103 protein-coding genes, 7 tRNA genes and 2 pseudogenes (2 of these 112 running past the window's edge) are annotated in these 112,605 nt (G+C 72.9%); 80 read left to right on the top strand and 32 right to left on the bottom strand.

Going from position 1 to position 112,605, the window contains the following annotated elements; all coding sequences use genetic code 11:
- Together ACIG3E_RS30630 and ACIG3E_RS30625 are read left to right on the top strand one after the other, a co-directional pair.
- A protein-coding gene (locus ACIG3E_RS30630; RefSeq protein ID WP_399622809.1) for a GTP-binding protein crosses the window boundary here: on the top strand, positions 1-437 show its 3' portion. 193 nt of this gene lie to the left of the window's left edge; 437 of the gene's 630 nt are visible here — the last part of the coding sequence; its start codon lies off the left edge, out of view; the stop codon is at positions 435-437.
- A gap of 40 nt (positions 438-477) precedes the next feature.
- Entirely contained in the window at positions 478-1,947 is a 1,470-nt protein-coding gene (locus tag ACIG3E_RS30625) for a cytochrome P450 (protein ID WP_399622808.1), read from the top strand.
- 16 nt (positions 1,948-1,963) lie between these two features.
- On the opposite strand, the gene ACIG3E_RS30620 is transcribed toward ACIG3E_RS30625, so the two are convergent.
- Complete coding sequence (locus ACIG3E_RS30620) at positions 1,964-2,911, bottom strand: pseudouridine synthase (protein WP_399622807.1); 948 nt, start codon at positions 2,909-2,911, stop codon at positions 1,964-1,966.
- Between the two features lie 107 nt (positions 2,912-3,018).
- On the opposite strand from ACIG3E_RS30620, the gene ACIG3E_RS30615 reads away from it, so the two are divergent.
- Positions 3,019-3,597: a GNAT family N-acetyltransferase gene (locus tag ACIG3E_RS30615; protein ID WP_399622806.1), complete on the top strand. Its 579-nt coding sequence runs from the start codon at positions 3,019-3,021 to the stop codon at positions 3,595-3,597.
- A gap of 67 nt (positions 3,598-3,664) precedes the next feature.
- Here the strand turns inward: ACIG3E_RS30615 and ACIG3E_RS30610 are convergent, their stop codons facing one another.
- On the bottom strand, positions 3,665-4,498 hold the full coding sequence (locus ACIG3E_RS30610; protein WP_399622805.1) for a siderophore-interacting protein: 834 nt from the start codon (positions 4,496-4,498) through the stop codon (positions 3,665-3,667).
- Positions 4,499-4,558: 60 nt separating this feature from the next.
- Complete coding sequence (locus tag ACIG3E_RS30605; RefSeq protein WP_399622866.1) at positions 4,559-5,473, bottom strand: 5'-3' exonuclease H3TH domain-containing protein; 915 nt, start codon at positions 5,471-5,473, stop codon at positions 4,559-4,561.
- Between the two features lie 284 nt (positions 5,474-5,757).
- Between ACIG3E_RS30605 and ACIG3E_RS30600 the strand changes: the two genes are divergently transcribed.
- The 4 genes from ACIG3E_RS30600 (at position 5,758) to ACIG3E_RS30585 (ending at position 11,328) form a co-directional block, all read left to right on the top strand.
- Positions 5,758-6,966, top strand: coding sequence for a glycine betaine/L-proline ABC transporter ATP-binding protein (locus ACIG3E_RS30600; protein ID WP_399622804.1), 1,209 nt, complete (start codon positions 5,758-5,760; stop codon positions 6,964-6,966).
- Positions 6,959-9,571 carry an ABC transporter permease/substrate binding protein gene (locus ACIG3E_RS30595; protein ID WP_399622803.1) on the top strand — a complete coding sequence of 871 codons (2,613 nt, stop codon included), beginning with the start codon at positions 6,959-6,961 and terminating at the stop codon, positions 9,569-9,571. Before ACIG3E_RS30600 ends, ACIG3E_RS30595 begins: the two co-directional genes overlap by 8 nt.
- Positions 9,572-10,011: 440 nt before the next feature.
- Positions 10,012-10,587, top strand: coding sequence for a helix-turn-helix domain-containing protein (locus tag ACIG3E_RS30590; RefSeq protein WP_399622802.1), 576 nt, complete (start codon positions 10,012-10,014; stop codon positions 10,585-10,587).
- 3 nt (positions 10,588-10,590) lie between these two features.
- On the top strand, positions 10,591-11,328 hold the full coding sequence (locus tag ACIG3E_RS30585) for a helical backbone metal receptor (protein ID WP_399622801.1): 738 nt from the start codon (positions 10,591-10,593) through the stop codon (positions 11,326-11,328).
- On the opposite strand, the gene ACIG3E_RS30580 is transcribed toward ACIG3E_RS30585, so the two are convergent.
- Positions 11,297-12,409, bottom strand: a complete 1,113-nt coding sequence (locus ACIG3E_RS30580; protein WP_399622800.1) for a TDT family transporter — start codon at positions 12,407-12,409, stop codon at positions 11,297-11,299. The two genes, ACIG3E_RS30585 and ACIG3E_RS30580, sit on opposite strands and share 32 nt — an antisense overlap.
- Positions 12,410-12,479: 70 nt before the next feature.
- Between ACIG3E_RS30580 and ACIG3E_RS30575 the strand changes: the two genes are divergently transcribed.
- Positions 12,480-13,421: a LysR family transcriptional regulator gene (locus ACIG3E_RS30575; protein ID WP_399622799.1), complete on the top strand. Its 942-nt coding sequence runs from the start codon at positions 12,480-12,482 to the stop codon at positions 13,419-13,421.
- A 67-nt stretch (positions 13,422-13,488) separates the two neighbouring features.
- Here the strand turns inward: ACIG3E_RS30575 and ACIG3E_RS30570 are convergent, their stop codons facing one another.
- The 3 genes from ACIG3E_RS30570 to ACIG3E_RS30560 form a co-directional block, all read right to left on the bottom strand.
- Positions 13,489-14,187 (bottom strand): gamma-glutamyl-gamma-aminobutyrate hydrolase family protein, encoded by a 699-nt coding sequence (locus tag ACIG3E_RS30570; protein ID WP_399622798.1) that lies wholly within the window; start codon positions 14,185-14,187, stop codon positions 13,489-13,491.
- 23 nt (positions 14,188-14,210) lie between these two features.
- Entirely contained in the window at positions 14,211-15,662 is a 1,452-nt protein-coding gene (gene eat, locus ACIG3E_RS30565) for an ethanolamine permease (protein WP_399622797.1), read from the bottom strand.
- A gap of 199 nt (positions 15,663-15,861) precedes the next feature.
- A complete protein-coding gene (locus tag ACIG3E_RS30560; RefSeq protein WP_399622796.1) occupies positions 15,862-16,587 on the bottom strand; it encodes a FadR/GntR family transcriptional regulator in 726 nt (241 codons plus the stop codon).
- 78 nt (positions 16,588-16,665) lie between these two features.
- On the opposite strand from ACIG3E_RS30560, the gene ACIG3E_RS30555 reads away from it, so the two are divergent.
- The 6 genes from ACIG3E_RS30555 (at position 16,666) to ACIG3E_RS30530 (ending at position 23,886) form a co-directional block, all read left to right on the top strand.
- Positions 16,666-18,030 (top strand): glutamine synthetase family protein, encoded by a 1,365-nt coding sequence (locus ACIG3E_RS30555; protein WP_399622795.1) that lies wholly within the window; start codon positions 16,666-16,668, stop codon positions 18,028-18,030.
- Positions 18,031-18,038: 8 nt separating this feature from the next.
- On the top strand, positions 18,039-19,409 hold the full coding sequence (locus tag ACIG3E_RS30550; protein ID WP_399622794.1) for an aldehyde dehydrogenase family protein: 1,371 nt from the start codon (positions 18,039-18,041) through the stop codon (positions 19,407-19,409).
- Complete coding sequence (locus ACIG3E_RS30545) at positions 19,406-20,188, top strand: 3-oxoacyl-ACP reductase (RefSeq protein ID WP_399622793.1); 783 nt, start codon at positions 19,406-19,408, stop codon at positions 20,186-20,188. Before ACIG3E_RS30550 ends, ACIG3E_RS30545 begins: the two co-directional genes overlap by 4 nt.
- Before the next feature lie 77 nt (positions 20,189-20,265).
- Positions 20,266-21,570: an HAD family hydrolase gene (locus ACIG3E_RS30540; RefSeq protein WP_399622792.1), complete on the top strand. Its 1,305-nt coding sequence runs from the start codon at positions 20,266-20,268 to the stop codon at positions 21,568-21,570.
- Positions 21,571-21,592: 22 nt separating this feature from the next.
- Complete coding sequence (locus ACIG3E_RS30535) at positions 21,593-22,891, top strand: haloacid dehalogenase-like hydrolase (protein ID WP_399622791.1); 1,299 nt, start codon at positions 21,593-21,595, stop codon at positions 22,889-22,891.
- A 53-nt stretch (positions 22,892-22,944) separates the two neighbouring features.
- Complete coding sequence (locus ACIG3E_RS30530) at positions 22,945-23,886, top strand: DUF2510 domain-containing protein (protein ID WP_399622790.1); 942 nt, start codon at positions 22,945-22,947, stop codon at positions 23,884-23,886.
- Between the two features lie 40 nt (positions 23,887-23,926).
- On the opposite strand, the gene ACIG3E_RS30525 is transcribed toward ACIG3E_RS30530, so the two are convergent.
- Positions 23,927-25,153: an amino acid deaminase/aldolase gene (locus tag ACIG3E_RS30525; protein WP_399622789.1), complete on the bottom strand. Its 1,227-nt coding sequence runs from the start codon at positions 25,151-25,153 to the stop codon at positions 23,927-23,929.
- A 579-nt stretch (positions 25,154-25,732) separates the two neighbouring features.
- Between ACIG3E_RS30525 and ACIG3E_RS30520 the strand changes: the two genes are divergently transcribed.
- From ACIG3E_RS30520 to ACIG3E_RS30510, 3 genes are all read left to right on the top strand, one after another.
- Complete coding sequence (locus tag ACIG3E_RS30520) at positions 25,733-26,914, top strand: hypothetical protein (RefSeq protein ID WP_399622788.1); 1,182 nt, start codon at positions 25,733-25,735, stop codon at positions 26,912-26,914.
- Positions 26,914-28,137: a type VII secretion-associated serine protease mycosin gene (gene mycP, locus ACIG3E_RS30515; RefSeq protein ID WP_399622787.1), complete on the top strand. Its 1,224-nt coding sequence runs from the start codon at positions 26,914-26,916 to the stop codon at positions 28,135-28,137. Before ACIG3E_RS30520 ends, mycP begins: the two co-directional genes overlap by 1 nt.
- A gap of 78 nt (positions 28,138-28,215) precedes the next feature.
- Entirely contained in the window at positions 28,216-28,944 is a 729-nt protein-coding gene (locus ACIG3E_RS30510; RefSeq protein ID WP_399622786.1) for an SseB family protein, read from the top strand.
- Between the two features lie 3 nt (positions 28,945-28,947).
- On the opposite strand, the gene ACIG3E_RS30505 is transcribed toward ACIG3E_RS30510, so the two are convergent.
- On the bottom strand, positions 28,948-29,337 hold the full coding sequence (locus ACIG3E_RS30505; RefSeq protein WP_138958661.1) for a DUF1844 domain-containing protein: 390 nt from the start codon (positions 29,335-29,337) through the stop codon (positions 28,948-28,950).
- 355 nt (positions 29,338-29,692) lie between these two features.
- Here ACIG3E_RS30505 and infC point away from each other — a divergent pair, with 355 nt between their 5' ends.
- The 10 genes from infC to ACIG3E_RS30455 all read left to right on the top strand — a co-directional run bounded on the left by infC (position 29,693) and on the right by ACIG3E_RS30455 (position 40,856).
- Entirely contained in the window at positions 29,693-30,352 is a 660-nt protein-coding gene (gene infC, locus ACIG3E_RS30500; RefSeq protein WP_078868995.1) for a translation initiation factor IF-3, read from the top strand.
- Positions 30,353-30,457: 105 nt separating this feature from the next.
- Positions 30,458-30,652 (top strand): 50S ribosomal protein L35, encoded by a 195-nt coding sequence (gene rpmI / locus ACIG3E_RS30495; protein WP_030560333.1) that lies wholly within the window; start codon positions 30,458-30,460, stop codon positions 30,650-30,652.
- Positions 30,653-30,756: 104 nt separating this feature from the next.
- Positions 30,757-31,140 (top strand): 50S ribosomal protein L20, encoded by a 384-nt coding sequence (rplT, locus tag ACIG3E_RS30490; protein ID WP_016642495.1) that lies wholly within the window; start codon positions 30,757-30,759, stop codon positions 31,138-31,140.
- A gap of 123 nt (positions 31,141-31,263) precedes the next feature.
- Complete coding sequence (locus ACIG3E_RS30485) at positions 31,264-32,121, top strand: RNA methyltransferase (protein WP_242715700.1); 858 nt, start codon at positions 31,264-31,266, stop codon at positions 32,119-32,121.
- Positions 32,122-32,178: 57 nt separating this feature from the next.
- Positions 32,179-33,327: an ATP-binding protein gene (locus tag ACIG3E_RS30480; RefSeq protein ID WP_138958659.1), complete on the top strand. Its 1,149-nt coding sequence runs from the start codon at positions 32,179-32,181 to the stop codon at positions 33,325-33,327.
- Positions 33,328-33,476: 149 nt separating this feature from the next.
- On the top strand, positions 33,477-34,601 hold the full coding sequence (pheS, locus tag ACIG3E_RS30475) for a phenylalanine--tRNA ligase subunit alpha (RefSeq protein WP_399622785.1): 1,125 nt from the start codon (positions 33,477-33,479) through the stop codon (positions 34,599-34,601).
- Entirely contained in the window at positions 34,601-37,138 is a 2,538-nt protein-coding gene (gene pheT / locus ACIG3E_RS30470; RefSeq protein WP_399622784.1) for a phenylalanine--tRNA ligase subunit beta, read from the top strand. Before pheS ends, pheT begins: the two co-directional genes overlap by 1 nt.
- A 225-nt stretch (positions 37,139-37,363) precedes the next feature.
- Positions 37,364-38,521 carry a PP2C family protein-serine/threonine phosphatase gene (locus ACIG3E_RS30465; protein ID WP_399622783.1) on the top strand — a complete coding sequence of 386 codons (1,158 nt, stop codon included), beginning with the start codon at positions 37,364-37,366 and terminating at the stop codon, positions 38,519-38,521.
- A 270-nt stretch (positions 38,522-38,791) separates the two neighbouring features.
- On the top strand, positions 38,792-40,141 hold the full coding sequence (locus ACIG3E_RS30460; protein WP_399622782.1) for a transcriptional regulator: 1,350 nt from the start codon (positions 38,792-38,794) through the stop codon (positions 40,139-40,141).
- 172 nt (positions 40,142-40,313) lie between these two features.
- A complete protein-coding gene (locus ACIG3E_RS30455; protein ID WP_242715688.1) occupies positions 40,314-40,856 on the top strand; it encodes an NUDIX hydrolase in 543 nt (180 codons plus the stop codon).
- Positions 40,857-40,877: 21 nt separating this feature from the next.
- On the opposite strand, the gene ACIG3E_RS30450 is transcribed toward ACIG3E_RS30455, so the two are convergent.
- Complete coding sequence (locus ACIG3E_RS30450; RefSeq protein ID WP_242715686.1) at positions 40,878-41,135, bottom strand: hypothetical protein; 258 nt, start codon at positions 41,133-41,135, stop codon at positions 40,878-40,880.
- 277 nt (positions 41,136-41,412) lie between these two features.
- Positions 41,413-42,273, bottom strand: coding sequence for a 3-hydroxybutyryl-CoA dehydrogenase (locus ACIG3E_RS30445; protein ID WP_399622781.1), 861 nt, complete (start codon positions 42,271-42,273; stop codon positions 41,413-41,415).
- A gap of 184 nt (positions 42,274-42,457) precedes the next feature.
- Here ACIG3E_RS30445 and ACIG3E_RS30440 point away from each other — a divergent pair, with 184 nt between their 5' ends.
- Positions 42,458-43,678, top strand: a complete 1,221-nt coding sequence (locus tag ACIG3E_RS30440; protein WP_399622780.1) for a glycoside hydrolase family 10 protein — start codon at positions 42,458-42,460, stop codon at positions 43,676-43,678.
- A 17-nt stretch (positions 43,679-43,695) separates the two neighbouring features.
- Here ACIG3E_RS30440 and ACIG3E_RS30435 read toward each other — a convergent pair whose 3' ends face one another.
- Together ACIG3E_RS30435 and ACIG3E_RS30430 are read right to left on the bottom strand one after the other, a co-directional pair.
- Positions 43,696-43,890: a DUF1918 domain-containing protein gene (locus ACIG3E_RS30435; protein WP_138958650.1), complete on the bottom strand. Its 195-nt coding sequence runs from the start codon at positions 43,888-43,890 to the stop codon at positions 43,696-43,698.
- An 80-nt stretch (positions 43,891-43,970) separates the two neighbouring features.
- Positions 43,971-44,984: a DMT family transporter gene (locus tag ACIG3E_RS30430; RefSeq protein ID WP_399622779.1), complete on the bottom strand. Its 1,014-nt coding sequence runs from the start codon at positions 44,982-44,984 to the stop codon at positions 43,971-43,973.
- Here ACIG3E_RS30430 and ACIG3E_RS30425 point away from each other — a divergent pair.
- Positions 44,983-46,419, top strand: a complete 1,437-nt coding sequence (locus ACIG3E_RS30425; protein ID WP_399622778.1) for a PLP-dependent aminotransferase family protein — start codon at positions 44,983-44,985, stop codon at positions 46,417-46,419. The genes ACIG3E_RS30430 and ACIG3E_RS30425 overlap by 2 nt on opposite strands.
- 8 nt (positions 46,420-46,427) lie before the next feature.
- Here ACIG3E_RS30425 and ACIG3E_RS30420 read toward each other — a convergent pair whose 3' ends face one another.
- The 3 genes from ACIG3E_RS30420 to ACIG3E_RS30410 form a co-directional block, all read right to left on the bottom strand.
- Positions 46,428-46,892: a DUF6314 family protein gene (locus tag ACIG3E_RS30420; RefSeq protein WP_399622777.1), complete on the bottom strand. Its 465-nt coding sequence runs from the start codon at positions 46,890-46,892 to the stop codon at positions 46,428-46,430.
- A gap of 26 nt (positions 46,893-46,918) precedes the next feature.
- Positions 46,919-47,908, bottom strand: coding sequence for an aldo/keto reductase (locus tag ACIG3E_RS30415; RefSeq protein WP_399622776.1), 990 nt, complete (start codon positions 47,906-47,908; stop codon positions 46,919-46,921).
- 170 nt (positions 47,909-48,078) lie between these two features.
- Positions 48,079-49,044: an oxidoreductase gene (locus tag ACIG3E_RS30410; RefSeq protein WP_399622775.1), complete on the bottom strand. Its 966-nt coding sequence runs from the start codon at positions 49,042-49,044 to the stop codon at positions 48,079-48,081.
- Positions 49,045-49,126: 82 nt separating this feature from the next.
- Between ACIG3E_RS30410 and ACIG3E_RS30405 the strand changes: the two genes are divergently transcribed.
- The 7 genes from ACIG3E_RS30405 to ACIG3E_RS30375 all read left to right on the top strand — a co-directional run bounded on the left by ACIG3E_RS30405 (position 49,127) and on the right by ACIG3E_RS30375 (position 57,037).
- A complete protein-coding gene (locus tag ACIG3E_RS30405) occupies positions 49,127-49,525 on the top strand; it encodes a MerR family transcriptional regulator (RefSeq protein WP_399622865.1) in 399 nt (132 codons plus the stop codon).
- A gap of 167 nt (positions 49,526-49,692) precedes the next feature.
- Positions 49,693-51,912 (top strand): NADP-dependent isocitrate dehydrogenase, encoded by a 2,220-nt coding sequence (locus ACIG3E_RS30400; RefSeq protein WP_399622774.1) that lies wholly within the window; start codon positions 49,693-49,695, stop codon positions 51,910-51,912.
- 182 nt (positions 51,913-52,094) lie between these two features.
- Positions 52,095-53,123, top strand: a complete 1,029-nt coding sequence (gene argC / locus ACIG3E_RS30395; RefSeq protein WP_399622773.1) for an N-acetyl-gamma-glutamyl-phosphate reductase — start codon at positions 52,095-52,097, stop codon at positions 53,121-53,123.
- Positions 53,120-54,271 carry a bifunctional glutamate N-acetyltransferase/amino-acid acetyltransferase ArgJ gene (gene argJ, locus ACIG3E_RS30390; RefSeq protein ID WP_399622772.1) on the top strand — a complete coding sequence of 384 codons (1,152 nt, stop codon included), beginning with the start codon at positions 53,120-53,122 and terminating at the stop codon, positions 54,269-54,271. The genes argC and argJ overlap by 4 nt, the downstream gene beginning before the upstream one ends.
- A gap of 66 nt (positions 54,272-54,337) precedes the next feature.
- Positions 54,338-55,255: an acetylglutamate kinase gene (gene argB, locus ACIG3E_RS30385; RefSeq protein WP_399622771.1), complete on the top strand. Its 918-nt coding sequence runs from the start codon at positions 54,338-54,340 to the stop codon at positions 55,253-55,255.
- Entirely contained in the window at positions 55,252-56,484 is a 1,233-nt protein-coding gene (locus tag ACIG3E_RS30380) for an acetylornithine transaminase (RefSeq protein WP_399622770.1), read from the top strand. Before argB ends, ACIG3E_RS30380 begins: the two co-directional genes overlap by 4 nt.
- 7 nt (positions 56,485-56,491) lie before the next feature.
- Positions 56,492-57,037: an arginine repressor gene (locus ACIG3E_RS30375; protein WP_030680925.1), complete on the top strand. Its 546-nt coding sequence runs from the start codon at positions 56,492-56,494 to the stop codon at positions 57,035-57,037.
- A 26-nt stretch (positions 57,038-57,063) separates the two neighbouring features.
- On the opposite strand, the pseudogene ACIG3E_RS30370 reads toward ACIG3E_RS30375, so the two are convergent.
- Positions 57,064-58,121 (bottom strand): annotated as a pseudogene (locus ACIG3E_RS30370) (bile acid:sodium symporter family protein).
- Positions 58,122-58,348: 227 nt separating this feature from the next.
- On the opposite strand from ACIG3E_RS30370, the gene ACIG3E_RS30365 reads away from it, so the two are divergent.
- The 5 genes from ACIG3E_RS30365 to ACIG3E_RS30345 all read left to right on the top strand — a co-directional run bounded on the left by ACIG3E_RS30365 (position 58,349) and on the right by ACIG3E_RS30345 (position 64,357).
- Positions 58,349-59,542, top strand: a complete 1,194-nt coding sequence (locus ACIG3E_RS30365) for an argininosuccinate synthase (RefSeq protein ID WP_399622769.1) — start codon at positions 58,349-58,351, stop codon at positions 59,540-59,542.
- Between the two features lie 121 nt (positions 59,543-59,663).
- Complete coding sequence (gene argH, locus ACIG3E_RS30360) at positions 59,664-61,094, top strand: argininosuccinate lyase (RefSeq protein WP_399622768.1); 1,431 nt, start codon at positions 59,664-59,666, stop codon at positions 61,092-61,094.
- 120 nt (positions 61,095-61,214) lie between these two features.
- Positions 61,215-62,186, top strand: a complete 972-nt coding sequence (locus ACIG3E_RS30355; RefSeq protein ID WP_399622767.1) for an aldo/keto reductase — start codon at positions 61,215-61,217, stop codon at positions 62,184-62,186.
- Positions 62,187-62,267: 81 nt separating this feature from the next.
- Positions 62,268-62,819 (top strand): TetR/AcrR family transcriptional regulator, encoded by a 552-nt coding sequence (locus tag ACIG3E_RS30350; RefSeq protein ID WP_399622766.1) that lies wholly within the window; start codon positions 62,268-62,270, stop codon positions 62,817-62,819.
- Complete coding sequence (locus ACIG3E_RS30345; RefSeq protein ID WP_399622765.1) at positions 62,816-64,357, top strand: MFS transporter; 1,542 nt, start codon at positions 62,816-62,818, stop codon at positions 64,355-64,357. The genes ACIG3E_RS30350 and ACIG3E_RS30345 overlap by 4 nt, the downstream gene beginning before the upstream one ends.
- 149 nt (positions 64,358-64,506) lie before the next feature.
- Here ACIG3E_RS30345 and ACIG3E_RS30340 read toward each other — a convergent pair whose 3' ends face one another.
- Positions 64,507-65,196: a lysophospholipid acyltransferase family protein gene (locus ACIG3E_RS30340; RefSeq protein ID WP_399622764.1), complete on the bottom strand. Its 690-nt coding sequence runs from the start codon at positions 65,194-65,196 to the stop codon at positions 64,507-64,509.
- A gap of 417 nt (positions 65,197-65,613) precedes the next feature.
- Between ACIG3E_RS30340 and ACIG3E_RS30335 the strand changes: the two genes are divergently transcribed.
- The 3 genes from ACIG3E_RS30335 (at position 65,614) to ACIG3E_RS30325 (ending at position 67,968) form a co-directional block, all read left to right on the top strand.
- Positions 65,614-66,816, top strand: coding sequence for a glycerophosphodiester phosphodiesterase (locus ACIG3E_RS30335; RefSeq protein ID WP_399622763.1), 1,203 nt, complete (start codon positions 65,614-65,616; stop codon positions 66,814-66,816).
- Between the two features lie 74 nt (positions 66,817-66,890).
- On the top strand, positions 66,891-67,415 hold the full coding sequence (locus ACIG3E_RS30330) for an RNA polymerase sigma factor (protein WP_399622864.1): 525 nt from the start codon (positions 66,891-66,893) through the stop codon (positions 67,413-67,415).
- Between the two features lie 40 nt (positions 67,416-67,455).
- Complete coding sequence (locus ACIG3E_RS30325) at positions 67,456-67,968, top strand: GNAT family N-acetyltransferase (protein WP_399622762.1); 513 nt, start codon at positions 67,456-67,458, stop codon at positions 67,966-67,968.
- A 74-nt stretch (positions 67,969-68,042) separates the two neighbouring features.
- Here the strand turns inward: ACIG3E_RS30325 and ACIG3E_RS30320 are convergent, their stop codons facing one another.
- Both ACIG3E_RS30320 and ACIG3E_RS30315 read right to left on the bottom strand, forming a co-directional pair.
- Entirely contained in the window at positions 68,043-68,480 is a 438-nt protein-coding gene (locus ACIG3E_RS30320) for a hypothetical protein (RefSeq protein WP_399622761.1), read from the bottom strand.
- A 7-nt stretch (positions 68,481-68,487) separates the two neighbouring features.
- Positions 68,488-68,847: a hypothetical protein gene (locus ACIG3E_RS30315; protein ID WP_399622759.1), complete on the bottom strand. Its 360-nt coding sequence runs from the start codon at positions 68,845-68,847 to the stop codon at positions 68,488-68,490.
- A gap of 91 nt (positions 68,848-68,938) precedes the next feature.
- Here ACIG3E_RS30315 and ACIG3E_RS30310 point away from each other — a divergent pair, with 91 nt between their 5' ends.
- From ACIG3E_RS30310 to ACIG3E_RS30265, 10 genes are all read left to right on the top strand, one after another.
- Complete coding sequence (locus tag ACIG3E_RS30310) at positions 68,939-69,619, top strand: HAD-IA family hydrolase (protein WP_399622757.1); 681 nt, start codon at positions 68,939-68,941, stop codon at positions 69,617-69,619.
- A gap of 395 nt (positions 69,620-70,014) precedes the next feature.
- Positions 70,015-71,067, top strand: a complete 1,053-nt coding sequence (locus tag ACIG3E_RS30305) for a methionine ABC transporter ATP-binding protein (RefSeq protein WP_399622755.1) — start codon at positions 70,015-70,017, stop codon at positions 71,065-71,067.
- Positions 71,064-71,813 carry a methionine ABC transporter permease gene (locus ACIG3E_RS30300; RefSeq protein ID WP_399622753.1) on the top strand — a complete coding sequence of 250 codons (750 nt, stop codon included), beginning with the start codon at positions 71,064-71,066 and terminating at the stop codon, positions 71,811-71,813. The genes ACIG3E_RS30305 and ACIG3E_RS30300 overlap by 4 nt, the downstream gene beginning before the upstream one ends.
- Positions 71,814-71,907: 94 nt before the next feature.
- Positions 71,908-72,741 (top strand): MetQ/NlpA family ABC transporter substrate-binding protein, encoded by an 834-nt coding sequence (locus ACIG3E_RS30295; protein WP_399622751.1) that lies wholly within the window; start codon positions 71,908-71,910, stop codon positions 72,739-72,741.
- A gap of 1 nt (position 72,742) precedes the next feature.
- Positions 72,743-73,570 (top strand): MetQ/NlpA family ABC transporter substrate-binding protein, encoded by an 828-nt coding sequence (locus ACIG3E_RS30290; protein ID WP_399622749.1) that lies wholly within the window; start codon positions 72,743-72,745, stop codon positions 73,568-73,570.
- A gap of 174 nt (positions 73,571-73,744) precedes the next feature.
- Positions 73,745-74,392 (top strand): GNAT family N-acetyltransferase, encoded by a 648-nt coding sequence (locus tag ACIG3E_RS30285; protein ID WP_399622747.1) that lies wholly within the window; start codon positions 73,745-73,747, stop codon positions 74,390-74,392.
- A 239-nt stretch (positions 74,393-74,631) separates the two neighbouring features.
- Positions 74,632-75,843 carry a precorrin-6y C5,15-methyltransferase (decarboxylating) subunit CbiE gene (gene cbiE / locus ACIG3E_RS30280; RefSeq protein ID WP_399622745.1) on the top strand — a complete coding sequence of 404 codons (1,212 nt, stop codon included), beginning with the start codon at positions 74,632-74,634 and terminating at the stop codon, positions 75,841-75,843.
- A gap of 313 nt (positions 75,844-76,156) precedes the next feature.
- The gene (cobT, locus tag ACIG3E_RS30275) at positions 76,157-80,407 is read left to right on the top strand and encodes a nicotinate-nucleotide--dimethylbenzimidazole phosphoribosyltransferase (RefSeq protein ID WP_399622743.1); all 4,251 of its coding nucleotides are present in this window, start codon (positions 76,157-76,159) and stop codon (positions 80,405-80,407) included.
- 159 nt (positions 80,408-80,566) lie between these two features.
- Complete coding sequence (cobA, locus tag ACIG3E_RS30270) at positions 80,567-81,880, top strand: uroporphyrinogen-III C-methyltransferase (RefSeq protein ID WP_399622741.1); 1,314 nt, start codon at positions 80,567-80,569, stop codon at positions 81,878-81,880.
- A gap of 64 nt (positions 81,881-81,944) precedes the next feature.
- A complete protein-coding gene (locus ACIG3E_RS30265) occupies positions 81,945-82,772 on the top strand; it encodes a TrmH family RNA methyltransferase (RefSeq protein ID WP_399622739.1) in 828 nt (275 codons plus the stop codon).
- A gap of 30 nt (positions 82,773-82,802) precedes the next feature.
- Here the strand turns inward: ACIG3E_RS30265 and ACIG3E_RS30260 are convergent, their stop codons facing one another.
- On the bottom strand, positions 82,803-84,128 hold the full coding sequence (locus ACIG3E_RS30260; RefSeq protein ID WP_399622863.1) for a serine/threonine-protein kinase: 1,326 nt from the start codon (positions 84,126-84,128) through the stop codon (positions 82,803-82,805).
- 196 nt (positions 84,129-84,324) lie between these two features.
- Here ACIG3E_RS30260 and ACIG3E_RS30255 point away from each other — a divergent pair, with 196 nt between their 5' ends.
- The 4 genes from ACIG3E_RS30255 to ACIG3E_RS30240 all read left to right on the top strand — a co-directional run bounded on the left by ACIG3E_RS30255 (position 84,325) and on the right by ACIG3E_RS30240 (position 87,211).
- A complete protein-coding gene (locus ACIG3E_RS30255) occupies positions 84,325-84,591 on the top strand; it encodes a hypothetical protein (RefSeq protein ID WP_242715608.1) in 267 nt (88 codons plus the stop codon).
- Between the two features lie 236 nt (positions 84,592-84,827).
- A complete protein-coding gene (locus tag ACIG3E_RS30250; protein ID WP_366789760.1) occupies positions 84,828-85,031 on the top strand; it encodes a hypothetical protein in 204 nt (67 codons plus the stop codon).
- A gap of 848 nt (positions 85,032-85,879) precedes the next feature.
- Entirely contained in the window at positions 85,880-86,839 is a 960-nt protein-coding gene (locus ACIG3E_RS30245) for a phosphotransferase family protein (protein WP_399622737.1), read from the top strand.
- A 69-nt stretch (positions 86,840-86,908) separates the two neighbouring features.
- Positions 86,909-87,211: a zf-TFIIB domain-containing protein gene (locus ACIG3E_RS30240; protein ID WP_242715604.1), complete on the top strand. Its 303-nt coding sequence runs from the start codon at positions 86,909-86,911 to the stop codon at positions 87,209-87,211.
- 105 nt (positions 87,212-87,316) lie between these two features.
- Here the strand turns inward: ACIG3E_RS30240 and ACIG3E_RS30235 are convergent.
- The 5 genes from ACIG3E_RS30235 to ACIG3E_RS30215 all read right to left on the bottom strand — a co-directional run bounded on the left by ACIG3E_RS30235 (position 87,317) and on the right by ACIG3E_RS30215 (position 87,818).
- Positions 87,317-87,391, bottom strand: a tRNA-Val gene (locus ACIG3E_RS30235).
- A 43-nt stretch (positions 87,392-87,434) separates the two neighbouring features.
- A tRNA-Val gene (locus ACIG3E_RS30230) sits at positions 87,435-87,506 on the bottom strand.
- 52 nt (positions 87,507-87,558) lie between these two features.
- Positions 87,559-87,630: transfer RNA gene (locus tag ACIG3E_RS30225), tRNA-Val, on the bottom strand.
- A 1-nt stretch (position 87,631) separates the two neighbouring features.
- A tRNA-Cys gene (locus ACIG3E_RS30220) sits at positions 87,632-87,705 on the bottom strand.
- A gap of 40 nt (positions 87,706-87,745) precedes the next feature.
- Positions 87,746-87,818 (bottom strand) — tRNA-Gly (locus tag ACIG3E_RS30215).
- Between the two features lie 156 nt (positions 87,819-87,974).
- Between ACIG3E_RS30215 and ACIG3E_RS30210 the strand changes: the two genes are divergently transcribed.
- From ACIG3E_RS30210 to ACIG3E_RS30200, 3 genes are all read left to right on the top strand, one after another.
- Entirely contained in the window at positions 87,975-89,018 is a 1,044-nt protein-coding gene (locus tag ACIG3E_RS30210) for a chorismate-binding protein (RefSeq protein WP_399622735.1), read from the top strand.
- Complete coding sequence (locus ACIG3E_RS30205; RefSeq protein WP_399622733.1) at positions 89,015-89,836, top strand: aminotransferase class IV; 822 nt, start codon at positions 89,015-89,017, stop codon at positions 89,834-89,836. The genes ACIG3E_RS30210 and ACIG3E_RS30205 overlap by 4 nt, the downstream gene beginning before the upstream one ends.
- Before the next feature lie 66 nt (positions 89,837-89,902).
- The gene (locus ACIG3E_RS30200; RefSeq protein ID WP_399622731.1) at positions 89,903-90,727 is read left to right on the top strand and encodes a GNAT family N-acetyltransferase; all 825 of its coding nucleotides are present in this window, start codon (positions 89,903-89,905) and stop codon (positions 90,725-90,727) included.
- Positions 90,728-90,777: 50 nt separating this feature from the next.
- On the opposite strand, the gene ACIG3E_RS30195 is transcribed toward ACIG3E_RS30200, so the two are convergent.
- Positions 90,778-91,299: a DsbA family protein gene (locus ACIG3E_RS30195; RefSeq protein WP_399622729.1), complete on the bottom strand. Its 522-nt coding sequence runs from the start codon at positions 91,297-91,299 to the stop codon at positions 90,778-90,780.
- Positions 91,300-91,484: 185 nt separating this feature from the next.
- Here ACIG3E_RS30195 and ACIG3E_RS30190 point away from each other — a divergent pair, with 185 nt between their 5' ends.
- Positions 91,485-91,922, top strand: a complete 438-nt coding sequence (locus ACIG3E_RS30190) for a hypothetical protein (protein WP_242715591.1) — start codon at positions 91,485-91,487, stop codon at positions 91,920-91,922.
- Positions 91,923-92,131: 209 nt separating this feature from the next.
- The gene (locus tag ACIG3E_RS30185) at positions 92,132-92,302 is read left to right on the top strand and encodes a hypothetical protein (protein WP_170316395.1); all 171 of its coding nucleotides are present in this window, start codon (positions 92,132-92,134) and stop codon (positions 92,300-92,302) included.
- A 66-nt stretch (positions 92,303-92,368) separates the two neighbouring features.
- Here ACIG3E_RS30185 and ACIG3E_RS30180 read toward each other — a convergent pair.
- Both ACIG3E_RS30180 and ACIG3E_RS30175 read right to left on the bottom strand, forming a co-directional pair.
- Positions 92,369-92,941 (bottom strand): annotated as a pseudogene (locus tag ACIG3E_RS30180) (CGNR zinc finger domain-containing protein); the annotation flags it as partial.
- 206 nt (positions 92,942-93,147) lie between these two features.
- Positions 93,148-93,561, bottom strand: a complete 414-nt coding sequence (locus ACIG3E_RS30175) for an SsgA family sporulation/cell division regulator (RefSeq protein WP_003959770.1) — start codon at positions 93,559-93,561, stop codon at positions 93,148-93,150.
- A gap of 191 nt (positions 93,562-93,752) precedes the next feature.
- Here ACIG3E_RS30175 and ACIG3E_RS30170 point away from each other — a divergent pair, with 191 nt between their 5' ends.
- The 4 genes from ACIG3E_RS30170 to ACIG3E_RS30155 all read left to right on the top strand — a co-directional run bounded on the left by ACIG3E_RS30170 (position 93,753) and on the right by ACIG3E_RS30155 (position 95,162).
- Complete coding sequence (locus ACIG3E_RS30170) at positions 93,753-94,199, top strand: TIGR02611 family protein (RefSeq protein ID WP_399622726.1); 447 nt, start codon at positions 93,753-93,755, stop codon at positions 94,197-94,199.
- Between the two features lie 96 nt (positions 94,200-94,295).
- Positions 94,296-94,367 (top strand) — tRNA-Val (locus ACIG3E_RS30165).
- 179 nt (positions 94,368-94,546) lie between these two features.
- Entirely contained in the window at positions 94,547-95,017 is a 471-nt protein-coding gene (locus ACIG3E_RS30160; RefSeq protein ID WP_399622724.1) for an SRPBCC family protein, read from the top strand.
- Positions 95,018-95,090: 73 nt separating this feature from the next.
- Positions 95,091-95,162 (top strand) — tRNA-Val (locus ACIG3E_RS30155).
- 62 nt (positions 95,163-95,224) lie between these two features.
- Here ACIG3E_RS30155 and ACIG3E_RS30150 read toward each other — a convergent pair.
- Positions 95,225-95,950, bottom strand: a complete 726-nt coding sequence (locus tag ACIG3E_RS30150; RefSeq protein WP_399622722.1) for a 3'-5' exonuclease — start codon at positions 95,948-95,950, stop codon at positions 95,225-95,227.
- 167 nt (positions 95,951-96,117) lie between these two features.
- Between ACIG3E_RS30150 and ACIG3E_RS30145 the strand changes: the two genes are divergently transcribed.
- From ACIG3E_RS30145 to ACIG3E_RS30130, 4 genes are all read left to right on the top strand, one after another.
- Positions 96,118-96,684, top strand: a complete 567-nt coding sequence (locus ACIG3E_RS30145; RefSeq protein ID WP_399622720.1) for a DUF4365 domain-containing protein — start codon at positions 96,118-96,120, stop codon at positions 96,682-96,684.
- Positions 96,681-97,961, top strand: a complete 1,281-nt coding sequence (locus ACIG3E_RS30140) for a hypothetical protein (protein WP_399622862.1) — start codon at positions 96,681-96,683, stop codon at positions 97,959-97,961. Before ACIG3E_RS30145 ends, ACIG3E_RS30140 begins: the two co-directional genes overlap by 4 nt.
- A gap of 119 nt (positions 97,962-98,080) precedes the next feature.
- A complete protein-coding gene (gene thrS / locus ACIG3E_RS30135; RefSeq protein WP_399622718.1) occupies positions 98,081-100,060 on the top strand; it encodes a threonine--tRNA ligase in 1,980 nt (659 codons plus the stop codon).
- A gap of 78 nt (positions 100,061-100,138) precedes the next feature.
- Positions 100,139-100,699, top strand: a complete 561-nt coding sequence (locus ACIG3E_RS30130) for an HIT family protein (RefSeq protein ID WP_399622716.1) — start codon at positions 100,139-100,141, stop codon at positions 100,697-100,699.
- 119 nt (positions 100,700-100,818) lie between these two features.
- On the opposite strand, the gene ACIG3E_RS30125 is transcribed toward ACIG3E_RS30130, so the two are convergent.
- Together ACIG3E_RS30125 and ACIG3E_RS30120 are read right to left on the bottom strand one after the other, a co-directional pair.
- Positions 100,819-102,474 (bottom strand): hypothetical protein, encoded by a 1,656-nt coding sequence (locus ACIG3E_RS30125; RefSeq protein WP_399622714.1) that lies wholly within the window; start codon positions 102,472-102,474, stop codon positions 100,819-100,821.
- Between the two features lie 213 nt (positions 102,475-102,687).
- The gene (locus ACIG3E_RS30120; protein WP_399622712.1) at positions 102,688-104,895 is read right to left on the bottom strand and encodes an elongation factor G-like protein EF-G2; all 2,208 of its coding nucleotides are present in this window, start codon (positions 104,893-104,895) and stop codon (positions 102,688-102,690) included.
- A gap of 260 nt (positions 104,896-105,155) precedes the next feature.
- Between ACIG3E_RS30120 and pgsA the strand changes: the two genes are divergently transcribed.
- The 9 genes from pgsA to ruvA all read left to right on the top strand — a co-directional run.
- Positions 105,156-105,830 (top strand): phosphatidylinositol phosphate synthase, encoded by a 675-nt coding sequence (gene pgsA / locus ACIG3E_RS30115; protein ID WP_399622710.1) that lies wholly within the window; start codon positions 105,156-105,158, stop codon positions 105,828-105,830.
- Complete coding sequence (locus tag ACIG3E_RS30110) at positions 105,827-106,843, top strand: phosphatidylinositol mannoside acyltransferase (RefSeq protein ID WP_399622708.1); 1,017 nt, start codon at positions 105,827-105,829, stop codon at positions 106,841-106,843. The genes pgsA and ACIG3E_RS30110 overlap by 4 nt, the downstream gene beginning before the upstream one ends.
- Positions 106,840-108,000, top strand: coding sequence for a glycosyltransferase family 4 protein (locus tag ACIG3E_RS30105; protein WP_399622706.1), 1,161 nt, complete (start codon positions 106,840-106,842; stop codon positions 107,998-108,000). Before ACIG3E_RS30110 ends, ACIG3E_RS30105 begins: the two co-directional genes overlap by 4 nt.
- Positions 108,001-108,249: 249 nt before the next feature.
- Positions 108,250-108,795: a hypothetical protein gene (locus ACIG3E_RS30100; RefSeq protein WP_399622705.1), complete on the top strand. Its 546-nt coding sequence runs from the start codon at positions 108,250-108,252 to the stop codon at positions 108,793-108,795.
- Between the two features lie 323 nt (positions 108,796-109,118).
- Positions 109,119-110,042, top strand: a complete 924-nt coding sequence (gene pdxS / locus ACIG3E_RS30095; RefSeq protein WP_138958594.1) for a pyridoxal 5'-phosphate synthase lyase subunit PdxS — start codon at positions 109,119-109,121, stop codon at positions 110,040-110,042.
- Between the two features lie 3 nt (positions 110,043-110,045).
- Positions 110,046-110,657, top strand: coding sequence for a pyridoxal 5'-phosphate synthase glutaminase subunit PdxT (gene pdxT / locus ACIG3E_RS30090; RefSeq protein ID WP_399622703.1), 612 nt, complete (start codon positions 110,046-110,048; stop codon positions 110,655-110,657).
- 49 nt (positions 110,658-110,706) lie between these two features.
- Entirely contained in the window at positions 110,707-111,459 is a 753-nt protein-coding gene (locus tag ACIG3E_RS30085; RefSeq protein WP_030681062.1) for a YebC/PmpR family DNA-binding transcriptional regulator, read from the top strand.
- Positions 111,460-111,563: 104 nt separating this feature from the next.
- A complete protein-coding gene (gene ruvC, locus ACIG3E_RS30080; RefSeq protein WP_399622701.1) occupies positions 111,564-112,094 on the top strand; it encodes a crossover junction endodeoxyribonuclease RuvC in 531 nt (176 codons plus the stop codon).
- Positions 112,091-112,605 carry the 5' portion of a Holliday junction branch migration protein RuvA gene (gene ruvA / locus ACIG3E_RS30075; RefSeq protein ID WP_399622699.1) on the top strand. It continues 97 nt past the right edge of the window, so the window shows 515 of its 612 coding nt (coding positions 1-515); its start codon is at positions 112,091-112,093; the stop codon falls past the right edge of the window. The genes ruvC and ruvA overlap by 4 nt, the downstream gene beginning before the upstream one ends.

Here is a 112,605-nt window from a genome sequence, read left to right as displayed (position 1 = left end):
CCGGTATCGGCGTCGACGACAACTACGGCTCCGAGACCAAGACCGCCACGACCGTCGCCATGGACTTCGGGCGCATCAGCATCTCCGACGAACTGGTCCTCTATCTGTTCGGCACCCCCGGCCAGGAGCGGTTCTGGTTCCTGTGGAACGGCCTCTTCGAAGGCGCGCTCGGCGCGGTCGTGCTCATCGACACGCGCCGCCTGGAAGTGAGCTTCGACGTGATAGGCCGCCTGGAGGAGCGCGGCGTCCCGTTCATCATCGCCGTGAACGACTTCCCGGACGCGCCCCGGCACCCCGTCGAGGCCCTGCGCACGGCACTCGACCTGGAGAAGGAGGTGCCCATCGTGCACTGCGACGCGCGGCGCCGCTCCTCCAGCCGCGACGCGCTCCTCACCCTCATGCGCTATCTGCACTCCCTCGCCATGGCCCGGGCCTAGGCCCGGCCGCACGACCCTTCGCGACCCCGGAGCGACCACCGTGACGACTCCCTCCTCATCCCCTTCTCCCGCCGCGCCGCCCGGCTGCCCCGCCCATCAGGGCGCCTTCGGCGCGGGCGGACTGCGCCGCCTGTACGGACCCGAGGCCGACGAGGACCTCGCGGGCGTGTACGAGAAGCTGCGCGCCGAGCACGGCCCCGTGGCCCCCGCGCTGATCCACAACGACGTACGCGTCTGGGCGGTGCTCGGCCACAGCGAGAACCTGCACATGGTGCGCACGCCCTCCCAGTACACCCGCGACTCCCGCGTGTGGAGCGCGGTCAAGGACGGCAGCGCGGGCCCCGACCACCCGCTCGCGCCCGTGTTCACCTGGCAGCCGATGTGCAGCTTCGCCGAGGGCGCCGAGCACCAGCGGCTGCGCGGCGCGGTCACCGGCGCCATGGCGGGCCTCGACCACCGCGGCATCCGCCGCCACATCAACCGCTACAGCAACAAGCTCCTCAACGGCATCTGCGAGCAGGGCGAGGCCGATCTGGTCGGCCAGTTCGCCGAGCACCTGCCGATGATGGTGATGCTGCACGTGCTCGGCATGCCCGAGGACTACAGCGAGCGCATGGTGCAGGCCGCCCGCGACATGATCAAGGGCACCGAGACGGCCATCGCCAGCAACGCGTACGTGATGGAGGCCCTCACCCGGCACGTGGTGCGCCGCCGCACCCAGCCCGAGGAGGACTTCACCAGCGCCCTCATCGCCCAGCCGCAGCAGCTCACCGACACCGAGATGGCGGAGCACCTGCGCCTCGTGCTCATCGCCGCGTACGAGGCGACGGCGAACCTCATCGCGAACGTGCTGCGGATGGTGCTCACCGACCCGCGCTTCCGCGCCCAGCTCAGCGGCGGCCAGATGACCGTCCCCGAGGCGGTCGAGCAGTCGCTGTGGGACGAGCCGCCGTTCAGCGCGATGGTCGGCTACTTCGCCAAGCAGGACACCCAGCTCGGCGGCCAGCAGATCAAGGCGGGCGACGGCCTCCTGCTCGGCATCCAGCCCGGCAACGTCGACCCGGTCGTGCGCCCCGACCTGTCCGCCAACATGCAGGGCAACCGCTCCCACCTCGCCTTCAGCGGCGGGCCGCACGAGTGCCCGGGCCAGGACATCGGGCGCGCCATCGCCGACACCGGCGTGGACGCGCTCCTGATGCGGCTCCCGGACGTCGAACTGGCCGTGGACGAGTCCGCGCTGTCCTGGCGCTCGTCGATCCTGTCCCGGCATCTGGTGTCGCTTCCGGTGACGTTCGGCAAGCGGCCGCCGCAGGACGTCACCGCCCGGCCCATGGCGCAGGTGCCGACGCCGCGCACGAGCTGGGAGGTGTCGTCGCCGCTGCCGGAGGCGCAGGTTCCGCCCGCGGCCCCGGCGCCGCGGCCCGTGGCGAGCGCCCCCGCGGCGGCCCCGGCGCCGGTGCGCCGCAAGGGCGCGTGGCGGCGCTTCCTGGAGTGGTGGCGGGGCTACTAGAGGCCGCTCCGGCCGCTCAGCCGTCGGCCCACGTCCCGTACGACGACCAGGCGTCCAGGACCCGCTCGCTGACGAAGCGGTGCGCCGTGCCCGTGAGCGGGTCCGTGAACTCCAGGGAGCGGGCGAGGAGTTGCAGCGGGCGCCGGAAGTCGTCCGGCGCCACCGCCGGAAGGACCGCCGGGTAGAGCGGGTCGCCGAGCAGCGGGAGGCCGAGCGCGTTCATGTGGACGCGCAGCTGATGGGTGCGGCCGGTGTGCGGCAGGAGCCGGTAGCGCCCGACGCGGCCGTCGTGCGCGAGCAGCTCGACCCGGCTCTCGCTGTTCGGCTCGGCGCCGGGCACCTCGTACGCGGCGAGCACGCCGCGCTCCTTGACGATGTGGCTGCGCACGGTACGGGGCAGCGTGACAGCCGGGTCGTACGCGGCCACGGCCTCGTACTCCTTGCGCACCCGCCGGTCGGCGAAGAGCGTCTGGTACGCGCCGCGCTCCTCGGGCCGCACGGTGAGGAGCAGCAGCCCGGCGGTGAGCCGGTCCAGGCGGTGCGCGGCGCCGAGCGCGGGGATGCCGAGCTCGGCGCGCAGCCGGGCGAGCGCGGTCTGCGTCACGTGGCTGCCGCGCGGCATGGTGGCGAGGAAGTGCGGCTTGTCGGCGACGACGATGTGCTCGTCGCGGTAGACGACGGTGAGGTCGCCCGGCACCCGGGGCTCGGCGGGCAGGTCCCGGTGGAACCACACGTACAGGCCCGCCGCGTACGGCGTGTCCGGGGCGAGCGGCGTGCCGTCCGCGCCGACGATCCGGCCCTCGCGCAGCATCCGGTCGACGACGCCCGGTTCGGCCGCGAGCCGCGCCACGAGGTGGTCGCGCACGGTCGCCCAGGTGCCGTCCGCCGGGAGGCGCACCCGCACCGGGTCGACGCCGTCGCGCTGGGGGAGCGGTGCCGGGGGCACACGGGGCTTTCGTCTCACGTCGGCCCAGCGTACGGGTCGGTCGAGGGGCGCGGCCCGCGGGGCGGCCCGGGGGCGGCGGCGAAAACCGCTGTGCCGCGGCGGCCTCCGGCAGCACCATGAGGGGCATGCCCTTCATGATCTCGAACGCGGTCGAGCCCGGCGCCCTCGCGGGCCGGGCGCAGCCGACCCTGCCCGCCTCCGGCGGCCTCCTTCTGCGCCCCTGGGCCGTCACGGACGCGCCCGCCGTGTACGAGGCCTTCCAGGACCCCGTCCTCCAGCGCTGGCACGCGCGCGTGGCCGACTCCGAGGACGAGGTCCGCCAGTGGATGGAGACCTGGCGCACGGAGTACGAGGAGGAGACCAGCGCCCAGTGGGCCGCCGTCGACGCGGACACCGACGAGGTGCTCGGCCGGGTCGCCCTGCGCATGCTCAACTTCATCGACGGCCAGGCGGAGATGGCCTACTGGACCATGCCGCGCGCCCGCGGCCGGGGCGTGGCCCCGCGCGCGGTGACGGCGCTGACCACCTGGGCCTTCGACGGCCTCGGCCTGCACCGCCTCGAACTGCGCCACTCCACGCTCAACGAGGCATCGTGCCGCGTGGCCCTGAAGACGGGCTACGTCGCCGAGGGCGTCCAGCGCAGCGCGGTCCTGCACGGGGACGGCTGGCACGACATGCATCTGCACGCGCGGATCCGCGGGTAGCCGGGGCCGGGTCCCCGCGGGAGAGGGGCCCGGCCCCGGCACGGGAGCCGCGGGCGGGGCGCGGTGGTCAGGCCGCTTCCTGCTCGGCCTCCACCTGGGCGTTCCAGTCGCGCTTGGAGGCCTGCCAGCCGTCCTCGTTGTGGCCGAGGCGCCAGTAGCCGGAGATGGACAGGCGCTCGCGCGGGATCTGGTGCTCGACGCGCAGGACGCGGCGCAGCTCCTTCACGAAGCCCGCCTCGCCGTGCACGAAGGCGTGCGGGGTGCCCTCGGGGAAGTCCAGGGCGCGCACGGCCTCGACCAGGGCCTGGCCGACCGGGCGGCCCCCGCGGTGCAGCCAGACGACCTCCGCGCCGGTGGCGATCGGCTGCTCCTCCTCGGGGCCCTCGACCTCCACGAAGGCGCGTACCTCGGAGCCCTCCGGCAGGGCTTCGAGGGCGGCGGCGATCGCGGGCAGCGCGCTCTCGTCACCGGCGAGCAGGTGCCAGTCGGCGGCCGGGTCCGGGGCGTAGGCCCCGCCGGGGCCGAGCAGGCGCACCGTGTCGCCCGGCTCGGCGCGCAGCGACCAGGGCCCGGCGAGGCCCTGGTCGCCGTGGACGACGAAGTCCAGGGCCAGCTCGCGCTTCTTGGGGTCCCACCAGCGCACGGTGTACGTACGGGTGACGGGCCACTGCTCGCGCGGCAGCTCCTCGCGGACGCGCTGGAGGTCGAACGGCTCGGGGTAGGTCACACCCGCGGGGGCGAACAGGAGCTTCACGTAGTGGTCGGTGCAGTCGCCGGTCGTGAACTCCGCCAGGCCGTCGCCGCCGAGGACCACCCGCTGCATGTGAGGGGTGAGCCGTTCGGTGCGGACGACCTGCGCGACATGAGGCGTGGGACTCTTGCGCGCGGGCCGCTCTGCCATGGTGTGCCTCCCCTGATCCACAACTTGTTAGGTTCACCTAACCTAACATCCGGCCCTCGCTCACGCCTCGAGCGTGGTCAGCAGTCGGCCGAGCGAACCCCCCAGGCCCCAGCGGGCGGCGAGCGCCTCCAGGGCGGCCGGATCGCGCGGCGCGCGCGGAAGCGCGAGGTCCACATCCGGCAGCGGCACGTCGCTCGCGACCCGCACCACCGTCGGCGCGACGGCCACGTACGGACGGGCCTCGTCCAGGCGCCTGCGCTGCGACGGCGTCAGCTTGGACTTCGGGTCGTCCACCGCCGCCATGATCCCGGCCAGGTCGCCGAAGGCGTCGAGCAGCTTCGCCGCGGTCTTCTCGCCGATGCCGGGCACGCCGGGCAGGCCGTCGCTGGGGTCGCCGCGCAGCAGGGCCAGGTCCACATAGCCCGGTCCGTCAACGCCGTACTTCTCGCGCAGCAGGGCCTCGTCGGTCATCTGGAGGGTGCCGACGCCCTTGAGCGGGTACAGGACGCGGATGCCGCGCGCGTCGTCCACCAGCTGGAACAGGTCGCGGTCGCCCGTGACGATGTCGACCGGGCCGCGGGCGCGGGCCGCATAGGTGCCGATCACGTCGTCCGCCTCGTACGCCGCCACGCCGACGCGGGCGATGCCGAGGGCGTCCAGGACCTCCTCGATCACCGGCACCTGGGGGGAGAGGGTGTCCGGGGTCTCCTCGACGTCCGGGGCGGTGGAGCTCTCCGGGGACTCCTGCGCCACGCGGTGCGCCTTGTACGAGGGGATCAGCTCCACGCGCCAGTGCGGGCGCCAGTCCGCGTCCATGCAGGCGACCAGGTCGTCCGGGCGGTGGTCCTGGACGAGGCGGGTGATGAATTCGAGCAGGCCGCGGACCGCGTTGACCGGGGTGCCGTCCGGGGCCTTCACGGATTCGGGGACGCCGAAGTAGGCCCGGAAGTACAGGGACGCCGTGTCGAGCAGCATGAGCCGTCGGGTTTGGTGGGTCACGAGTGCATCTTGCCGCACGGGCGGCGGGGCCTCGCGGGGGCGCCCCAGGGCCGCCCGGCCGTGCACCGGCACTCGGGACAAGTGGGGCCTTTGTGACCTGGGACACTTCTTGGTTTGGCGTGGGGCGGCGGGGGCAGGCGCGCACGCGGAGCGACCCGTCTCGTTTTCAACTTCTTGACGGGCGAACGGGCGATCCCGTGTCGCTCCACGGCCCGCCGGCGGGGGAGGCGGGCCGTCTTCGTTCGACCCGAGAGGTGTATGTGTCCAGGCTGCAAGCCGAGCACTTGTACAAAGTGTTCGGCAGACGACCCGACGACGCGGTGACCAGGCTCCGCGCCGGAGCCGACCGTGAGGAACTGCGCGCCGAGGGGACCACCGCCGCGGTGGTCGACGCGTCCTTCACCGTCGAGCCGGGCCAGATCTTCGTCGTCATGGGTCTCTCCGGATCCGGCAAGTCCACGTTGCTGCGCATGCTCAACGGGCTCTCGGAACCGACGGCCGGGCAGGTGCTCTTCGACGGCCAGGACCTGACGAAGCTCAGCCCGCGCGAGCTGCGCGAGGTCAGGTCCCGCAAGATCAGCATGGTGTTCCAGCACTTCGCGCTGTTCCCGCACCGCAGCGTGCTGGAGAACGCCGCGTACGGCCTGGAGGTCCAGGGCCTGCCGCGCGCGGAGCGCGAGCGCCGGGCCACCGAGGCGCTCGAACTCGCCGGGCTCAAGGGCTGGGAGAAGTCCTGGCCCGACGAGCTGTCCGGCGGCATGCAGCAGCGCGTGGGCCTGGCCCGCGCCCTGGCCACGGACGCCGACCTGCTGCTGATGGACGAGTCGTTCAGCGCCCTCGACCCGCTGATCCGGCGCGACATGCAGGACCAGCTCCTCGAACTCCAGAAGACGCTGAAGAAGACCATCGTCTTCATCACCCACGACCTGAACGAGGCCATGCGCCTCGGCGACCAGATCGCCGTCATGCGCGACGGCCGCATCGTCCAGACCGGCAGCGCCGAGGACATCCTCGTCACCCCGGCCAACGACTACGTCGCCGCGTTCACGCAGGACGTCGACCGCGCCCGGGTGCTGACCGCGGGCGCCATCATGGCCGACCCGGAGACCGTGTACGGGACCACGACGCCCGAGGGCACCGAGCTGCGCACCGCCGCCGACGTCTTCAAGGCCGCGCCCGCGACCGTGGCCGAGGACACCCCGATCATCGAGCTGTTCACGCCGTGCTCCACCAGCGGCGTCGCCGTGGCCGTGACCGGCGCGGACGGCGCGCTCGTCGGGGTCGTACCGCGGGCGCGGCTCCTCGCCGTGCTCGGGGAGCCCGCCACGCAGCAGGAGCCCGCCGTGAGCGCCGTCATACCGGCGCGGGTCAAGGACGCGGCGAAGGCCCCGGGCGACGCGGTCGAGGACGAGCGGAACGCCGACGACGACGGCGGCAAGAGCGTGGGCAAGGTGAGCAGCGGTGCCTAGGATTCATCTCGGCGACTGGGTCAACGACGCGGTCGACTGGCTCACGAACCACCTCGACTGGCTGTTCAGCTTCATCGAGTCCGTGCTCAGCGGCATGAACGACACGATCATCGACGTCCTTCAGGCGCCCGAGCCGCTGCTCCTCGCGGGCATCTTCGCCGTCGTCGCGTTCTGGCTGCGCGGGCTCACCGCGGGGGCGCTCACCTTCGTCGGCTTCGCGTTCATCGACTCCCTCGAACTGTGGGACAACGCGATGATCACGTTGTCCCTGGTGCTCGTGGCGACGATCATCGCCCTGGTCATCTCGGTGCCGCTCGGCATCTGGGCGGCCCGCTCGAACCGGGTCAGCGCGCTGCTCCGGCCGGTGCTCGACCTGATGCAGACGCTGCCCGCGATGATCTACCTCATCCCGGCCATCCTGTTCTTCGGCATGGGCGGCCCGGCGGGCATCGTCGCGACCCTGATCTTCGCCCTGGCCCCCGGTGTGCGCATGACCGAGCTGGGCATCCGCCAGGTCGACAAGGAGCTGGTCGAGGCGGCCGAGGCGTTCGGTACGACGCCGCGCAACGTGCTGTTCCGCGTCCAGCTGCCGCTCGCGCTCCCGACGATCATGGCCGGTGTCAACCAGGTCATCATGCTGGGTCTGTCCATGGCCGCCATCGCGGGCATGGTCGGCACCGGCGGCCTCGGCGCCGACGTGAACGAGTCCATCGGCCAGCTGGACGTCGGCCTCGGCGCCGAGTCGGGCGTCTCCATCGTGATCCTCGCGATCTACCTGGACCGCATGACCGCGTCCCTGGGCACCCAGGTCTCCCCGCTCGGCCGCCGCGCCGCCGCCAAGGCGCGCGCCGCGCAGGGCCTGAAGCTGTGGAGCTACCGGCCGCGCCCGGCCTTCGCCGTGATCGGCGTCGTCGTCCTCGCACTCGTCGCGGGCGGCGTGGGCGTCTTCGGCGGCTCGGACGACGACGCGGCCACCGCCGCGGACGGCAAGAACGTCGGCCACGGCAAGCAGCTGAACGTCGGCTACATCCCCTGGGACGAGGGCGTCGCCTCCACCTTCCTGTGGAAGGAGATCCTGGAGCAGCGCGGCTTCAAGGTGAACGCCAAGCAGCTCGACGCGGGCCCGCTCTACACCTCGCTCGCCCAGGGCAGCGTCGACTTCCAGACGGACTCCTGGCTGCCGACCACGCACGCCTCGTACTGGGACAAGTACGGCGACAAGCTGGACGACCTCGGCCGTTGGTACGGGCCGACCTCCCTGGAACTGACGGTCCCCTCGTACATGAAGGACGTCAATTCTCTGGAGGACCTCAAGAGCAAGAAGGGCACCTTCAAGGGCAAGGTCATCGGCATCGAGTCCAGCGCGGGCATGATGAAGCTGCTCAAGGACAAGGTGCTCAAGGAGTACGGCCTGGAGAAGGACTTCGAGGTCGTCGACGGCTCCACGCCCGCGATGCTCGCCGAGCTCAAGCGCGCGTACGCCAAGAAGCAGCCCATCGTCGTGACGCTGTGGTCGCCGCACTGGGCGTACAGCGAGTTCGACCTGAAGAAGCTCAAGGACCCCAAGGGCGCCTGGGGCAAGGGCGACGGCGTGCACACCCTGTCCCGCAAGGGCTTCGGCGGCGATCACCCCGAGGTCGCCAAGTGGCTCAAGGACTTCAAGATGAGCGAGAAGCAGCTCACGGGTCTTGAGGCGGAGATCAACAAGGCGGGCAAGGGCAACCAGCAGCAGGCCGTGCGCGCCTGGCTGGAGAAGAACCCCGGCCTGGTCGACAAGTGGGCCCCGGTGGCCGCGGGCGCGGCCCCGGCCGAGGCCAAGCGGACCCTGAACGTCGCCTGGTTCCCCTGGGACGAGGACGTGGCGGTCACGTATCTGTGGAAGAACGTCCTGGAGCGGCGCGGCTACAAGATGAAGCTGTCGCAGTCCGACGTGGGCCCGGTCTACACCGGCCTCGCGCAGGGCGACATCGACGTGAACTTCGACGCCTGGCTGCCCAGTACCCAGAAGAACTACTGGGACAAGCACAAGGACGACCTCGTCGACATGGGCACCTGGTACAGCCCGACCTCCCTGGAGGTCGCCGTGCCGTCCTATGTGAAGGGCGTGAAGTCCCTGGAGGACCTCAAGGGAAAGGGCGGCACCTTCAACGGCAAGATCGTCGGCATCGAGCCGGGCACCGGCGTGATGCAGAAGCTCAAGGACGAGGTCCTGCCCGGCTACGGCCTGGAGGACGAGTACAAGATCGCCAGCGGTTCGACGCCCGCGATGCTCGCCGAGCTCAAGCGCGCGTACGCCAAGAAGGAGCCGGTCGCGGTGCTGCTGTGGTCGCCGCACTGGGCGTACAGCGAGTACGGCCTGACCAAGCTGAAGGACCCCAAGGGCGCCTTCGGCAAGGGCGACACGATCCGGACGATCACCAGCAAGAAGTTCCCCGAGCAGTACCCGCAGCTCACGAAGTGGTTCAAGAAGTTCAAGATGAGCGAGTCGGAGCTCGCGGGTCTGGAGAACGAGATCAAGAAGCGCGGCAAGGGCCACGAGGAGCAGGCCGTCGCCGCCTGGCTGAAGGAGCACCCGGAGGTTCCGGACCGGATGGCTCCGCAGTAACCGGGGGCCCGGCCGCTCCGCCGCCGGTTCCGTCGGCGGCTTGAAGCAGTCCGCGCCGTCGTGGTGCCCCGCCGCTTCGCGGCGGATTCCGCCCGCCCACCCGTCCGCTTCAGGACGGGTGGGCGGGCGTACGCGTGCTCGGGCGCGGGCCGAAGAGGGCGGAGAAGGTGCGCCGGGCGGGCCCGGGAGTTGCCGGAGTTGCGGTGCGGCGGGCCTCGCGGCGACGATTTCCGGTCCGGCGGGCGTTGGACGACGAGCGCGCGGCGTGGTGAACCCGCGACGGCGCGCGCCCCAGCGCTCGGCTGGAACGTGCGCACGGACCGCCCAACTGGGTAAAACCGTTTGGCGAACATGCGTAGGGTGCAGAAAACCCATCAGGGTGAAGGCACTGGCTCGCCCGAGTCGGCCCAAGCGCGCAAGAGAAGAAGGGAGCCGAGGCGATGGACGAGCACAAGGAAAACCTCCGGGTGGGCTCGGCCGTACGGCGCCGCCGCCGTCAGCTGGAGCTCACCCTCGCGGTCGTCTCCCGGCGCAGCGGCCTGTCCGTGCCGTTCCTCAGCCAGGTCGAGAACGAGCGGGCCCGCCCCAGCATGCGCTCCCTGGAGCGGGTCGCGGACGCGCTCGGCACCACCGCCGTGGAGCTGCTCGCCGCCGCCGACCCGACCGGCACGGTCGACCTGGTGCGCGCCCACGACGAGGTGAGCCTGGCGGGCGGCACCTGCGAGACGCACGTACGGGACCTGGTGCGCGGCCACCACCAGCTGCACGCCTTCGAGTACGTGGGCGACCACGACGAGGGCCGCGAGTTCCAGCACCGCAACGACGAGCTGATGTACGTCATCGCGGGCGCCGTCGAGGTCGAGGCCGAGGGCCGCGCCTACCGCCTCGGGCGCGGCGACTCCCTGTATCTGACCGGTGGCGTGCGGCACCGCTGGCGGGCCACGGCGGCCGACGCGCGGGTGCTCGTCGTCGCGGTGGGCGACCACATCGAGGCCCTGGACGCGGGGCGGCGCTGAGCGATGCCCTCCGCCCGGGTGGTCTCCCTGGTGCCGTCCCTGACCGAAGCGGTCGCGGTGACGGTGCCGGGCGCCCTGGTCGGCGCCACCGAGTGGTGCAGCCACCCGGCGGACCTCGACGACCTCGGCGTCACGAGGGTCGGCGGCACGAAGAACCCGGACGTCCCCGCGGTCGTGGCGCTCGCCCCCGACCTGGTGCTCGCCAACGAGGAGGAGAACCGCCCCGCCGATCTGGCCGCCCTGCGCGCCGCGGGCCTGGACGTCCTGGTCACGGAGGTGCGCGGCCTGGAGCAGGCCTTCCGTGAGCTGTCCCGGGCGCTCGCCGCCTGCGGCGGTCACGCCCGGCCCCGGTGGCTCGCCGAGGCCGAGGACGCCTGGGACGGCCTGCCGCGCCCGGCCTCCCGGCTGCGGGCGGCCGTGCCGGTCTGGCGGCGGCCCTGGATGGTGCTCGGCCGCGACACGTTCGCGGGGGACCTGCTCGCGCGCCTGGGCGTCGACAACGCCTGGGCGACGCACGCCGAGCGCTATCCGCGCGTCCCGCTCGACGAGCTGCGCGCCGCGGCCCCCGACCTGGTGGTGCTCCCGGACGAGCCGTACCGCTTCACGCCCGACGACGGCCCCGAGGCCTTCCCGGGGACGCCCGCCGCCCTGGTCAGCGGGCGCCACCTCACCTGGTACGGACCGTCGCTGCGCGAGGCGCCGGGGGTGCTCAGCGCGGTGCTGCGAGCAGCCGTCCGCTGAGCAGGCCCCGGGCCGTCTGGGCCAGGGCCACCGCCCACGCGGTCACGAGGACGGCGAAGAGGGCCGCGGCCAGCCAGTCGTAGGCGGCGAGGCCGGTGTGCCGGGCCAGGCCCGCGGCGCCGGTGACGCAGGTGCCGACGGGGAAGGTGAAGGCCCACCAGGTCATCGCGAAGCCCATGCCCGCGCGCCGGGCGCTGACCACCATCGCGGTCGCGAGGGCCAGCCACAGCAGGGCGAAGCCGAGCACCGGGACGCCGTACAGCACGGCGAAGACCGCGAAGCCCTGGTCGTAGGGGGCGGGCAGGACGCCCTGGGCCACGTCGGCGAACTTGCTGGCGGCGGTCGTGGACTGGCCGAGGGGGCCGAGGACCAGGAAGACGGTGGGGGTGAGCGCGAGGGGCAGCGGGGGCCCGGTGACCAGGCGGGCGAAGATCAGCGGCAGCATCACCAGGGTGGCGAGCAGGCTGATGCCGAACATCGCGAAACAAGCGTAGAGCAGGGCCCGTTGGGCCTCTCCGGGCGGCAGATGGGGCACCAGCAGCGGGCCGAGGGCCGCGGCGACCATGGGCGCCACGACGGGCAGCAGCCACACCGGGGACGCCTGGTCAGCCGTGATCTTGTGCCGGACCACCATCAGGTACGGGATGGCGACCGCGGCCACCAGGCCGATCGCCGCCCCGGCGGTGAACAGGACCGTGTCGAGGACGACGGCCGCGCTGATGCCTATCCAGTCCCGGCCGACGAGCAGGGTGGCGCCGCCGACCGCGAGCAGGGCCATGGACAGACAGCCGTAGAACGGCGCCACGGCCGGGTCGAGGAGGTGCGCGCGGGCCTGGTCCCTGTGGTGCGCCCAGTGCGCGGCACGCGCCAGCAGGAGCACGGTCAGCATCAGCAGGGACAGCGCCCACACGGCGGCACAGGCCGTGCGCAGACCCGGTACGTCGTACGGCAGCGCGACGCCCGCGTTGGCGATGATCGCGGTGCCCATGACGGACGCGTACCAGTTGGGGCCGAGGTGCCGGACGGCGGCGCGCGGGGTGCCGGGGCGGACCCGGGGGTGGCTGTGTGCTGCGGTGACCATGACTCCACGGTGCGCCCCCGCCGCCCGGCCCACCAGGGATCTTGGGGCTATGAGGGCATAACCTGGGCTTATGACCTCAGCCTCGTCGAGTTCCGCGGACACCCGGCCGGGGGTGCCGCTCGCGCACCGGGTGCCCGACCTGGCGGCCCTGGAGCTGCTGCTCGCCGTGGCCCGGCTCGGCAGCCTGGGCCGGGCGGCGCGGGAGCTCGGCATCTCCCAGCCCGCGGCGAGCGGGCGCGTCCGGTCCATGGAGCGGCAGCTCGGCGTGGCCCTGGTGGACCGCTCCCCGCGCGGCTCGCGCCTGACGGAGGCGGGCGCGCTCGTCACCGACTGGGCGCGGCGGATCGTGGAGGCGGCCGAGGCCTTCGACGCGGGCGCGCAGGCGCTGCGGGACCGCAGGGACTCGCGCCTCAGGGTGGCGGCGAGCATGACCATCGCCGAGTACCTGCTGCCCGGCTGGCTGATCGCGCTGCGCGCCCGGCGTCCGGACACGGCCGTCTCCCTGCTCGCGGGCAACTCCGCCGAGGTCGCGGAGCGGCTGCTCGGCGGCGAGGCGGACCTCGGGTTCGTGGAGGGCCTGAAGGTGCCGCCCGGCCTGGACGCGGCGGTGATCGGGCACGACCGGCTGATCGTGGTGGTCGCGCCCGGCCACCCCTGGGCGCGGCGGCGCGCGCCGCTCGCCGCCCCGGAGCTCGCCGGGACGCCGCTGATCCTGCGCGAGCGGGGCTCCGGCACCCGGCAGGTCCTGGACACGGCCCTCGGCGGGCTCGCGGCGCCGCTCATGGAGCTGTCCTCCACCACCGCGGTGAAGTCCGCCGCGGTGAGCGGGGCCGGGCCCGCTGTGGTCAGTGAGCTGGCCCTTGGCGACGAGTTGGCCGCGCGCCGCCTGGTGCGGGTGGCGGTGGAGGGGGTGCGGCTGCGCCGCGAGCTGCGGGCCGTGTGGCCGACGGGGCATGTGCCCGCCGGGCCCGCGCGCGAGCTGCTCGGGCTCACACAGGGGAGTGCCCCGTAGGGGCGCGGGGAACTGCGCGACCAGCCACGACGGACCCGCGGACGCCCGACGTCCTGGCGCGGTACGGTCAGCCGCGCGCTGCCCGTACCAGCGCCTCCATCACCCGGGTGTCCGTGCCCGCCTCCGGATGCCACTGCACGCCCAGGGCCCAGGCGGGGCCCGGCAGTTCGACGGCCTCGACCGTGCCGTCGTCCGCGTGGGCGCAGGGCAGCAGGCCCCGGCCGAGGCGGTCCACCGCCTGGTGGTGGTACGTGGGCACGTCCGTGGACGCGTCGGGCACGACGGCGGCGTACCGCGTGCCGGGGACCGGCTTGACCGCGTGCGTGCTGAAGACGCCGGGGGCCTTCGCGTGGCCGTCCAGGTGCTGGACCAGGGTGCCGCCCAGGGCGACGTTGAGGAGCTGCATGCCGCGGCAGATGCCGAGCAGGGGCGTGCCCGCGGCCAGGGCGGCCCGGATCAGGGCGAGTTCCCAGGCGTCCCGCTCCTTCGCGGGCGGACCCGTGCGGTCCTCGCGCTCGGCGCCGTAGCGGGCCGGTTCCACGTCGGGGCCGCCCGCGACGACCAGGCCGTCGAGCCGGGCCACGACGTCCGCCGCGTGGGCGGGGTCGTCCGGCGGCAGCATCGACGCGAGGCCGCCCGCCGCCTGCACCAGGCGCGGATACCCGGCGGGCAGCAGCGCGGCGGGCAGCGTCCACACGCCCCAGCGCGCCTCGGCCTCCAGATAGGTGCTCACGCCGATCAGCGGGCGCTTGCCGTTCCCGTTCACCTTCGACTCCCTCTGCATTCGCGCTAGTTCCGTTCCAGTTCGGCCTCTGCGGCGGCCAGGGCCGCGAACTCCTCCTCCGGTGCCCGCGCCACCAGATGCTTGCGGCTGTACAGGCCGAAGTACGCGATCGCCACTCCGTACACGCCGAGCGCGATGAACGCCGCCGTGACGTCCACCAGGAACGTCGCCACCAGGGCGGCACAGGCCAGGGCCAGCGCCACCGAGGAGGTCAGGATGCCGCCGGGCGTGCGGTAGGGCCGCGCCAGGCCCGGCTCGCGGCGGCGCAGCACGATGTGGGAGAGCGACATCAGGGCGTACGAGATGGTCGCGCCGAAGACCGCCACGTTCAGCATGCGCGCGCCGTCGCCGCTGGCGGCGGCGAGCGAGAAGCCGATCGCGCCCGGCACGAGCAGGCCCAGGTAGGGCGCCTTGCGGCTGCTCGTCAGGGACAGGAAGCGGGGCAGGTAGCCCGCCCGGGACAGGGCGAAGAGCTGGCGCGAACCGGCGTAGATCAGGGAGAAGAAGGAGGCCACGAGGCCCGCGAGGCCCGCGTAGTTGATGACGCGGCTCAGGCCCGTGCGCTCGCCGTCCGGCTGCAGCGCGTCCACCAGCGGGTTGCCGGTCGACTGCAGGGCGGCGGAGCCGCGCGCTCCGGCCGAGGCGAAGAACGTCAGGAGCGCGAGCGCGACCAGGATGAGCATCGACCAGCGGATCGCCCGCGGCAGCGTGCGCGCCGGGTCCTTCGTCTCCTCGGCCGCGAGCGGTACGCCCTCCACGCCCAGGAAGAACCACATGCCGAACGGGAACGCCGCCCAGATGCCCAGGATCCCGAGCGGCAGCCAGGAGGTGGCGCCGAAGGCGTCGTGGTCCACGGGGATGTCGTTGAGCTTCGAGCCGTCGAAGTCCATGAACGCGCCGACGGCGAACACCAGGAGCGCCGCCACCGCGATGCCCGTGACGACGAAGCTGAACCGCAGCGCCTCGCCGACGCCCCACAGATGGATGCCGATGAAGATCACGAAGCAGGCGAGGTAGACCGGCCAGCCCGACTCCAGGCCGAAGAGGCCGAGCGACTCCACGTAGTCGCCGATGAAGATGGAGATCGCGGCGGGCGCGAGGATGTACTCGATGAGGATCGCCGTGCCGGTCAGGAAGCCGCCCCAGGGGCCGAGGGCGCGGCGCGCGAAGCCGTAGCCGCCGCCCGCCGTCGGCAGGACGGAGGACAGCTCCGCGAGCGAGAAGACCATGCAGGTGTACATCACGCCCATGAGCGCCATCGCGATGGCCAGGCCGCCGAAGCCGCCCTCCTTCAGGCCGGAGTTCCAGCCCGAGTAGTCGCCGGAGACGACGTAGGCGACGCCGAGGCCGGTGAGCAGCACCCACCCGGCGTTGCCGCGGCGCAGGGCGCGCCGCTCCAGATAGTCGTCGCCTTCGGCGGCGCGCGCCGTCGTCGGCTCCGTGGACTCCAGGCTCATGCGGGGCTCCCCCTGCGGCACTCAATGGATTGAGGACATACCTTTGCGGTGTGGAGGCATACCTTCGCGGTGCGGGCGGACAGAAAGCAAGACCTGTGCGTAACGTGCTGGTTAACCGTCCGACCCGCGAAGGGGTACTTGCCCGGCCCGCGAAGGGGCGCTCGTCCGACCCGGGGAGAGGAGCCCGCGCGCCCGTGGCTCAGGTCAAGAATCCCCGCAGCAGCGCCGCCGTGCCCGCGCAGTGCTCGCGCATCATCTCCCGCGCCCCGTCCGCGTCGCCGTCGAGCACGGCCTCCACGAGGGCGGTGTGCTGGCGCTGCGAGTGCTCCAGGTTGCGTACGAGCAGGGGGATGCAGTCGAGCAGGTCGTTGACCGTCGCGCGGACCGCCGCGTACTGCGCGGTGAGCGTGGGGGAGCCGGACAGCTCGGCGAGGGTGAGGTGCAGCAGGGTGTCCAGGCGGCGGTAGTCGGCGAGCGGCGCGTCATGGGTGCGGGCGAGGGCCTCGCGCAGCCGGTCGGCCTGCTCGGCGGTGAGGCCGTGCGCCGCGCACAGGCCCGCCGCGCCCACTTCGAGCACCTCGCGGAAGCGCAGCGCGTCCTCCACGTCCACGTCGGTGACCCGGCGGCGCAGCTCGGCCTCGCCCGGCGCCCCGGCGCGCGGGCGCACGAAGGTGCCGCCGTAGCGCCCGCGCCGCGACTCGACCAGGCCCTGGTCCTGGAGCACCTTCAGGACCTCGCGCAGCGTGACCCGGCTGATGCCGAGCAGATCGGCCAACTCCCGCTCCGCGGGCAGCCGTTCGCCCCCGGGCACCAGGCCGAGGCGGACCACCTGGAGGATCTGCTCCAGGGCCTCCTCGAAGCCGTTGCCCGCCCGGACCGGTCGCAGCACCTGAATGAGGCGGTCCTCGCCCCGCGCGTGGGACATCTGCCCGTACCCCCTTCCCAAGCAATGGTTCTTGCCCATACCTTATGGCCACTCGGCTGACCCAAGGAGGCTTTTCCCGTGGCAGACCGCACACCCCCGCTCGGTGTCGAGGAGCTGCGTGCCCTCGTGGCGAGCGGCGAGATCGACACTGTCGTCCTGGCCTTCCCCGATATGCAAGGGCGGCTCCAGGGCAAGCGGTTCGCCGCCCCGTTCTTCCTGGACGAGGTCCTGGAGCACGGCACGGAGGGCTGCAACTACCTCCTGGCCGTCGACACGGAGATGAACACCGTCGACGGCTACGCGATGTCCTCCTGGGACCGGGGCTACGGCGACTTCGCCATGCGCCCCGACCTCTCCACCCTGCGCCGCCTGCCCTGGCACGAGGGCACCGCGCTGCTCATCGCCGACCTGGCCTGGAACGACGGCTCACCCGTGGTCGCGGCCCCGCGCCAGATCCTGCGCCGCCAGCTGGAGCGGCTCGCCGAGCACGGCTACACCGCGCACGTCGGCACGGAGCTGGAGTTCATCGTCTTCAAGGACACCTACGAACAGGCCTGGGACGCGGGCTACCGGGGCCTGACCCCGGCCAACCAGTACAACATCGACTACTCCGTCCTCGGCACCGGCCGCATCGAGCCGCTCCTGCGCCGCATCCGCAACGAGATGGCGGGCGCGGGCCTGACGGTGGAGTCCGCCAAGGGCGAGTGCAACCCGGGTCAGCACGAGATCGTGTTCCGCTACGACGAGGCCCTCGTCACCTGCGACCAGCACGCGCTGTACAAGACCGGGGCCAAGGAGATCGCCGCGCAGGAGGGCGTGTCGATCACCTTCATGGCGAAGTACAACGAGCGCGAGGGCAACTCCTGTCACATCCACCTCTCGCTCCAGGACGCCGACGGCAACAACGCCATGGCCGGGGACGGCCCCGGCGGCATGTCGCCCGTCATGCGGCACTTCCTCGCGGGCCAGCTGGTGGCGCTGCGCGACTTCAGCCTCCTCTACGCGCCCCACATCAACTCCTACAAGCGCTTCCAGCCCGGCTCCTTCGCGCCGACCGCGGCCGCCTGGGGCTACGACAACCGCACCTGCTCCCTGCGCGTCGTCGGCCACGGCCGCTCGCTGCGCTTCGAGAACCGGCTGCCCGGCGGCGACGTCAACCCGCACCTGGCGGTCGCGGGCCTGGTCGCGGCGGGCCTGTACGGCATCGAGCAGCGCCTCGAACTGCCCGAGGCGTGCACGGGCAACGCCTACACCGCCGACTACGAACACGTCCCGACGACGCTGCGCGAGGCCGCCGAGCTGTGGGAGAACAGCCCCGTCGCCAAGGCCGCGTTCGGCGACGAGGTCGTCGCGCACTACCGCAACATGGCGCGGGTCGAGCTGGCAGCCTTCGACTCCGCGGTGACCGACTGGGAGCTGCGCCGCTCCTTCGAACGCATGTGAGGCACGTCTTGCTCGAACGACTCCAGGTACTGAACCCGGCGACGGAGGGCGTCGTCGCGACGGTCCCCGCCGCGACCCCGGCCGACGTCGACGCGGCCGTCGCCCGCGCCGTCACGGCACAGGCCGCGTGGGCCGCCGTCGCCCCGGCCGACCGGGCGCGCCTGCTGCGCCGATTCGCCGCCGTCATCGACGGCCACATCGAGGAGCTCGCGCGCCTCGAGGTGCGCGAGGCCGGGCACGTCATCGGCAACGCCCGCTGGGAGGCGGGCAACGCCCGGGACCTGTTCGACTACGCGGCGGGCGGCGTCGAGCGCCTCAACGGCCGCCAGATCCCCGTCCCCGGCGGACTCGACGTCACGATCCTCGAACCCCTCGGCGTCATCGGCGTCATCGCGCCCTGGAACTTCCCGATGCCCATCGCCGCCTGGGGCACCGCCCCGGCCCTCGCGGCGGGCAACGCGGTCGTCCTCAAGCCAGCCGAGACCACCCCGCTGACCGCCCTGCGCCTGGCCGAGCTCGCCTTGGCGGCAGGGCTTCCCGAGGGCCTGTTCCAGGTCCTGCCCGGCGAGGGCGCCGTCGCCGGGAACGCGCTCGTCGAGCACCCCGACGTCGCCAAGATCGTCTTCACCGGCTCCACCCGCGTCGGCCAGCAGATCATGGCCAAGTGCGCGGACCGCGTGAAGCGCGTGACCCTCGAACTCGGCGGCAAGAGCCCCAACATCGTCTTCGCCGACGCCGACGTGGAGGCCGCCGCCCTCGCCGCGCCCGGCTCCTTCCTCGACAACTCGGGCCAGGACTGCTGCGCCCGCACCCGCGTCCTCGTGCAGCGCTCCGTGTACGACCGCTTCGTCGAGCTCCTGACGCCCCTGGTCGAGTCGTACGTCGTCGGCGACCCGGCCGACGAGAAGACCCAGATGGGCCCGCTGATCTCCCGGGCCCAGCTGGACCGGGTGCGCTCCTACGTGCCCGCGGGCGCGGGCATCCGCGGCAGCGCCCCCGAAGGGCCCGGGTTCTGGTTCCCGCCGACCGTCCTCACCGACGCGGGGCCGACGTCGCCGGTCGCCGTCGAAGAGGTCTTCGGCCCGGTCGCGGTCGTGCTGCCCTTCGAGGACGAGGCCGAGGCGGTCCGCCTCGCCAACGCCACCGAGTACGGCCTCTCGGGCTCGATCTGGACCCGGGACGTGGGCCGGGCGCTGCGCGTGTCCCAGGCCGTGCGGGCGGGCAACCTGTCCGTCAACTCGCACTCCAGCGTGCGCTATTGGACCCCCTTCGGCGGCTACGGCCAGTCCGGGCTCGGGCGCGAGCTCGGCCCGGACGCGCTCGCCGCCTTCACCGAAACCAAGAACGTCTTCATCAGCACGGAAGGGCCCGCCCAGTGACCGAAGAGATTGTCTGCCGCCGCCTCGTCGGCCGTACCGCCGTCATCACCGGCGCCGGCAGCGGCATCGGCCTCGCCACCGCACGGCGTCTGGCCTCCGAGGGCGCGCACGTGGTGTGCGGCGACATCGACGACACCGCGGGCAAGAAGGCCGCCGAGGAGGTGGGCGGGACGTACGTGAAGGTCGACGTCACCGACCCCGAGCAGGTCGAGGCCCTGTTCAAGACGGCGTACGACACCTACGGCTCGGTCGACATCGCCTTCAACAACGCGGGCATCTCGCCGCCCGACGACGACTCCATCCTGGACACCGGCCTGGAGGCCTGGAAGCGCGTCCAGGAGGTCAACCTCACCTCCGTGTACCTGTGCTGCAAGGCCGCCATCCCCTACATGCGGCGCCAGGGCCGGGGCTCCATCATCAACACGGCCTCCTTCGTGGCCCGGATGGGCGCCGCGACCTCGCAGATCTCGTACACCGCGTCCAAGGGCGGCGTGCTCGCGATGTCCCGCGAGCTGGGCGTGCAGTTCGCCCGCGAGGGCATCCGCGTGAACGCGCTGTGCCCGGGCCCGGTGAACACCCCGCTGCTCCAGGAGCTGTTCGCCAAGGACCCCGAGCGCGCCGCGCGCCGCCTCGTGCACATCCCGGTGGGCCGCTTCGCCGAGGCCGAGGAGATCGCCGCCGCGGTCGCCTTCCTCGCCAGCGACGACTCCGCGTTCGTGAACGCCACGGACTTCCTCGTCGACGGCGGCATCTCCGGGGCGTACGTCACGCCCCAGTAGTTCACCCAGAGGCCACCCACCGATCAGCCGGGCGTCGTCAGGCGCCCGGCTGACCTGCGTAGACAGGCACCGTGTTCATGAAGATCAAGCATCGCTGGTACGCGGCGGCCGCCGCCCTCGCCGTCGCCGGGACGGGCCTCGCCACCACCGCCCAGGCCGCCCCGGCCCCCCGCGCCGCGCACGGCACCGCCGCCGCGAAGTGCCCCGCCCTCACCGTCTCGAAGGGCTGGTACGGCGACAACAAGGACCGCCTCCAGCGCATGCTGGACACCTACGGCCGCTGCGGCGACGCGTACGACAAGCGCCACAAGCCCCTCGCCGTCTTCGACTGGGACAACACGGTCATCAAGAACGACGTGGGCGACGCCACCCTGTTCTGGATGCTGCGCCACGACAAGATACGCACCCCCGAGCGCGGCGACTGGCGCACCACGAGCCGCTATCTCACCGCGCCCGCCGCCAAGGCCCTCCGCAAGGCCTGCCCGGCCACCGGCCGCACCCTGCCCACGAGCACGGACACCGCCTGCGCCGACGAGATCGCCGCCGTGTACGGCGAGGGCACCACGACCACCGGCAAGGAGGCCTTCGCGGGCTTCGACCACCGCCGCATGGAGCCCCAGTACGCCTGGCTCGCCCAGCTCCTGCGCGGCTGGAGCCCCGCCCGCGTCAAGGACTTCGCGGCCGCGGCGCGCAAGGAGAACCTCGCCGCGCCCATCGGCACCGAACAGCGGGTCGGCAGCGGCAAGGCCACCGGCTGGGCCCGCTACTACGACCAGCAGCGCGATCTGATCCGCACCCTCAAGAAGGCCGGGTTCGACACCTACGTCGTCTCCGCCTCGCCCGAGCCCGTCGCCGAGGTCTGGGCGAAGGGCGTCGGCCTCGACGCCCGGCACACCCTCGGCATCCGCAACGTCACCCGCGAGGGCCGCCTCACCGCCCGCCTCAAGGGCTGCGGCTCCGTCCCGGACGGCGCCGACTCGATGATCACGTACATCGACGGCAAGCGCTGCGCCATCAACGAGCGGATCCTCGGCGTGCGCGGCAAGGCCGCCGAGCAGGTCCAACCGGCCGCCAAGCGCCAGGTGTTCGCCGCGGGCGACTCCGACACCGACGTCTCCTTCCTGCGCGACGCCACCGGCCTCAGGCTCGTCCTGAACCGCAACAAGACCGAGCTGATGTGCCGCGCCTACGACAACGGCGACCGGCGCTGGCTGATCAACCCCATGTTCATCGAGCCCAAGGGCAAGCAGCCCGCGCCCTATCCGTGCGCCACCACCGGCTACACCGGCCGGGACGGCACGAAGGCCCCGGTGCGCCGCGCGGACGGATCGGTCATCAAGGATCAACAGGACACGGTGTACGGGGGTTCAACGACCTCGTAGGACTGCTGTACCGTCCACGCACATGCGTAACAGAAACATTCTGGCGCTGACGCTGGCCTCGGCCGCCACCCTGGTGGCCGGGCCCGTCACGCTTCCCGCTGCCGCCGCCACGGCCGCGCCCGCGTCGCACCCCGGCGCCCACTGTCCCCAGCTCTCGAAGAAGCTCACCTGGTACGGCGACAACCGCGCCCGGCTGCAGAAGGTCATCGACGAGCGGGGCACCTGCTCCAACCCGCACCTCGGCCACGGCCAGAAGCGCCCCGTCGCCGCCTTCGACTGGGACAACACCGTCGTCAAGAACGACGTCACCGACGCCACCATCAGCTGGGCGCTGCGGCACGACAAGATCCTGCGCCCCAAGAGCTGGAAGTCCTCCAGCAAGTGGATGACGGCCGCGGGCCACCGCGCCCTCACCAAGGCCTGCGGCACCACCGTGCCCGTCGGCAAGCCGCTGCCCACCTCCACCAACACCGCCTGCGCCGACGAGATCCTCCAGATCCGCGAGGACGGCACCACGATGAGCGGCGCCGCCGCCTTCGCCGGGACCTGGCACCACCGCCGCACCGTCCCGCAGTACGCCTGGGTGCCCCAGCTCTTCGCGGGACACACCGTCAAGGAGGTGGAGACATACGCGAGGAAGGCCCGCACGGAGGCCCTCGCCGCGCCCGTCGGCACCACCCGCACCATCGGCAGCCACACCGTGCCCGGCTACGCGCGCTACTACGACCAGCAGCGCGACCTGATCCGCACCCTGAAGAAGGCCGGATTCGACGTCTACATCGTCTCCGCGGGCTCCGAGCCCGTCGCCGAGGTGTGGTCGCGCGGCGTGGGCATCGACCGGAAGCACACCATCGCGATCCGCTCCGTCCTGGACCGCAAGGGCCGCATCACCACCTGGAACCAGGGCTGCGGCGGCGTCGGCGTCAACAAGGGCGACGTCATCCCGTACATCGACGGCAAGCGCTGCTTCATCAACCAGGAGATCTACAAGGTCAAGGGCAAGAAGGCCTGGGACAAGCAGCGCTGGAGCAAGCGCATCGCGGTCGGCGGCGGGGACGCCGACACCGACGTGACGTTCGTCGGCGACGCCACCGGCGCGCACCTCGTGCTGAACCGCAACAAGGGCGAGTTCATGTGCCGCGCGTACGACAACGCCGACGGCCGCTGGGTCGTGAACCCCATGTTCATCGAGCCGCTGCCGCAGAAGCCGGGCACCTACCCGTGCGCGACCGCCGCGTACAACGAGCCCGACGGGCGCAAGGGACCCGTCCTGCGCGAGGACGGCTCGGTGGTCCCCGACCAGCGGGACAGCGTCTACTGACCGTGTGACCGGCTGGTTGTACCGGCCGGCGCGCCACGTCCTAGAGTGCCGGGATGAGCATGTCGCCTCCGCCCGGCTGGTACCCGGACCCGTCCCGACCCGCCGTCGAGCGCTGGTGGGACGGGTCCGCGTGGACCGAGCACCGGCGCACGCCCGAGGCCACGGTCCACCTGGGCCAGGCACGGCCCGGCCCCGCCGCCACCGTGGTGCGGCCGGTGCCCGCGCGCACCGGCGGGCGCCGCGCCCGGGCCGTCGCGCTCGGCGCGGCCGGGGCGGTCCTCGTCGCCTCGATCGTCACCGGCTTCCTGGTCCTCCAGGACGACGACGGCGACCCCACGGCCGGGCCCGCGCCCACCGCACCGGCGCCGGAGGAGCCGACCCCCACCTCCGCCTCGCCCACCGCCTCGCCGTCCGCCACCGAGGACCCGGACATCCTCACCGACGAGCTCAACGGCATCACCCTGCCCGTCCCCGACGGCTGGGAGAAGGCCGACCACACCGTCGGCGACGAGCTGACCCTGCAGACGCCGAACACCTACGACTGCCCCGGCGACCCCGGCTTCTGCCGCCACGGCACGATCACCACGCGGACGGTGACCGGCACCGACGAGCGCTCGCCGCAGAAGCTCGCCCGGCGCGACATCAAGGACGCCGCCGACGCCGCGTACGACCACGACGCGCTCGACCGCGAGCCGTTCGGCGGCATCACCCGGCACGCCCAGGTCAAGAGCGGCACCGTCGCGGTCGCGGGCCGCGGCGGCTACTTCGTACGGTGGCGCGTCCACACCGAGAAGGGGCCCGGCGGCTACGTGCAGTCCCTCGCGTTCCCCTCCAGCACCGGCTCCGAGGCCATGGTCATCGTCCGCGTCAGCATCGACGCGGCGGACGGCGCGCCCCCGCTGTCCGACATCGACGAGCTCGTCGACGGGATCAGGCCCATCGGGGACAGCGCCACGGGCGGGGGAGTGGGCAGCAGCGTGGGCCCGACGCCGTAGACCGGGCCTCACGGGCGCAGGCCTTCACGGCTTCACGGCTTCACAGGAAGGTGTGGCCCTCGCCCCGGTACGTCGGCACGGTCTCCGTCACCCGGTCGCCCACGACCAGGTGCAGCTCCGCGAACCGCTCGCACAGCTCACCGGCCTTGGCGTGCCGGAACCACACCTTGTCACCGATCCGCAGATCGTCCGCGGCGGACCCGAGCAGCGGCGTCTGCACCTCGCCCGCGCCCTCCTGGCCGGAGTACCGCAGCCCCTGGGGCAGATACGGCACCGGCGACCGGTCCGCGCCCGCGACCCCCGACGCCGGATAGCCGCCGCCGAGCACCGTCACCACGCCCCGGCCCGGCCTGCGCACGACCGGCTGCGCGAAGAGGGCCGCGGGGCGCCCGCTGAACGACGTGTAGTGGTCGAACAGGCGCGGCACGTACAGGCCCGATCCGGCCGCCACCTCCGTGACCACGTCCTCGGCCGCCGTGTGCTGCACGCTGCCGGTGCCGCCGCCGTTCACGAACTCCAGACCGGGCACGGCGTCCCGCACCGCCCGGATCGTCTCCGCGCGCCGGGCCGCCAGCTCCCTGCGCGCGGTGGACTGCATGAGCCGCACCGCCCGGGACTTGGCGGGGTGCCCCGCGACGGAGTCCCCGACCCCCGCGACGTGCCCCTCGTACGCCATGACGCCGACGAGCCGGAAGCCAGGCCTGCGCGCGATCGCCCGGGCGAGGGCGGCGACCTGGGTGGGCTCGTGCAGCGGGGAGCGCCGCGTGCCGATCCGCACCCGCCCGCCGAGCAGCCTCAGGGAGGTGTCCAACTCCAGGCACACGCGCACCACTTCGCGGCCGCCACCGCGCGCCTCCTCGATGAGCCGCAGCTGCGCCGGGTCGTCCACCATCACCGTCACGGCCGCCGCCAGCTTCGGATCGGCCGCGAGCTCGGCGAAGGCGGCGCGGTCCGCCGAGGGGTACGCGAGCAGGACGTCGTCGAAGCCGGAGCGCGCCAGCCACAGCGACTCCGCGAGCGTGAACGACATGATCCCCGCGAACCCGTCCCGCGCGAGGACCCGTTCCAGCAGGGCCCGGCACCGCACCGACTTGCTCGCGACCCGGACGGGTTTCCCGCCCGCCCGGCGCGTCAGGTCGTCGGCGTTGGCGTCGAACGCGGTCAGATCGACGAGCGCGAGCGGCGCGTCGAGATGTGCGGTGGCCCGGTCGTAACGGGCCCGGTCCGCGGTCCTGTCTCCGGTGAAGTCAGCGGCTCCGCCTGTCATGGGCGCAGCCTGCCAGACACGGCTACCCGAGGGTAGGGGGACGTTCCGGGCAGATCGCCCGTGGCCTGGACTGGGTTCCCGTGGGGCTCATGTCAACCCGTAAAGTGACGCGCACGCAGGGAGCGCGCGACGCGACGGAACGGGGGGTGCATGAGCACGGAGGCGCGACGGCCCCCCGTCCCCCCACGTTCCGGTACGCCACCACGGCCGCCGACCAAGCCCCATGGCGCCGCCGCCCCTGCTGCCCCTGCCGCCCCTGGTGCCCCTGCCGCCCTCGGCGCCCCGGCCGCTCCCGCCGAGCCCGTCTCCCCGGCCCCGACCGCGCCCGGGATACGGCTGCCAGCCAGGCCCCATGACACCCCCGACGCCCTCGGCGCCCCGGCCGAGCCCGTCCCCCCGGCCCCGGCGTCCGCCCCGGCTCCGGCGTCCGCCCCGGCCGCTCCCCCCACTTCGGCGGAGCCGCCCCCACCCCCGGCGAGCGCCCGCTTCCCCGACGCGCGCCCCCCTGCGGTCGTCCCCCCGCGCCCGTCCCCGGACGCCCTCACGCCCCCCTCTCTCCCGCCCGAACACGCGGCCGCGGTGGCGGACTTGCTCGCGCCCTTCGACCGGGCCGCGGCGGACCGGGTCGCGTCGGGCCAGGCCACGGCCGTCGAGGCAGAGGCGGCCGGGGCGGACACCGGCACGGATGCCGGGACGGACGCTCGTACGGACACCGGGACGGATGCCGGGACGGACGCCCGTACGAATAGCGGGACGGACATCCGTACGGGCACCAGGACGGGCGCAGCGAGCGCCGAGGGCCCCGCCGGGGCGAGCCGCGCCACCGCCGAACCCGCGACCCCCTCCACCGCCGACGTCGAGGACGCCCCGCCCCCGCCCGCCTCCGCCCGCCTCCCGGACGAGCCCCCCGCCGCCCCGGCGCGTCCCGACGCGCACCGGCCGTTCGTGTTCTTCGCGCGGCCCGCCCTGGACGACGGCACCACCACCCGGCCGCGCCCCCTCGCGGCCTGGCTGCGGCCCCGCGCGGCCGCCGCCGCGGCCTGTGCCGTCCTCGGGCTCGGGCTCATCGGCGGTGCCGTGACCGGGAGTTGGCTGACCGGCGAGTCCGACGCGGCGGGCAGCTCCCGCTCCACCTACGCCACCGCGGGGGCGCTCTGGCACAGCCTGCCCGTCGACGTCCTGTTCCCGCCCGCCATCAAGGGTGGGGGCGCGGGCCCCGGCGGCGCCGACCGGGTCTGGAACCGCGTCGCCGTCGCCCCCGACAGCGGCTGCGCCAAGGCCTTCGACCCGCTGCTGCGCAAGGCGCTCGCCCCCGTGGGCTGCCAGCGCCTGCTGCGGGCCACCTACACCGACGCCACGAAGAGCCACCTCACCACCGTGGGCCTGCTGTTCACCAAGGCGGACGCCGCCGCCATGCACGCGCTGCGCACCCGCTTCGGCCAGGAGGGCCTGGACCGGCGCACCGACCTGATGCCCCGCGCGTACGCCGCCCCGGGCACCCCCGCCGCGCACTTCGGCGACGCGCAGCGGGCCACCTGGACCCTGTCGGTCCTGCCCGACGCGCCCGTCGTCGCCTACGCCGTCTCCGGGTTCGCCGACGGCCGCGCCGTCACCGAGCCCGAACCCGCCGCCGACGCCATGAGGGCGGGCGCCGCCTCCGCCCCCGCCCAGGCGGGCCTCGGCCACGACGCCAAGGGCATCGCCGACCGCGTCGAGCGCAGCCTGCGCAAGACCGCCAGCGCGGCCCCGGAGACCTCCTGATGAGCACGCCGAGCACACCGAGCACGCAGGGCACACCGGGCCGGGAGCGGCCGACGCGGTGGCACGCGCCTGCCGCCGCCGCCCTCGCCGGAGCCCTGGCGCTGCTGCCCGCCGCCCCCGCCCGTGCCGACGACGGCATCCGCGCCCAGCAGTGGGCCCTCGACGCCATGGGCACCGGCCAGGCGTGGCGTACCACCAAGGGCGAGGGCGTCACCGTGGCGGTCCTCGACACCGGGGTCGACGGCACCCACCCCGACCTCAGGGGCAGCGTCCTGCCCGGCAAGGACATGGTGGGCTTCGGCGCCCGGCGCGGCGACCGGACCTGGGCCCGGCACGGCACCGCCATGGCCGGGATCATCGCCGGGCACGGCCACGGCGAGGGCCGCGGCGACGGCGTGCTCGGCATCGCCCCCGGGGCCAGGATCCTGCCGGTGCGCGTGATCCTGGAGGACGGCGACCCGGCCCGCAGGAAGGCACGCCAGTCGCGCGGCAACGCCCTCGCCGAAGGCATCCGCTGGGCCGCCGACCACGGCGCCGACGTCATCAACCTCTCCCTCGGCGACGACTCCAAGTCCGCGCACCCCGAGCCCAGCGAGGACGCCGCCGTCCAGTACGCCCTCAAGAAGGGCGCCGTCGTCGTCGCGTCGGCGGGCAACGGCGGTGAGCGCGGCGACCACGTCTCCTACCCCGCCGCCTACCCGGGCGTGATCGTCGCGACGGCCGTCGACGAGAACGGGGCGCGGGCCTCCTTCTCCACCCGCCGCTGGTACGCCACGGTCAGCGCCCCCGGCGACGACATCGTCATCGCCGACCCCGACCGCAAGTACTACGAGGGCTGGGGCACCAGCGCCGCCTCCGCCTTCGTCTCCGGCGCCGTCGCCCTGATCCGGGCCGCCCGCCCCGGCCTCTCCCCGGCGCAGGTCAAGCGGCTCCTCCAGGACACTGCCCAGGACGCCCCCGCGGGCGGCCGCGACGACTCCCGCGGCTTCGGCCTCATCGACCCCGTGGCCGCCCTCGGCCGCGCCGCCGGACTCAAGCCGGACTCCCTGCGGGCCAGGGCCCACGGCGGGACGTACGCCAAGAAGTACTTCGGCCCGGGCCCCGACGAGGCGCGGGACGACGCCACGTCATCGGGCTGGCTGGGCCCCGTGGCCGCGGCCGCGGGCGTGGCCCTGCTCGCGGCGGCGGCCTACCTCTGGCGAGGCCGCCCGCGCCGCCGCTGAGCCGCGCTTCGCGGCGCCGAGGAACGGGCGGGTGGGTGGGCGACTCCCGCCGCGAAGCGGCGGGCTACTGTCGACGACGTGCAGACAAAGAACATCCCTGACCCCGGCTTCTCCGACGACGACGGCTCCGCGGCTCCAGAGCTGCGCGCGGCCCTGGAGGCGTGGTCCGAGGACAGGACCGCCCACGGCCCGGTCCTGAAGGCCCTGGCGACAGCCAGGCTCCTCGTGCCGGTCGTCGCCGTCCTTGGCGAGGTCGAAGAGGACGAGAACGGACTGCGCCGGGAGAAGACGAGCGACATGGCGGTGCCCACGCTCAAGGCGGGCAAGCGCACCGCGCTGCCCGCCTTCACCTCCACCGAGGCCCTCGCCCTGTGGGACCCGGCCGCCCGCCCCGTCGCCGTACCGCTGCACCAGGCCCTCCAGGCGGCCGCCCACGAGAAGGCCGACACGATCGTCCTCGACCTCGCGGGCCCCGTCCCCTACGAGCTGAACCGCGCCGCGCTCATCGCCCTCGCCGAGGGCCGCCACAGCGCCGACGCGCTCACCGACCCGGCCGTGCGGGAGGCCGTGCGCGCCGCGGTCGCCGCCGAGCCCGCCGTGCTCCGCGCCCACCTCGGCCCGGGCACGGCCGACGGCACCCTCGCCCTGGTCCTCGCCCCGGGCGCCGCCCCGGCCGACACCGCCCGGCGCCTGGCCGAGGCCCTCGCCGCCGACGAAACACTGAGGGCCCGCCTGGTGCGCGGCCTCGACCTGGCACTGCTGCCGGCCGAGGCGACGCCACCGGGCGAGCCCCTCTACGTACGCTGACGGCTAGCCGAACACCGGCCCCGTGTACTTCTCGCCAGGGCCCTGCCCCGGCGCGTCCGGCACCACGGAGGACTCGCGGAACGCCAGCTGCAGCGACTTCAGGCCGTCCCGCAGCGGAGCCGCGTGGAAGGAGCTGACCTCCGTGGCGCTCGCGTCCAGCAGACCGGCCAGGGCCTGGATGAGCTTGCGGGCCTCGTCCAGGTCCTTGTGGGTCTCGCCCTCCTCGGCCAGGCCCAGGTTCACCGCCGCCGCGCTCATCAGGTGCACCGCGACCGTCGTGATCACCTCGACTGCGGGCACGTCCGCGATGTCGCGGGTCATGGCGTCGAAGTCGGGGCTCTCGGCGGAGGCGGCCGAAGGGGTCGGGGAGGGCGTGGGGCTTGTGTCACTCATGTCCCACACCCTAGAGCCGCCCGCGAGCCGTTAGCCCCACCCCCCGGGACCTGCTAACCTTGGGTGACGACCGGCCGGACGCCCACGGATGACCGAGGGATCCGGCCCACAAGTGGAGGCTCCGAACTCCCACCTGGCCGCTCCTTGAGCGGCGGGTCACCGGTCAGGCGGACCGCACCGAGCGTGTGGACCCGCCCGATGCGCCCCGTGGTCACCATGGAGGTGCTCCGGTAGTTGTGTGGAGCCCCGCTGTGACCAGCCGGGGCATTTTTTGTGCCCCCGACGGGTTGGTCGAGAAAACAGACGTTACGCGGCTGTCCGCCAGACCGTCGCGTGGTGCTACCGAGGAGGATCCATCAGCGCCGAGCCCCGCATCAACGACCGGATTCGCGTTCCCGAGGTGCGACTTGTCGGTCCCAGCGGCGAGCAGGTCGGGATTGTCCCGCTTGCCAAGGCCCTGGAGCTTGCGCAGGAGTACGACCTGGACCTGGTCGAGGTCGCGGCGAACGCCCGTCCGCCCGTGTGCAAGCTCATGGACTACGGGAAGTTCAAGTACGAGTCGGCCATGAAGGCCCGTGAGGCGCGCAAGAACCAGGCGCACACGGTCATCAAGGAGATGAAGCTCCGGCCGAAGATCGACCCGCACGACTACGACACCAAGAAGGGTCACGTCGTCCGGTTCCTCAAGCAGGGCGACAAGGTCAAGATCACGATCATGTTCCGTGGTCGCGAGCAGTCCCGGCCGGAGCTCGGCTACCGACTGCTGCAGCGCCTCGCCGAGGACGTCCAGGACCTCGGGTTCATCGAGTCGAACCCGAAGCAGGACGGCCGCAACATGATCATGGTCCTCGGTCCGCACAAGAAGAAGACCGAGGCGATGGCCGAGGCCCGTGAGGCCCAGGCGGCCCGCAAGGCGGACGCGAAGGCCAACCCCGGCAAGTCGCAGAACGCCGCCGAGGGCGAGCTTTCCGAGGCTCCCGCCGAGGCCCCGGCCGAGGCCCCCGCCGAGGCCTGATCCCCGGACGCGAGTCCAGGGATGCCAACCGAACACATGACGCTCCCGGATGCCCGGTTTCGCGACCGGGCATCGGAGCGCCACTGACGAGGAGAGAACGGCGCTATGCCGAAGAACAAGACGCACAGCGGTGCCAGCAAGCGCTTCAAGATCACCGGCTCCGGCAAGGTGCTCCGCGAGCGCGCCGGCAAGCGCCACCTGCTCGAGCACAAGTCGTCCCGTCTGACGCGTCGCCTCACCGGCAACGCCGAGATGGCCCCGGGCGACGCCAAGAAGATCAAGAAGCTTCTCGGCAAGTGACGTCGCGACCCCCGGTGACGGGGGTCACGCGACGCCAGGACCGGGACATCAGTCGAATCGGGCCGTGTGACGACCACCACGGCCCCGCTACAAGGAGTTAACAAGTGGCACGCGTCAAGCGGGCAGTCAACGCCCACAAGAAGCGTCGGGCGATCCTCGAGCAGGCCAGCGGCTACCGCGGCCAGCGGTCGCGCCTGTACCGCAAGGCGAAGGAGCAGGTCACCCACTCCCTCGTCTACAACTACAACGACCGCAAGAAGCGCAAGGGCGACTTCCGTCAGCTGTGGATCCAGCGCATCAACGCCGCTGCCCGCGCCAACGGCATCACCTACAACCGCTTCATCCAGGGTCTGAAGGCCGCCAACATCGAGGTGGACCGCAAGATCCTGGCCGAGCTGGCCGTCAACGACGCCAACGCCTTCGCGGCGCTCGTCGAGGTCGCGCAGAAGGCGCTGCCGTCCGACGTCAACGCCCCCAAGGCCGCGTGACGTCGCACTGAGCTCGAACCGTGACTGGACCCGCAGGCGCTCTGAGCCTGCGGGTCCAGTCGCGTTCGGCCCGCCCGCGCGGCGCTCCCGTCCCCCTCACCCCGTACAGCTGAAAGCGACTTGATGGCACACGGTCCCGAACTGATCTCCCCGCGTTCGCCGCGCGTCAGTGGCGCGCGGCGGCTTGGCAAGCGGAACTTCCGGGGGAAGGAGCGGCTCTTCCTCGCGGAGGGACCGCAGGCGGTCCGGGAGGCGGCCGGGCACCGCGGCGGCGGACAGGCCACGCTCGTGGAGCTGTTCACGACCGTCGAGGCCGCCGAGCGGTACGCGGACATCGTGGCGGACGCGCGCGCCGCCGGGGCACGGGTGCACCTCGCCGACGAGAGCGTGATCGCCGACATCTCGACCACCGTCACCCCGCAGGGGCTCGTCGGGGTGTGCCGCTTCCTCGACGTGCCGTTCGAGGAGATCCTCGCCGGTCGCCCCAAGCTGGTGGCCGTGCTCGCGCACGTACGCGACCCCGGGAACGCGGGCACCGTGCTGCGCTGCGCGGACGCCGCGGGCGCCGACGCGGTGGTGCTCACCGACGCGTCCGTGGACCTGTACAACCCCAAGGCGGTGCGCGCCTCCGTCGGCTCGCACTTCCATCTGCCGGTGGCCGTGGGCGTCCCCGTCGAGCAGGCCGTACGCGGCCTGAAGGCGGCGGGCGTACGCGTCCTCGCCGCGGACGGCGCGGGCGAGGACGACCTGGACGCCGAGCTCGACCAGGGCACCATGGGCACCGAGACCGCCTGGATCTTCGGCAACGAGGCCTGGGGGCTGCCGGAGGAGACCCGCGCACTCGCCGACGCCGTGGTGCGTGTTCCGATCCACGGCAGCGCGGAGAGCCTGAACCTCGCGACCGCGGCAGCCGTATGCCTCTATGCGTCCGCCCGTGCACAGCGTGCCGCCGGAGGGTGCCGCTCCGTCACCCCCGGCTAGTAGTGTGTCGGGCTCGGGGGCCCACTGCGCCAGCTCCGAGAGGCGGGGATAAGGGGAATGAGCGTCGGCACGAGCAGAGCACCGGGAGTGCGGGGCATCCTGTGCCCTCCCGCGGGCCACGCGGGCCCGGCGGGCCCCGGCCTCGGAGAGCTCGGCATCGACCCGGACGACCTGCCCGACGGCCTCGTCGTCGCCGACGAGAGCGGGCGCGTCATCTGCTTCAACGCCGCCGCGGCGCGCATCACCGCCGTGCGCGCCGCCGACGCGCTCGGCATCCGCATCGAGAGCGCCCTGCCCCTGGAGGACCTCGAAGGCCGCCGGTGGTGGCAGGTGACCGACCCCTATGGGGGCCTCGTCACGCGCGTCGCCCAGCCCGAGCGCAATCTGCTGCTGCCCGGCGGCCGGGAAGTGCTCGTCTCCGCCCGGTACGTACGGTCGCGGCCGAAGGGCCCGCTGAGCCGCCTCGTCGTCTCGCTGCGCGACACCGAGGCCCGGCGGCGCACCGAGCGCAGCCACGCCGAGCTGATCGCGACGGTCGCCCACGAACTGCGCTCCCCGCTGACGTCCGTGAAGGGCTTCACCGCCACGCTGCTCGCCAAGTGGGAACGGTTCACCGACGACCAGAAGCGGCTGATGCTGGAGACCGTCGACGCCGACGCGAACCGGGTGACCCGGCTGATCGCCGAGCTCCTCGACATCTCGCGCATCGACTCGGGCCGCCTGGAGCTGCGCCGCCAGCCCGTCGACATCGGGGCCGCCGTCGGGCGCCACATCCAGGCCCACGTCGCCGCGGGACAGGACGCGGACCGCTTCCTCGTCCGCCTCCAGCAGCCGCTGCCCGACCTGTGGGCCGACCCCGACAAGATCGACCAGGTGCTCAGCAACCTCCTGGAAAACGCGGTGCGCCACGGCGAGGGAACTGTCACCATCGACGTGGCGCCCTCGCCGTCCCTGCGGGTGCGGGGAGCGACCGACACCGCGGTCACCGTCAGCGACGAGGGTTCCGGCATTCCGGAGGAGTCGATGGGCCGCGTGTTCACCCGCTTCTGGCGGGGCAGCAAGCGCGGCGGGACGGGACTGGGGTTGTACATCGTGAAGGGCATCGTCGAGGCACACGGCGGCACGATCACCGTCGGCCGCGCGGCGAGCGGCGGCGCCCAGTTCCGATTTACGTTGCCCGTGGGGGCTCCGGCGTACCTCCAGTGAGGACGCCCTGAGCAGCCCGCGGGCGCATGCGTTCACCACCACCCCGTTAGACTCGGTCGTTGGCACCTTTGTGTCCCCAATTTCGGGACAACTCGTCTCCGACTCGTTGACGGGGACCATCCGCCAGCCAACCGGAAGCACGGGAAGAGATGTCGGCACCGAACAAGTCGTACGACCCTGTCGAGGTCGAGGCACTGAAACCTGAAGAGATCGAGCGCGTGCGGGACGAGGCGCTCGCCGCCTTCGCGGCCGCCGCCGACCTCGGCCAGCTCCAGGAGGCGAAGACCGCGCACTGCGGCGGCACCTCGCCGCTCTCGCTCGCCAACCGCGAGATCGGCGCGCTGCCCCCGCAGGCCAAGGCCGAGGCGGGCAAGCGCGTGGGCATGGCCCGCGGCGCCGTGAACAAGGCGCTCGCCGCCCGCCAGGCCGAGCTGGAGGCCGAGCGCGACGCCCGCGTCCTGGTCGAGGAGGCGGTGGACGTCACGCTGCCCCACGACCGCGTCGCGCCCGGCGCCCGGCACCCGCTGACCACGCTGTCCGAGCGCATCGAGGACATCTTCGTCGCCATGGGCTACGCGGTCGCGGAGGGCCCCGAGGCCGAGGCCGAGTGGTTCAACTTCGACGCCCTGAACATCGGCCCGGACCACCCGGCGCGCGGTGAGCAGGACACGTTCTTCATCGAAGGCGCGGACGGCTCGGCCGACTCCGGCGTCGTGCTGCGCACGCACACCTCGCCCGTGCAGATCCGCTCGCTCATCGACCGCGAGCCGCCGGTCTACGTGATCTGCCCCGGCCGCGTGTACCGCACCGACGAGCTGGACGCCACCCACACCCCGGTCTTCCACCAGGTCGAGCTGCTCGCCGTGGACGAGGGCCTGACCATGGCGGACCTCAAGGGCACGCTGGACCACATGGTGCAGAAGCTGTTCGGCGGCGAGGGCATGAAGACCCGCCTGCGGCCGAACTTCTTCCCGTTCACCGAGCCGTCCGCCGAGATGGACATGGTCTGCTACGTGTGCCGCGGCGAGTCCGTGGGCAACGCCGACCGCCCCTGCCGCACCTGCTCGTCCGAGGGCTGGATCGAGCTCGGCGGCTGCGGCATGGTCAACCCGAAGGTGCTGGCCGCCTGCGGTGTGGACCCCGAGAAGTACAGCGGATTCGCCTTCGGGTTCGGCATCGAGCGGATGCTGATGTTCCGCCACAACGTCGAAGACATGCGAGACATGGTCGAGGGTGACGTCCGCTTCACCCGGCCGTTCGGGACGGAGATCTGATGCGCATCCCGCTTTCCTGGCTGCGGGAGTACGTCGACCTCCCCGCCACCGAGACCGGCCGCGACGTGCAGGCCAAGCTGATTTCCGCGGGCCTCGAAGTCGAGTCCGTCGAACAGCTCGGCGCGGGCCTGAAGGGCCCCCTCGTCGTCGGCAAGGTCCTCACCATCGAGGAGCTGGAGGGCTTCAAGAAGCCCATCCGCTTCTGCACCGTGGACGTCGGCACGGCCAACGGCACGGGTGAGCCGCAGGAGATCGTCTGCGGCGCCCGGAACTTCGCCGTGGGCGACAAGGTCGTCGTGGTCCTGCCCGGCGCCGAGCTGCCCGGCGGCTTCGCCATCTCCGCGCGCAAGACGTACGGCAAGACGTCGCACGGCATGATCTGCTCCGGCGACGAGCTGGGCATGGGCGACGACGGCAGCGGCGGCATCATCGTGCTCCCGCCCGAGCACGAGGCCGGCACCGACGCCATCGAGCTGCTCGAACTCGTCGACGAGGTCCTGGACATCGCCGTCACGCCCGACCGCGGCTACTGCCTGTCGCTGCGCGGCGTCGCCCGCGAGACGGCCACCGCGTACGGCCTGCCGCTGCGCGACCCGGCGCTGCTCGACGTCCCGGCCCCGAACTCCTTCGGGTACCCGGTGCAGGTCAGCGACCCGGTCGGGTGCGACCGCTTCACCGCGCGCACCGTCACCGGGCTCAGCCCCGACGCCCGCTCGCCGATCTGGCTCCAGCGCCGCCTGCAGAAGGCGGGCATGCGCCCGATCTCGCTGGCCGTCGACGTCACCAACTACGTGATGCTGGAGCTCGGCCAGCCGCTGCACGCCTACGACCGCTCCCGCGTCCAGGGCACCATCGGCGTCCGCCGCGCCGAGCAGGGCGAGAAGTTCACCACCCTCGACGGCGCCCAGCGCGTGCTCGACGCCGAGGACCTGGTGATCATCGACGAGCGCGGCCCCATCGGCCTCGCCGGTGTCATGGGCGGCGCCAACACGGAGATCGCCGACCACGCGGAGGAAGAGGGCACCACCGACGTCGTCATCGAGGCCGCGCACTTCGACGCGGTCGCGGTGGCCCGCACCGCCCGTCGCCACAAGCTGTCCTCCGAGGCGGCCCGGCGCTTCGAGCGGGGCGTCGACCCGCAGGCCGCGTCCGCTGCCGCGCAGCGCACCGTCGACCTGCTCGTGCTGCTCGCGGGCGGCACCGCGGAGGCGGGCGTCACGGAGGTCATCTCGCCCTCCGCGCCGCACACCATCACGATGCCCGCCGACCACCCGGACCGCGTCGCGGGTGTCGCGTACGGCCGCGAGACGGTCGTGCGCCGCCTCCAGCAGGTCGGCTGCGACGTGTACGGCCAGGACGTCCTGACCGTCACCGTGCCGTCGTGGCGCCCCGACCTCGTCGAGGTCAACGACCTCGCCGAGGAGGTCATCCGCCTCGAGGGGTACGAGAACCTGCCCTCGACGCTGCCCAAGCCCCCGGCCGGACGCGGTCTGACCGAGCGGCAGCGGCTGCACCGCAGGGTCGGGCGCGCGCTCGCGGGCGCCGGTTACGTCGAGGCGCCGAACTACCCGTTCGTGAGCGAGCAGGTCTTCGACCAGCTCGGCCTGGACGCCGACGACCCGAACCGCCGCGTCGTCAAGCTCGTCAACCCGCTGTCGGACGAGGAGCCCGCGCTCCGTACGACGCTGCTCCCCGGCCTCCTCGCCACGCTGCGCCGCAACGACGGGCGGGGCAGCCACGACCTGGCCCTGTTCGAGACCGGCCTGGTCTTCCACCCCGCCGAGGGCGCGCACGTCGCCGGGCGCCTGCCCGCGGGCCGCCGTCCCACGGACGAGGAGATCGCCGCGCTCAACGGCGTGCTGCCCGAGCAGCCGCGGCACGCCGCGGTCGTGCTCGCGGGCGCCCGCGAGCGCTCCGGCTGGTGGGGCAAGGGCCGGCCGGCCGACTGGGCGGACGCCGTCGAGGCGGCGCGCACCCTGGCCCGCGAGGCCGGTGCCGAACTCATCGTCCAGCAGGGCCAGTACGGCCCCTGGCACCCGGGCCGCTGCGCCGAGCTCCTGGTGTTCCTGGACAGCGCCGAGGGGCCGAACGGCGAGCAGGGCGACCTGGTCTCCATCGGTCACGCGGGCGAGCTGCACCCGCGCGTCACCAAGGCGCTGGGCCTGCCCGCCCGCACCTGCGCGATGGAGCTGAACCTGGACCTGCTCCAGGAGGCGGGCGAGGGCTCGCTGCGGGCGCCGCGCATCTCGGCCTTCCCGGTGGCCACGCAGGACGTCGCCCTGGTCGTCGACCAGGACGTCCCCGCGGCCGTCGTCGAGGCGTATCTGCGCGACGGCGCGGGTGACCTGCTCGAGGACATCCGCCTGTTCGACGTCTTCACCGGCGAGCAGCTGGGCGAGGGCAAGAAGTCGCTCGCGTACGCGCTGCGCTTCCGCGCCGCCGACCGCACGCTGACGGTCGAGGAGGCCTCGGCCGCCCGCGACGCGGCCGTGGCGCGCGCCGCCGAGACGACCGGCGCGGTGCTGCGCGGGGCCTAGTACCGGCCCGGCGCGCGCAAGTGCTGCTGAGGGGGCGTGTCCGCGAAAGCGGATGCGCCCCCTCCGGCGTACTCGGGGACACCCTGAGCCCGCTCACTCGTTTGAGTGACAACTGCCGGTGATCTGACCCGATCCGGCCATCCGGTCGACAGAATCAATCCGGCCGTGGGGACCGGTCCCGTACACGGCCCGCACGCTGAACCGGGCCTTAGGGGGGCCGTCGGCATGATCCTCATCAAGCCTCGTACGCCCCGCCGCGGCGCCGGGACCCGGCGCGGACCGCGGCGGCGGGCCCGCGGTGGTGGCGACGGATGTGACGAGCGTCCGTCAGCGACGTTCGAGCGGCCGTGCCGCCGTCGGCTGCGGCGGGCGCTCGCGCTCGGCCTGCCGACGGTGTGGGGCGCCGTCGCCATCACGTACAAACTGGTCTGTCCGCTCGCGCAGCAGCACGGCCTGGGGGCGCGGATCGTCACCAGCGCCGTCTTCTTCGCCGTCGGCACGGGACTCATAGTCCAGGTGCGGCACGCGCTGATCCGGGAGTTGCGGCAGATCCGCGAGGTCGCGGGCGCCGCGCAGAACGTCCTGCTTCGGCCGCTGCCGCCGCGCGTCGACGGGCTCGCGCTGGCCGCGGGCCGCCTCTCCGCCTCGCTGGGGGCCTCCGTCGGCGGCGATCTGTACGAGGTCGCCGCCACCGACCACGGCGTCCGCCTCGTCATGGGCGACGTGCGCGGCCACGGCCTCGCCGCGATCGGCACCGTCGCCGCCGTGCTCGGCAGCTTCCGCGAGGCCGCCCACGACGAGCCCGAACTGCCGCAGGTGCTGCGGCGCCTGGAGCGGGCCCTGGCCCGGCACTTGCGGGAGCGCTCCCGCGCCGAGCACCCGGCGAGCGGCGCGGCGGCGCCGGAGAGCCCGGTCGCCGAGGAGTTCGTGACCGTCCTGCTGGTGGAGATCGGCCAGGACGGCGAGGTGTGGGCGCTCAACTGCGGCCACCCGTGGCCCTATCGGCTGCGCGGCCGCGCCCAGCTGCTCTCCGGCGGCGAGCCGCTGCCGCCGCTCGGCCCCTTCCCGCTGCCCGCCGAACTGCCCGTGCAGCTCTGCGGCAGGCTGCTGCCGGGCGACGCGCTGGTGCTGCACACGGACGGCGTGGAGGACGCGCGCGACGGCTCCGGGCGGTTCTTCCCGCTGAAGGCCGTGCTCGGCGAGGCGGCCAGGAGCCAGCCGGTGTCGCCGCAGCAGGTGATCCAGTCCGTGTACGCCCGGCTCCTGCGGCACATCGGCCGCCTCCCGTCCGACGACGCGGCGCTGCTCGTGCTGCGCAACGACCGCAAGAGGGTCCCCCGGCAGCAGACGGAGACCGGGCGGTGCGCCCGCACCATGAGCTGAACACCGCCCGGTGTGGTGCGGCCCGCGCCGTCCGTGCCGTCGCGGAACTGCCGGGCAGACGACGGACGAACGGACGGCGCCGACAGGGGCCGCCGCGCTGAGTGAGGGGGGAGCCGACGGCCCGGCCGCCTCCTGGTGAGGACCCTCAGTCAACCGACCGCGCGCCCCGTGCGGCAGAGCGCGTGCCCCCCGGATGCGAGCACTCCGTTCACACCCCGTGTGAAGGGCGCTCCACTAGGCTGGGCGGACCGAGCCACCGGAGGGGCATCCATGCAGCCCAACACCCTGCTCGACGCGATCCTCGACGAAGCCGGCATCTCGCACGCGGGCCTTGCCGCCCATGTGAACCACGCCGGCAAGGCCCGCGGCCTCTCCCTGAGATACGAACACACCGCCGTGGCCCGCTGGTTGAAGGGCCAGCGCCCGCGCGGCCAGGTGCCCGACCTGATCTGCGAGGTGCTCGCCGCGCGGCTGCAGCGCACCGTCACGCTCGACGACATCGGCCTCGGCGTGCCCGGCGGCCCGGCCCTGCGCGGGGGCACGATGGCCTCCACGCTCTCGGGGTTCGTCGAGCGGGCGACGGCGCTGTGGCGGTCGGACGAGCAGCAGCGCCCGCACCTGCTCGGCGCGCCCGCGGTGACCGGGACGCCCGCCGTGATGCCGGTGTGGGAGTGGGAGAATCCACCCGAGGACACGGACGTCTCGCGCGGCGGCCGCCACCCGGTGAGCATGGCGGACCTGGAGATGCTGCGCGCGGCCCGTACGCACTACGAGCAGATGTACCGCAAGACCGGTGGCATCGCGACCCGCACCCGCATCGTCGGCTTCCTCAACGCGGAGGCGGCGCCGCTGCTCCGCGGCAGCTACACCGACGCGATGGGGCGTCAGCTGCACCGCGCGACCGGCGGCCTGGTGGCGATAGCGGGCATCTGTGCCTACGACTCGGACGCGCACGGCCTCGCCCAGCGCTACTTCCACCAGGCGCTGCGCCTGGCGAAGGCCAGCGGGGACCGGGGGCTCGGCGCGTACGTGATCGCGCTGCTCGTCAACCAGTCCCTCTTCATGCGCGAGTACCGCCAGGCGGTGGCCTTCGCGGAGGCCGCGCTGCGCGCCGCGGGCCGGGACATCACGCCCGCCCTCGCGTCCGACCTGTACGCGATGCAGGCCAAGGCGTACGCGCACCTGGGCGACGGCAGCAGCGCGCTGTCCTGCATCCGGCGGGCCGAGGTGGCCGCCGAGCGCATCCGGCGCGGCCGGGAGCCGGACGAGACGGGCTATGTCCAGCCGGGCCTGGTCAATGTGCAGGTGGCGGAGGCACTGCTCAGCCTCGGTGATCTCGCGGCGGCGCGGGAACACGCCGCCGCCGCGGTGGACACCCCGGCGCACGACCGGGGCCGGGTGCACCGGCTCGCGATGCTCAGCCAGATCGAGCTGCGCCAGGGCAACACCGACGAGGCGGTGGCCACGGCGGTGGAGATGGCGGAGCAGGCGCGCGGGATGGAGTCCCAGCGCCTGCGCGACCGGCTGCGCGCGGTGCGCGAGTACCTGGTCCGCAGCGACTGCGCGGGCACGGCCGAGGCCGCGGAGCTGATCGACGGGGCGCTGCGGGTGCCGCTGTGAGGAGCGGGGGCGCAGTGCGGCGCGGTTCTCCGTGACGCCGTGACGTCGTGACATCGGGGGCGCGGGGGCGGAACGACGCCTGACACGTGCTACGTCGCCCCGCCGTGCGCCGAGTGCTCTCCCACCCTCCTGCTGCGATATTGCCATCTACTCGGCGGAAGGTGGCAGAACCGTGCAGTGGACGAAACAGAGCGAACAGACTGTGTATGGAAACCGATGGTTCACCGTCAATCTCGCAGACGTCGAGCTGCCGGACGGCCGGCACCTCGACCACTTCCTGATAAGGCTCCGTCCGGTGGCGATCGCCACGGTGGTCAACGAGGCCAACGAGGTGCTGCTCCTGTGGCGGCACCGCTTCATCACCGACAGCTGGGGCTGGGAGCTCGCGGCGGGGGTGGTGGAGGACGGAGAGGACATCGCCGACGCGGCCGCGCGTGAGATGGAGGAGGAGACCGGCTGGCGGCCGGGGCCCCTGCGACACCTGATGAGCGTCGAGCCGTCCAACGGGCTGACGGACGCCCGGCACCACATCTACTGGTCGGACGAGGGGACCTACATCGGCCACCCCGAGGACGACTTCGAGTCGGACCGACGCGAGTGGGTGCCGCTCAAGCTCGTTCCCGACATGGTGGCGCGCGGCGAGGTCCCGGCCGCCAACATGGCGGCGGCGCTCCTCCTGCTGCACCATCTGCGCCTCGGCGAGGACGCGCGCTGACCGCTCGGACGCGGCCCCGGGCTAGTGTCCGAGGGCCTGCCAGACCGCCACGGCGAGCGCACCGACCGCGGTGAGCGCAGCGAGGGCGGGCAGTGGCCAACGGGTGTGTTCCAGGGCCGCGAGCCGTACGGACAGGTCGTCCTGGTCCTTGGTGTGCTGAAGGTCGCGCTGGGTGAGTAACGCGAGCTGTCCGTCGACGCGGGCGAGACCCACGTCCAAGCCCCGACGTAACTCTGCGAGTTCTTCCGGGACCACGGGACGCTCGGGGTCGGTGGTCACGACTCCGCTCCTCTCAGTAGTGGGGTCACATCCCCCCTGTGCGCAGCGGAAAGTCAACTCGCCTGGTCGTCGCGGCGGGAGAGTGTGCGCAGGGCATATGCGAGCCCATGGCGCACACGGTGTGTGAAAGGCGCGGGCCCGGCACTCAGCGAGTGCCGGGCCCGTGAACTGGCCGGAAATTGACTTGAATTCAGCAACGCAGCGTAGCCGCTACCGGAGCCCACCGATCCAGATCCCGCGAGCGCCCCCCCAGTACGCCGGGCGGGCCGGACGCGGGTCAGTCGTACGGGTAGAAGCCCGAGCCCGACTTGCGGCCGAGGCGGCCCGCGTCGACCATGCGCTGGAGCAGCGGGGGAGCGGCGTACAGGGGCTCCTTGTACTCGGTGTACATCGAGTCGGCGACCGAGGCGACCGTGTCCAGGCCGATGAGGTCGGCCAGCTTGAGCGGGCCCATCGGGTGGGCGCAGCCCAGCTCCATGCCGTTGTCGATGTCCTCGCGGCTGGCGATGCCCGACTCGAACATCCGGATCGCGGAGAGCAGATACGGGATGAGGAGCGCGTTCACCACGAACCCGGAGCGGTCCTGGGCGCGGATGGCGTGCTTGCCGAGCACCTTCTCCGTGAACAGCTGCGCCCGGCTGAGCGTGCCCTCCGACGTGGTCAGGGCCGGGATCAGCTCGACGAGCTGCTGCACGGGGGCCGGGTTGAAGAAGTGGATGCCGATGACCTGGTCGGGCCGGGAGGTGGCCACGGCCAGCTTCACCAGGGGGATGGAGGAGGTGTTGGAGGCGAGGATCGCGTCCTGGCGCGTCACGACCTGGTCGAGCACCTGGAAGATCTCGGTCTTGACCTGCTCGTTCTCCACGACGGCCTCGATGACGAGGTCGCGGTCGGCGAATTCGCCCAGATCCGTGGTGAAGCTGAGCCGCGCGATCGTCTCGTCCCGCTCCTCCTCCGAGATCTTGCCGCGCTCGGCCGCCTTGGACAGGGAGTTGTACAGCCGGGTGCGGCCGATCTCCAGGGCCTCTCCGGTGGTCTCCGCGACCTTCACGTCCAGGCCGGAGCGGGCGCAGACCTCTGCGATCCCGGCGCCCATCTGGCCACAGCCCACCACTCCGACGCGCGCAATGTCGGCCATAGAGTCGGTCACCTCGTGCCTTTCGCTCATCTACAGGGGCGGCAGGTCCCCCGTGCGGTACCGGTCCCTGCCTCGCCGGTGAACGTTACTCCGCGCGTCGCGGTGCGCGGCCGCCCGGGTCGGGCATGCTGTCCCCGAACGGCCAGGGCTTGTCCGGGGATTTCGAGCATCAGGGGACGGGAACATGAGGCGTATGTCACGTCGGGCCTTCACCGTGGCGGCGGCAGCGGCGGCCGCGGGGCTCGCGACAGCCGGGGACGCGGCCGCGGGGACGGGCTCCAGACACGGGGGGCGCGAGATGCGGGGCATGTGGGTGGCGACGGTGGTGAACATCGACTGGCCCTCCAAGCCGGGCCTGTCACCGCAAGCGCAGCGCGCGGAGCTGATCGCCTACCTCGACGAGGCGGTGCGCCGCAGGCTGAACGCGGTGGTCCTCCAGGTGCGCCCGACGGCCGACGCGTTCTGGCCCTCCAGCTACGAGCCCTGGTCGGAGTACCTCACCGGCACCCAGGGCAAGGACCCGGGCTGGGACCCGCTCGGCACCGCCGTGCGCGAGGCGCACTACCGCGGCCTGGAGCTGCACGCCTGGTTCAACCCGTTCCGGATCGCCATGCACGCCGACCCCGCCCGCCTCGTGCCGACCCACCCCGCGCGCGTGCACCCCGAGTGGGTGGTGCCGTACGGCGGGAAGCTGTTCTACAACCCCGGCCTGCCCGAGGTGCGGCGGTTCGTGCAGCAGGCGATGCTCGACGCGGTGCGCCGCTACCGCCTCGACGCCGTGCACTGGGACGACTACTTCTACCCGTATCCGGTGGGGGGTCAGGTCTTCGACGACGACGCCGCCTTCGCGCGCTACGGCGGCGCCTTCCCCGACCGGGCCTCGTGGCGCCGGGACAACATCGACCGCCTCGTGCGCGAGATGGGCACCCGGATCAAGAAGGTCCGCCCGGGCACGCAGTTCGGGATCAGCCCCTTCGGCGTCTGGCGCAACGCGGCCACCGACCCCACAGGATCGGACACGCGGGCGGGCGTGCAGACCTACGACGACCTGTACGCCGACACCCGCGGCTGGGTGCGCAAGCGCTGGCTGGACTACATCTGTCCGCAGCTCTACTGGCACATCGGCCTGCCCGCCGCCGACTACGCGAAGCTGGTGCCCTGGTGGGACGAGGTCGCCCGGGGGACGGGCGTGCGCCTGTACGTGGGGGAGGCGCTGTACAAGGCGGGCGACCCCGCGCAGCCCGCGCCCTGGCAGGACCCGACCGAGCTGTCCCGCCACCTCACGTACGCGAAGGGCTTCCCACGGGTGCGCGGGCACGTGTTCTACTCGGCGAAGCACGTGGTCGCCGACAGGATCGGCGCGATGCGGCGCGTTGTCGACGACCACTACACGTACCCGGCCTAGGGCCGCGGGGCGCGCGGCTAGTCGTTGGCGGCGAAGGGGCGCACGACCGTGTCGGGGCCCGGGGACATCACTGTCTCGTGACCGTCCTCGAACCGCACGCGGTACGGCGGGCCGCCGTCCGCTCCGAGGACCTCGATGACTTCCGCATTCCGGTCGTGCTGTCCCACGATCCTGCCGTGGATCAGCAGCCGGTCGCCCACGGATGCTTGCATGGGGAGTGACCTCCTCGTCCGCTTCGCTGTTGGTGGCGGTGCGTGGCGGACAGTGTACGACCGGTGGCCCCGGTTGGCGCCTACCCGCGCGCCCGTTGGGTGGCGGCGATGCACACCAGGACGGCGACGGCCGTGAGCGGCGCGGCCGGGGTCAGCGCCTCGCCGAGCAGGAACACCGACCAGACGAGCGTGAGCAGGGGCTGGGCGAGCTGGAGCTGGCTGGCCTTGGGGATGCCGACCACGGCCATGCCCCGGTACCAGACGACCAGGCCGAGGAACTGCGAGCCGACCGCCGCGTACAGCAGGCCCGCCGTGCTGTGCGCGGTGAGCTCGACCGTCTCGTGCGGCAGGGCGAGCGCCGCCCAGAGGACGCCGAGCGGCAGGCACAGGACGAGCGCCCAGCCGATGACCTGCCAGCCCGGCATGTGCCCGGCCAGGCGGCCGCCCTCGGTGTAGCCCGCGGCGCAGACCACCAGCGCGCCGAACAGATACAGATCGGCGGTCGTCAGGGCGCCGCCGCTCTGCTGGACCGTGAATCCGACCACGGCGGCGGCGCCCGCGAGCGCCGCCGCCCAGAACGCGCGCGAGGGCCGGGCGCCGGTGCGCAGCACGGAGAACACGGCCGTGGTCAGGGGCAGAAGGCCGACGACGACGGCCGCGTGCGCGGTGCTCGACGTCTGCAGGGCGAGCGTCGTGAGCAGGGGGAAGCCGATCACCGTTCCGGCCGCGACGACGGCGAGGCCGGGCCAGTCGGCCCGCCGGGGCGGCGGCACGCGCAGCGCGAGCAGACAGCCGCCCGCGACGAGGGCGCTCAGCACGCAGCGCAGGGCGACGAAGCTCCACGGGCCGATCCCTTCGAGGCCCCAGGCGGTGGAGGGGAACGTGAGCGAGAACGCGGTGACGCCGAGGGCGGCCTGAAGCGTGCCGACGCGCCGGGACACGGGAGCCGTCTGCGGGGCCCCGGGCCGCGCGGCCGCGCGGTTCGCCGTGGCGGTTCCCGTCGCGGGGCGGCCGGTGGCGGGCCGGTCCGCCGGGGAGGTGCGGGGCGGGACCGCTATCCGCTGTCGTTCAGTAGCGCTATCCTGTGCTGTCATGCAACAGCGTAGCAGTGTGGGTGAGTTGGCGTATCAGCTACGAAATGAGCTGGACCGCTACTCTCCAGGTGGAAAGCTGCCCTCCAGTCGGGCCCTGGTCGAGCGGTTCCGGGTGAGCCCGGTGACCGTGTCGCGCGCCCTCGCGCAGCTCGCCGCCGAAGGCCTGGTCGTCACCCGGCCCGGCGCCGGTGCCTTCCGGGCCCAGGCGCCGGGCGCCGCCGTCCCGGTGGGCGACACCTCGTGGCAGGAGGTGTCCCTGAGCGCCGACGCCACCGCCGACGTCGTGCCGCGCTCGGTGGACGCCTCCGGGGTGCTCGCCACGCTCGCCGCGCCGGGCCCGGGCGTCATCGAGTTCAACGGCGGCTATCTGCACCCCTCGCTCCAGCCCGAGCGCGCGATGGCCGCCGCCCTGGCGCGCGCCGGGCGGCGCCCCGGCGCCTGGGAGCGGCCCCCGGTCGAGGGCCTGCCCGAGCTGCGCGAGTGGTTCGCGCGCGGCATCGGCGGCGCGATCACCGCGGCCGAGGTCCTGATCACCGCGGGCGGGCAGAGCGCCCTGACGACCACGCTGCGGGCGCTCGCCCCGCCCGGCGCGCCGGTGCTCATCGAATCGCCCACGTACCCGGGGCTGCTCGCCATCGCGCGCGCCGCCGGGCTGCGGCCCGTGCCGGTGCCGGTGGACACCGACGGGGTGCGCCCCGACCTGCTCGCCGCCGCGTTCGAGGCGACCGGCGCGCGGGTGTTCGTCTGCCAGCCGCTGTTCCAGAACCCCACCGGAGCCGTGCTGTCCGCCGAGCGCCGTCCCGAGGTGCTGCGGATCGCCCGCGCCGCCGGGGCCTTCGTCGTCGAGGACGACTTCGTGCGCCGCCTCGTGCACGAGGACGCGGGGCCGCTGCCCAGGCCCCTGGCGTCCGAGGACCGGGACGGCGTCGTCGTGCACGTGTGCTCGCTCACCAAGGCCACCTCGCCGAGCTTCCGGGTCAGCGCGCTCGTCGCGCGCGGCCCCGTCCTGGAGCGGCTGCGCACCATCCAGGTCGTCGACCACTTCTTCGTGCCGAGGCCGCTTCAGGAGGCCGCGCTCGAACTCGTCGGCTCCCCGGCCTGGCCCCGCCATCTGCGGGCCGTGGCGGGGGAGTTGAAGGAGCGCAGGGACGCCGCGGTGGCCGCGCTGCGGCTGCGGCTGCCCGCGCTCGCCCTGCCGCACGTGCCCGCGGGCGGCTACCACCTGTGGCTGCGGCTTCCCGACGGCACCGACGAACTCGCCCTGGCGGTGGCCGCGTCGCGCGCCGGGGTCGCGGTCGCCCCCGGTCGCCCCTACTTCGCCGCGGAGCCCCCGGCCGCGCACATCCGGCTCAGCTTCGCCGCCCTCGCGGGCACGGCCGAGATCGCCGAAGGCGTCCGCCGCCTCGCCCAGGCGTGCGACGAGGTGACCGCCTGAGCGCGGGCTCAGCGCGCGCGGGCGTACTCCGTCGTCAAGAGCAGGTCCTTGGCCGGGCCCCGGACCCGCCAGCACGTCCGCCAGGAGTCCGCGTCGGCCACCGTGAAGTCGCCCCGGTAGAGGTCCGCCGCGCACGGGTGGTCGGCGGTGTGGCGGCCGGTGCGCAGGTCGAGGCCGTGGAAGAAGCGCCCGTCGGCGAAGTGCACGAGCACGGTGCCCGCGGGCTCGCCCGGCAGGAAGCGCAGGGTGCGCTCGGCGGGGCGCGGGGTGCCCCGCCAGGTGAACGTGCCGGACTCGTGGTGCAGCAGACCGCCGCCCCGCGCGGCCGCACCGGTCAGCGGCGTGAACCGGGTCGTGCCGCTGAAGCGGCCCTCCACCGGTCCGTCCGCGCCCGCGGCGAAGTCCCGTACGGTCCGCTCCACGCGCCACTCACCGGCGAGGTGGGCGAGGGCGTCGGGCACGGGGAAGGGCATGCCCGCAGCGTACGCGGGCCGCGGGGCTAACGGTCGACGACGGTGAGGCTCACCGCGTCGTACCGCGTCCCCGCGACGCCGTCCACGGGGGCCGCCGCGTCGATCGCGGCGAGGTCGTCGGCGGACAGCTCGATCGTGGCGGCCGCGAGGTTCTCCCGCAGATACGTCTCGCGGCGCGTGCCCGGGATCGGCACCACGTCGGCGCCCCGGTGCTGCACCCAGGCCAGGGCGAGCTGGCCCGCCGTGACGCCCTTCTCGGCGGCGAGCGCGGTCAGGGCGTCGACGAGGGCGAGGTTGCGCTCCAGATTGCCGTCGGCGAAGCGCGGCTGCGAGCGGCGCACGTCGTTCGCCTCCAGGTTCTCGACCGAGGTGACCCGGCCCGTCAGGAAGCCGCGGCCGAGCGGCGAGAACGGCACGAGGCCGATGCCGAGCTCCCGGCACACCGGCGCCGTCTCCTCCTCCAGGTCGCGGGTCCACAGCGACCACTCGCTCTGCAGCGCCGCGATCGGGTGCACGGCGTGCGCGCGCCGGATCGTCCGCGCGCTCGCCTCGGACAGGCCGAGGTGGCGCACCTTGCCCGCCGCGACCAGGTCGGCCATCGCGCCGACGGTCTCCTCGATCGGCACGTTCGGGTCGACGCGGTGCTGGTAGTACAGGTCGATGTGGTCGACGCCGAGCCGGGCGAGCGAGGCGTCGCAGGCCTGCCGCACGTACGCGGCGTCGCCGCGGATCAGCGGGGGCTCGCCGAGCCGGTTGGCGAAGCCGAACTTCGTGGCGATCACGGCCCGCTCGCGGCGCGCCCCGGACAGGGCGCGGCCGAGCAGCTCCTCGTTGTGCCCGGCGCCGTAGTAGTCGGCGGTGTCGAAGAGGGTGACGCCGAGGTCGAGGGCGCGGTGCAGCGTGGCGATCGACTGCGCGTCGTCCGACGTGCCGTAGCCGTGGCTCATCCCCATGCAGCCGAGTCCCTGGGCCGAGACGGTGAGCGCGCCGAGCGTGCGGGTGGGCAGGCCGGTCATGTCGTACCTCCAGGTGGTGCGGTGGTCTGCGCGGATCCCCGCGGGGCGGTGATCACGGCCGTGACAGTAGGAGTTGGAGCGCGCTCCAACGCAAGCCCCGCCCGGGGGCCCGCCTCTGCCACCCCGGGGCGGCCTGCCGCGCGAGGACGCCACGTGCCCGACGGCGCGCGCTACGCGAAGTGGTCCACGCCGGTGAGCTCGGCGGACAGCTCCCACAGCCGGGCCGCCGCCTCGGGGTCCCTGACCCACGGCTTGACCCCGCCGATCAGCATGTCGTCGGTGGTGGCGGGCTCCGCGACGTCGCAGTCCTGGCAGTAGGCGCCGCCGTGGTCCGCGAGCAGCGGCGAGGTGGCGGCCCACACGGCCGTCGCCGCGCCCTGTGCCGGGGACTTGAAGCCCTCCGCCGGAGTGCCGTCGGGACCGAACCAGCCCTGAGCGAGCTGCTCCTCGCGCGGCACGTGCCGTTGCAGCGGGGTGAGGATGCTGCCCGGGTGCACCGCGAAGGCGCGCGGCCCCCGGGGCCCGGCGAGCCGGTCCAGGTGCAGGGCGAACAGCGCGTTGGCGGTCTTCGACTGCGCGTACGCCAGCCAGCGGTCGTAGCCCTCGTGGAAGTGCGGGTCCTGCCAGCGGACACCGGACAGGAAGTGCCCCGACGAGGCCACCGCCACGACCCGGGCCCGGCCCGGGGTCAGCGCCGGGGCGAGCCGGTTGACCAGGGCGTAGTGGCCCAGGTGGTTGACCGCGAAGTGCGCCTCCCAGCCGGGCCCCACCCGGGTCTCGGGGCAGGCCATGATGCCCGCGCCCGCGATCACCAGGTCGACGGCGCGCCCGGCGTCCAGGACCCGGTCGGCGAAGGCGCGCACGCTGTCCAGGTCGGCGAGGTCCAGGGCGGCCACCTCCGTGCCGGGCACGCCGTCGAGGGCCGCGGCGGCCGCCCGGGGCCTGCGCGCGGGGACGAGCACCCGGGCCCCGGCGCGGGCCAGCGCCCGGGTCGTCTCCAGACCGAGGCCGGAGTAGCCGCCGGTGACGATCGCGGTCCTGCCCTGGAGGGAGATGCCCCTCAGTACGTCGTCGGCGGTGCTCCCCGCGCCGTGCCCGGAACCGATCCTGCGCTGCTCTGCTGTCGTGGTCGTCATGGCGGGAACGCTAGGACCTAGACTGCGATCTAGATCAAGCTGAGCGGGCACGGAGGTCGAGGTGGCGCAGCGCGCCGAGGGGATGTCCATCGGGCAGGTCGCCGAGGAGACCGGGCTCAGCGTGCACGCGCTGCGGTTCTTCGAGCGCGAGGAGCTGTTCCTGCGGCCCGTCCCGCGCACCGGCGGCGGGCGGCGCGTGTACGAGCCCGCCGACGTGGAGTGGCTCCTGCTGTGCAACCGGCTGCGCGAGTCCGGGATGCCGATCGCGACCCTCAAGCGCTTCGCCGCCCTCGTCCGCTCGGGGCCGGGCAACGAGCCGGAGCGGCTCGCCCTGCTCCAGGAGCATGAGCGCGCCGTCCGCGCGCGCAGGGCGGAACTCGACGCCGCCCTGGAGATCATCCACGGCAAGGTCACGGCGTACGAGAAGCACGTGCGCGAGGGCACGGCGGCGGGCGTCTGGGCCCCGGCCCCGCCCCGCTGACCGGAACCGGGCCCCGGCCCGCCGACCGGAACCGGGCCCGCCCCGCGCCGCCGCCCGGCCCCGTACGTGTCCGGTATCCGCCGCTCGGCCAGGGCCCTGTCCGGACCGCCGCGCCCACGAGATATCTTGATGTCGAGCAATGTTGCAGACGTGGAGCGGAGCACCCGGTGACTGACTCGACCATCATCTACACACACACTGACGAGGCCCCCGCCCTCGCGACGCATTCGTTCCTGCCCGTGATCCAGGCGTACGCCTCGACGGCCGGTGTCCGCGTCGAGACCCGTGACATCTCCCTGGCGGGCCGGATCATCGCGAGCTTCCCGGAGCGCCTGGAGCCGAGCCAGCGCATCGAGGACGCGCTGGCCGAGCTCGGCGAGCTGGCCAAGACGCCGCAGGCCAACATCATCAAGCTGCCGAACATCTCGGCGTCGATCCCGCAGCTCAAGGCCGCCGTGGCCGAGCTGCAGGAGCAGGGCTACGCGCTGCCGGACTACCCGGACGACCCCAAGACCGACGAGGAGCGCGACATCCGCGCCCGCTACGACAAGGTCAAGGGTTCCGCGGTCAACCCGGTCCTGCGCGAGGGCAACTCCGACCGCCGCGCCCCCGCGTCGGTCAAGAACTACGCCAAGGCGCACCCGCACCGCATGGGTGCCTGGTCGGCCGACTCCAAGACCAACGTCGCCACCATGGGTGAGAACGACTTCCGCTCGACGGAGAAGTCCGTCGTGATCGAGAAGGCCGGTGCGCTCAAGATCGAGCTGGTCGCCGCCGACGGCTCCACCACCGTCCTGCGCGAGTCCGTGCCGGTGCTTCAGGGCGAGGTCGTCGACGCCTCCGTGATGCGCGTGGCCGCGCTGCGCGAGTTCCTGACCGCCCAGGTCGCCCGCGCCAAGGCCGACGGCGTGCTGTTCTCCGTGCACCTCAAGGCGACGATGATGAAGGTCTCCGACCCGATCGTCTTCGGCCACGTCGTGCGCGCCTTCTTCCCGAAGACCTTCGCGGCCTTCGGCGCCGACCTCGCGGCCGCGGGCCTGAGCCCGAACGACGGCCTCGGCGGCATCTACAAGGGCCTGGAGGCGCTGGCGAACGGCGCCGAGATCAAGGCGTCCTTCGAGGCCGAGCTGGCCGAGGGCCCGGACCTGGCGATGGTCGACTCCGACCGCGGCATCACCAACCTGCACGTGCCGTCCGACGTCATCGTCGACGCCTCGATGCCCGCCATGATCCGCACCTCGGGCCACATGTGGGACAAGGACGGCGCCGAGGCCGACACCCTCGCCGTCATCCCGGACTCCTCCTACGCGGGCGTCTACCAGGTCGCCATCGACGACTGCCGCGCCCACGGCGCCTACGACCCGGCCACCATGGGCTCGGTCCCGAACGTCGGCCTGATGGCGCAGAAGGCCGAGGAGTACGGCTCCCACGACAAGACCTTCGAGATCGCCGCCGCCGGCACGGTCCGCGTGGTCGACGCCGAGGGCACCGTCCTCATCGAGCAGCCGGTCTCCGAGGGCGACATCTTCCGCGCCTGCCAGACCAAGGACGCGCCGATCAAGGACTGGGTGAAGCTGGCCGTCAGCCGCGCCCGCGCCACCGGCGACCCGGCCGTGTTCTGGCTGGACGAGACCCGCGCGCACGACGCCCAGCTGATCGAGAAGGTCAAGGCGTACCTGCCGGAGCACGACACCGAGGGCCTGGACATCAAGATCCTGTCCCCGGTCGAGGCCACCAAGCTGTCGGTGGAGCGCATCCGCCAGGGCCTCAACACGATCTCCGTCACCGGCAACGTGCTGCGTGACTACCTGACCGACCTGTTCCCGATCCTGGAGCTCGGCACCAGCGCCAAGATGCTCTCGGTGGTCCCGCTGATGAACGGCGGCGGCCTGTTCGAGACCGGCGCCGGCGGCTCGGCCCCCAAGCACGTCCAGCAGCTGGTCAAGGAGAACTACCTGCGCTGGGACAGCCTCGGTGAGTTCCTCGCGCTCGCGGTCTCCTTCGAGCACCTGGCGCAGACCACGGGCAACGCCCGCGCCCAGGTCCTCGCGGACACCCTGGACCGCGCCACGGCCTCCTTCCTGGAGGAGGACAAGTCGCCGAGCCGCAGGCTGGGCGGCATCGACAACCGCGGCAGCCACTTCTACCTGTCCCTGTACTGGGCCCAGGAGCTGGCCAAGCAGACCGACGACGCCCAGCTCGCCGAGGCCTTCGGCCCGCTCGCCAAGACGCTGACCGAGCAGGAGCAGACGATCGTGGACGAGCTGCTCGCCGTCCAGGGCTCCCCGGCCGACATCGGTGGCTACTACCAGCCGGACGCCGCCAAGGCCGCGGCCGTCATGCGCCCGTCGGCCACGTTCAACGAGGCCATCGCGTCGCTCGCGTAACGGCGCCCGCCTGCCAGGTGTCATGAGGCAAGCACCGCTCGCCCCGGTCGGCAACCGCCGACCGGGGCGGTCGTGTCTTGGCCACCGGACACCGGTGCCGCCCGGGAGGCCGGGCGGCACAAGATCTCCATTGCATAGATCTGCAATAGCTTGTATATTCATGCCATTCACGAGGAGGAGTCATGACGGTACGCGCTGCGGTGGCGGGGGCGAGCGGATACGCGGGCGGGGAACTGCTGCGCACGCTGCTCACGCACCCCGAGGTCGAAATCGGCACCCTCACCGCGAACTCGAACGCGGGCCAGCCGCTCGGTGCCCTCCAGCCGCACCTGACGCCGCTCGCCGAGCGCGTCCTCGCGCCGACCACCGCCGAGTCCCTCGCCGGGCACGACGTCGTCTTCCTCGCGCTGCCGCACGGCCAGTCCGCCGCGGTCGCCGAGCAGCTCGGCCCGGACGTGCTCGTGGTGGACATGGGCGCGGACTTCCGCCTCAAGGACGCCGCGGACTGGGAGAGGTTCTACGGCAGCGAGCACGCGGGCACCTGGCCGTACGGCCTGCCGGAGCTGCCGGGCGGCCGTGCCGCCCTCGCGGGGACCAAGCGCATCGCGGTGCCCGGCTGCTACCCGACGGCGGTCTCGCTCGCGCTGTTCCCGGCGTACGCGGCGGGGCTCGTGGAGGACGAGGCGGTGATCGTCGCGGCCTCCGGCACCTCGGGGGCGGGCAAGGCGCCCAAGCCCCACCTCCTCGGCTCCGAGGTCATGGGCTCCATGTCGCCGTACGGCGTGGGCGGCGTGCACCGGCACACCCCCGAGATGATCCAGAACCTCAGCGCGGCGGCGGGCACCCGCGTGTCCGTCTCCTTCACGCCCACCCTGGCCCCCATGCCGCGCGGCATCCTCGCCACGTGCAGCGCCAAGGCCAGGCCGGGCGTCACCGCGGAGAGCGTGCGCGCCGCGTACGAGAAGGCGTTCGCCGACGAGCCGTTCGTGCGGCTGCTCCCGGAGGGCCAGTGGCCCGCCACGGCGTCCGTCTACGGCTCGAACGCCGTGCACGTCCAGGTCGCCCACGACCCTGGCTCCGGCCGCGTGATCGTGATCAGCGCCATCGACAACCTCAGCAAGGGCACCGCGGGCGGCGCGGTGCAGAGCATGAACATCGCCCTGGGGCTCCCGGAGGAGCTGGGGCTTTCTACGATCGGAGTCGCACCGTGAGTGTCACGGCAGCCAAGGGATTCCAGGCGGCGGGCATCGCTGCCGGGATCAAGGAGAACGGCAACCCGGACCTGGCCCTCGTGGTCAACGGCGGGCCCCGCCTGGCCGCCGCGGGCGTCTTCACCTCCAACCGCGTGAAGGCCGCCCCCGTGCTCTGGTCCGAGCAGGTCCTCAAGGGCGGGCAGGTGGCCGCGGTCGTCCTCAACTCCGGCGGCGCCAACGCCTGCACCGGCCCCCAGGGCTTCCAGGACACGCACGCCACCGCGGAGAAGGCGGCCGAGGTCCTCGGGGTGAACGCGGCCGAGGTCGCCGTCGCCTCCACCGGCCTCATCGGCGTCACGCTGCCCATGGACAAGCTCCTGCCGGGCGTCGAGGCGGCCGCGGCCGCCCTGTCCCCGCACGGCGGCGAGAAGGCCGCCATCGCCATCAAGACGACCGACAGCGTGCACAAGACGGCCGTCTTCGAGGGCGAGGGCTGGACCGTCGGCGGCATGGCCAAGGGCGCGGGCATGCTCGCCCCCGGCCTCGCCACCATGCTGGTCGTCCTCACCACCGACGCCGACCTGCCCGCCGCCGACCTGGACAAGGCGCTGCGCGAGGCGACCCGGCTCACCTTCGACCGGGTCGACTCCGACGGCTGCATGTCCACCAACGACACCGTGCTGCTCCTGGCCTCCGGTGCCGCGCAGGTCACGCCGGGGCAGGCGGAGTTCGCCGAGGCCGTCCGCACGGTCTGCGACGACCTCGCCCGGCAGCTCATCGGCGACGCCGAGGGCGCCAGCAAGGACATCCGCATCGAGGTCGTGGGCGCCGCGAGCGAGGACGACGCCGTCGAGGTGGGCCGCTCCATCGCCCGCAACAACCTCCTCAAGTGCGCCCTCCACGGCGAGGACCCCAACTGGGGCCGCGTCCTGTCGGCCATCGGCACCACCGGCGCGGTCTTCGAGCCCGACCGGCTGAACGTCGCCATCAACGGCGTCTGGGTCTGCAAGAACGGCTCGGTGGGCGAGGACCGCGACCTCGTCGACATGCGCTACCGCGAGGTGCGGATCACCGCCGACCTGGCCGCGGGCACCGAGTCCGCGGTCATCTGGGCCAACGACCTCACCGCCGACTACGTCCACGAGAACAGCGCCTACTCGTCCTGAGCCCGGCGGGGCCGCACGGTCCTGCCCCGGGCGGCCCGTCCTGAACCCGAGGACCCTGAACACCCCATGAGCACCCGCAAGCACACCGCCCTGCCCAAGGCGCAGACCCTCATCGAGGCGCTGCCCTGGCTGACCCGGCACCGCGGCAAGACCGTCGTCATCAAGTTCGGCGGCAACGCCATGGTGGACGCCGAACTCAAGGCGGCCTTCGCCCAGGACGTCGTCTTCCTGCACCACGCGGGCCTGCGCCCCGTCGTGGTGCACGGCGGCGGCCCGCAGATCAGCGCCCAGCTCGACAAGCAGGGCCTGGTCAGCGAGTTCAAGGCGGGCCTGCGCGTCACGACGCCCGAGGCCATGGACGTCGTCCGCATGGTCCTCGCCGGGCAGGTGCAGCGGGAGCTCGTGGGGCTGCTCAACGAGCACGGCCCGCTGGCCGTGGGGCTGACCGGCGAGGACGCGCACACCATCACCGCCACCCGGCACCGCCCGCTGATCGACGGCGAGCCCGTCGACATCGGGCGGGTCGGCGAGGTCACCGGCATCGACACCGGCGCCATCGAGGCGCTGCTCGCCGACGGCCGCATCCCGGTGGTCTCCTCGATCGCCCGCTCCCAGGACGAAGGTGACTCCGGGCATGTCTACAACGTCAATGCTGATACGGCGGCTGCGGCACTCGCTGCGGCGCTTGGTGCTGAGACGCTGATGGTCCTCACCGACGTGGAGGGCCTCTACGAGGACTGGCCGCGCAGCGACGAGGTGATCAGCCGCCTCACCGCCGCCGAGCTGGAGAAGCTCCTTCCCGAGCTGTCCAGCGGCATGGTGCCCAAGATGAAGGGCTGTCTGCACGCGGTGCGCAACGGCGTGCAGACGGCCCGCGTCATCGACGGCCGGGTCCAGCACTCGATCCTGCTTGAGATTTTCACGGATGAAGGAATCGGCACGATGGTCGTGCCCGACGAGCTGACCGAGGGAGCCACGGCATGACCGCCGCCACCCCGTCCACCGACACCAACCAGTCCCTGACCGAGCGCTGGCAGGGCGCGCTCATGGACAACTACGGCACGCCGCGCCTGCCCCTGGTGCGCGGCGCGGGCAGCAGGCTCTGGGACGCGGACGGCAAGGAGTACGTCGACTTCGTCGGCGGCATCGCGGTGAACGCGCTCGGCCACGGGCACCCGGCCGTGGTGGACGCCGTCTCCCGGCAGATCGCCGCGCTCGGCCACGTCTCGAACCTCTTCGTCGCCGAGCCGCCCGTCGCGCTCGCCGAGCGGCTGCTCCAGCTCTTCGGCCGCGACGGCCGCGTGTACTTCTGCAACTCCGGCGCGGAGGCCAACGAGGGCGCCTTCAAGATCGGGCGGCTGACGGGCCGCCCGCACATGGTCGCCACCGACGGCGGCTTCCACGGCCGCACGATGGGCGCGCTCGCCCTCACTGGCCAGCCCGGCAAGCAGCAGCCGTTCCTGCCGCTGCCGGGGGACGTGACGCACGTACCGTACGGAGACGTCGACGCCCTGCGCGCCGCGGTCACCGAGGACACGGCCTTCGTGATCATCGAGCCGGTCCAGGGCGAGAACGGCGTCGTCGTGCCGCCCGCCGGATATCTGCGGGCCGCCCGCGAGATCACCCGTGCCACCGGCACCCTCCTCGTCCTCGACGAGGTGCAGACCGGTGTCGGCCGTACGGGCCACTGGTTCGCGCACTTCGCGGACGAGGGCGTGCTCCCCGATGTCGTCACCCTGGCCAAGGGGCTCGGGGGAGGTCTGCCGCTCGGCGCCACCCTCGCCTTCGGCGAGGCCGCGGCCCTGCTGCGGCCGGGCCAGCACGGCACGACCTTCGGCGGCAACCCCGTCGCCTGCGCCGCCGGACTGGCCGTGCTCGACACGATCGCCGCCGAGGGGCTGCTCGACCGCACCAAGCGCGCGGGCGAACGGCTCCGGGACGGAATCGAGTCAGCGGGGCACGGCATGGTCGACCATGTCAGGGGCGCGGGCCTCCTGCTGGGTATGGTGCTCACCGAGCCGCTGGCCGCGCAGGTGCAGCGGGCGGCTCAGGACGCCGGCTTCCTGGTCAACGCGCCCGCCCCCGATGTCGTACGGCTCATGCCCGCCCTGAACGTGGGCGACACCGAGGTGGACGCCTTCCTCCGGGCCCTGCCCGGCGTCCTCGACCAGGCCGCGGCCGCGGCGAACGGGGACGGACGATCCGGAGAATGAGACGACGATGAGCCATGCGCAGCGCAACGAGCGAGGGGAGTCCGCCGGGCCCGCGGTGCCGCAGACCCGCACCGCACGCCACCGCAGGATCGTCGACATCCTCAACCGGCAGCCGGTGCGCTCGCAGAGCCAGCTGGCGAAGCTCCTGGCCGACGACGGCCTGAGCGTCACCCAGGCGACCCTCTCGCGCGACCTCGACGAGCTGAACGCCGTCAAGATCCGCAACGCCGAGGGCGACCTCATCTACGCGGTGCCGAGCGAGGGCGGCTTCCGCACCCCGCGCGCCCCGCTCGGCGAGTCGGCGAAGGAGGAGCGGATGCGGCGCCTGTCCGGCGAGCTCCTGATCTCCGCCGAGGCCTCCGCCAACCTCGTGGTGCTGCGTACGCCGCCGGGAGCGGCCCAGTTCCTGGCCTCCGCGATCGACCAGGCCGAGCTGCACGACATCCTGGGCACGATCGCGGGCGACGACACGGTGATGCTTATCAGCAGGGATGCGACGGGGGGCCAGGCCCTGGCTGATCATCTGCTGCGGCTCGCCTCGAACGAACACTGAGGCTGGCCCCTGGCCTTGGCGCGGCCCTATCGGCCTGCGGCCTCGTCCTCAAACGCCGGACGGGCTTGAGTCGGACTCCTCCGGTCCCTGTGGGCCATCCACGCCGCCACCAGTGAGCCCGACACGTTGTGCCAGACCGAGAAGACCGCCGCGGGCAGGGCCGCCAGCGGGCTGAAGTGGGCGGTGGCCAGGGACGCGGCCAGGCCCGAGTTCTGCATGCCCACCTCGAAGGCCATCGCGCGTGCCGCGGGCGCCCCGAGCCGGGCCAGGCGGCCCGCGCCGTAGCCGAGGGCGAGGCCGAGCCCGTTGTGCAGCACCACCGCGAGCAGCACCAGCGCGGCGGCCGACTTGATGGCCGCCGCGCTGCCCGCGACGACCACCGCCACGATGACGGCGATGGTGGCGGCGGACAGCCACGGCAGCGCGCCGAGCGCCCGGTCCACGTACCGGCCGAGGAACAGCCGCACCAGCAGGCCCGCGACGACGGGCAGCAGCACCGTCTTGAGGATGTCCGTCACCATCGAGCCGGTGTCCACCGGCAGGTACTCGCCCGCGAGCAGCAGGGTCAGCGGCGGTGTGACGAGCGGGGCGACCATCGTGGAGACGGTGGCGACCGACACCGAAAGGGCGACGTCGCCGCGCGCCAGATAGGTCACGACGTTCGACGCCGTGCCGCTGGGCGCGCACCCGACCAGGATCACCCCGGCCGCCAACTGCGGTGACAGGTCCAGGGCGTGGGCGACCAGCCAGCCGAGGCCCGGCATGATCACGGATGGGGTATCCCCTGCTCATTAAGAGCTTGGGGAAGGGCGACGAGGCCGAGCGCCACGGCCCAGGGGCGGCGCGCGACTCCCTGGAAGTCCGCCGGGGTCATCGTCAGGCCCATGCAGAACATCACCACGCCGAGCAGATACGGCACCCCCGGCTTCCAGCCCGCGAAGGCGTCCGGCGCCGCGAGCCCGACGGCGCCCGCGGCGAGCACCAGGACGGGAAAGACGGTCACGGCCCGGCGCGCGGCCCGGTCGGTACCGCTCGGGGCCCCGGCGGGCCCCGCGGAGCTGGGAGTTGTCTGTTCGGTCGGCACCCGGTGATGCAACGTCCGGCGGCCGTCGGCGCGCAACCCCGTCTCGATATGTGGTCGCTACACGTGTCTCGTTCGGCCCGGACGGGGTGTCCTGAGCCGCCGGGCGGAGTTGTGAGGGGTGGGCGGCGGCCGTTCGCGTCCTGGATTGACGAAACATACGGCGCAGTGCATACTCATGCATATCAGTGAATGCACTGAGCGAGCGAATGCACTGTGAGGAGAAACCCGTGACCGAGCGCGTCGTACTCGCCTACTCGGGCGGCCTGGACACCTCCGTCGCCATCGGCTGGATCGCCGAGGAGACGGGCGCCGAGGTCATCGCCGTCGCCGTGGACGTCGGCCAGGGCGGCGAGGACCTGGACGTCATCCGCAAGCGCGCGCTCGCCTGCGGTGCCGTCGAGGCCGAGGTCGCGGACGCCAAGGACGAGTTCGCCGACGAGTACTGCCTCCCGGCGATCAAGGCCAACGCCCTCTACATGGACCGGTATCCGCTGGTCTCCGCCCTCTCCCGGCCGACCATCGTCAAGCACCTGGTGGCCGCCGCGAACAAGCACGGCGCGGGCATCGTGGCCCACGGCTGCACCGGCAAGGGCAACGACCAGGTGCGGTTCGAGGCGGGCATCCAGGCGCTCGGCCCGGACCTGAAGTGCATCGCCCCCGTGCGGGACTACGCGATGACGCGGGACAAGGCCATCGCCTTCTGCGAGGACAAGGGCCTGCCGATCGCGACCAGCAAGAAGTCGCCGTACTCCATCGACCAGAACGTCTTCGGACGGGCCGTCGAGACGGGCTTCCTGGAGGACATCTGGAACGCGCCGATCGAGGACGTCTACGAGTACACCTCCAACCCCGCGACCCCCCGCGAGGCCGACGAGGTCGTCCTCACCTTCAAGGAGGGCGTCCCGGTCGCCATCGACGGCAAGCCCGTCACGGTCCTCCAGGCCATCCAGCAGCTCAACGAGCGGGCGGGCGCCCAGGGCATCGGCCGGATCGACATGGTCGAGGACCGGCTCGTCGGCATCAAGTCCCGTGAGGTGTACGAGGCCCCGGGCGCGATCGCGCTGATCACCGCCCACCAGGAGCTGGAGAACGTGACGGTCGAGCGGGAGCTCGCCCGCTACAAGCGGCAGGTCGAGCAGCGCTGGGGCGAGCTGGTCTACGACGGCCTGTGGTTCTCCCCGCTCAAGCGGGCCCTGGACGGCTTCATCAACGAGGCCAACCAGCACGTCAGCGGCGACATCCGGATGACCCTGCACGGCGGCCGCGCCGTCGTCACCGGCCGCAGGTCCGAGCAGTCGCTGTACGACTTCAACCTCGCGACGTACGACACGGGCGACACCTTCGACCAGTCGAAGGCCCAGGGCTTCATCGACATCTTCGCCCTGTCGTCGAAGATCGCCGCCAAGCGGGATCTCGCCTAGCAGATTCAGCCCCTCCGGCGTTTGAGGAGCGGGGTCCGGGGCGGAGCCCCGGTTCGGGAAGGGAAGGGGCGGGGTGGGGGAGAAGACCCTCGCCCCGCTCACCGCACACCAAGGAGCAACCGTGAGCAGCAACACCGGCGATGTCCGCCTCTGGGGCGGCCGGTTCGCCGACGGCCCCGCAGAAGCGCTGGCGCAACTCTCCGCGTCGGTCCACTTCGACTGGCGTCTGGCCCCCTACGACATCGCGGGCTCCCGAGCGCACGCGCGCGTGCTGCACAAGGCGGGGCTGCTCACCGAGGACGAGCTGACCCGCATGATCGCCGGGCTCGACCGGCTCGAAGCGGACGTGGCGTCCGGCGCGTTCGTGGGCACCGTCGCCGACGAGGACGTGCACACCGCCCTGGAGCGGGGCCTCCTGGAGCGGCTCGGCCCGGACCTCGGCGGCAAGCTGCGCGCGGGCCGGTCCCGCAACGACCAGGTGGTCACGCTCTTCCGCATGTACCTGCGGGACCACGCCCGGATCATCGGCGGGCTGATCACCGACCTCCAGGAGGCGCTGATCGGCCTCGCCGAGGCCCACCCGGACGTCGCCATGCCGGGCCGCACCCACCTCCAGCACGCCCAGCCGGTGCTCTTCGCCCACCACGTCCTCGCGCACGCCCAGGCCCTGGCGCGGGACGCCGAGCGGCTGCGGCAGTGGGACGGCCGGGCCGCGGTGTCGGCGTACGGATCCGGGGCCCTGGCCGGGCAGTCGCTCGGGCTCGACCCGGAGGCGGTGGCCGCGGACCTCGGCTTCGAGCGCGGCTCGGCCGCCAACTCCATCGACGGCACGGCCTCGCGCGACTTCGTCGCCGAGTTCGCCTTCATCACCGCGATGATCGGCGTGAACCTCTCCCGGATCGCCGAGGAGGTCATCATCTGGAACACGAAGGAGTTCTCCTTCGTCACGCTCCACGACGCCTTCTCCACCGGCTCGTCGATCATGCCGCAGAAGAAGAACCCGGACATCGCCGAGCTCGCCCGGGGCAAGTCAGGACGCCTCATCGGCAACCTCACCGGCCTCATGGCCACCCTCAAGGCGCTCCCGCTCGCGTACAACCGCGACCTCCAGGAGGACAAGGAGCCCGTCTTCGACTCCTGCGACCAGCTGGAGGTCCTGCTGCCCGCCTTCACCGGCATGATGGCGACGCTCACGGTCCACCGCGAGCGCCTGGAGGAGCTGGCCCCCGCCGGGTTCTCGCTCGCCACGGACATCGCCGAGTGGCTGGTCAAGCAGGGCGTGCCGTTCCGCGTCGCGCACGAGGTCGCGGGGGAGTGCGTCAAGGAGTGCGAGGCCCACGGCATCGAGCTCGACCAGCTCACCGACGAGCAGTTCGCGAAGATCTCCCCGCATCTGACCCCCGAGGTCCGCACCGTGCTGAACGTGCCGGGCGCCCTCGCCTCCCGCGACGGCCGCGGCGGCACCGCGCCCTCGGCGGTGGCCGCCCAGCTCGCTGAGATCAAGCAGGACGTGACCGCCCAGCGCCGGTGGGCGACGGCCCGCACCGCGTAGCGGGTACCGGGGCGCCCCGCGAGGGCCCGCCCGCCCAGGGAGGGTTACGTTGAACGGAGGGGAGTGCGCGACCCGCGCACTCCCCTCGCCGCGTCCCACCCCCGAAGTGTGGAGCCCCACATGTCCTTCGCCCGCCTGGCCGCAGCCACCACCCCGACCGCCCACATCGGCCTCGGCCTGGCCGCCGTCGGCCGGCCCGGCTACATCACCCTGGGCCGCGCGGCCGACCTGCCGCCGACCCGCAGCGTCGAGGCCCTGCGCGAGCGCGCGCTCGAACTCCTCGACGCCGCCTACGCGCTCGGCGTGCGGTACGTCGACGCGGCCCGCTCCTACGGCCGCTCCGAGGAGTTCCTCGCCGACTGGCTGGCGAGCAGGCCCGACATCGACGACGTCGTCGTCGGCAGCAAGTGGGGCTACACCTACACCGCCGACTGGCGCACCGACGCCGCCGCGCACGAGGTCAAGGACCACAGCGTCACCGCGTACGACCGCCAGCGCGCCGAGAGCGCCGCGCTGCTCGGCGGGCGGCTCGACCTCTACCAGATCCACTCGGTCACGCCGGACAGCCCGGCGCTCATCGACAAGGAGCTGCACGCCCGGCTCGCGGACCTCGCCGCCGAGGGCGTCACCGTCGGCCTGTCCGTGAGCGGCCCCCAGCAGGCCGCCGCGATCCGCGCCGCCCTGGACGTGACCGTCGGCGGCGAGCGGCTCTTCCACACCGTGCAGGCGACCTACAACGCCCTGGAGACCTCGGCGGGCCCCGCGCTCGCCGAGGCCCACGACGCGGGTCTGACCGTCCTGGTCAAGGAGGGCATGGCCAACGGCCGCCTCGCGGGCGAGCACGCCCCGGCCGCCCTGCGCGCCATCGCCGAGCGGACCGGCCTCGGCTGCGACGCGGTCGCCCTCGCCCTGGTGCTGCGCCGCCCGTGGGCCGGTGTCGTGCTCTCCGGCGCCGCCACCTCCGTACAGCTCGTGTCGAACCTGCACGCCACGGCCGTCGACCTGGACGCCGAGGACCTGGAGCGCGTCGAGGCCCTCGCCGAGGAGCCCGCCGCGTACTGGAGCACGCGGGCCGCGCTGCCCTGGCACTGAGAGACCACCGCTCCGCCCCGACCCTGAGAGCCGTACGCCTCTGGTGAGACAGAAATGTCTCATGTGGAGTATGGTTGTCTCATGTCTGTCGATCGAGACCAGGTGCTGCGCAGTGCCGCCGCCCTGCTCACCCGCAAGGGCTCCGCGACCATGGACGAGGTCGCGAAGGCCGCCGGTGTCAGCCGGGCCACCCTCCATCGTCACTTCGCCGGGCGCGACGCGCTCGTCCGCGCGCTCGAAGACCTCGGCCTGAGGGAGTGCGAGCTGGCCCTGGACGCCGCCCGCCTCGACGAGGGCGGCGCCGCGGACGCCCTGCGGCGCCTGGTCAAGGAGTTCCAGCCCGCCGCCGGACTGCTCGCGTTCCTCGTCACGGAGAACGCGCTGTTCGAGGGCGAGACACAGCACGAGGGCTGGTCCCGGATCGACACCCGAGTGGCCGAGCTGTTCCGGCGCGGTCAGGAGAGCGGCGAGTTCCGCATCGACCTGACCCCGGCCTGGCTCACCGAGGCCCTGTACGGCCTCGTCAGCTCCGGCGCCTGGGCCGTCCTCGACGGCCGCGTCGCGGCCAAGGACTTCAGCTACATGATCGCCGAGCTGCTCATCGGCGGAGCGCAACGGAGAGTGGAACCATGACCCGGACCGCACAGCGCACCTCACCGGCCGAGGTGGCCCGCCCGCCCGGCCGCTGGCTGGCCCTGGCCGTGCTCGTCCTCGCCGTCCTGCTCGTCGCCGTGGACGCCACCGTCCTCGGCCTCGCGACGCCGTACATCAGCGAGGACCTCAAGCCCTCAGGGACCCAGCTCCTGTGGATCGGCGACGTCTACTCCTTCGTGATCGCCGGTCTGCTGGTGTCCATGGGCAGCCTCGGCGACCGCATCGGCCGCAAGAAGCTGCTGCTCATCGGAGCCGTCGCCTTCGGCGCGGTGTCCGTGCTCAACTCCTACGCCACCACGCCGGAGCTGATGATCCTGGCCCGGGCGCTGCTCGGTATCGCGGGCGCCACCCTGATGCCCTCGACCCTCGCGCTGATCCGGAACATCTTCCACGACCCGCGCGAGCGCAGCATCGCCGTCGGCGTGTGGGGCGCGATGGCCTCGGCGGGCGCGGCGATCGGCCCGGTCGTCGGCGGCTTCCTGCTCGAACACTTCTGGTGGGGCTCGGTCTTCCTGATCAACCTGCCCGTGATGGCCGTCCTCGTCCTCGTCGGCGTCAAGCTGCTCCCCGAGTCGAAGAACCCCGCGCCCGGCCCCTGGGACCTGATCAGCGTGGCCCTGTCGCTCATCGGCATGATCGCCGTCGTGTACGCGATCAAGGAGGCGGCGGCGGGCGGCGCGGGCTGGGAGGTGCTCGCCGCGGGCGTCATCGGTGTCGCGGCCCTCACCTGGTTCGTCCGGCGGCAGCTCACCCTTCAGGCGCCGCTGCTCGACATGCGGCTCTTTCGCAACCGCGGCTTCTCCGCCGCGGTCCTGGCGGACCTGCTGACCATCCTCGGCCTGTCCGGCCTGGTCTTCTTCCTGTCGCAGTTCCTGCAACTGGTGCAGGGCAGGCGGCCGTTCGAGGCGGGCCTGGCCGAGCTGCCCGCCGCGCTCGGCGCGGTGACGGCGGGTCTGATCGCGGGCCTGGTGGCACGCCGCTTCTCGGTGCGCTCCGTGGTCGCGGGCGGGCTCGCGGCGGTGGGCCTCGCCCTCGCCGCGCTCACCACCCTGAGCCAGCACACGGGCTATCCGCTCCTCGGCACCGCGCTCCTGGTGGTCGGGGTCGGCGCGGGCTTCGCCTTCACGGTGACCGCCGACGTGATCCTGTCCAGCGTGCCCAAGGAGCAGGCGGGCGCGGCCTCCGCGGTCTCGGAGACGGCATACGAACTGGGCGCGGCCCTCGGCATCGCCCTGCTCGGCTCCATCGTCACCGGCGTCTACCGCGACTTCACGGCCCCTGCGGGCACGCCGCCCGACGCCGCGGCCGCCGCCCACGAGTCCCTCGGCGGCGCCGTCGAGGCGAGCGCGGGGCTGCCGGAGCACACGGCGGGCCCTCTGGTGTCGGCGGCGCAGGAGGCCTTCGTCGACGGCCTGCGGGTCGCCGCCGGTGTGGGCGCGGCGGTGCTGCTCGCCACGGCGGTCGCGGCCTGGTTCCTGCTCAAGGGGCAGAAGCTGGAAGAGGGCATCGAACACTGAAACCGCTGTGGGCAGGCGTTCCGCAGGGCGGAACGGGTGGGCACAGCCCCCGGTGCCCCGCGGTGAAAGAACAAGGGCCCGCCCCGGCGCCGGGAACCCCCCAGCGCCGGGGCGGGCGCCCCAGACCTAGCCGCTCAAGCCCCGCAGGGCTACGCCGCCTTCGCCTTCGTGGCGTACATGTCCACGTACTCCTGCCCGGACAGGCGCATGACCTCCGTCATCACGGAGTCGGTCACCGCGCGCAGCACATAGCGGTCGCGGTCCATGCCGTCGTAGCGCGAGAACTCCATCGCCTCGCCGAAGCGGACCGTCACCCGGCCCGGACGCGGCAGACCCTTGCCGCCCGGCTGCAGCTTGTCCGTGCCGATCATGGCGAACGGCACCACCGGCGCGCCCGTCATCAGCGTGAGCCGGGCGATGCCCGTGCGGCCGCGGTAGAGGCGGCCGTCGGGGGAGCGGGTGCCCTCCGGGTAGATGCCGAACATCTGGCCGTCGTCCAGGACCCGCTTGCCGGTCATCAGCGCGGCCACGCCGCCCCGGCCGCCGTCGCGGTCCACCGGGATCATGCCGACGCCGGTGAAGAACCAGGCCATCGCGCGGCCCTTGAGGCCCTTGCCGGTGACGTACTCGTCCTTGCCGATGAAGTAGACCGGCCGGTCACAGACCACGGGCAGGATCATCGAGTCGATGAACGTGAGGTGGTTTCCGGCCAGGATGACGGGACCGGTCCCGGGGATGTTCTCGGCACCCTCTACCCGCGTGCGGAACGTCAGGCGCAAGATCGGTCCGAGCACTGCCTTCAGGAGCGCTAGACGGGACAACGGTTCCTCCGGTGTCAACGGGTCGACGGCAAGTCGCTGCAGGTGAGGACCATACTCGCGGGTCCCCGTTGAACGCACATCGGGTTCATGCGACCGATACGCAGAGTTGACCTGAGTTTGCGCGCCCCTTGCCCCACGAGGGTCCTACCACCACGACCGTATCGCCGTACGAACTGCGCCGCTTGTCCGAGTGGCCCTTCTCACGCTCCGCGCGGGCCGCGTCCCGAAGCCCTCCCCGGGGCCCGGACGCCTTGAAGCCCGGCGTTCTCCCGCGCCGGGCACGCGCGCCTTCACGCCCCACGCGGCCTTCGGCCATCGCGCGTCACCCGTACGTTCGACCCCGGGTCTCCCGTACGTCACCTGTCGCCACCTACGATCGGTGCCGCTTTGTCAGGTGCAAGGCGGCACACGGCAGTACACGAAGAGGGAGCCTTCATGGCGAACGAGGAATACGGCGCGACGGCCGAGCGGCGGACGGGGACGAGCCCGGGGCGACGGGCGGTCCTGGGGGCCGCGGTCCTCGGCGCGGGCGCGGCCGTCGCGGGCGCGCCCGGCGTGGCGAGAGCCGAGGGCCGCCACGGAAAGGGCCACGGGCACGGGCACGGCGACGAGCTGCCGGTGCCCACGGTCATCGCGCACCGCGGCACGAGCGGCTACCGGCCCGAGCACACGCTCGGCTCCTACCAACTCGCTCTGGACATGGGCGCGGACGTCATCGAGCAGGACGTCGTGCCCACCAAGGACGGCCACCTCGTATGCCGTCACGAGAACGACATCACCGCGACCACGGACGTCGCCGCGCACCCGGAGTTCGCGGACCGCAAGACGACGAAGTCCGTGGACGGCGTCCAGCTCACCGGCTGGTTCACCGAGGACTTCACGCTCGCCGAGCTGAAGACGCTGCGCGCCAAGGAGCGCATCCCCGGCACCCGCCAGCGCAACACGCTCTACGACGGCCGCTGGGACGTCCCCACCCTGGAGGAGGTCCTGCGCTGGGCCGAGCGCGCGGGCCGCGAGCGCGGCCGCCGGGTCTGGCTGCACATCGAGACCAAGCACCCCACCTACTTCCGCAAGCTGGGCCTCGGCCTCGAAGAGCCCCTCGCCAAGCTCCTGCGCCGCTACAACCGCCACCGTAGGCACTCACCGAACTTCCTGCAGTCCTTCGAGCCCAGCAGCATCCAGCGCCTTCGCAAGCTCGTCGACGCGCCCGGCGTGGTCCTGCTCTCGTCCGCGAACTCCCGCCCCTGGGACTTCGTCGAGGCGGGCGACCCGCGCACCGTCGCCGACCTCATCAAGCCCGAGGGCCTGCGCTGGATGGCCTCGTACGCCAAGGGCATCGGCCCGACCCTGGACCTCATCATCCCCAAGGGCCCGGACGGCAGGCTCCAGGAGCCGACCACGCTGGTGCGCGACGCGCACGCCGAGGACCTGATCCTGCACCCGTACACGATGCGCAACGAGAACACCTTCCTGCCCGCCGACTTCAAGAAGGGCACGGACCCCAACGCGTACGGCGACGCCTTCGGCGCGTTCAAGAAGTACTTCGCCACCGGCATCGACGGAATCTTCTCCGACAACGCGGACACGGCGCTGCTGGCCGCCGCCGACTTCCGTGACGGCGGCCCTGTCAACGGATGACGGGGAACTCCCGGTTGGAGTGAGCCGCGGCCGTTTCGGAAACCCGGCGCCGAAACGGCCGCGTCGTGGCGGATATGACGCCCTCGCTCTCGCCCGACCTCGTCACCGCCCTGCGCCCGCTGCTCGCCGCGGAGGCCTCGGCGGAGGCGCACGGCTCCGGCGCCGAACCCGGCGACCTCGAGCAGGCCGTGTGGCTGCGCCTGATCGAACACCTGGACGCCAAGGGGTCCCTCACCGACCCCGCGGGATGGCTGCGCACCGCCGTCCGCGACGAGGCCCACCGCAGCCGCCACGCCGCCCGCCGCGAGCGGCCGTACGTCACCGAACCGGCCGATGACCTCCAGGGCGGGCCCGAGCAGCGCGTGCTGCGGGCGGACCGGCACCGGATCCTGCACGCGGCCGTCCGCAAGCTCCCCGGACGGTGTCCTCGGCTCCTGGCTGCACTTCTGTCGCCCAAGGACCTCACTTACCGTGAAATCGCAGGAGAGTTGGGAATGTCACAAGGATCTTTGGGGCCGGAACGTTCCCGGTGCCTGGGATGCCTGCGCAGAATGCTCGCGCAAGAGGTTGCGACTCCTGGCCCGTGGGGAAAGGAGTGAAGGACAACCGGTGGAGCAGGTGAGCGGGAGGCATGCACACATGGGCATGAGCGTGACCATCTCGGAGGCGGCGGCCGACGACCAGGACGCCGCCGAGCAGATCCTCAAACTGCAGTACCTCTGCTACCAGAGCGAGGCCGAGCTGTACGGCGACTACTCGATCGAGCCCCTGACCCAGACCCTCGACTCCCTCAAGGCGGAGCTGGCCGAGGGCACCGTCCTGGTCGCGCGGCTCGGCGCCGAGGTCGTGGCCTCCGTGCGGGCCAGCGTCGACGCGGCGGGCACGGCGCGCGTCGGCAAGCTCGTCGTCCACCCCCGGATGCAGCGGCACGGCCTAGGCGGACGGCTGCTCGACGCGATAGAGCGACGCCTGGGCGAGGGCGGCGCCGCCCGCCGCTTCGAGCTCTTCACCGGGCACCGCAGCGAGAGCAACCTCCAGCTGTACCGCAAGCACGGGTACGCGCCGGTGAGCACGCGGCGCGTGGACGAGCGGCTCACGGTGGTGACCCTTGCCAAGGAGGTGGCGGCGGAGGCTTACGCCACCAGCGCCTAGGCGCTTCGCGCGGTTGTTTCGTCCGCGGGCGCGTGGGGGCTGGTCGCGCCGTTCCCCGCGCCCCTTCGGGGCGCTTAATGGCGCCCGGCCTTGCGCAGCCAGTACAGGGCGGTCACCGGAAGCAGCACGGGGATGAAGAGGTACCCCATGCCGAAGTCCGACCACACCGTCGCGTCCGGGAACGCGGACGGCTCGGCCAGGGTCCAGGCCCCGACCCCGAGCACGCCGACCAGCTCGGCGGCGCAGCACACCAGCGCCGCCCTGCGGGCCGTCTCGCCGCCGCGCACCAGCGAGTACGTGATGAAGCCGTACACCACACCGGCGAGCGCCGACAGGGTGTAGGCCAGCGGCGCCTTGTCGAAGTCCGTGGAGATCTGCACCGCCGAGCGGGACACGGCGCCGACCACCATCACGCCGTACAGCCACACCAGCAGGATGCCGGGGCCGGTGATCAGCTTCTGCCGCCGCCGCCCGCTCCGCTCGGGAGCCTCTCCGGATCCGGATTCGGTCACGGCCACCTCAGCCTCCCCAGATGTCGTACAGGCGCACTTCGAGCACGGCGAGGACCACGCCGCCCGCGGCGACGGTCGCCGAGCCCCAGCGGGTGCGCTCCGCGAGCGACATGAAGCCCGCCGCCGGGATACAGGCGAACGAGCCGATCAGATACGACACGAAGATCGTCGTGCCCTGCTCCGGGTCCTCGCCCCGGGCCAGCTGCACGATGCCGACGATCAGCTGGAGCAGGGCGAGGAGGGTGACCACGCCCATGCCGATGAAGTGCCAGTCCTTCGTCGGCTGGTCCCGGTAGGCGGCGAAGCCGCACCAGGCCGCGAGCGCGAGCGCGGCCACGGAGGTCGCGACGGTCAGGGCAACAAGCATGCCGAGACCCTATTACGGGCCAAAAGGCCCGATGCGCGCGGCCCCGGGGGCCCGGGTCCCGCCGGGGGCGGCCCACGTATCGTCGATCTCCATGAACACCCAGGCCGAACCCCAGACCCTGCGGGCCGAAGCGCTCCTTATCGACAACGACGGCACCCTCATCTCCTCGCTGGAGTCGGTCACGCGCTGCTGGACGCGCTGGGCGGAGGAGCACGGCATCACCGCCGAGGACTTCGCGCGGGTCGAGCTGCACGGGCGCCCCGCCGCCGAGATCGTGGCCGACCTGCTGCCCGCCGAGCGGGTCGCGGCCGCGGTCGCGCGCATCGAGGAGCTGGAGGTCTCCGACGTCGCGGGCGGTGTCCTCGCGCTGCCCGGCACCCTCGACCTGCTCGCCTCGCTGCCGCCCGAGCGCTGGGCCGTGGTCACCTCCGCCACCCGCCGCCTGGCCGAGGCCCGCCTCGACGAGGTGGGCATCCGCCCCAAGACCCTGATCGCGGCCGACGACATCACCCGCGGCAAGCCCGACCCGGAGCCCTTCCTGCTCGCCGCGCGGACCCTCGGCGTCGACCCGGCGCGCTGCGTGGTCTTCGAGGACGCCCCCGCGGGTCTCACGGCGGGGCGGGCCGCGGGCATGACCACCGTGGCGTTGACCACAACGCACCCCGCGGCCGAGCTGGCCGCCGACGTCCTCGTGCGGGACCTCTCGGAGGTGTCGGCGCAGGCCACGGCTGGTGGGGTGGAGATCGTCACGGGTGTCCGAAGGGGCCGGTGAGGCGACGCCGCGCGTCCGGCAGGCGGACATCAGGCGTCCGCTATTCGGACAACGGTGGCGGTGCGAGGCCGCCCGCATGTTTTACTGTCCGCATGACCACGACGAGCAGCCGCACCCTTGCGACCGAGGCGATGACGACGCCCGGTGCTCGTTGTATGTGTCGAATGTGCGCCTTCTGAGGGCCCCTGTACCACTGAGCCTCGCGCCCCGAAGCGAAGCCGCCGTGCCCCGCGTCCCCACGTCCCGCCCGCGGGCGGCGTAGCGGAAGCGAGAGCCCGCCCCGCGCACACGTCCTCCGGTTCCACCGCCACCGCGAGAACCGTGCCGCGTTCCGAACGAATGCCCCGTGCCCCGGCGACACCACGCGCCGCGCACTCGACAGTGACGGAAACCCAGTGATCACCACTTCCGGCCTTACCAAGGTCTACCGCTCACGCGGTCGTGAAGTAACCGCCCTCGACGGAGTCGACCTCCACGTGCGCGAAGGCGAGGTGTACGGCGTCATCGGCCAGTCCGGCGCCGGCAAGTCCTCGCTCATCCGCTGCGTGAACCTCCTGGAGCGCCCCAGCTCCGGCACCGTGACGGTGGCGGGTCAGGACCTCACCGCCCTCGCCGGACGCGGCCCGCGCGCGGGCCGGGAGCTGCGGGCCGCCCGCAGCCGCATCGGCATGGTCTTCCAGCACTTCAACCTGCTGTCCTCGCGCACCGTGCAGGACAACGTCGAGCTGCCGCTCGAAATCCTCGGCCTGTCCGGCAAGGAGCGCGCCCGCAAGGCGCTCGACCTGCTCGACCTCGTCGGCCTCGCCGACAAGGCCAAGTCCTACCCGGCACAGCTCTCCGGCGGCCAGAAGCAGCGCGTCGGCATCGCCCGCGCCCTCGCGGGCGACCCGAAGGTGCTCCTCTCCGACGAGGCCACCAGCGCCCTCGACCCGGAGACCACCCGCTCCATCCTCCAGCTGCTGCGCGACCTCAACCGGCAGCTCGGCCTGACCGTCCTGCTCATCACGCACGAGATGGACGTCGTCAAGACCGTCTGCGACTCGGCCGCCCTGATGGAGCGCGGGCAGATCGTGGAGTCCGGCACCGTCAGCGAGCTCCTGGCCACGCCCGGCTCGCAGCTCGCCGCCGCGCTGTTCCCGCTCAGCGGCGCCGCGACCGGCGACCATCGCACCGTCGTCGACGTCACCTTCCACGGCGAGGCCGCGACGCAGCCGGTCATCTCCCAGCTGTCGCGCACGTACAACATCGACATCTCGATCCTCGGCGCCGCCATGGACACCGTCGGAGGCAAGCAGGTCGGCCGCATGCGCATCGAGCTGCCCGGCCGCTTCGAGGAGAACGTCGTGCCCATCGGCTTCCTGCGCGAGCAGGGCCTCCAGGTCGACGTCGCCGGGCACGACACGCCCGCACCGCAGGACTCCGTGCTGGTGAAGGAAGGTGCCAAGTGACCTGGGACGAAATGCGGCCCCTGCTGGAGCAGGCCTGTTGGGACACCCTCTACATGGTCGGCTGGTCGGCGCTCATCGCCGTCGCCGCCGGTCTGCCGCTCGGCCTGCTCCTGGTGCTCACCGACCGCGGCGGCCTGCTGCAGAACGTCGTCGTGAACAAGGTGATCGGGCAGGTCGTGAACATCGGCCGCTCGATGCCGTTCATCATCCTCATGGTCGCCCTGATGGGCTTCACGCGCTCCATCGTCGGCACCACCATCGGCCGCGAGGCCGCGATCGTGCCGCTCGCGATCAGCGCCATCCCGTTCTTCGCCCGCCTGGTCGAGACGGCCGTGCGCGAGGTCGACCACGGCCTGGTCGAGGCCGTGCAGTCGATGGGCGGCAACACCTGGACGATCGTCCGCAAGGTCCTCGTGCCCGAGTCGCTGCCGTCGCTCATCTCCAGCGCCACCACGACCGTCGTCGCCCTCATCGGCTACTCGGCGATCACCGGCACCGTCGGCGCGGGCGGCCTCGGCGACCTCGCGGTCCGCTACGGCTACCAGCGCTTCGAGACCGAGCTGATGTGGATCACCGTCGGCATCCTCGCCGTGGTCATCTCGATCATCCAGTTCGTCGGCGACTACGCCGCCCGCAGGCTCCACCGGCGCGGCAGCCACTCCGGCGCCGCGCCGCGCCTGAAGCTGCTCCGTGCCAAGGCCCCGAAGGCCGTCACGGCTGAAGCCGAGCCCGCCAAGGCTTCCTGAGCCCCCGAGTTTGCTGAGTTCGCCCAGCGAGTACCCAGCACCACCCCGCGGCCCCGCCGCAGGCGTGTAACACCCATGGAGAAAGGCACTTTTCGTGCGTAACACCACCAAGATCACCGCTGCTGTCCTGACCGCCGGAGCCCTCACCCTGGGGCTCACCGCCTGCGGCTCGGACAAGGACTCCGCGGGCGACAAGGACGGCGCGCTCGTCGTCGCCGCGACCCCGACCCCGCAGGGCCAGATCCTCGACTTCGTCAAGCAGAAGCTGGCGAAGAAGGCGGGCCTCGACCTGGAGGTCAAGGAGTTCACCGACTACGTCACGCCGAACACGGCGACGCAGCAGGGTGAGGTCTTCGCGAACTACTTCCAGCACAAGCCGTACCTGGACGACTTCAACAAGAAGAACGGGACGGACATCGTCCCCGTCCCGAACGCCACGGTGCACCTGGAGCCGCTGGGCGTCTACTCGAAGAAGATCGAGAACCTCGACGACCTCAAGAAGGGCGCGACCGTCGCCGTCCCCAACGACACCACCAACGAGGCGCGCGCCCTGAAGCTCCTCGCGGACAACGGCGTCATCAAGCTCAAGGACGGCGTCGGCTTCGAGGCCACCCCCAAGGACATCGCGTCCAACCCGAAGGGCCTGAAGTTCAAGGAGCTGGAGGCCGCGGCCCTGCCGCGCACCATCAAGGACGTCGACGCCGCGGTGATCAACGGCAACTACGCCCTGGAGGCCGACCTCAGCCCCGCCAAGGACGCCCTCGTCGCCGAGAAGGCCAAGGGCAACCCCTACGGCAACTTCCTCGCCGTGAAGAAGGGCAACGAGAACGACCCGCGCGTGAAGAAGCTCGCCAAGCTCCTCACCTCGCCCGAGGTCAAGAAGTTCATCGAGGACAAGTACGACGGCGCCGTCGTCGCGGCCTTCTGACATGCGGACGCCGGGCACAGCCGTGGCGGCCGGGGCCCTGGCCCTGGCGCTCGGCCTGACCGCCTGCGGCTCGGGTTCCGGCTCCGACGGCGACAAGCTCGTCGTCGGGGCCACCCCGACCCCGGCCGGTGAGGTCCTGGAGTACGTCCAGCAGCACCTGGCGAAGAAGGAGGGCCTCGACCTCCAGATCCGCGAGTTCACCGACTACGTCGCGCCGAACACCGCCCTCCAGGAGGGCTCCCTCGACGCCAACCTCTACCAGCACACCCCCTACTTGAAGGACTTCAACGCCTCCAAGAAGGCGGAGCTGGTGCCGGTGACCGAGGTCTACCTGCCGCCGATGGGCGTGTACGCCGACGGCGGCAAGGACCTCGACGACGTCACCCGGCTCCGCTCCGGAGCCGTCGTCGCCGTCCCGAACGACACCACCAACGAAGGCCGGGCCCTCCAGCTGCTCGCCTCCAAGGGCGTGATCGAGCTCAAGAAGGACGCGGGCGCGAACGCCACCCCCGAGGACATCGCGGCCAACCCGAAGAAGCTCACGATCAAACCGTTGGAGCCCGCGCAGCTGCCGCGCTCCCTGAAGGACGTCGACGCGGCCGTCATCAACAACAACTTCGCGCTCGACGCGGGCCTGAACCCCAAGAAGGACGCCGTCCTCCTGGAGTCGGTGAAGGACAACCCGTACAACAACGTCCTCGCCGTGAAGAAGGGCCACGAGGACGACCCGAAGGTCAGGAAGCTCGCCAAGCTCCTGAAGTCGCCCGAGGTGAAGAAGTTCATCGAGGACACGTACAAGGGGTCGGTGCTGCCCGTCACGACGGGCTGACACGCGTCGGCACCGGCGCCGCACCCACGGGGTCCGCTTCGCGACGCGGAGCGGACCCCGTGGTGCGACGAGGCGTCAGCATGCTGCATGCTGAACCCTTCAGCAGGTCTGAAGGTCCCCCAGGGCCACGAAGGTTCACGGAGCGACAGGCCCATGAAGGTTACGGAGCGGCGCATGACTACAGCCTCCAGGGGCTCCTCGGGGTTTCCCGACATCTCCATCAGCACGGAGCGCCTTGTGCTGCGCCCACTCGACGAGGCCGACGTCCCCGCGTACGCGGAGATGATGAACGACGAGCTCGTCACCGCCTGGACCGCCGCGCCCCAGCCGTACACCCAGGCGGACGCGCGCGCCTGGATCACCGAGCTCGCCCCCGCCGAGCGGGCCGCGGGGCACGGCGTCTCCCTCGCCGTCACCGAGTTCCTCACCCAGCGCCTGGTGGGCACCGTCCAGCTGCGCCGCACGGACTGGCGGGTGCGCTCCACCGAGCTCAACTACGTGACCGCGCCCTGGGCCCGCGGCGAGGGCTACGCGTCCGAGGCCGCGCTCGCCACCGCCCAGTGGCTCTTCCACGACCAGAAGTTCGAGCGCATCGAGCTGCGCACCGCCGCCGACAACACCGCCGCGCAGCAGGTCGCGCAGAAGATCGGCTGCATCAGCGAGGGCGTCCTGCGCGGCGCCTGGATAGCGCGGGTCAGAAACGGCGGCGACCCCCTCGGCGGCTGGATCGACCTGCGCACCGACCTCATCGTGTGGAGCCTCCTGCCGGAGGACCTCGAAGGGGTCTCGGAACACCTCACGGCGTTCTCCGACTGGAACTAGCGCCTCGGGCGGCGTGGGCGGATCCCTCGGCCCGAGGCCTCGTCCTCAATCGCCGGACGGGCTCGATCTCGCCGCGGCGCCGTCGTCGGCCGTCCGTGGTCTCCGGCTCCGCGCCTGTGGCCGGGTGTCGCCGGGTACGCTCCGGAACGGCCGGGTTCCGCGGCAGCAGGTACGCTCCCACCGGGCCGCACCCATCGGCCTCCCATCCGACGACCCGCGATCCCAGGAGACAGACGACGATGGCCGACCGGGTCACGGTGATCGGCTGGGACGGCTCGCCGCTGACCACCGCGGCACGCTCCGCCCTTGGCGCCGCGACACTCGTGGCGGGCGCCGCCCACCACCTCGCACTCCCCGAGGTCCCCCCGACCGCCGAGCGCATCCGCCTCGGCAGCGTCGGCCTGGCCGCCCGCCGCATCGCCGCCCACCGCGGCACGGCGGTCGTCCTCGCGGACGGCGACCCCGGCTTCTTCGGCGTCGTCCGCACCCTGCGCGCCCCGGAGTTCGGCCTCGAGGTCGAGGTCGTCCCCGCCGTCTCCGCCGTCGCCCAGGCCTTCGCCCGCGCGGGCATGCCCTGGGACGACGCCCAGGTCGTGGTCGCCCACCGGCGCACGCTGCGCCGCGCCGTGAACGTCTGCCGCGCGCACCGCAAGGTCGCCGTACTCACCTCGCCCGGCGCCGGGCCCGCGGAGCTCGGGCTGCTCCTCGACGGCGTCCACCGCACCTTCGTCGTCTGCGAGGAGCTCGGCACCGCGCGGGAGCGGGTCTCCGTCGTCACCTCCGACAAGGCGGCCGACCACACCTGGCGCGACCCCAACGTCGTCATCGTCATGGGCGGCCACGTCGCCCCCGACAGCGGCTGGATCGCGGGCCGCGACCCCGGTACGGACCCGCGCGGCTGGGCCCTGCCCGCCGCCGCGTACGGCGGTGAGCACGAGCTCGGCGAGGGCGAGACCGACCGCATCCGCGCCGCCCAACTCGCCCGCCTCGGCCCCCGCGTGGGCGACCTGGTCTGGGACATCGGCTGCGGCAACGGCGCGTTCGCCGCGGAGGCCGCGCGGTTCGGCGCCGCCGTCATCGCGGTGGACCGCGACCCGGACGCCTGCGCCCGGACCACGGCCGTCGCGCGCCGCTTCGGCGTGCCCGCCCACGTCGTGCACGGCACCGCGCCGCACGTCCTCGAAAGCCTCCCCGAGCCCGACGTCGTACGCGTCGGGGGCGGGGGCGCGGCGGTGGTGTCCGCCGCCGCCGACCGGCGCCCGGAGCGCATCGTCACCCACGCCCCCACCCGCGACGCCGCCGAACTCCTCGGCCGGAACCTGTCGGAGCACGGATACGCCGTCGAGTGCGCCCTCCTGCAGTCCGTCGAACTGGACACCCGCGCCTGGACGGAGCGGAAGCGGAGCGTCGTCTTCCTGCTCTCCGGGCTGCTCCTCGACCGCACCGCGTGACCCTGGCGGCCCTCCAACCGCGCCGTGCGCGGTAGGCTGGCCGATCGTTGTACCGCACCCGGGTCTCCGGCGATTCCTTGCTCAATGTCCGGAAAGCTCGCCCGTTTTGGGGGGTGCGTGTGGTACGGCGGGACCGCTGGACGCGCGACGTGGCGCAGTCCACAGCGGACCGTGGCCGATCACGCTGCCGCGGTGGCGGAGCAACCGCGACAATGCCTTGTGGTCCGAACGCGGCGCGTTGCCGCGCGGCTCGCGAGCTCGTTGTGGATGACGGGCGGTCACAGAAGGACTAACCGATGGGCGAGGGGTACGCATGACCGACACCGGCCAGGTCCCGGGCGAGGGGCTGCCGGAGAGCGCAGGCATGGTGGAGCAGTCGGGCGTCCCCGCGCCGGGCCCCTACACCTTCCTCGATCCCTCCGAGCATCCCGCCGAGGACGACGACCTGCTGCTGATGCCGGGTGCCCAGGGCGCGTGGAGCGAGGCGCAGGCCGCGCAGCAGCTGCAGACCGGACCGCAGGCCGCCCCGGCGGCGCCCGTGCGGACGGTGGGACCCCAGGGCGTGCCGCAGGGAGTGCCGCAGGGCGGCGCGCCGGGCGTGCCCGCCCAGCCGGGCGCGGTGTCGGCGCAGTTCGCGCAGGCGCAGGGCGCCCCCGCGGCGTACGGCCAGGCCCCGGCGGAGCAGGTACCGGCAGCTCAGGCCCAGGCCGACCAGGCGCAGCCCGTCGCGGCCCCGGCCCCCTTCGCCCAGGAGCAGGCCGCGCACCAGCCCGGACCGCACGAGACGGCGGGCCGTGACAGCGGCTCCGTCGACCTGACCGGCGTCCCGCTGCCCTCGGGCCCCGCGCACACCCCGGCCTCGCACCACGGGACCTCCCGCCGCCCGCTGCACCGTGGCCCGGCCGCGCCCGCCGTCCCCGACGGCGCCGCGCGGCCCGTGCTCTCGCTCGCCGACCGGGGCCCGGCGGGCAGCGCCCCGAACGCCGTGCCGGTACGTCGGCCGGGCCCGCCCACCAGCGGTCCCGAGTACCTGGACGTGCCGCGCGAGGACACCGGCGCCCTGCCCGGCCCGCAGCTCGGCGAGATCCCGCCGCAGGGCGCGATGCCCTGGGGCGCGGAGCCCCAGCAGGCGCCGGTCGTACCGCAGCAGAACCCCCAGCAGAACCCTCAGGGGACGCCTGCAGAAACGGTCGTCCCAGACGTCGCCGAAGCCCCGGGGACCCCCGGTGACCCGGCCGTCCCCGCCGCCCCACCGGTCTCGGCAGGCCCGATGGCCCCGGCAGCCCCGGCGCCCCTGGTAGTCATGGACGCCTCGGAGGCTTTGGACGTCACTGACACCCCGAGCGCCCCGAGTGCCACGGACGCCCCGAACACCTCGGAGGCCCCAGACACCGCAGACGCCTCGCACGCCACGGAAACGGCCGCCGCCAGCGTCACGGACGCCTCAAGCGCATCCGTGGTGGAAGCCTCCGACGGCACGGACGCCGTCGTCGTCACAGAAGCCACCCCCGCAACAGAAGCCACCCCCGCACCGGAGAGCGCGTCCGTCGCGGGCCAGCCGCCCGCCGAGAACGCCGTCCCGGAGCCGGTCGAGGCATCGGGTGCGGCCGGTGACGTGGTGGCGCCCGAGGGCGCGCAGGAGATGCCGTCGGCGCACGTCGTGGGCCCCGCGCAGGCGGAAGGCGCCGAAACCGCCGCTCTCGCCTCCGATGCCCCGGACGCTCCCGGCTTCGCGGACGCAGCCGTTCCGCACGCCCCCGGTGCGGACGCGCCGGCGCATTCCGCCGTCCCTGAGCCCACCGTGCCGGAATCCGGCCAGGACGCCACGGACGGCCCGGCCGAGGCCCCCGTGCCCGCCGCGACCCCGGCGGGCACGGACGGCGTCGAGGGCCCGACCGCCGAGGGCGTGCCCGACGCCTCCGAAGCCGTCACCGTCCGGGTCGCGCCGGGCGCCCCGGTGCCGCACGCGCTGCCCGTCGTCGACGACCAAGGCGTCCCGGTGCCGTTCGCCGACGCGGCGTCCCCGGGCCCGTCGGCCGCGCAGCCCGAGGTCGCCGCCGTCACCCCGCAGGCTCCCGACGCCGCGCAGCCGTGGCCCGAGGCGGGCGCGCAGCTGCCCCCGGCCACCCCCGGCCAGGACGCCCAAGTGCCGCCTCCGCTGGGGCAGTTCGTCCCGGTCGAGGGCTCGGTGCCGACCACTCCGCACCTGGCGCCGACGCCCCCGCGACCGCTCGCCGTGCCTCCGGAGTACTTCGCTCCGCAGCAGCCCGACGGGACGGCCCCGCAGGAGCCGCCCGCCGCGCCCCAGGGGCCCGTCCCGGACGCCACCGCGTCCCCCGTACCCGTACCGGCGGCCCAACTGCCGGACGCCGAGGAGGCCGTGCCGCAGGAGTGGCCCACCCCCGAGGCCGCCGCTCCCGAGGCCCTCCCCGTCACCGGGGCGCACGCCGAGCCCGGGGAGCAGCCCGTACCCACCGTGCCCGCACCCCGCGACGGCGACCGGCCCACCGCCGCTCCCGCCGCCACCGCGGCACCCGCACCCGTCGCCGTGGCGGACGGCCAGCTGCCGCCCGCCCAGGAGACGACCGACCCCGACGAGCCGATGCACGCACCTCACCCGGCCGACCCGACCGCCCCCGCCGCCCCGGCCGACGAGGCCCCGGCACCCGACCTCGCCGCCCCCGAGGAAGCCACCGGTCACCCCGAGCCCCTGCCGGAGGGCCCCGAAGGCCCCGAGGACCTCGCCGCACCGGCGGTCCAGGACGAGTCCGACCTCGCCGAGCCCCTCCCGGCCGACTCCGCGGTGCCGGTCGAGCCCGCGACCCCGCTCGACCCGCCCGCCCCGGGCTACGCCGACGCCGAGCGCGAGGCCGTCCTGCGCGTGATGCGCGAGCGCCGCGACATCCGCAACGGCTTCCGCGGCGACCCCATCCCGCACGAGGTGCTGCTCCGCGTCCTGGAGGCGGCCCACACCGCGCCCTCCGTGGGCCACTCCCAGCCCTGGGACTTCGTGGTCATCCGCTCCGCCGAGACCCGCAGGACCATGCACGAACTGGCCCAGCGCCAGCGCGAGGCCTACGCGAAGTCGCTGCCCAAGGGCCGGGCCAAGCAGTTCAAGGAACTGAAGATCGAGGCCATCCTCGACACCCCGGTGAACATCGTCGTCACCGCCGACCCCACCCGCGGCGGCCGCCACACCCTGGGCCGCCACACCCAGCCGCAGATGGCCCCGTACTCCTCCGCGCTCGCGGTGGAGAACCTGTGGCTCGCGGCCCGCGCCGAGGGCCTCGGCGTCGGCTGGGTCAGCTTCTTCGACGAGCGCGAGATGGTCCGCACCCTGGGCCTGCCGGAGCACCTGGAGGTCGTGGCGTACCTCTGCGTCGGCTATGTGGACGAGTTCCCCGAGGAGCCCGAGCTGATGCAGGCGGGCTGGTCGAAGCGCCGCCCGCTGTCGTGGGTCGTCCACGAGGAGACGTACGGCCGCCGCGCGCTGCCCGGCGAGGACCCGCACGACCTGCTCGCCGAGACCGTCGGCAACATCCGCCCGCTGGACGCCAAGGCGCTCGGCGAGGCCTGGGACCGACAGAAGCGCATGACCAAGCCCGCCGGGGCGCTCGGCATGCTCGAGATCATCTCCGCGCAGCTGTCCGGCCTGTCCCGGATGTGCCCGCCGCCGATCCCGGAGCCCGCCGCCGTCGCGATCTTCGCGGGCGACCACGGCGTGCACGCCCAGGGCGTCACGGCCTGGCCGCAGGAGGTGACCGGGCAGATGGTCGCCAACTTCCTGGGCGGCGGCGCCGTCTGCAACGCCTTCGCCACCCAGGTCGGCGCCGAGGTCTGCGTCATCGACGTCGGCGTGGCCAGCGAGCTCCCGGCGACGCCCGGCCTGCTGCCCCGCAAGATCAGGCCCGGCACGGCCGACATGACCACGGGTCCGGCCCTGACCCGCGACGAGGTCAAGGCCGCCGTCGAGGTCGGCATCGAGACGGCCCGCGACCTGGTCGCGGCGGGCAACAAGGCCCTCCTGACCGGCGAGATGGGCATCGCCAACACCACCGCGTCCGCGGCCCTGATCTCCGTCTACACGGACCTGGACCCCCTTGAGGTCACCGGCCGCGGCACCGGCATCAACGACGAGATGCACGCCCGCAAGGTCGAGGTCGTCCGCCGTGCCCTCGAACTGCACCGGCCGGACCCGGCCGACCCCATCGGCGTCCTCGCGGCCATCGGCGGCCTGGAGCACGCGGCCATGGTCGGCCTGCTCCTCGGCGGCGCCTCCCTGCGCACCCCGGTGATCCTGGACGGCGTCAGCGCGGGCGCGGCCGCCCTGGTGGCCCGGGCCATCGCGCCCGAGGTCCTCGCCGCCTGCGTCGCGGGCCACCGCAGCGCCGAGCCCGGCCACGTGGCCGCCCTGAACAAGCTCGGCCTGCGCCCCCTGGTGGACCTGGACCTCCGCCTGGGCGAGGGCACCGGCGCCCTCCTGGCCCTGCCGATCGTGCAGAGCGCGGCCCGGGCGATGCACGAGGTGGCCACGTTCGACTCGGCGGGCGTGACGGAGAAGTAGCGCGGCACCGGGCGGGGCGGGCGACGGGGAGGCCCCGGCGTCCGCCCCGCCCCTGCCCCGCCCCCGCCGTACGCTGAAGCCACCTCTAAAATCCGCACGTCAGGGCCGCTCCAGAGCAGTAGCGCCCACCCTCCTGCCCCGACGAGGAGCCGCACCGCCATGGCCGTACACCCCGCCTACCCCGTAGGCCTCCGCCTCACCGGCCGCCGCGTCGTGGTCCTCGGCGCCGGGCAGGTGGCCCAGCGCCGCCTCCCCGCCCTCATCGCGGCGGGCGCGGACGTCCACCTCGTCTCGCCGTCCGCCACCCCGTCGGTGGAGGCGATGGCGACCTCGGGCGAGATCACCTGGCACCGGCGCAGGTACGAGGAGGGCGACCTCGCCGGCGCCTGGTACGCCCTGATCTCCACCAGCGACCCCGACGCCAACGCCCGGGCCTCGGCCGAGGGCGAGCGCGGCCGCGTCTGGTGCGTCCGCTCCGACGACGCCGACGAGGCCACCGCCTGGACCCCGGCCACCGGCCACAGCGCGGGCGTCACCGTCGCCGTCCTCACCACGGACGCCCAGGAGCGCGACCCCCGCCACACCGCCGCCATCCGCGACGCGGTGGTGGAGGGCCTGCGCGACGGCACCCTCGTGGCCCCGCACCACCGCGCCCGCGCCCGGGCCCTCGGCTCCGCGCCCACCGGCGGGACCCCGCCCACCGGCGCCGTCTCCCTCGTCGGCGGCGGCCCCGGCGACCCGGACCTGATCACGGTCCGCGGCCGCAGGCTCCTGGCCGAGGCGGACGTGGTCATCGCCGACCGGCTCGGCCCGCGCGACCTGCTCGCCGAGCTGCCCCCGCACGTCGAGGTGATCGACGCGGCGAAGATCCCGTACGGCCGCTTCATGGCCCAGGAGGCCATCAACAACGCCCTGATCGAGCACGCCAAGCAGGGCAAGACGGTGGTCCGCCTCAAGGGCGGCGACCCCTACGTCTTCGGCCGCGGCATGGAGGAGCTCCAGGCCCTGGCCGAGGCGGGCATCCCCTGCACGGTGGTCCCCGGCATCTCCAGCTCGATCTCGGTGCCGAGCGCCGCGGGCATCCCGGTCACGCACCGGGGTGTGGCCCATGAGTTCACCGTGGTCAGCGGGCACGTGGCCCCCGACGACGAGCGCTCCCTCGTCGACTGGCCCGCCCTGGCCAAGCTGCGCGGCACCCTCGTCATCCTCATGGGCGTCGACAAGATCGGCAAGATCGCCGAGGCGCTGACCGCCCACGGCAAGCCCGCCGACACCCCCGTCGCCCTCATCCAGGAGGGCACGACGGCCGCCCAGCGCCGCGTCGACGCCACCCTGGCGACGGTCGCCGACGCGGTCCGCACCCACGAGGTCAAGCCTCCGGCGGTCATCGTCGTCGGCGACGTGGTGGCCGTGGCCGCCACCGGAGCGCGCCCCGAGACCCCCCACCACGAGCCCCGGAACCCGCAACCGTAACCGTCGGTAACGGAACACTCCCGCAGCCGTTGGCACCACATCCTGGACAAGGCAGTATCACCCTGTGGCCGATCTCAGCAGCATCGAAACCATCGAGGACCCGGACGACCCGCGCCTGCGCGACTACACCGGCCTGACCGACGTCGAGCTGCGCCGCAGGCGCGAGCCCGCCGAGGGCCTGTTCATCGCCGAGGGCGAGAAGGTGATCCGGCGCGCCAAGCTCGCGGGCTACGAGATGCGGTCGATGCTGCTCTCCGCCAAGTGGGTCGACGTCATGCGCGACGTCATCGACGAGGTGCCCGCCCCGGTGTACGCGGTCAGCCCCGAGCTCGCCGAGCGGGTCACCGGCTACCACGTGCACCGCGGCGCCCTCGCCTCCATGCAGCGCAAGCCGCTGCCCACGGCCGACGAACTCCTGCGGACCCACCGCCGCGTGGTCGTGATGGAGGCCGTGAACGACCACACGAACATCGGCGCGATCTTTCGATCGGCCGCGGCCCTCGGCATGGACGCCGTCCTGCTCTCCCCGGACTGCGCCGACCCCCTCTACCGCCGTTCCGTGAAGGTCTCCATGGGCGCGGTCTTCTCCGTGCCGTACGCCCGTCTGGACTCCTGGCCCAAGGGCCTGGAAGGGGTGCGCGCGGCGGGTTACGACCTGCTCGCCCTGACCCCCGACGAGAAGGCCAAGACCCTCGACGAGGTCGCCCCCCACCGCATGGAGCGCGTCGCGCTGATGCTCGGAGCGGAGGGCGAGGGCCTGTCCCGCCAGGCCCTGGTCGCCGCCGACGAATGGGTGCGCATCCCAATGGCGCACGGCGTGGACTCCCTGAACGTGGGCGCGGCGGCCGCGGTGGCCTTCTACGCCGTGGCGACGGGCCGCCCCACGTCCTGAACCGTCAGCGAGCCGGACGCGCGGCGGCGGTCACGAACCGCTGTCCTGCGTCGGTCGTACGTCGCTGACGCCCTGCTCCTGGCGGACGTCGCCGAGCCCGCGCGCGGGCCCCTGGCACCCCTGCGCGGCCGCGATCCCCAGGGCCACGAGCAGCGTCACCACCACGAACACGAAGAGCCGCTGCCGCAGCAGCCGGGGGTTGGCGGGCCGCAGCCGCGTGCCGGTGGTGCGCGGCCCCTGCCGCCCGGTGCCGCTGCGCGGTCCCTGCCTGCTGCCGGTGGAGCCCCGGGTGCCGCGCGGCGCCGACGGCCGCGAGCCGCCGGTCCGCGAACCACCGGTCTTCGAGCCGCCCGTACGCGGATCACCGTCGCGGAAGCCCCCCGTCCGGGACGGGCCGGTGCGCGGCGGGGGAGTGCCCGGCGCCGCGCGGCGCTGCGTGCGCTGATCGGCGTACTCGGCGGCGAGGCGGCCCGTCGGCCGCTCGTGCTGCTCCTGGCGCGGCGCGGGCGGCCGCACGTCGCTGAGGCCCTGCGCCTCGCGGGCCGCGATCTCCTTGAGCCGCAGCGACAGTTGGAGCGTGCTGGGACGTTCCTCCGGGTCCTTGGCGAGACAGGCCCTGAGCAGCGGCGCGAGCGCGTCCGGCACCTCGCGCAGCTGGGCCTCCTCGTGGACGACCCGGTAGAGCATGACCTCGGAACTGCCGTGCCCGAAGGGCGAGTCCGCCATCGACGCGTACGCGAGGGTCGCCCCGAGCGCGAAGACGTCCGTGGCGGGCGTGACCGCGGCGCCGCGCACCTGCTCGGGCGCCAGGAAGCCGGGCGAGCCGACGGCCGTGCCGACGTGCGTCAGGGTCGAGGCGCCGGTGGCCCAGGCGATCCCGAAGTCGATGATCCGCGGCCCCTTCGGGGACAGCAGGATGTTCGACGGCTTGAGGTCGCGGTGCACCACACCGGCCTCGTGCACGGCGACGAGCCCCTCGGAGAGCGCGGAGCCGACGACGGCGACCTCGGCGGCGGACAGCGGCCCTTCGGCGGCGACCTTGTCGTGCAGCGAGGGACCGGGCACGTACTGCGTGGCGAACCAGGGCCGGTCGGCTTCCAGATCGGCGGCGACGAGCCGGGCGGTGCAGCCGCCGCGGATGCGCCGGGCGGCCGAGACCTCCCGCGCGAAGCGCGAACGGAACTCCTGGTCCTCGGCCAGATCGGGCCGGATCACCTTCAGCGCCACACGCTGCCCGCGACGGTCGGAGCCCAGATAGACGACACCCATCCCGCCGGCGCCCAGCCGCCTGTGCAGCCTGAACGAGCCGACGACACGCGGGTCCTCGCGCCTCAGGCGCATCATCGCCATGTTCATCCCCGCTGCCCGGTCCGTCTGACGAGCCACAGCTTACGTTTCCGCGGCCCGGGCCGTGCAGAGGCCGCGCCCTCACGGGCCGATCGATTGTCAGTGCCCGGTGCGAAACTTGAAAAGTGGTCAGGTGGCGCGCGCCCAGGGCTCATCGCCGTCACCCGCACCCCCAACCACCCACCGTCGAAGGGGGATTGATCCCGTGAAGGGTGATCGCGTGGAGATAGTCGTGGACGCCGGGGACACGACGCGTACGTACGAAGTGGTGGCGAGCAGGGCGGGCCGCCGTGTGGAGACCGCCGTGCGCAGGGGAGTGGTCGAAGTGAGCGAAGTCACCCGCAGCGGCTCCGTCGTGCGCACCGCGCGGTTCATGGCGACCCGCGTCCTGGCCCTGGTCGAGCAGCCCGTCCCGAGAGAGGACAGCTCCGAGCGAATCGGGCGTCCCCTCAGGGAAGACCCTGAGTCCTAGGAAGGACCTAGGTCTCCATCTCCACCCACGGGAGTACTTGTGTGACGAGCGGTCATCCTCCGGGAGGCCCGCCAATCGGTACGAGGGCATGACGTGCGCCGCGCCCCACACGCCTAAATTTGAGGTCAAGCGGCGGGTGCAGCACTCGTCCCCCGAGGTCAGACACCCGCCGCTGCCTTGAACCTCCATGCACAACCCTCCATGCACAACAACAAAGTCAGGAAGGGAGAGCGGCCATGGCGGACACCGCGCCGCGGACCATGATCCGCACACGGGGACGCAGGCTCTCCACCCTGGGCGTCCGGCCTTCCGGAACGCGCCACCCGCTGGTGGCCACGCTCATGGTCCTCCCCCTGGCAGCGCTGCTGATCGTCGCCTTCGGCGGCTGGGACGCAGTGCTCACACAAGCGTCGTCCGTGGGCGAGATGCTGGGGCGCTGAGCGGCGCCCCAGGCCCGGAAGAGCGGTCCGGGCGGGGACATCCGGCCATGAAACCCCGTGGGGACGGGGGTGCGGCGGACGGCACGCAGCCCGCGCAGCTGGGGAGCTGCGCGGGCTGTTCTTTTCACCCCAACCTGTTCACCATGGCCCTGCGGCCCTGCGGCCCTGCGGCCCTGCGGCCCTGCGGCCCTGCGGCCCTGCGGCCTGCCCTCTGGTCCGTTCTCCCTGACCTGTTCGCCATGGCCCTGCGGCATGCTGCCTGGTCCGTTCTCCCTGACCTGTTCACCATGGCCCTGCCGCCTGCCGCCTGCCGCCTGCCGCCTGCCGCCTGCCGCCTGCCGCCTGCCGCCTGCCGCCTGCCGCCTGCCGCCTGCCGCCTGCCGCCTGGTCCGTTCTCCCTGACCTGTTCACGATGGCCCTACTGCCTACTGCCTACTGCCTGGTCGGTTCTCCCTGACCTGTTCGCCATGGCCCTGCGGCATGCTGCCTGGTCCGTTCTCCCCGGCCTGTTCGCCATGGTCCTGCTGCTTGCTCTCCCCGTTGCCTGCTCCGTCTTCCACGGCCTGTTCACCACGGCTTCCCTCCCTGCCCTGCTCTCCCCAACCTTTCTCCTCGGTCTGCTCGCCGCGGCCCTGCTCGCCCCCCCACGGGCGCCTTGGTCGCCCAGCGCACGCGGTGCCCGTCCGCCCGGCGCGTGAGGCCTTCCCTCCCCGCCGTACGAGCCGCAGGGCGGGCCCAGCGGGCGGTAGTCCCTTGGCCACGGCAAGAGGGCGGGGCGGGACCGGGGCGCCCCCGCGGAGGCCCGACCCCGTACGCTCACGGCACACCCGTACCCTTCCAGGACCTCCGTGACCCTCCTCCCCGCCCTGGCAGGCCACGCCGAGCGACGGGCCCACGCCCCCGCTCCCGCCCGGCACGCCTGCCCCTGCGCCCCGCCCGCCGCCGTCCTGGCCGACCGGCCCGACGCCACCGTCGTCCGGCACGGCGACATCGTGGCCAAGGCCCACGCCCCCGGCACCCCCGAGCGCCCCTTGGCCGCCCGCCTGGCCGCCGCGGCCCACCCCGCCCTCGCGGATACCCTGCTCGCTCCGCTGGACCCGCGCCCCGCGCTCGTGCAGGGCCGCCTGGTCACGCTCTGGCCGCACGGCACGCCCGTGGACCGGGACGACCCGGACGCCGCCCCCTGGGAGGCGGTCGCCGCCCTCCTGGCCCGGCTGCACCGCAGCCCGCCCGCCCGGCTGCCGTCCGGCCTGCCGCGCATGCGGGGCCCGGAGAAGGCGGCCCGGGCCGTCGCCCGCCTGCGCGCGGCCACCGCACGGGCCCCGCACCCCGACGCCCCCGCCGTCGAGGGCGCCTGGGCGGCCCTGCCCCCCTGGGCCCGGGCCGAGGCCCCGCCGCCGGGCCCGCCGTCGCTGTGCCACGGCGATCTGCACCTGGGCCAGCTCGTCCGCGCGCCCGACGGCCGCTGGCTGCTCATCGACATCGACGACCTGGGCCTCGGCGACCCCGCCTGGGACCTCGCGCGCCCGGCCGCCTGGTACGCCTGCGGCCTGCTCGGCGCGGGGGAGTGGACGAGGTTCCTGGAGGCCTACCGCGCGGCGGGCGGCCCGGCGGTCCCCACCGGCGGCGACCCGTGGCCCGTGCTCGACGTCCCGGCCCGCGCGCTGACCGTGCAGACGGCCGCGCTCGCGCTCACCAAGGCGCGGGCGGAGGGCCGTGACCTGGACGAGGTGGAGCGGGACGTCGTCGACGCCTGCCACCGGATGGCCGCCCTCCCTCCCGATCCGGGCCCGATCGGCCCGAAGTAGGGTGCAACGCACCGAAGCCGGGCAGACATCCGGCGAACCTGTCACGACCGGCTAGGAGTTGAGCCGCCCATGCACTGTCCCAAGTGCCACGCAGCGATGCACACGTACAACCGCAACGGCGTTCAGATCGAGCAGTGCAGCGGCTGCCGCGGGATATTCCTCGACTACGGCGAGCTGGAGGCCCTGACGCGCCTGGAGGGCCAGTGGAGCGGCCACCAGGCCCCGCCCGTGCCGCCCGGAGCGCCCCAGGGCTACCCGGCCGCGCCCGCCCCCGCCTGGGGCGCCCCGCACCACGGCGGCCACCACGAGCACCACGGCCACCACGGTCACAAGCGACACAAGAGCTTCGGCCACATGCTGTTCTCGTCCTGACCCCGCCTCTCGCCCGGCGCGGCCCCGCCGGGCGAGAGCACGGACGCCCGCGGCGCACGCACGACGAAACCCCCGGCCGAGGAACGGCCAGGGGCTTCGTGGAGGTGGTGCGCGATACTGGGATTGAACCAGTGACCTCTTCCGTGTCAGGGAAGCGCTCTCCCGCTGAGCTAATCGCGCGGGACCATCGGCGAGTGTATACCCGCAGGTGGTAGGTGCTGCGTGCGCGATACTGGGATTGAACCAGTGACCTCTTCCGTGTCAGGGAAGCGCTCTCCCGCTGAGCTAATCGCGCGGGGAAACCTCGGTGATCGAAGACCCGGGGGCCTCATGATCAGAGATTCCAGTGGACGATACTGGGATTGAACCAGTGACCTCTTCCGTGTCAGGGAAGCGCTCTCCCGCTGAGCTAATCGTCCTTGGAGGTGGAGACGGGATTTGAACCCGTGTAGACGGCTTTGCAGGCCGTTGCCTCGCCTCTCGGCCACTCCACCAGGAGTACGGGGTTTCGGGAAGATCCCCCGCGTTCCTGCGAGCGGACGACCAGGTTCGAACTGGCGACCTCAACCTTGGCAAGGTTGCGCTCTACCAACTGAGCTACGTCCGCTTGTCTTTCCCGGTCCGCTTGCGCGTCCCGGCGACGTGTTGAACTCTAGCGGATTCCCGGGCCAGTACAAAAACGCGTTTGCGCAGCGTGCTGCGCTGCCGCCCTGGTCACCCGCGTCCGGGGCGCCGCAAGGGTGCCGGTCATAGACTCGCAGCCGTGCACGACCTGTCTCCCCTGGCCCGCTTCGGCGGCCTTGTCGCGACCGATCTACGCGACGTGACCAGCGACCCTTCCGCCCTGGACAGCAGCGGCTTCTGGGCCGTCTGCGCGGACTTCGAGGGCCGTCTGGTGTGCGCCCGCTTCGGGCGGGTGCGCGAGGAGCCGGTGCCCGCCCCGGTGCCCGGCGCCTGGCGCGGCCCCGCCGCCGGTGACTGGACGTCCTCCCTCGACCGCGCCGCGTATACGGACGGCGTACGCCGGATCCGCGCGCACATCGCGGCCGGGGACGTCTACCAGGCGAACCTCTGCCGCGTCCTGTCCGCGCCCGTCCCGGACGACGCGGACATCGACGCGCTCACCGCCCTCCTCGCGCGCGGGAACCCCGCTCCGTACGCCGGAACGATGCGGCTGCCCGCGCACGGCGTGGAGGTCGCCACCGCCTCGCCCGAGCTGTTCCTGCGCCGGACGGGCGGTGCCGTCGAGTCGGGTCCGATCAAGGGCACCGGGCGGACCGAGGCGGACCTCCTGGACAAGGACTACGCCGAGAACGTGATGATCGTGGACCTCGTCCGCAACGACCTCGGACGGGTCTGCGGCACCGGCACCGTGACCGTGCCCGAGCTGTGTGTCGTCGAGAAGCACCCGGGCCTGGTCCACCTCGTCTCCACCGTCCGCGGCGAGCTGCGCCCCGGGGCGGGCTGGCCGGAGCTCCTGGACGCGGCCTTCCCGCCCGGCTCCGTCACCGGCGCCCCCAAGTCCAGCGCCCTGCGGATCATCGACGCCCTGGAGACGGCGCCCCGCGGCCCCTACTGCGGCGGCGTCGGCTGGGTCGACGCCGACCGGGGCACCGGCGAGCTCGCCGTCGGCATCCGCACCTTCTGGATCGACCGCGCCGACGGCGCCCTGCGCTTCGGCACGGGCGCCGGCATCACCTGGGGCTCTGACCCCGAGGGGGAGTGGCGCGAGACCGAGCTCAAGGCCGAGCGGCTGCTGGCGGTAGCGTCGGGAACGTACGAACCAACGGGAGGGACCCCTTCGTGAAGATATGGCTCAACGGCGGCCTGCACGACCTCGAAACCGCGCGCGTCTCCGTCCTCGACCACGGCCTGACCGTCGGCGACGGCGTCTTCGAGACGGTGAAGGCGGTCGCCGGACGGCCCTTCGCGCTCACCCGCCACCTCGACCGGCTCGCCCGCTCGGCGCGCGGCCTCGGCCTGCCCGAGCCCGACCTGGACGAGGTCCGCCGGGCCTGCGCCGCCGTCCTGGACGCCAACCCCATGGCCGTCGGCCGCCTGCGCATCACCTACACCGGCGGTCTCTCCCCGCTCGGCTCCGACCGCGGCGACCACGGCCCGACCCTCGTCGTCGCCCTCGGCGAGACCGCGCGCAGGCCCGACGCCACCGCCGTGATCACGGTCCCGTGGACCCGCAACGAACGCGGCGCCCTGACCGGCCTGAAGACCACCTCGTACGCGGAGAACGTGCTCGCGCTCGCCCGCGCCACCGAACAGGGCGCGACCGAGGCACTGTTCGCGAACACCGTGGGACGGCTGTGCGAGGGCACGGGATCGAACGTCTTCGTCGTCCTCGACGGCGAGATCCACACCCCGCCGGTGGCCTCCGGCTGCCTCGCGGGCATCACGCGCGCGCTGGCCGTCGAGTGGACCGGCGCGCACGAGACCGACCTGCCGTTCGACGTCCTGGACCGGGCCGAGGAGGTCTTCCTCACCTCCACGCTCCGCGACGTGCAGGCCGTCCACCGCGTCGACGGCCGTGACCTGCCCGGCGCCCCCGGCCCGGTGACCGCCAAGGCCATGCGGGTCTTCGACGAGCGCGCCGCCGACGACCTGGACCCGTAGGGGGACCGGCCCGGCCGACGTGAAAACCAGATGACGCGGGGGCGCGGGATGGGTACAACTCCCGTGATGACCACGACTCTGCGGCCGGCCGGGCCGCTCCAGCAGCGCACTGACGGCACGAAGTCACGCACGTACGACGTGTGCGTGAACAGCCGCCCCGTCGGCCGGATCCAGCTGGCCACGCACCCCCTCTTCGGCCCGCGCGTCGCCGAGATCGTGGATCTGCGGATCGACGAGCGGGACCGCCGCCGCGGCCGCGGCACGGTGGCGGCCCTCGCGGCCGAGGAGGTGGCGCGCGGCTGGGGCTGCGCCCGCATCGAGCTCAAGGTGCGCGCGGACGCCCCGGGCGCACTGGAGCTCGCCACCGCGCTCGGCTACGTGGAGCGCAACCGCAACATGTCCAAGCCGCTGCCCCCGACGCCACCCGCCCTGCCCGACGGGGTGCGGGCCAGGCCCATGACGGACGCGGAGTTCCAGGACTGGACGGCGCACGCCACGGAGGCCTACGCGCGCGACTGGATCGAGCGCGGCGTCCCCGAGGCCGAGGCCCGCGACAAGGTGGCGCGGGACCAGGCGCGCCTCCTGCCCGACGGCCTGGCCACGCCCGGCGCCCGCCTGAGCGTCCTGACCGAGGCGGACACGGCGGTGGGCGTGCTGTGGATCGCCGACCGCGACGACGCGACCTTCGTGTACGACGTCGAGGTCCGCGAGGAGCACCGCGGCCGCGGCCACGGCCGGTCGCTCATGCTCCTCGCCGAAGGCCAGTGCCTGGAGGCGGGCAGGACCCGCATCGGCCTGAACGTGTTCGCGGGCAACACCCCGGCACTGCGCCTGTACGAGTCGCTCGGCTATGAACCGGACGCGTACTTCGTGTACAAGCCGCTGCTCTGACCCCTGCGAGAGGGCGGTCCGGCCGTCGTGCCCGCCCGGGGGCCTGCCTGTCAGCCCTGGGCGAGCAGCCGGTCGGTGATCTCCTCGACGCGCTCGCGCAGGCCGTCCTGGCTCTTGCCGCCGTCCAGGCGCTCACCGCCCACCACGTACGTCGGCGTCCCGGTGACTCCGATGGCCTTGCCCTCGGCCTGGTCGGCGTCGACGATCAGGATGTGCCGCCCGTCCACCAGGGCGGTGTCGAACTCCTCCGCGTCCAGGCCGAGTTCCCGCGCCACCTCCACCAGGAGGGGCTCTCCCTTACGGTCCAGGTCCTCGACCCGGGCCAGGACCGCCTCGACGTACTCCCAGCCCTTGCCCTGCTCCACGGCCTCCTCGGCGGCCTGCGCGGCGGCGAAGGAGTGCCGGTGCTTCTCCAGCGGGAAGTGGCGCAGCCGCAGCTCGGCGCGGTCGCCGTAGCGCTCCCGCAGGGCACGCACGTCGTCCAGGGCGGTGCGGCAGTCGGGGCACTGCAGCTCGCACCAGACCTCGATGACGACGGGGCTGGCGGGGCTGGTGGGGGAAGAGTCACTCATGCGCACAGTCTCCCAGGCGACCGCCCGCCGACCGGCACCTGGGGAGGAGGGCCGACCCGGATATCTCCCTGATGTCCTCGTACGACATGGCTACGAGCCCCCGGCCAGGTGCAGGATGGAAGGGACAAGCGTGACCACACCGTGCCCGCGCGACCGCACCACACCCGCACGCCTGGAGGACCGGGATGATTGCCGAGACCATCTGCTCCGCCGTAGCCGCGGCCGGCCTCGGCATAGCCGCCGTCACCGCGTACCGCAAGCGCTTCCTCGCCGCGGCCCGCCTCGCCGCCTATGCCCTCGTCCCGCTCGGCCTGGTCATGACGGGCGCCGTCGAATGGGCGGCCGAGACCGCCTTCAGCCCGGTCGCCTGGGCGGGCTTCGGCGTCCTCGGCACGGCCTGGCTGCTGTTCATGGGCACGCGCTCGGCGGAGCGCCGCTCCGGAGGCACCCGCAAGGAGCGCAAGGCGGCGGCCAAGGCGGCCCAGCGCGACGCGGTCGCCCCCGCGGCCTCCGCCCCCTCCCTCGGCGCGGGCGCGAGGCCCGCGGCCAAGCCGAAGAAGGCGGCGGCCCCCGCGGAGGACTTCAGCGACATCGAGGCCATCCTCAAGAAGCACGGCATATGAGCCGAAGCCACCCGGCACCCGGCGGCTGAGCCGGACGGCTCGCGCGCCGGGCGTCACCCGGAGGGGTCGCCGGTTCGAGCGTATCCACGGACACCGCTCGCAGGTGCGGCGCGCCGGGCCCACCAAGGTCACGGAATGCGGCGAACTGCCGCTGTGATCGTGCGTGTTGGTCAGCGCGGGTGTGCGCGCTGCGCCATCATCACGGCGAGATGCTGGACACCACCACACAGAGCGAACCCGCCCCGCCCGACGGGCACGGAACCGCCGACGAGCCGCGAGGCTGCCTCTTCGCCCTCTCCCAGCCCCCGCTGATGATCTTCCTGGCGGTGATCGGCTGCCTCCTGCTCATGGCCTCACTGCACGACCTGTTCCTGCTGTAGTTCCCGTCCCACAGGCTCCTGCTCCAGGTGTTCGCGCGCCACCTCGTCCTGCGCGCCCCGCTCCTGGCCCGCCGCCTCCCGGCGCCGGGCCCGGTAGGCGGCGACGTGCAGACGGTTGCCGCAGGTGCGGCTGTCGCAGTAGCGGCGCGAGCGGTTGCGGGACAGGTCGATGAAGGCGCGGCGGCAGTCCGGTGCCTCGCAGCGCCGCAGCCGCTCCTGCTCGCCCGCGACGACGAAGAAGGCGAGGGCCATCCCGCAGTCCGCCGCCAGGTGGTCGGCGACCGAGGCGCCCGGGGCGAAGTAGTGCACGTGCCAGTCGTAGCCGTCGTGATCGGTCAGCCGCGGCGTCGTGCCCGCGGCGGCCACCAGGTCGTTCAGGAGGGACGCCGTGAGGTGCGCCTCGGCGGCCGCGAAGACCTCGGCGAAGCGGCTGCGGACGCGGTGCACGGCCGCCAGGTCCCGCTCCGTGAGCGTCCCGACGTCACTGATGGAGTGGTCGCGTACGAACGCGCGCAGGGCCGCGACGTCCGCCAGGCCCTCGGCGTTGCCACCGCCCTCGTCGTCCGGGTCGTCCGGCGCGGAGTTCACCAGATCGACCACGGCGTCGAGCGCGCACCTGGTGTCATGGGTGATCAGCACGATTCGCTCCCTGGCCTGATGAGGGTCGGGCGGGCGCCCGCCTGATGCTGGCCGATGCTAGCGGCTCACGCCCTACGCGCCACGGCGCCGGAGCCGCGGAGTACCGCGGCACCGGCGCCGGTGTCTGCTGTGCCTGCTATGTCGTTGTCGTACCCACGCCGTCTCCCCGAGTCGGACGGCGCTGGGCGGCTCCCGGACGGGCCGGACTAGCTTTCGGCCAAAATGTGCGAGAGCTCCGTGTCGAGATCGAAGTGACGGTGTTCGGTGCCGGGCGGCACGGCCGCGTCGGTCCGCTTCAGGAACGATTCCAGGGCCCGCGCCGGGGCTTCGAGCAGGGCCTCACCCTCGGGGGAGCTCAGGGCGATGCAGACGACGCCCTGACCGTGGCTGCGGGACGGCCAGACTCGGACGTCGCCGGTGCCGGTGGGCCGGTGCAGGCCCTCGGCGAGGAGGTCGCGGGCGAACACCCACTCGACGGTCTCCTCGGCTCCGGTGTGGAAGGTGGCGTGCACGGCATAGGGATCGGCCGTGTCATACCGCAGTCCCGCGGGTACAGGCAGTGAGGACTCGCTCGACACAACGAGGCGCAGGTGCAGCTCGCAGCTGACCGTGGTGTTCATAAGCGCCAAGGCCTTTCGCTCAGTGTGCGCTCGGGGATTCGCACGTCGGCGAAATCGACATGCCACCTACGGTGCCGTTGTAAACCCCTCTGAGAGTTTTGGGTGTCTTTAGGTGGCTCGTATGGCGGACTGTCCGATTGGTTCGTACGGCCATTCCGGTGACGGGTTTCCGTCCGGTAGGGTTTGGCGGCATGAATACGGGGAGTAACGAGCCGCCGGTGGCCCAGGCGACCGAGGGCGCGGCGGGCACGGCCAAGCCCGAGAAGCCCTTCGGGTCGCGGGCGCCCGAGTTCGTCAAGGCGCGCCGCGCACTGCACCTGAGCTGGCAGGTCGGCGTCTTCATCGTCGGGCTCGCGGTCGTGGTCGTGGGCATCATCATGCTGCCGCTGCCAGGACCCGGCTGGGTGGTGATCTTCTGCGGCATGGCGATCTGGGCGACCGAGTTCGTCTGGGCGCAGCTGGTGCTCCGCTGGACGAAACGGAAGGTCACCGAGGCGGCACAGCGCGCACTCGACCCCAAGGTGCGCCGCCGCAACATCATCCTCACGGTGATCGGCCTGGTGATCGTCGGAGCCCTCGCCGGGGTCTACCTCTGGAAGTACGGCCTCGAGATGCCCTGGAAGATCAACGATCAGTGAGCAGCACCCCGGCGGGCTCCGCGAGCCCGCCGGGGACGTGCCCGGTCAGGTGGTCACAAGCACCCTCTGACATGGGGTAATGTTCTCTCTGCGCCCGGGCGATTAGCTCAGTGGGAGAGCGCTTCGTTCACACCGAAGAGGTCACTGGTTCGAACCCAGTATCGCCCACCCGGGATTGTGGCCCGGAGGCTGGAAACAGCCTCCGGGCCACTGTCGTATTTGACGCCCTTTCATGGAATTCGCGGACCGCCCCGAACCGTCCGGAATAACTGCTTCCTATTTCTTCGAGTTGACGCCTCGTCGGAAACCGGCGCACGGATCGCGGCCCCGGCGGCAGACTTGAAGCCATGGACTGGTGCCATTACCGCTTCCGCAGCCTATGGAATCTGCGCGCCGAGCCCGCCGTCGTCTACGCCGCGCTCGAACGCGTCCAGGACTACCCCGCCTGGTGGCCCCAGGTCCGCGAGGTCACCCCCCTCGACGACCACAGCGGCACCGCGCGCTTCCGCTCCCTCCTGCCCTACGACCTGGTGATCACCGCCCGCGAGCGGAGCCGGGACCCCGAGCACGGCGTTCTCGCCATCACCATGAGCGGCGACCTCGACGGCTGGGCCCGCTGGACCCTGACCCCCGCACCCGACGGCGGCACCCGCGCGCACTACGACCAGGAAGTCGACGTACGCAAACCCCTGCTGCGCCGCCTCGCCGTGCCCGGTAGGCCGCTCCTCCTCCTCAACCACGCCCTGATGATGCGCGCCGGAAGCCGCGGCCTCGCCGCCCGCCTCGACCAGGAAGGGCCGCACACGGCACGCCCCTGAGGGGCCCCGGTCGGCGGACGGGCGGGCGGTTTGAAGGATCGGCGCCCGGACCTGTATTGTTCAGTGCGTTCCCGGGCGATTAGCTCAGTGGGAGAGCGCTTCGTTCACACCGAAGAGGTCACTGGTTCGAACCCAGTATCGCCCACCCGGAGAATGCCGGTCCGTCACAGACGGACCGGCTTTTTCATGCCCCGGGCCCGTCAGGCCTCAAGCGGCCGCGGGCAGTTCGGGCCGCAGCGGCCACGCCGGGTCCACCGTCTCCGCCGACCCGCCGCGCGCGAACCACGTCTGCAACCCGCGCGCCTGCGCCGCGTGCCACACCGCCTGCAACGTATGCAGCTCGGCGGGGGACAGCCGGTCCAGGCGCGCCGAGAAGCGACGGCCCAGGGCACGGACGAGGTCCATCGCCGCCTGCGCGTCGGCCGCCGCGTCATGGGCGCCGCTCAGCTCCACCCCATAGAGCTCGCACAGGTCCGACAAGGTGCGCCGCCCCTTGCGGTACCGGTCCAGATGCCGGTCCAGGACCCGCGGATCGAGCACGCACAGCGGCGAGCCGCCCACATAGCGCGCGAGCGACGAGGCGCGGTGCCTGCGCAACTCCCGGTCCAGGAGCGTCAGATCGAACGGCGCGTTCATCACCACCAGCGGCCGCCCCGCCGCTCCCTGCTCGGCCAGCTCCCTGCCCATCTCCTCCATCACCGGCGCCGGCCAGCGGCCGTTGCGCTCCAGATGGTCCTGGGTCAGGCCGTGCACCGCCGTCGCCGCCGCCGGCACCGGCACCCCCGGATTCACCAGCCAGCGTGTCACTCGCGGGCGGGCCCCCGCGCCGTTCTGCACGACGACGGCGGCCGACACTATTCGGTCGGTCTCCACGTCGACACCCGTCGTCTCCGTGTCGAATGCGGCCAAGGGCCCCTCGTACCAGCACGTCATCCCGACGCAACTCCTCGTTCAGATGTGGCAGTTGACCTCCGCTCCTGCCTCAGGCAGGTGATACCCGGGCCGTTTGCGCCGAACCCGCCCAGGAGACAACACAGGTACGGAGCCGGGTGGTTGACGGCTCAAGCGCGTACTCCACCCGTTCGGAAGGCTTTCAGGACATGGCGCTCGCGCAGCCCGAACAGGGCGGGCTGCTGCCCGAGCGGATCGCACCGCCGCGCGGCACACTCGCCACCACTGCCTGCATGGAGACCCTTCAGGTGGGCTATCTGCACGCGGTCGCGGCGGCGGCCGGCTGCTCCCTCTCCCAGCCCTTTCCGGACAACGGCATCGACTGGCACGTCAGCCACAGCGCCCCCGGCCACACCGTCGACGACGAGGTCACCATCAAGGTGCAGCTCAAGTGCACCTACCAGATCCCGCCCCACCCCAAGGGCCCCACCTTCTCCTTCACCCTGGACAACGCCCACCTGGAGAAGCTCGCCCGCACCCCCGTATCGGTGCACAAAATACTGGTGGTCATGCTCGTGCCCCGGTCCCAGGACGACTGGCTGCGCGCCGGCCACGACCGCCTCGACCTGCGGCACTGCTGCTACTGGACCAACCTCGCCGGACACCCCGTCACCGGCAGACGGAGGACCACCGTCCGCGTGCCCACCGCACGGATCTTCGACGACCGCGCACTCTGCGAGATCATGACGCGCGTCGGCACGGGAGGGAGACCCTGATGCACCGCCCGATCGACGACCCAGCCTCCGTACGCGACGACGGCCCGGCCGCCGCGCACGCCGTACGGACACTCCGCGGCGTACGGCCCCGCCCCGCCGACGCCTCCACCACCCCCGACGTCTGGTCAGAGCCGCCCGACCCCGGCCACGTCGACCCCGCCGTGCTCGTCGCCCTCCTCCACCGGCACGGCTGGCGGCGCCGCGGCGGCGCCCCCGGACGCTACTCCCGCTGGACCCCGCCGGGCCCCGCCGCCCGCGGCACCAGCCTCCTCGTCCCCGAGAACCGCGCCTTCCCCGACAGCGACGACCTCATCGGCGAAGCCCTCACCGCCCTCACCCGCAGCTCCGCGCCATCGGCCCGCGACGTACTCGTGTCGCTCGCCGTACCCAGCGACGAGATCCGCTGGTGGCGCGACGTCCCCGGCGGCCCCGCGGGCACCGCCTCCTGGACCGCCGAGGAGCACCTGCGCGCCGCCGCCCGGCAGATGCTCCTGGCCGGGGCCCTCGCCGCGCGCGAGCGCGCCGGGTACTACGGCGCCCGGCACCGCCGCCCCGCCGCCGCGTCCCTGGAGAACATCCTCGTGGGACCCGCGCCGGGCGGGCGCCGCCTCACCGCCTTCGTACCGGTCTCCGCGGCCCGGCCACTGGCCGTACGGCTGCACCAGGCGCTGTACGCGGCCCGCGAGGCCGTCGACTACCAGCGGGCCACCGGCGGCATGGACGCCTTCGACACCGCCGTCGAGGCAGGCGTCAGCCACGAGCTGGTCGAGGCCATCGTCTCCCTCGTGCGCGGCACCGAGGGCGCCCGCGTCCACGTCGAGTGGTCGCCCGCGGCGGGCGTGCCCGAGGGCTGCGCGGCCACCACCGAGCCCGTCGAGTTCTCCCCGGGCGACCTCGCCGTCCTGCGCGAGGCCGGGGCCCGCTATCTGCGCGACGAGCCGTCCGTGCCGGTGCGGATCACCGGGGCCGTGGTGCGCATGCGGCGCTCGGGGCCGCGCGGCACGGGCACGGTGCGGGTACGGGTGCTCGCGGGCGCCGAGGTCCCGCACGTGCGGATGTCCCTCGACGAGGAGGCGTACCGCGTCGCGGGCCATGCCCATCTGGTCGGGCTGCCGATCCGGGTGCACGGCCGCCTGGAGAGCCGCGGCGGCTTCCGCAGGCTCACCGGGGCCACGCAGGTGGTGCCGGTACAGGTCGACGACGCCGACCGGGACCGGCTGCTGAAGTCGCTCCAGGAGAACCTCGACTTCTTCGAGGAGGCGTGCGGCACCGACTGAGGGCGGGCAGCGGGCCCCCGCCCGCGGACAACCGTTTCGCGGTGGGCCCCCGGGGCTCGGTACGATTCGTTGCGCGTGCAGGCGAGGACCTGCCGCACCCCCTCAGACAGGAGAGACCGGTGTCAGACGTCCGTGTGATCATCCAACGCGATTCCGAGCGGGAAGAGCGCGTGGTGACCACGGGCACCACGGCCGCCGAGCTCTTCGCGGGCGAGCGCACCATCGTGGCCGCCCGCGTCGGCGGCGAGCTGAAGGACCTCGCGTACGCCGTCCAGGACGGCGAGGAGGTCGAGCCCGTCGAGATCTCCTCCGAGGACGGCCTGAACATCCTGCGCCACTCCGCCGCGCACGTCATGGCCCAGGCCGTGCAGGACCTCTTCCCCGACGCCAAGCTCGGCATCGGTCCGCCCATCCGGGACGGCTTCTACTACGACTTCGACGTCAAGGAGCCCTTCACCCCCGAGGACCTCAAGCGCATCGAGAAGAAGATGCAGGAGATCCAGAAGCGGGGCCAGCGCTTCTCGCGCCGCGTCACCACCGACGACGACGCCCGCGTCGAGCTGGCCGACGAGCCGTACAAGCTGGAGCTCATCGGCCTCAAGGGCAACGCCGCGCAGGCCGCCGACGGCGCCGACGCCGAGGTGGGCGCGGGCGAGCTGACGATCTACGACAACCTGGACGCCAAGACCGGCGAGCTGTGCTGGAAGGACCTCTGCCGGGGTCCGCACCTGCCCACCACCCGGAACATCCCGGCGTTCAAGCTGATGCGCTCCGCCGCCGCGTACTGGCGCGGCAGCGAGAAGAACCCGCAGCTCCAGCGCATCTACGGCACCGCGTGGCCGTCCAAGGACGAGCTGAAGGCGCACCTGGAGTTCCTCGCGGAGGCCGAGAAGCGCGACCATCGCAAGCTCGGTGCCGAGCTGGACCTGTTCTCCTTCCCGGAGGAGCTGGGCCCGGGCCTCGCGGTCTTCCACCCCAAGGGCGGCGTGATCCGCAAGGTGATGGAGGACTACTCCCGCAAGCGCCACGAGGACTCGGGCTACGAGTTCGTGAACACCCCGCACATCTCGAAGGAGAAGCTCTTCGAGACCTCGGGGCACCTGCCGCACTACGCGGAGGGCATGTTCCCGGCGATCGAGTTCGACGAGCAGAACTACCGCCTCAAGGCGATGAACTGCCCGATGCACAACCTGATCTTCAAGTCGCGCGGCCGGTCCTACCGCGAATTGCCTTTGAGGCTCTTCGAATTCGGCACTGTGTACCGCTACGAGAAGTCGGGCGTCGTGCACGGCCTGACCCGCTCGCGGGGGTTCACCCAGGACGACTCACACATCTACTGCACCAAGGAGCAGATGGCGGAGGAGCTGGACAAGCTCCTCACCTTCGTCCTTGACCTGCTGCGCGACTACGGTCTGAACGAGTTCGAGCTGGAGCTGTCCACCCGCGACGACTCCGACAAGTTCATCGGCTCGGACGAGGACTGGGCCGAGGCCACGGAGGCGCTGCGCGCGGCTGCCGAGAAGCAGGGCCTGCCGCTGGTCCCTGACCCGGGCGGGGCCGCGTACTACGGGCCGAAGATCTCCGTCCAGGCGCGTGACGCGATCGGCCGGTCCTGGCAGATGTCGACCCTCCAGGTGGACTTCAACCAGCCCAAGCGGTTCGGGCTTGAGTACACCGCCGCGGACGGCACCAAGCAGCAGCCGGTCATGCTGCACAGGGCCTTGTTCGGAAGTATCGAGCGGTTCTTCGGCGTGCTTCTTGAGCACTACGCGGGCGCGTTCCCGGCGTGGCTCGCGCCGGTGCAGGCCGTGGGCATCCCGGTCGGGGACGCGCACGTGCCGTACCTCCAGGAGTTCGCGGAGGAGGCGAAGAAGCACGGCCTTCGGGTCGAGGTGGACGCCTCTTCGGACCGGATGCAGAAGAAGATCAGGAACGCGCAGAAGTCCAAGGTGCCGTTCATGGTGATCGTCGGCGACGACGACATGAACGCGGGCGCGGTGTCCTTCCGCTACCGCGACGGCTCGCAGGAGAATGGCATCCCTGTCGACGAGGCCATCGCCAAGATCCTGAAGGTCGTCGAGGAGCGCACCCAGATCTGACGCACGGGCGCGGCACAGGCCGACGGCGAGGGGCGGTCCCGTTCGGGGCCGCCCCTCGTCGTACTCGCGGTGGCGAATATGCTGGCCACCATGACGACTGAGCCGGAGCAGCAGATCGGAGTGGGGACGCAGGACGCGTTCCAGCGCCTGTGGACGCCCCACCGGATGGCGTACATCCAAGGCGAGAACAAGCCGACCGGTTCGGGGGCCGACGACGGTTGCCCGTTCTGCTCCATCCCGGCCAAGTCGGACGAGGACGGCCTCGTGCTCAAGCGGGGCGAGCACGTGTACGCGGTGCTCAACCTCTACCCGTACAACGGCGGGCACCTGATGACGGTCCCGTACCGGCACGTCGCGGACTACACGGAGCTGACGGGTCCCGAGACGCTGGAGCTGGCCGAGCTGACCAAGCAGGCGATGACGGCGCTGCGTACGGCCTCGGGCGCGCACGGCTTCAATCTGGGCATGAACCAGGGCACGGTCGCGGGCGCGGGCATCGCCGCGCACCTGCACCAGCACATCGTGCCGCGCTGGGGCGGGGACACGAACTTCATGCCCGTCGTCGGGCACACGAAGGTCCTGCCGCAGCTGCTCGCGGACACCCGCGCGATGCTCGCGAAGGCGTGGCCCGCGGTGTAGGGCAGCGCCCCGAAGGGGCGCGGGGCGGTATCGACATGCGGCTCCGCCGCGTGGGCGCGACCAGCCACGATGGACCGGCAGCCAACCGACGGCCCATCGTGGCAATTCCAGCGGAGCGCTTACGCGCCGTAGACGTCCGCCTGGCGCGGCATCGGGTCCTGGATCGCGCCGCTGAGGAACGTGGCGCGGCCGCTGAAGCGGTCGGTGTTCACGCCGTTCTCCTCCAGGACCTTGATGGCGGCCGTGTGGACGACGCGCAGGACCGGGGTGGCGGCGCGCAGCGCGTCGTCGGCCATGAAGCGGTGCCGCCAGGGCTTGTCCGCCCAGGCGTGGCGCAGGCCGAAGGGCTCGGGCAGGACGAGCTTGCCGCCGAGGTAGTCCAGGATCGGCGGGTACCAGGTGAAGGGGGCGCGGACGGCGAGGCGCACCACTTCCTGGGCGTCGACGAGCGGGAGGCTGCGCGTGGTGGTCTCCCAGAACTTGATGGTCTTGCTGACCGTCTTGGTCTTGGGCGAGGGCTTGCTGGTGAAGAGCGAGTGCACGGGGCCGAGGGCGTGGCCGGTGACTTCGATGCGCAGGGTCTCGTGCAGCACGGTCACCGTGATCAGCATGGTGATGACGAGCTGGCCGTCCCAGAGGGTGAACTGCACGCCCAGATAGTGGCGGTCGCCGCTGCCGAACTGCTGTTCGTTGCAGATGCGCTGTATTTCGTGGCCCTTGATCTGGAAGGCCTCGACGTCCGTGCCGGAGGGGCGGGAGACTGAGCTCGCGTTCTCCCCGACGGGGGTGACGATCCAGTGCCTTATCGACGGGGTGGTGAAGCCGCCGGTGTGCAGCGGGCCGCGCTCGAGCATGCGGAGCTGGTCGTGCACCGCTCGTACGACGTCCCAGCTGCGGAAGGGGTTGATCTCCTTGCCGTCCTCGCGGGGGACGAGCTCCTCGGCGAGCTGCCAGCTGCCCCAGCGGGTGCCCATGCCCAGTATTCCCTTGGGGCCCGCGTAGAAGACGGAGTTGCTCTGCTGCTCGGCGGAGAGGCGGGCGAGGCCCTGGCGCAGGCGCTCGGCGGAGGCGTCGCCGGGGCTGCCGGGGACGGCTTCGGGGATCTTCGCGCCGATGCCGCCGCCGGAGAGGAGGGCGCTCCACCGCTCGCGCAGGTCCTTGGCGGTGCCTTCGGCTATGTGCTTGGCCCAGAACCAGCCGATCACGGGGACGACGGGGCACAGGCGCAGATACCAGGCCAGGAGGCCGCCGAAGGGCAGTTTGACGAGGAGGATGACCACGACGACGCCGATGGCCACGAGGAGGGCCGTGGCGATCGCCTGGGTGCGCTTGTCCTTCTGCTTGGTGATCCAGCGGCGGGCGGTGAAGACGAGCAGCCAGGCGAACAGGCCGGGCAGGAAGAGCAGTCCGCACACGGCCATGACGAGGGTGAGCCAGCTGTCGCGGTGGCGGCGGATGCCGGTGGCGGCCAGGCAGTGCTCGACGACCGACTGGGGGTCGATGCCGAAGGCCTGGATGAGGGGGCTGCGGGCGCCGCCGAGCATCCGCACCTGGACGGTTCTGGCGAAGGCTTCGCCGAGGCTCGGCTTGAACAGCGACCACAGGCCCGGTTTCACCACGGACTTGTGCCAGTCGCTGTTGGCCTTGAGGATCTCGTCGACCTCGCCGTCGCGGTATGCCGCGGAGGCCAGGGCGTGGGTGGCCGCGGTCTGTCCGGCGGCGCCGGAGAGTGGTACCTGGGCCCCTGGCCTGAAGTCGAATGCGTCGTCCGCCACCTGCCGCCCCCATCGCCGCGTCGCTGACCGCCGCGGCCCTTCCCGATTGCGTTGTTTCCCGACTGCGCGGCCCGGCACACCTGTTGACCTGGCCGGTACGGCTGTTGATCAGGTCATCAGCGTATCGGGGCCCACCGACATCCGTCAGGGGTCGGTCGAATGCCGCCCGCGAGGGGGAGCCGGAGCGGGCGGCATTCGGCCAGTGGGGCCCAACTAGGCGGAGTCCTGGGCCTGTTCGCGGATCCTCTGGGCCAGCTGCGGGGGCATGGGTTCGTGCCGGGCGTAGCTGCGGCTGAAGCGGGCCGTGCCCTGGGACAGTGACCTGAGGTCGACGGCGTAGCGGCCGATCTCGATCTCGGGCACCTCCGCGCGGACGAGGGTGCGTCCGCCGGGTGCCTGTTCGGTGCCGACGACGCGGCCGCGGCGGCCCGACAGGTCGCTCATGACCGCGCCCACGTGCTCGTCGGAGATGAGGACCTGGACGTCGGCGACGGGTTCGAGGAGGTGGATGGTGGTGCCTGCGGCGGCTTCGCGCAGGGCGAGGGCGCCGGCGGTCTGGAAGGCGGCGTCGGAGGAGTCCACGGAGTGGGCCTTGCCGTCGAGGAGCGTGACGCGTACGTCGATGAGGGCGTAGCCCGCCGCGACGCCCTTGGCGGCCTGGGCGCGGACGCCCTTCTCCACGGAGGGGATGAACTGCCGGGGCACGGCCCCGCCGACGACCTTGTCGACGAACTCGATGCCGCTGCCGCCGGGCAGCGGCTCGACCTCGATCTCGCAGATGGCGTACTGGCCGTGGCCGCCGGACTGTTTGACGTGGCGGCCGCGGCCCGCGGCCTTGCCCGCGAAGGTCTCGCGCAGGGAGACCTTGTGCGGGATGACGTCGACCTGGACGCCGTAGCGGCTGCGCAGCCGTTCCAGGGCCACGTCGGCGTGGGCCTCGCCGAGACACCACAGGACGACCTGGTGGGTGTCCTGGTTCTGTTCGAGCCGCATGGTGGGGTCCTCGGCGACGAGGCGGGACAGGCCCTGGGAGAGCTTGTCCTCGTCGGCCTTGCTGTGGGCCTGGATGGCGAGGGGCAGGAGCGGGTCGGGCATGTCCCAGGGCGCCATGAGGAGCGGGGTCTCCTTGGCGGAGAGGGTGTCGCCGGTCTCCGCGCGGTTGAGCTTGGCGACGCAGGCGAGGTCGCCCGCGATGGCCTGGGAGAGGGTGCGCTGCTGTTTGCCGAAGGGGGCGGAGAGGGCGCCGACGCGCTCGTCGACGTCGTGGTCCTCGTGGCCGCGGTCGGCGAGGCCGTGCCCGGAGACGTGCACGGTCTCGTCGGGGCGGAGGGTGCCGGAGAAGACGCGGACCAGCGAGATCCGGCCGACGTACGGGTCGGACGCCGTCTTGACGACCTCGGCGACCAGGGGGCCTTCGGGGTCGCAGGTGAGGGCGGGCCGGGGGGCGCCGTCGGGGGTGGTGACGGTGGGCGCGGGGTGCTCCAGGGGGGTCGGGAAGCCGCCGGTGATCAGTTCCAGGAGCTCGACGGTGCCGATGCCCTGGCGGGCGCCCTCGGCGGCCGGGGCGGCGGCGAGCACCGGGTGGAAGATGCCGCGGGCGACGGCCCGCTCCAGGTCGTCCACGAGGGTCTTGAAGTCGATCTCCTCGCCGCTGAGGTAGCGGTCCATGAGGGACTCGTCCTCGCTCTCGGCGATGATGCCCTCGATGAGCTTGTTGCGCGCCTCCTCGACGGCGGGCAGCTGGTCGGCGCCCGGCTCGGACTCCTTGCGTTCGCCCGACGCGTAGTCGTACACGCGCTGGGAGAGCAGTCCGATGAGTCCGGTGACGGGTGCGTGGCCGTCGGGTCCCGTCTCGCCGTGCAGCGGCAGGTAGAGCGGCAGGACGGCGTCGGGGTCGTCGGCGCCGAAGGCCTCGGCGCAGGTGCGGGTCATCTGGGTGAAGTCCGCGCGGGCGGATTCCAGGTGGGTGACGACGATGGCCCGGGGCATGCCGACGGCGGCGCACTCCTCCCAGACCATGCGGGTGGCGCCGGTGATGCCCTCGGCGCCCTCGGCAGCCGAGACGACGAAGAGGGCCGCGTCCGCCGCGCGCAGACCGGCCCTCAGCTCTCCGACGAAGTCGGCGTAGCCGGGGGTATCCAGGATGTTGATCTTGTAGCCGCCCCATTCGACGGGGACGAGGGACAGCTGGACCGAGCGCTGCTGCCGGTGCTCGATCTCGTCGTAGTCGGAGACCGCGGTGCCGTCCTCCACGCGGCCTGCCCGGTTCACCGCCCCCGCGGTCAGCGCGAGGGCCTCCACCAGGGTCGTCTTGCCCGATCCGCTGTGGCCGACCAGCACCACATTCCGTACGGACGCGGGATGGTCGGCCGTCGCTGCCCTGCCGGCGGCTCCGGGGTGTGCGTTCGCCTTGTCGCCCATGCCTTGGCCTCCCGGTTACGTGCGTGGTGAGGAGGCACAGCCCCCTCGGGGATGCTGGCTTCAGCGCGGACACGCGGGAACCGCGTGCGGGGGCGGCTCCGACGACGCCCGCGGTGCTTTCGAGCTTTCCACTTGCGTCACTGTGCGTCCATACGTCGTACGCGATCGTGAGGGGGCGAGCCGCCGTGTCCGGGGCGTGACTACGATGGGCCAGCCGGTGGCCAACGGGGCCGCCGTGCGCACCGACCCTCGGGAAGGCCATGCTGAACAAGTACGCGCGTGCGTTTTTCACGCGTGTCCTCACGCCGTTCGCCGCGTTTCTCATCCGTCGCGGGGTCAGCCCCGACACGGTCACGCTCATCGGTACGGCCGGAGTGATGGCGGGAGCGCTGGTCTTCTACCCCCGCGGGGAGTTCTTCTGGGGCACGGTCGTCATCACGCTGTTCGTGTTCTCCGACCTCGTCGACGGCAACATGGCGCGTCAGCTCGGCCGCTCCAGCCGCTGGGGCGCGTTCCTCGACTCGACGCTCGACCGGGTCGCCGACGGCGCGATCTTCGGCGGCTTCGCGCTCTGGTACGCGGGCTCGGGTGACGACAACGTCCTGTGCGCGGTCTCGATCTTCTGCCTGGCCAGCGGCCAGGTGGTGTCGTACACGAAGGCGCGCGGCGAGGCCATCGGCCTGCCCGTGGCGGTGAACGGCCTGGTGGAGCGCGCCGAGCGGCTGGTGATCTCGCTGGTCGCCGCGGGCTTCGCCGGTCTGCACAAGTTCGGGGTTCCGGGCATCGACGTGCTGCTGCCCGTGGCCCTGTGGATCGTGGCCGTCGGCAGTCTCGTCACGCTCGTGCAGCGCGTGGTGACCGTGCGCCGCGAGTCCGCGGAGGCGGACGCCGAGGCCGCGCGGGACGGCGCCCAGCGGAGCGGGACCGCTTCATGAGCCGCGCCGCGGAGAAGCTGACGGACGCGCTGTACGGAGTGGGCTGGAGCACCGTCAAGAAGCTTCCCGAGCCCACCGCCGTGCGCCTGGGGCGCGGCATCGCGGACCTCGCGTGGAAGCGGCGCGGCAAGGGCGTGCTGCGCCTGGAGGCCAACTACGCGCGCGTGGTGCCCGACGCCACGCCGCAGCGCCTCGCGGAGCTGTCCAAGGCGGGCATGCGGTCGTACATGCGCTACTGGATGGAGTCCTTCCGGCTTCCGGCGTGGAGCGAGGACCGCATCAAGAACGGCTTCGCGCCCCAGGACCTGCACCATCTGACCGACGGCCTGGACAGCGGCAGGGGCGTCATCCTCGCCCTGCCGCACCTGGGCAACTGGGACCTGGCGGGCGCCTGGGTCACCACGAAGCTCAAGACGCCGTTCACGACCGTGCAGGAGCGGCAGAAGCCCGAGTCCCTGTACGACCGCTTCGTGGCCTACCGCAGCGGTCTGGGCATGGAGGTCCTGCCGCACACCGGCGGCTCGGCCTTCGGCACGCTGGCCCGGCGGCTGCGCGCGGGCGGGCTCGTCTGCCTCGTCGCCGACCGGGACCTGTCGGCGTCCGGCGTCGAGGTGACGTTCTTCGGCGAGAGCGCGCGGATGCCCGCGGGACCCGCCGCGCTCGCCCAGCAGACGGGCGCGCTGCTCCTGCCGGTGACGCTCTGGTACGACGCGTCGCCGGTGATGCGCGGCCGGGTCCACCCGCCCGTGGAGGTCCCCGCGACGGGCACCCGCGCGGAGAAGACGGCCGCCATGACGCAGGCCCTCGCCGACGCCTTCGCCACGGGCATCGCCGAGCACCCGGAGGACTGGCACATGCTGCAGCGCCTGTGGCTGGCGGACCTGGATCCGGCGAAGGCGCCCTCCGCGGCGGGGCGCGCGCCGTCGGCACAGGGCGCGGGGTCGCCGGAGGGCGCGCGGTCGCCGGAGGGCGCGCGGGAGGCGGCCGGGCCCCGGGGCGAGGGGACGCCGTGAAGGTCGGCATCGTCTGCCCGTACTCGTGGGACGTGCCGGGCGGCGTCCAGTTCCACATCCGCGATCTGGCGGAGCACCTCATCCGCCTGGGGCACGAGGTCTCGGTCCTCGCCCCGGCGGACGACGAGACCCCCCTGCCGCCGTACGTGGTGTCGGCGGGGCGTGCCGTGCCGGTTCCGTACAACGGCTCGGTGGCGCGGCTCAACTTCGGCTTCCTGTCGGCCGCGCGGGTGCGCCGCTGGCTGCACGACGGCACCTTCGACGTCATCCACATCCACGAGCCGACGTCGCCCTCCCTCGGCCTGCTGACCTGCTGGGCGGCGCAGGGCCCGATCGTGGCGACGTTCCACACGTCCAACCCGCGCTCGCGGGCCATGATCGCGGCGTATCCGATCCTGCAGCCCGCCCTGGAGAAGATCAGCGCGCGCATCGCGGTCAGCGAGTACGCCCGCCGCACGCTGGTCGAGCACCTGGGCGGCGACGCCGTGGTCATCCCCAACGGCGTGGACGTCGACTTCTTCGCCGAGGCCGAGCCCAAGCCCGAGTGGCAGGGCATGACGATGGGCTTCATCGGCCGCATCGACGAGCCCCGCAAGGGCCTGCCGGTCCTGATGAGGGCGCTGCCCCGGATCTTCGCCGAGTGCCCGGAGGCGCGTCTCCTTGTCGCCGGGCGCGGGGACGAGGAGGAGGCCGTGGCCTCGCTCCCGGCCGAGCTGCGCGAGCGCGTGGAGTTCCTCGGCATGGTCAGCGACGAGGACAAGGCGCGGCTGCTGCGCAGCGTCGACGTGTACGTCGCGCCGAACACGGGCGGGGAGAGCTTCGGCATCATCCTCGTCGAGGCGATGTCGGCGGGCGCCCCGGTGCTCGCCAGCGACCTCGACGCCTTCGCGCAGGTCCTCGACCAGGGCGCGGCGGGCGACCTGTTCGCGAACGAGGACGCGGACTCCCTCGCGGAGGCCGCCGTACGCCTCCTCGGCGACGCCCGGCGCCGCGAGGAGCTGCGCGAACGGGGCAGCAAGCACGTGCGCCGCTTCGACTGGTCGACGGTCGGCGCGGACATCCTGTCGGTGTACGAGACGGTGACGGACGGCGCGGCGGCGGTCGCGGCGGACGACCGCACGGGCCTGCGGGCCCGGTTCGGCCTGGCCAGGGACTAGGGCCTGTCCGGTGGGTCGGCGCGGCGCCTGGCACGCAGGCTCGCCGTGTTCGGCGACAGGCCCGGACAGGCCGCAGTGGCCCGCGCGGGCAGAACAAGCCCGTCCGGCGTCTGAGGACGAGGCCGCAGGCCGATGAACAGGGGGCCAGGGGGCGGATCCCCCGGGGGCTCGGGCGATGCTGAGGCAGGCACGGGGCGCCAGGGCCCGGCCCGTCACCGCTGCCAGGCCCCGGCGGTAGCCTAGGCGCCTGTGACCTCCACTTTGATCTGGATCGCGGCCGCCCTGTTCGCGATCGGCCTCTACTTGAGCTGGACCGCGGGCCGTCTCGACCGGCTGCACGCGCGCATCGACGCGGCCCGCGCCGCGCTCGACGCGCAGCTGCTGCGCCGCGCCTCGGTCGCCCAGGAACTGGCCACCTCCGGAGTGCTCGATCCGGCCGCGTCGATCGTCCTGTACGAGGCGGCGCACGCGGCCCGGCAGGCCGAGGAGGAGCAGCGCGAGGTCGCCGAGAGCGAGCTGAGCCAGGCGTTGCGCGCGGTCTTCGGAGAGGCGCAGCAGGTCGAGGCGGTGCGTGAGGCTCCGGGCGGCGAGGAGGCCACGCGGGAGCTCGCCGCGGCCGTGCGCCGGGTGCCGATGGCGCGGCGCTTCCACAACGACGCGGTGCGCGCGGCCCGGGCGCTGCGCCGCCACCGCAAGGTGCGCTGGTTCCGCCTGGCCGGGCACGCGCCGTTCCCGATGGCGGTGGAGATGGACGACGAGCCCCCGGTGGCCCTCGCGGACCGGACCACGGCCTAGAGGACGAGCCCCTGGTGGCTCGCGCGGACCGGACCACGGCCTAGAGGACGAGCCCCTGGTGGCTCGCGCGGACCGGACCACGGCCTAGACGACGGGCCCCTGGTGGCCCTCGCGGACCGAGCCGCGGCCTTGCGGAGAGGCGGTCACCGAGCGTCGTACCGCCGTCACCGGAGCGGACCGGAGGTCCGCAAAACGATCCACCACCTCACCATTGGCCCTTGCTGTGGCCTGGTCGCAAGGCGTTTCCTCAAGGCGGCGGAATCGCCACACGCGGCTCTCAGCAGCTCGCTTCCACCGAGTCTCCACCGAGTGAGGTCAAACCCGTGTCCAGCACGCTCTCCAGCAACGCCCAGACCGCCGAGAACACGGCCACCGGCACCGCCCGCGTGAAGCGCGGCATGGCCGAGCAGCTCAAGGGCGGCGTGATCATGGATGTGGTCAACGCCGAGCAGGCGAAGATCGCCGAAGACGCGGGCGCGGTCGCCGTCATGGCCCTGGAGCGGGTCCCGGCCGACATCCGCAAGGACGGCGGCGTGGCCCGGATGTCCGACCCGAACATGATCGAAGAGATCATCGAGGCCGTCTCCATCCCGGTCATGGCCAAGTCCCGCATCGGCCACTTCGTCGAGGCCCAGGTCCTGCAGTCGCTCGGCGTCGACTACATCGACGAGTCCGAGGTCCTCACCCCGGCCGACGAGGTCAACCACAGCGACAAGTTCGCCTTCACCACCCCCTTCGTGTGCGGCGCCACCAACCTCGGCGAGGCCCTGCGCCGCATCGCCGAGGGCGCGGCCATGATCCGCTCCAAGGGCGAGGCGGGCACCGGCAACGTCGTCGAGGCCGTGCGCCACCTGCGCCAGATCAAGAACGAGATCGCCAAGCTGCGCGGCTTCGACAACAACGAGCTGTACGCCGCCGCCAAGGAGCTGCGCGCCCCGTACGAGCTGGTCAAGGAGACCGCCGAGCTCGGCAAGCTGCCGGTCGTGCTGTTCTCCGCCGGTGGCGTCGCCACCCCGGCCGACGCCGCGCTGATGCGCCAGCTCGGTGCCGAGGGCGTCTTCGTGGGCTCCGGCATCTTCAAGTCCGGCGACCCGGCCAAGCGCGCCGCCGCCATCGTGAAGGCCACCACCTTCTACGACGACCCCAAGGTCATCGCGGACGCCTCCCGCAACCTCGGCGAGGCCATGGTCGGCATCAACTGCGACACCCTGCCCGAGGCCGAGCGCTACGCGAACCGCGGCTGGTGACCGATGGCGCACGACGTACCCGTGATCGGCGTCCTGGCCCTCCAGGGCGACGTACGGGAGCACTTGATCGCCCTGGCCGCGGCGGACGCCGTGGCCAGGCAGGTCCGGCGCCCCGAGGAGCTCGCCGAGGTCGACGGCCTGGTCATCCCCGGCGGCGAGTCCACCACCATCTCCAAACTGGCCGTGCTCTTCGGCCTTCTTGAGCCCCTTCGCGCGCGCGTGCGCGCCGGGATGCCGGTCTACGGCACCTGCGCGGGCATGATCATGCTCGCCGACAAGATCCTCGACCCGCGCTCAGGCCAGGAGACGATCGGCGGCATCGACATGATCGTGCGGCGCAACGCCTTCGGGCGGCAGAACGAGTCCTTCGAGAGCGCGGTCGACATGAAGGGCGTCGAGGGCGACCCTGTAGAGGGCGTCTTCATCCGCGCCCCGTGGGTGGAGTCGGTCGGCGCGGAGACCGAGGTGCTCGCCGAGCACGGCGGTCACATCGTCGCCGTACGCCAGGGCAACGCGCTCGCCACGTCCTTCCACCCGGAACTGACGGGCGACCACAGGGTGCACGGACTGTTCGTGGACATGGTCCGGGCCGAGCAGGGGCGGCGGTCCTTGTAGGATCTCTGACGTTCGTTATCGAGGTTGGTTACGCGAAGGAGACAGGCAGATGTCCGGCCACTCTAAATGGGCTACGACGAAGCACAAGAAGGCCGTGATCGACGCCAAGCGCGGCAAGCTCTTCGCGAAGCTGATCAAGAACATCGAGGTCGCGGCCCGCACCGGCGGCGCCGACCTGGACGGCAACCCGACCCTCTTCGACGCCGTGCAGAAGGCCAAGAAGCAGTCGGTGCCCAACAAGAACATCGACTCCGCGCTCAAGCGCGGCGCGGGCCTCGAGGCCGGCGGCGCCGACTACGAGACGATCATGTACGAGGGCTACGGCCCGAACGGCGTCGCGGTGCTCATCGAGTGTCTGACGGACAACCGCAACCGCGCCGCCTCCGAGGTCCGCGTCGCCATGACCCGCAACGGCGGCTCCATGGCCGACCCGGGCTCCGTGTCGTACCTGTTCAACCGCAAGGGCGTCGTGATCGTCCCCAAGGGCGAGCTCTCCGAGGACGACGTCCTGGGCGCCGTCCTGGACGCGGGCGCCGAAGAGGTCAACGACCTGGGTGAGTCCTTCGAGGTGCTCAGCGAGGCCACCGACCTGGTCGCGGTCCGCACCGCGCTCCAGGAGGCCGGGATCGACTACGACTCGGCGGACGCCAACTTCGTCCCGACCATGCAGATCGAGCTCGACGAGGACGGCGCGCGCAAGATCTTCAAGCTGATCGACGCGCTGGAGGACAGCGACGACGTGCAGAACGTCTTCGCCAACTTCGACGTCTCCGACGAGGTCATGGAGAAGGTCGACGCCTGACCGGACGGGGCACACGGGCCGACGGGACACACCCCGTCGGCCCGTCGCTTTGTCAGCGACACCCGATAGCCTGCACAAACAGGCGATCGACTGAGGGGGACGAGGTGCGGGTACTGGGGGTCGACCCGGGGCTGACCCGGTGCGGTGTCGGCGTCGTCGAGGGCGCCGCGGGCCGCCCGCTGACGATGCGCGGCGTCGGCGTCGTCCGCACCCCCGCCGACGCGGAGCTCGGCAGCCGCCTCGTCGCCATCGAGGAGGGCATCGAGCACTGGCTGGACGCGCACAGCCCCGAAGTCCTCGCCGTGGAGCGCGTGTTCAGCCAGCACAACGTGCGTACGGTCATGGGCACGGCCCAGGCGAGCGCCGTCGCCATGCTGTGCGCGTCGCGGCGCGGCATCCCGGTCGCCCTGCACACCCCCAGCGAGGTCAAGGCCGCCGTGACCGGCTCGGGCCGGGCCGACAAGGCCCAGGTCGGGGCCATGGTGACGCGGCTGCTCCGGCTTGACGCGCCGCCCAAGCCCGCCGACGCCGCCGACGCCCTCGCGCTCGCCATCTGCCACATCTGGCGCGCCCCCGCGCAGAACAGACTCCAGCAGGCCCACGCCCTGCACGCTAGGAAAGGCCGTACGGCATGATCGCCTTCGTCAGCGGCCCGGTCGCCGCCCTCGCCCCGGACACCGCCGTGGTCGAAGTGGGCGGCATCGGCATGGCCGTCCAGTGCACGCCCACCACGCTGTCCACGCTCCGCGTCGGCAAGCCCGCCAAGCTGGCCACCTCCCTGGTCGTCCGCGAGGACTCCCTCACGCTGTACGGCTTCGCCGACGACGACGAGCGGCAGACCTTCGAGCTGCTCCAGACCGCCAGCGGCGTCGGCCCGCGCCTGGCCCAGGCCATGCTCGCCGTGCACAGCCCCGACGACCTGCGGCGCGCGGTCTCCACCGGGGACGAGAAGGCGCTCACCGCCGTGCCCGGCATCGGCAAGAAGGGCGCACAGAAGCTGCTCCTGGAGCTGAAGGACCGCCTCGGCGAGCCCCTCGGCACCGGCGGCCCCGCCGTCGGCACCCCCGTCACCCAGGGCTGGCGCGAGCAGCTGCACGCCGCGCTCATCGGCCTGGGGTACGCGACCCGGGAGGCCGACGAGGCCGT

The organism is Streptomyces sp. NPDC053474, assembly GCF_044544845.1.
Taxonomy (GTDB): domain Bacteria; phylum Actinomycetota; class Actinomycetes; order Streptomycetales; family Streptomycetaceae; genus Streptomyces.
The sequence above is the reverse complement of the archived record's forward strand: the minus strand, read 5'-3'. Positions and strand labels throughout refer to the sequence as shown.

What these genes read in the sequence shown, in the direction of transcription:
- ACIG3E_RS30610 (WP_399622805.1), bottom strand. Translation starts at nt 4,498, where the DNA reads ATGGCAGAGCGGCCCGCGCGCAAGAGTCCCACGCCTCATGTCGCGCAG.
- cbiE (WP_399622745.1), top strand. Translation starts at nt 74,632, where the DNA reads ATGGCCGACCGGGTCACGGTGATCGGCTGGGACGGCTCGCCGCTGACC.
- ACIG3E_RS30480 (WP_138958659.1), top strand. Translation starts at nt 32,179, where the DNA reads ATGAGCGTCGGCACGAGCAGAGCACCGGGAGTGCGGGGCATCCTGTGC.
- ACIG3E_RS30310 (WP_399622757.1), top strand. Translation starts at nt 68,939, where the DNA reads ATGAACACCCAGGCCGAACCCCAGACCCTGCGGGCCGAAGCGCTCCTT.
- ACIG3E_RS30335 (WP_399622763.1), top strand. Translation starts at nt 65,614, where the DNA reads ATGGCGAACGAGGAATACGGCGCGACGGCCGAGCGGCGGACGGGGACG.
- ACIG3E_RS30465 (WP_399622783.1), top strand. Translation starts at nt 37,364, where the DNA reads ATGATCCTCATCAAGCCTCGTACGCCCCGCCGCGGCGCCGGGACCCGG.
- ACIG3E_RS30345 (WP_399622765.1), top strand. Translation starts at nt 62,816, where the DNA reads ATGACCCGGACCGCACAGCGCACCTCACCGGCCGAGGTGGCCCGCCCG.
- ACIG3E_RS30375 (WP_030680925.1), top strand. Translation starts at nt 56,492, where the DNA reads ATGAGCCATGCGCAGCGCAACGAGCGAGGGGAGTCCGCCGGGCCCGCG.
- ACIG3E_RS30200 (WP_399622731.1), top strand. Translation starts at nt 89,903, where the DNA reads ATGACCACGACTCTGCGGCCGGCCGGGCCGCTCCAGCAGCGCACTGAC.
- ACIG3E_RS30505 (WP_138958661.1), bottom strand. Translation starts at nt 29,337, where the DNA reads ATGAGTGACACAAGCCCCACGCCCTCCCCGACCCCTTCGGCCGCCTCC.
- ACIG3E_RS30130 (WP_399622716.1), top strand. Translation starts at nt 100,139, where the DNA reads ATGCTGGCCACCATGACGACTGAGCCGGAGCAGCAGATCGGAGTGGGG.
- ACIG3E_RS30250 (WP_366789760.1), top strand. Translation starts at nt 84,828, where the DNA reads ATGGCGGACACCGCGCCGCGGACCATGATCCGCACACGGGGACGCAGG.
- ACIG3E_RS30285 (WP_399622747.1), top strand. Translation starts at nt 73,745, where the DNA reads ATGACTACAGCCTCCAGGGGCTCCTCGGGGTTTCCCGACATCTCCATC.
- ACIG3E_RS30160 (WP_399622724.1), top strand. Translation starts at nt 94,547, where the DNA reads ATGGACTGGTGCCATTACCGCTTCCGCAGCCTATGGAATCTGCGCGCC.
- ACIG3E_RS30415 (WP_399622776.1), bottom strand. Translation starts at nt 47,908, where the DNA reads ATGACCGGCCTGCCCACCCGCACGCTCGGCGCGCTCACCGTCTCGGCC.
- ACIG3E_RS30460 (WP_399622782.1), top strand. Translation starts at nt 38,792, where the DNA reads ATGCAGCCCAACACCCTGCTCGACGCGATCCTCGACGAAGCCGGCATC.
- argB (WP_399622771.1), top strand. Translation starts at nt 54,338, where the DNA reads ATGAGCACCCGCAAGCACACCGCCCTGCCCAAGGCGCAGACCCTCATC.
- ACIG3E_RS30580 (WP_399622800.1), bottom strand. Translation starts at nt 12,409, where the DNA reads ATGGTCACCGCAGCACACAGCCACCCCCGGGTCCGCCCCGGCACCCCG.
- ACIG3E_RS30525 (WP_399622789.1), bottom strand. Translation starts at nt 25,153, where the DNA reads ATGACAGGCGGAGCCGCTGACTTCACCGGAGACAGGACCGCGGACCGG.
- ACIG3E_RS30605 (WP_399622866.1), bottom strand. Translation starts at nt 5,473, where the DNA reads ATGCTGCTCGACACGGCGTCCCTGTACTTCCGGGCCTACTTCGGCGTC.
- ACIG3E_RS30325 (WP_399622762.1), top strand. Translation starts at nt 67,456, where the DNA reads ATGGGCATGAGCGTGACCATCTCGGAGGCGGCGGCCGACGACCAGGAC.
- ACIG3E_RS30430 (WP_399622779.1), bottom strand. Translation starts at nt 44,984, where the DNA reads ATGACAGCACAGGATAGCGCTACTGAACGACAGCGGATAGCGGTCCCG.
- ACIG3E_RS30540 (WP_399622792.1), top strand. Translation starts at nt 20,266, where the DNA reads ATGAAGATCAAGCATCGCTGGTACGCGGCGGCCGCCGCCCTCGCCGTC.
- ACIG3E_RS30350 (WP_399622766.1), top strand. Translation starts at nt 62,268, where the DNA reads ATGTCTGTCGATCGAGACCAGGTGCTGCGCAGTGCCGCCGCCCTGCTC.
- ACIG3E_RS30420 (WP_399622777.1), bottom strand. Translation starts at nt 46,892, where the DNA reads ATGCCCTTCCCCGTGCCCGACGCCCTCGCCCACCTCGCCGGTGAGTGG.
- ACIG3E_RS30355 (WP_399622767.1), top strand. Translation starts at nt 61,215, where the DNA reads ATGTCCTTCGCCCGCCTGGCCGCAGCCACCACCCCGACCGCCCACATC.
- argC (WP_399622773.1), top strand. Translation starts at nt 52,095, where the DNA reads ATGACGGTACGCGCTGCGGTGGCGGGGGCGAGCGGATACGCGGGCGGG.
- ACIG3E_RS30410 (WP_399622775.1), bottom strand. Translation starts at nt 49,044, where the DNA reads ATGACGACCACGACAGCAGAGCAGCGCAGGATCGGTTCCGGGCACGGC.
- ACIG3E_RS30575 (WP_399622799.1), top strand. Translation starts at nt 12,480, where the DNA reads ATGACCTCAGCCTCGTCGAGTTCCGCGGACACCCGGCCGGGGGTGCCG.
- ACIG3E_RS30085 (WP_030681062.1), top strand. Translation starts at nt 110,707, where the DNA reads ATGTCCGGCCACTCTAAATGGGCTACGACGAAGCACAAGAAGGCCGTG.
- pheS (WP_399622785.1), top strand. Translation starts at nt 33,477, where the DNA reads ATGTCGGCACCGAACAAGTCGTACGACCCTGTCGAGGTCGAGGCACTG.
- ACIG3E_RS30175 (WP_003959770.1), bottom strand. Translation starts at nt 93,561, where the DNA reads ATGAACACCACGGTCAGCTGCGAGCTGCACCTGCGCCTCGTTGTGTCG.
- ACIG3E_RS30485 (WP_242715700.1), top strand. Translation starts at nt 31,264, where the DNA reads ATGGCACACGGTCCCGAACTGATCTCCCCGCGTTCGCCGCGCGTCAGT.
- ACIG3E_RS30190 (WP_242715591.1), top strand. Translation starts at nt 91,485, where the DNA reads ATGATTGCCGAGACCATCTGCTCCGCCGTAGCCGCGGCCGGCCTCGGC.
- ACIG3E_RS30120 (WP_399622712.1), bottom strand. Translation starts at nt 104,895, where the DNA reads ATGGGCGACAAGGCGAACGCACACCCCGGAGCCGCCGGCAGGGCAGCG.
- ACIG3E_RS30530 (WP_399622790.1), top strand. Translation starts at nt 22,945, where the DNA reads ATGAGCATGTCGCCTCCGCCCGGCTGGTACCCGGACCCGTCCCGACCC.
- ACIG3E_RS30240 (WP_242715604.1), top strand. Translation starts at nt 86,909, where the DNA reads ATGCACTGTCCCAAGTGCCACGCAGCGATGCACACGTACAACCGCAAC.
- mycP (WP_399622787.1), top strand. Translation starts at nt 26,914, where the DNA reads ATGAGCACGCCGAGCACACCGAGCACGCAGGGCACACCGGGCCGGGAG.
- ACIG3E_RS30425 (WP_399622778.1), top strand. Translation starts at nt 44,983, where the DNA reads ATGCAACAGCGTAGCAGTGTGGGTGAGTTGGCGTATCAGCTACGAAAT.
- ACIG3E_RS30615 (WP_399622806.1), top strand. Translation starts at nt 3,019, where the DNA reads ATGCCCTTCATGATCTCGAACGCGGTCGAGCCCGGCGCCCTCGCGGGC.
- pgsA (WP_399622710.1), top strand. Translation starts at nt 105,156, where the DNA reads ATGCTGAACAAGTACGCGCGTGCGTTTTTCACGCGTGTCCTCACGCCG.
- ACIG3E_RS30150 (WP_399622722.1), bottom strand. Translation starts at nt 95,950, where the DNA reads ATGACGTGCTGGTACGAGGGGCCCTTGGCCGCATTCGACACGGAGACG.
- ACIG3E_RS30185 (WP_170316395.1), top strand. Translation starts at nt 92,132, where the DNA reads ATGCTGGACACCACCACACAGAGCGAACCCGCCCCGCCCGACGGGCAC.
- ACIG3E_RS30590 (WP_399622802.1), top strand. Translation starts at nt 10,012, where the DNA reads ATGGACGAGCACAAGGAAAACCTCCGGGTGGGCTCGGCCGTACGGCGC.
- ACIG3E_RS30110 (WP_399622708.1), top strand. Translation starts at nt 105,827, where the DNA reads ATGAGCCGCGCCGCGGAGAAGCTGACGGACGCGCTGTACGGAGTGGGC.
- ACIG3E_RS30585 (WP_399622801.1), top strand. Translation starts at nt 10,591, where the DNA reads ATGCCCTCCGCCCGGGTGGTCTCCCTGGTGCCGTCCCTGACCGAAGCG.
- ACIG3E_RS30380 (WP_399622770.1), top strand. Translation starts at nt 55,252, where the DNA reads ATGACCGCCGCCACCCCGTCCACCGACACCAACCAGTCCCTGACCGAG.
- ACIG3E_RS30195 (WP_399622729.1), bottom strand. Translation starts at nt 91,299, where the DNA reads ATGAGTGACTCTTCCCCCACCAGCCCCGCCAGCCCCGTCGTCATCGAG.
- pheT (WP_399622784.1), top strand. Translation starts at nt 34,601, where the DNA reads ATGCGCATCCCGCTTTCCTGGCTGCGGGAGTACGTCGACCTCCCCGCC.
- ACIG3E_RS30315 (WP_399622759.1), bottom strand. Translation starts at nt 68,847, where the DNA reads ATGCTTGTTGCCCTGACCGTCGCGACCTCCGTGGCCGCGCTCGCGCTC.
- ACIG3E_RS30405 (WP_399622865.1), top strand. Translation starts at nt 49,127, where the DNA reads ATGTCCATCGGGCAGGTCGCCGAGGAGACCGGGCTCAGCGTGCACGCG.
- ACIG3E_RS30445 (WP_399622781.1), bottom strand. Translation starts at nt 42,273, where the DNA reads ATGGCCGACATTGCGCGCGTCGGAGTGGTGGGCTGTGGCCAGATGGGC.
- rpmI (WP_030560333.1), top strand. Translation starts at nt 30,458, where the DNA reads ATGCCGAAGAACAAGACGCACAGCGGTGCCAGCAAGCGCTTCAAGATC.
- eat (WP_399622797.1), bottom strand. Translation starts at nt 15,662, where the DNA reads ATGAGCCTGGAGTCCACGGAGCCGACGACGGCGCGCGCCGCCGAAGGC.
- ACIG3E_RS30145 (WP_399622720.1), top strand. Translation starts at nt 96,118, where the DNA reads ATGGCGCTCGCGCAGCCCGAACAGGGCGGGCTGCTGCCCGAGCGGATC.
- ACIG3E_RS30260 (WP_399622863.1), bottom strand. Translation starts at nt 84,128, where the DNA reads ATGAACATGGCGATGATGCGCCTGAGGCGCGAGGACCCGCGTGTCGTC.
- ACIG3E_RS30535 (WP_399622791.1), top strand. Translation starts at nt 21,593, where the DNA reads ATGCGTAACAGAAACATTCTGGCGCTGACGCTGGCCTCGGCCGCCACC.
- ACIG3E_RS30440 (WP_399622780.1), top strand. Translation starts at nt 42,458, where the DNA reads ATGAGGCGTATGTCACGTCGGGCCTTCACCGTGGCGGCGGCAGCGGCG.
- ACIG3E_RS30290 (WP_399622749.1), top strand. Translation starts at nt 72,743, where the DNA reads ATGCGGACGCCGGGCACAGCCGTGGCGGCCGGGGCCCTGGCCCTGGCG.
- cobA (WP_399622741.1), top strand. Translation starts at nt 80,567, where the DNA reads ATGGCCGTACACCCCGCCTACCCCGTAGGCCTCCGCCTCACCGGCCGC.
- ACIG3E_RS30170 (WP_399622726.1), top strand. Translation starts at nt 93,753, where the DNA reads ATGAATACGGGGAGTAACGAGCCGCCGGTGGCCCAGGCGACCGAGGGC.
- pdxT (WP_399622703.1), top strand. Translation starts at nt 110,046, where the DNA reads ATGGCGCACGACGTACCCGTGATCGGCGTCCTGGCCCTCCAGGGCGAC.
- ACIG3E_RS30435 (WP_138958650.1), bottom strand. Translation starts at nt 43,890, where the DNA reads ATGCAAGCATCCGTGGGCGACCGGCTGCTGATCCACGGCAGGATCGTG.
- cobT (WP_399622743.1), top strand. Translation starts at nt 76,157, where the DNA reads ATGACCGACACCGGCCAGGTCCCGGGCGAGGGGCTGCCGGAGAGCGCA.
- ACIG3E_RS30330 (WP_399622864.1), top strand. Translation starts at nt 66,891, where the DNA reads ATGACGCCCTCGCTCTCGCCCGACCTCGTCACCGCCCTGCGCCCGCTG.
- ACIG3E_RS30560 (WP_399622796.1), bottom strand. Translation starts at nt 16,587, where the DNA reads ATGTCCCACGCGCGGGGCGAGGACCGCCTCATTCAGGTGCTGCGACCG.